Source organism: Paractinoplanes maris (assembly GCF_023544465.1).
GTDB classification, from domain to species: Bacteria; Actinomycetota; Actinomycetes; order Mycobacteriales; family Micromonosporaceae; genus Actinoplanes; species Actinoplanes maris.
Window position 1 is genome coordinate 1 of sequence record NZ_JALPVL010000016.1, and the last position, 114,831, is coordinate 114,831.

Genomic DNA, 114,831 nt, shown 5'->3' on the forward strand with positions numbered 1-114,831 from the left:
AACCGACACCCCTATCCGAAGAAAGGAGTAAGCCGGCCGGGGTATTACTAATTGGCACTGGCTTATCAAGCACCCTGTTGAGTTCTCAAAGAACAACCACACCCGGTCAACCGCCCCGGGGCACTCGTAAAACTTTACCCGCCGCTTCCCGTTTCGCCAAATCCGGGTCCAGGACCCGAATTCGCCGACCCTGAAAGCTTCAGGCACCACAAAGTAAAGCGAACGATCACCGGCCGCGAACGACGACGATCCACTCGCTCTAGATTTGTGGGTTCCTCCAGGACGGCCGCGCCGGTCCTCCGAAGAGTCCCGCTCGCTCGCCCGTCTCCCTGGCGGCTCGGAAAACATTACCCCCTGTTGCCCGGACCGCCAAATCGGCCCCCCATGGTGCGTGTCACGCCCGGTCCGACTGCCCGCCCGCCGTTGTGGATAACTCCGGCCACCCGAAACCGCCCTCGGCCCGCCTGTGGATGACGCCGCCCACCCGTCGGCTCAGCAACGTAGGTTCGGCCCGCCCCCGGTGGGAGGGGCTCTGCTCGGAGGGGCTCTGCTCGGAGGGGCTCTGCTCGGAGGGGCTCCGCGCCGGTGACCAACCGGCCTGGGTGCAGGTGTGGGTGGGCTGATGATGGGATGGCCGTCGGTGGCGGGGGTCGGGAGAACAGGGATGGTCATGGCAGACGCTGATCTGGTGTTCGTCGGGGGGCACGTCTTTGCGAGCGACGAGACCGCACCACCCCGATCGGGCCTGGCGGTCAAGGACGGGAGCATCGTCGCGGTGGGTGGCGACGACGAGGTGCGCGATTGGGTGGGTGCGGGCACCGAGGTCGTCGACCTGGCCGGCCGCCTGCTGATCCCGGGGTTTCAGGACGCTCACATCCACGCGGTCATGGGCGGGGTCGAGCTGGGCCAGTGCGATCTGACCGGCACCACCGACCGCGACGAATACCTGCGGCGGATCCGGGACTACGCGGCCTCGCACCCCGACGACGAGTGGATCGTCGGCGGTGGGTGGTCGATGGAGAGCTTCGCCCACGGGATTCCCGACCGGCATCTGCTCGACAGCGTCGTACCGGATCGGCCGGTTTTTCTGCTCAACCGCGACCACCACGCCGCCTGGGTCAACACCGCGGCGCTCGAGTGGGCCGGCATCACCGCCGCCACCCCCGACCCGGCCAGCGGCCGCATCGACCGAGACGCCGACGGCAACCCGATCGGCGCGCTCCAGGAGGGGGCGATGGAGCTGGTCGAGATTCCCGAGATGACGCAGGACCAGATGTATGACGGGCTCCTGCGGGCCCAGCGGCTGCTGCACTCGCTCGGCATCACGGGCTGGCAGGACGCGATGCTGGCCGCGAGCAACGGGTATGCCGACGTCTCCGACGCTTATGTGCGGGCGGCGCGGGAGGGCACGCTCACCGCGACCGTGGTCGGCGCCCTCTGGTGGGATCGGGACCGCGGTGCCGAGCAGATCGCCGAGCTGGTGGCCAAGCGGGCCGAGCTGACGGTCGGGAGGCTGCGCAGCGACACGGTCAAGCTCATGCTGGACGGGATCGCGGAGAACTTCACGGCGGCGATGACCGAGCCTTACCGGGACGGGTGCGGGCACGCCACCACGAACCGCGGGATGTCGTTCATCGATCCCGCGGCCCTTCCCCACTACCTCACCGAGCTCGACCGGCTGGGCTTCCAGGCGCATTTTCACGCGCTGGGCGACCGGGCGGTGCGGGATGCCCTGGACGCCGTCGCCGCCGCGCGTGCGGCCAACGGGTCGAGTGACACCCGTCCCCACCTGGCTCACCTGCAGGTTGTGCACCCCGACGACGTGCCCCGGTTCGCGCAGCTGGGGGCGACGGCGAACATGCAGCCCTACTGGGCCGCGCACGAGCCGCAGATGGACGAGCTCACGATCCCGTTCCTGGATCCGGCCGCGGTCGACCGGCAGTACCCGTTCGCCGACCTGGTCCGCAGCGGTGCGCGCCTGGCCGGCGGCAGCGACTGGCCGGTCAGCACGCCGGATCCGCTGCAGGGCATTCATGTGGCGGTCAACCGGGTGTTGCCGGGTGAGGAGCGGGAGGCGTTCCTGCCGGGGCAGCGGATCGATCTGCGGACCGCGCTGACCGCGTACACGGCCGGGTCGGCCTATGTGAACCGGCGCGACGACTCGGGCCGCCTGGAGCCCGGTTGCCGGGCCGATCTGGCGGTGCTCGACCGGGACCTGTTCGTCCGGCCGCGGGAGGAGATCGGGGACGCGAGGGTGGAGCTCACCTACGTGGACGGGAGGAGGGTGTCCGGCTGACCGGGGCCGGTTCGAGTCGCTGGGCCGGGATGAAGACCGGGGCGGCGACCGCGCGGGGCACGAGGGCGCCCACGATCACGATCAGGCCCATGACGGCGATCGCGTCGAGCCAGTAGTGGTTGCCGGTCACCACCACGACGATCAGCGTGATCGCCGGGTGGGCCAGCCACAGCCAGCGCTTCCAGCCGGCGGTCGTGGTCATCAGGGCGAGTGCCACCACGATGGCCCAGCCGACGTGCAGGGAGGGCATGGCCGCGTACTGGTTGCTCAAGGTGTCGGTGTCGGGTGGGCCGTAGACCGAGGGGCCGAACAGGCGCCCGGTGTCGACCAGACCGGCCGAGCCCAGCATGCGCGGCGGCGCGAGCGGGAAGACGGCGTGGATGACCAGGGCGAACGCGGTCAGCGTGGCCAGGGTGCGGCGCATCCAGAGGTACGTCTCGGGCTTGCGCACGTACATCCAGATCAGCGCGATGGCGGTGGCCGGGAAATGCACGTACGCGTAGAAGCAGTTGGCCACGCGCACCCACCACTCGTGCGACAGCAGGCTGGTCTGCAGCCCTGCCTCGCTGGGCAGATGCAGGACGCGTTCGAAGTGCCACACCGCCGAGGCGTTGTTCATGGCCTCGGTGACGTGCCCGTCGACCAGCAGCCGGCCCATCTTGTACGCGAGGAACAGCGCGGCGACGAGAGCGATCTCCCGCAGCGCTCGACGCACCGTTGTGCCGTTCATCCGCACCCCCAAGACGACCAAGGATCGTCCCGAAGTTGCAGAGCCAGCAAACTTTCACAGTGAGAAACTGATCACTGCCGGCAGCTGTCTTTCGGGCGACGCGTTCGTGAAGATCAATCGAACGGCGAAGGTACCAGTGGCATGCCAACCCTGGTGATCAGCTCGTCGACCGAAATCCCGAACGTTTCGACGACCCGGACGCCCTCCGACCCGACCGCAAACGTCGCCACGTCGGTGTAAACCCTGCTCACGCAGCCACGTCCGGTCAGCGGATAGGTGCACTCGGGCACAAGTTTCGGCTTCCCGTCCTTGGCGAACAGCGTCATCATCACGAACACCTGCTTGGCCCCGATGGCCAGGTCCATCGCCCCGCCGACGGCCGGGATGGCGTCGGGCGCGCCGGTCGACCAGTTGGCCAGGTCGCCGGTCGCGGACACCTGGAACGCGCCCATGATGCAGACGTCGAGGTGGCCGCCGCGCATCATCGCGAACGAGTCGGCGTGGTGGAAGTACGAGGCGCCGGGCAGCTCGGTGACCGGCTGCTTGCCCGCATTGGTCAGGTCGGGGTCGATCTCGTCACCCACGGCCGGGCGCCCCATCCCGAGCATGCCGTTCTCGGTGTGCAGGATGACGCCGCTGTCCGGCCGCAGATAGTCGGCGACCATCGTGGGCTGCCCGATCCCGAGGTTGACGTACGAGCCGTCGGGGATGTCCCGGGCGACGATCTCGGCCATCTGCTCGCGCGAAAGGCTCATGACGGCACCTCCACCAGGCGGTCGACGTAGATGGCCGGGGTCACGACCGCTTCCGGGTCGAGCGCGCCCACGTCGACGATCCGGGACACCTGGGCGATGGTCACGGTGGCCGCGGTCGCCATCACCGGGCCGAAGTTGCGCGCCGTCTTGCGGTAGACCAGGTTGCCCCTCCGGTCGGCGACGTGCGCCCGGATCAGGGCCACGTCGCCGCGGATCGGGTATTCCAGCAGGTACTCGCGACCGTCGATGATCCGGGACTCCTTGCCCTCGGCCAGCGGCGTGCCGGCCCCGGTCGGGCTGAAGAAGGCGCCGATCCCCGCTCCGGCGGCCCGCATGCGCTCGGCGAGATTGCCCTGCGGCACGACCTCGAGCTCGATCCGGCCCGCGCGGTAGAGCCCGTCGAACACCCACGAGTCGGCCTGCCGCGGGAACGAGCACACCACCTTGCGGACGCGATCGGCCGCGAGCAGGGCGGCCAGCCCGGTGTCCCCGTTGCCGGCGTTGTTGCTGACGATCGTCAGGTCGCCGGCGCCGTGCTCGATGAGCGCGTCGATCAGCTCGACCGGCATCCCGGCCATGCCGAACCCGCCGACCAGCACCGTGTCGCCGTCCTTGACCGCCGACACGGCCTCCTGAGCCGAGACGATCACGGGGCCTCCCCCAGCACCTGCTGCGCGATGCGAAAGGCGGTGTTCGCGGCGGGCACGCCGCAATAGATCGCGCTCTGCAACAGCACTTCCTTGATCTCGTCGTCGGTGAGCCCGTTGGTGCGGGCGGCGCGCAGGTGCATCGCCAGTTCCTCCTGATGGCCGAGGGCGACCAGCGCGGTCAAGGTGATCATCGAGCGGCTGCGGCGGTCCAGGCCCGGGCGGGTCCAGATCTCACCCCAGGCGTACGCGGTGATGAGCTCCTGGAAGTCCCGGGTGAACGGCGTGGTCCCGGCCACCGCCCGGTCGACGTGCTCGTCACCGAGCACCTGCCGCCGCACGGTCATCCCGGCCTCACGCACCCGGTCGACCGTGACCGGTCCGCCGAAGTGCTCCTCCAGCAGCGCCGCCACCTCCTCCGGTTTCTCGGCCGGGGCCAGATGGGCGACCTCGTCGAGGACGACGAGCCGGCCGTGCCGCACCCTCGTCGCGATCAAACTGAGGTTCTCCGGCGGCGTCGGCTGGTCGTCCGCCCCCGCGATGGCCAGCACCGGCGCGGTGATCTCGCCGAGCCGATCCCGGACGTCGAAAGCCGCCAGCGCCTCACAGACCAGCGCGTAGCTCTCGGGGTCGGCCGCGCGCAGCGCGTCGAGCAGCGCGGTCGCGACCGCGGGCGCGCGCTGGGTGAAGCCGGGCGCGAACCACCGCTGCTGCGAGGCGCCGACCACGGCGTGCACCCCGTCGGCGCGTACGGTCTCGGCCCGCTGCCGCCAGCCGGTGCTCTCCCCGATCTTGGCGCCGGTGCAGATCAGCGCGGCCGACTCGACCCGGCCGGGCGCGTCGAGCAGCAACTGCAGACCGACGGCACCGCCCACCGACACCCCGGCGTAGCGGAACGGCTCGCCCGGCCGCAGGTTGTCGACCAGGGTGAGCACGCCGCGGGCCAGCCCGGCGATCCCGAAACCGCCGTGCGCGGGCCGGCTGGAGCCGTGCCCGGGCAGATCCCAGCCGATGACGTGGTGGCTGCCCTTGAGCCGTTCGGCGCAGCGCCGCCAGAGCGCCTCGGCCGAGGTGCCGAGCGACGGCCCGAGCAGCAGCAACGGACGGCCGGGAGCGTCGACGATCGTGGTCGCGGTCAGCATGGCGGCTCCCCTGCTCGGGCCAGCGCGGCATCGATGATCTCGTCGGCGACTCCCCGGTACGGACGATCCGGAGCGTCACCGCGCGGGCTGTCCGGATCGGGCGTGGGGCGGGCGCCCTCCGTTGTGTCGTACTGGCGCTGCTCCGCGTCGATGCCCGGGCGGGCCGCGGCGAGCGTCGAGGCCATCCGTTGCTCGTCGATGTGCAGACCGGCGAGCAGCTCGGCGGTCTGGGAGCCGGCGGTCACCGTCCGGCGGGTGAGCGTGCGCAGCGTGGCCCACTCGACGTGCCAGGCGCCGTCGGCCCGCTCGTCCACCATGTTCGCGGCGGCCGTGTGCAGGGTGGCGGCGAGCGGCGGGCCGGCCAGCGCGGCCCGGCGCACGAGGACGGCCAGGGTCGGGTTGCGCTTGTTGGGCATCGCCGACGATCCACCGCTGCGGGCCAGGGACAACTCGCCGATCTCGGGCCGCGCGAGCGTCAGCACGTCGTTGGCTGTCCGGCCCCACGCGTCGGTGCAGGTGACGAGCGCGTCGCCGAAGTGGGTCAAGGGGGCGCGGCTGGTGTGCCAGGGCTGGTGCACCGGCAGACCGAGCCGGGCGGCGGTGGCGGCGATCCGGGTCATGGCCCTCTCGGGCGAGCCTTCGATGGCGACGACCGCGGCCAGGCTGCCGGCCGCGCCACCGATCTGGACGGGCAGATCGGATGCGGCGGCGAGGATGTCGCGCGCGTCGAGGACGGCCTGGAGCCAGCCGGCTGCCTTGAGGCCGAACGTGATGGGCACGGCGTGCTGGGTGAGTGTCCGGCCGGCCATGTCGGTGTGCCGATGGCGGTCGGCCAGCGTGGTCAGCGTCGCGATCTGGGCGTCAAGGTCCCTCCGGAGGGCGCCGACGGCCTCGCGCAGGCAGAGCACCAACGCCGTGTCGAGCACGTCCTGGCTGGTCAGACCGCGGTGCAGTGCCTGGGCCCGCGGGTCGTCGCCGAGGCGTTCGCGCAGCAGGGCGAGCAGCGGGATGACCGGATTGCCACCCTCCTCGGCCGCCGCGGCCAGGGCCGGCAGATCATCGGGCCCGGCCAGCTCCAGGAGGCCGGCGCCGCCCGGGCCGGAAAGGGACGGGCCGGAAGGAGAGCCGGAAACGGGCGGGCCCACGGCGAGCGGGCTGGAGTCCAACCAGGCGGATTCGACGCGCAGCAGGGCGGTGAGGACGGTCGCGTCGGTGCAGAGCTCGCCGCTGCGGTGGTCGCCGGGCCAGAGCAGGTCGCTCATCGGCGCCGGCTCATCGGGCCTGCCGGGGATAGCTCAGGAACACCGTCTCACCCTCGCCCTGCAGGTGGATGTCGAAGAGCAGCCCGCGCGGCTCGCGGGTGGTGATCAGCGTAGCGCGGCGGTCCGGCGGGAGCCCGCCGAGCAGCGCGTCCGGTTCGTCGCCGGGCAGGTAGGCGCGGGTGAAGAGCCGGTCGGTGAGCCCGCGGGCAAAGACGGTGAGCGCGAAGAACGGGCGGCGGCCGGGTCGCGCCGGGCCCGGGATCAGGGTCGAGAACCAGTAGTGCCCGTCGCCGTCGGTCTGCGCCCGTCCCCACCCGGTGAAGGTGAAGCCGTCGCGGTGGAACGAACCGGTCTCCCGCGGCACGCGTCCGGTGCTGTCGGCCTGCCAGAGCTCGATCAGGGCGTCCGGCACCGCGGCGCCCTCGCCGTCGACGACGCGCCCGTGCAGGCGTACGGCCTCGGGGTGACCTGCCGGGACCAGCAGATTGCCGCCCTCGAAGGGCAGGCCGAGGTGGAAGAACGGCCCGACCGTCTGTCCCGGCGCGAACGTCATGGCTCCTCCAGGGGCGTCCGGTGGGTCCCGCTGAGCACGATGTCCCAGCGGTAGCCCAGGCTGAACTCCGGCTTGGTCACGCTGTGGTCGTAGGACGCGACCAGCATGTCGCGGGCCCGGGCGTCGGTGATCGACTGATAGATCGGGTCGAGGTCGAACAGCGGGTCGCCCGGGAAGTACATCTGGGTGACCAGGCGCTGGGTGAAGTCGGTGCCGAAGAGCGAGAAGTGGATGTGCGCGGGCCGCCAGGCGTTGACGTGGTTGCGCCACGGGTAGGCGCCGGGCTTGATCGTCTGGAACGTGTAGACGCCGTCGCCGTCGGTCAGGCAGCGCCCGGCTCCCACGAAGTTCGGGTCGAGCGGCGCCGGATGCTGGTCGCGCTGGTGCCAGTAGCGCCCCGACGCGTTGGCCTGCCAGATCTCCACGAGCTGATGGCGCACCGGCCGGCCGTCGCCGTCGAGCACCCGGCCGGTCACGACGATCCGCTCGCCCAGCGGCTCCCCGGAGCGCTGGATGGTCAGGTCGGACTCGGCGTCGTCGATGTCAGCCGGCCCGAAGCAAGGCGCCCACAGCTCGACCCCCTCCGGGTCGGCCTGGCACAGGTCGCGGGTGGGATGGCGCAGGACGCTGCTGCGATAGGGCGGGTAGTCCCGGCGCGGCTGGGGGCCGCCGCTGCCCCGCAGGTCGTCGATCTCGCGTTGGATGTCGGCCTGGGTCGTCACGCTGGCGACGCTAGACCAGGCGGGAGGGCGGCACGATACTTGTCTTCCATTCACCGGAAGGAGCGGCCGTGGCTGCCAGCGTGACATCGCGGGCGCTGGACCTGTTGGGCGCGTTCGGCCCCGAGCATCGCAGCCTGACGCTGAGCGAGCTCGCCCGCCGGTCCGGGCTGCCGCTGGCCACCGCCCACCGGCTGGTCGGCGAGCTGCACAAGTGGGGGGCACTGGCCCGGCTGGCCTCGGGGGAATACGTGATCGGGCGCCGGCTGTGGGACCTCGGGCTGCTGGCGCCGGTGCAGTCGGGGCTGCGGCAGGCGGCGTCGCCGTTCCTGCACGACCTCTACGGGGCGACGCTGGCCACGGTGCACCTCGCGGTCCGCGATCGGGTGGAGGTGCTCTATGTCGACCGGCTGGCCGGGCACGTGTCGGTCCCGGTGGTCAGCCGGATCGGCTCCCGCCTTCCGCTGCACGCGACCGGGGTGGGCAAGGTCCTTCTGGCGTACGCCCCGGAGGACGTCCGGGCGGAGGCCTTCAGCCGGCTGACCCGGGTGACCCCGTACACCGTCACCCAGCCGGCCCGGCTGGCCGAGCAGCTGCGGCGGGTCCGGACCGAGGGGTACGCGACCACCGGCGAGGAGATGAGCCTGGGCGCCTGCTCGGTGGCCGTGCCGGTGCGGGCCGGCCATGACAGCGTGGTGGCCGCGCTGGGCATCGTCGTGCCGGACCTGCGGCGCGACAAGGCCCGCCTGGTGGCCGCTCTGCGGGTGGCCGCGCAGGGCATCGGTCGTACGCTCGCTTCCGCTGAGTGAAAACGGGGCCTTGCCGCCGGACGGGCGCTGCCGTTGGCTGGCAGCATGCGCACCCAGGTCGCCATCATCGGCGCCGGCCCGGCCGGACTGCTCCTCGCCCACCTGCTGCACCGCGGCGGCGTCGACGCGGTGGTGATCGAGACCCGCTCCCAGGACTATGTGGCCGCCCGCATCCGGGCCGGCATCCTGGAGAGCTCGAGCGTCGAGCTGCTCGAGTCAGTGGGGCTCGGTGAGCGGCTCCGGGCCGAGGGGCACGAGCACCGGGGCATCTATCTGCAGATGCCGGGCGAGCGGCACCACCTCGACTTCGTCGACCTGGCCGGGCGCAGCGTCTGGGTCTATGGCCAGACCGAGGTGCAGAAGGACCTGGTCGGGGCGGGCACGGCCGAGGTGCATTACGAGGTCACCGACGTGGCGTTGCACGACGTCGACTCCGCCCGGCCGTACGTGACTTTCGCCGACTCGTCCGGTGCCGCGCGACGCCTGGAGGCGGAGGTCATCGCCGGGTGTGACGGCTCGTTCGGACCGTCCCGCGCGGCGGCGGCGCCCGCGGACTTCTTCGAGCGGGTGTACCCGTACTCGTGGCTCGGGATCCTGGCCGACGTGGCGCCCTCGACCGATGAGCTGATCTATGCATGGCATCCGAACGGGTTCGCGCTGCACTCGATGCGCTCGGAGACCGTCAGCCGGCTGTATCTGCAGGTCCCGAACGGGACCGACCCGGCCGACTGGCCCGACGACCGGATCTGGGGTGAGCTGGCGACCCGGCTCGGGGACGGCGAGGACGGCTGGAAGCTGACGCCGGGGCCGGTGACCGACAAGAGCGTGCTGCCGATGCGCAGCTATGTGCAGACGCCGATGCGGCACGGCCGGCTGTTCCTGGCCGGGGACGCCGCCCACATCGTGCCGCCGACCGGGGCCAAGGGACTGAACCTCGCCATCGCCGACGTGACGCTGTTGAGCCGGGCGCTGGTCGAGTGGCTGAAGGCGGGCGACACCCGCCTCGCCGACAGCTACTCCGACGACGCGTTGCGGCGGGTCTGGCGCTGCACGCACTTCTCCTGGTGGATGACGACCATGCTGCACACCAGCGGTGACCCCTTCGACGCGCAGTTGCAGCTGGCCCAGCTTCGGTGGGTCACGACCAGCACCGCCGGGGCGACCGGACTGGCGGAGAATTACGCCGGTCCGCCCATCGGTTTCTGAGGATCATCGCGACTTCTGGAGCTGGGAAGGAGGATCGCGACGCGAAACGGCCCTTGGCTGGATCCGCCGACCACGGACGACGATCGTGAGGTGGTCACGGAAAGTCAAGGAGAGAACCATGCGCAAGTGGTGGCCGCTCGTCACGGTCTGTCTGGGCACCTTCATGCTGCTCATCGACGTGACCATCGTCAATGTCGCCCTGCCGCCCATGGCGGTGGATCTGCACACCTCGTTCACGGCCCTGCAGTGGGTCGTCGACGGTTACGCTCTGTCGCTGGCCGTCCTGCTGCTCGGCGCGGGCGCGCTGGGTGACCTGTATGGGCACCGCCGCCTCTATGCGGGCGGGCTCGTCGTCTTCGCCCTCGCCTCGCTGGCCTGCGGGCTGGCCACCGACGGCGGCACCCTGATCGCCGCCCGGGTCGTGCAGGGTGTCGGCGCGGCCGCCATGTTCACCACCACTTTCGCGCTGCTCAACAGCGCCTATCAGGGCCGGGAGCGGGGCATCGCGTACGGCGTCTGGGGTGGCGTCTCGGGCGCCGCGGCCGCGGTCGGCCCGGTGCTGGGCGGGGTGCTCACCGAGTGGCTCGACTGGCGCTGGATCTTCTTCGTCAACCTGCCGATCAGCGTCGTCGCGGTCGTGGCCACGCTCGTCGTGCTGCGCGCCGACCCCGGTCACCGCCGCGGCCGCTTCGACCTGGCCGGCACGATCACCTTCACCGTCGCGGCGACCGCCCTGACCCTGGCCGTGATCCGGGCCAACACCGAGGGCTGGACGGCCTTCGCCACCTGGGGTCTGCTGCTGCTCAGCGCGGCCGGCCTGGTCGCCTTCGCGTTCGTCGAGCGCCGCAGCGCCCACCCGATGCTGGATCTCAAGCTGCTGCGCAACCGCTCGTTCGGCGGCATCCTGATCGGCGCCCTGCTGGTCAACATGGCGGCCTTCGCCGCGTTCACCTACACCTCCATCTGGTTGCAGAGCCTCGTGGGGCTGTCACCGCTGAAAGCCGGTCTGGTCGGCCTGCCCATGTCGGTGCTGTCGGTGATCGTCTCGGGCATCGCCGGGGCCCGTCTGCACGGCCGCTCCCCGCGCGTCATCATCGGCGCCGGGCTGCTGCTGATCGGGGCCGGTTCGGCCCTGACGGTGCTGCTGCTCGGGCCCGGTTCGAGCTGGCCCGCGCTGCTCGCCGGCTATGCCGTGATCGGCGCCGGGGTCGGCCTGGTCATGCCCACGCTGGCCGAGGCCGCGATGGCCGCGGTGCCCCGGGAGCGGGGCGGGATGGCGGCCGGTGCGGTCAACACGGCCCGGCAGCTGGGCTTCGCGATCGGCATCGCCGTCCTGGGCACAGCCTTCGCCGGACGGGCCCGCGCGCACCTCACCGAAGCCGGGGTCCCGAACGCCGCGGACGCCGCCCACGGGCTCGCCGGCGGGCAGGCGGCCCGCATCCTGGCCGCGACCCCCGAGGCCGTACGGGGCACAGTGGACACCGCCCTGCGCGGCGCGGCCGTGGCCGGGCTCGACGCGGCGTTCCTGGTCGCCGCGGCGGCCGGCGTGGTCGCGGGGATCGCCGTCCTGCTGCTGGTCCGCCCGGCGCGCGCCGAGCCGCGCTCAGACGATCGGCCCGCGCAGGAGGCCGTTCTCCATCAGTGAGACGGCCAGCTTGACCCGGGTGAACAGGGGCACGGTCTCACACGTCCGGACCTCGCGGATCGCGGCCACCTCGGTCGTCAGATAGCGGTAGAGCGCCGCCGCGTCCGGGCACAACGCGATCGCCACGAGCGACGCGGCGCCGGTCACCGCCGAGGCCCAGGCCAGCGGGCGGTGATCGGCGAGCCGGGCCCCGACCGAGGCCAGATCGGTCGGGGCGACGGTGAACCACAGGTAGGCCACCTCGCGGAAGCCGAGCGCGGCGGTGGCCGTGTCCAGGTCGAAGCGGATGAGCCCGGCCTCGGCCAGCGCCTGCACCCGCAGACCGGCCTTGCGCTGTGTCCAGCCCGTCGCCTCGGCCAGCGCGGCGTAGCTCGCCCGGCCGTCGTGCCCGAGCGCCACCAGCAGTGGCCGGTCCTCCGGGGTCAGCTCGTCGGTGCCGGTGGGCCCGGGCACCTCGGGGGCCTCGGCCAGCAGCTCACGTCGCTGGTCACTGCCGAGCTGATCGGTGGCCGTGATCCAATCGGCCTCGCCGAGCCCGATGAACCGGTGCAGCACCTGATGCGAGCTCAGCGACAACACGTTGGCCGCGCGGGGCAGGTGGTGGAGCAACCCCTCCCGGCTCTCCGGCGACCCCTCGTCCACGGTCACCTGACAGATCAGCTCGGCGCCGCCGGCCCCGATCGACACCCAGCTCGTGTCGGTGCGCATGGCCAGCGCGGCCGCCGTGGCCGGGGCGGTCCCGGGACGGCAGCCGATACGCAACAGCCACGAGCTGGTCGTCCCGATCGGGTTGGCGATGCCGAACACCCGGATCAGCCCGTGGGTGCGCATCCGCTGGTAGCGGCGGGAGACCGTCTGCTCCGACACGCCCAGCACGGCGGCCAGACGGGCGAACGGAACGCGGGGCGACAGCTGCAGCCCGTGGATGATCTGCCGGTCCAGCCGGTCGATGGTGGCGGGCCCGGCCGGAGTTCTTGCCGGCACCGGCGGATCGTACCCTCCGGCGGCCGCCGGCAACCGCCACAAGTGAACATATTCGCAGGTCAACACCTATGAGGAAACGCCCCCCGGGGAGCGGGAACGGGCGCCGGAAGCCGCTAGGGTGGGCGCGGCCGACCGCATTGGAGGAGCTTTTGTCCCCGTCCACCCTGGAAACCGAGCGGCCGATCGGCTCGCTGGAAGTGCTGGCCGGCCTGCTCGTGCTGCTGGTGATCTTTCGGGGCCCGCTGTCCGAACTGGTCTCCGGGCCGGCCCTGCAGACCTGGACCACCGTGTTCGTGTCGGTGCTGGTGCAGGCGGCGCCGTTCCTGGCCTTCGGAGTGGCGCTCTCGGCGGTGATCGCGGTGTTCGTGCCGCGGTCGTTCTGGGCCCGGGCGCTGCCGCGGCACCCGGCCCTGGCGGTGCCGGCAGCCGGGCTCGCGGGCGTGGTGCTGCCGGGCTGTGAGTGCGGCAGCGTGCCGATCGCCGGGTCGCTGATCCGGCGCGGGGTCACGCCGGCCGCGGCGCTGGCCTTCCTGCTGGCGGCACCGGCGATCAACCCGATCGTCCTGACGGCCACGGTCATCGCCTTTCCGGGACGCCCCGAGATGGCGGTCGCGCGCGGGCTGGCCAGTCTGGTCGTGGCGGTCCTCCTCGGCTGGCTGTGGCTGCGCCTGGGACGCAGCGAATGGATCCGGCTGCCGCACCGGCCCGAGCTCGACGGGCCGCAGTGGCCGGCGTTCTGGGCCGCCTGCCGGCACGACGTGCTGCACGCGGGCGGGTTCCTGGTGATCGGCGCGGCCGCCGCGGCGACGATCAACGTGGTCGTGCCCGAGGCCTGGCTGACCAGCCTGGCCGCCAACGAGGTGCTGTCGGTCCTCGCGCTGGCCGTCCTGGCCGTGCTGCTGTCGATCTGCAGCGAGGCCGACGCGTTCGTGGCCGCCTCGCTGAGCCAGTTCTCGCTGACGTCGCGCCTGGTGTTCCTGGTCGTCGGGCCGATGGTCGACCTCAAGCTGATCTCCCTGCAGACCGGCGTGTTCGGGCGGCGCTTCGCGTCCCGCTTCGCCCCGGCCACCTTCGTGGTGGCCGTCCTGATCGGCACGCTCTTCGGCGTGGTGCTGCTATGACCCGTACGCCGTCACCGAGCGCCGCCATCGCCGCCCCGCCCACCACCAGCGCGGCCCGGCCTGTCGCCACCACCGCCGCCTCGATTACTGCGGCCCCGCCCACTGCCACCGCGGGCCCGCCCGCCGCCGACCTCGCGTCTTCCGCCTGCCTGGCCGCCAGTCGTACGTTCACCCCACCCATCGGGCGACGCGCCGGTGCTGTCTTGAGCGAGCCGGCCAGTCGCACGTTCATCCCAGCCACTGGGCGACGCGCCGGTGCTGTCTTGAGCGAGCCGGACGGAGCCGCGTTATGAGCAAGTTGACCCAAGGCGTTGTGCTGTTGCTGTTCGGCGGGGCCATCCTTCGGGCGTCGGTCACCGATCTCTACCTGCGCTACGTCAAGGAGGGTTTGCGGCCTTTCCTGATCGCTACCGGACTGCTGCTCGTCGCGGCCGCCGTGATGACGATCTGGTACTCGTTACGGGAATCGTCGGACGCGGCGGACGAGCATGGGCATGAGCACCACGGGCCGGGCGTGGGATGGCTGCTGATTTTGCCGGTGCTGGGGTTGCTGCTCGTGGCGCCGCCGGCACTCGGGTCCTATGCGGCCAACCAGGCCGGCAGCGTCGTCGCGGAACCGGCGGGTGGGTCGGACTATCCCCCGCTGCCGGCCGGTGACCCGGTCGAGCTGAGCATGGTGGACTACGCGTCGCGGGCGCTGTTCGACGCGGGTAAGAGCCTCGACGGGCGCGAGCTCAGCCTCACCGGATTCATCACCATCGCACCCGACGGCGCACCCATGCTGGCCAGGATGGTTCTGTCGTGCTGCGCGGCCGACGGGCGGCCGATCAAGATCGGGCTGGACGGGCGGGCGCCGATCGACGTCCCGGCCGACACGTGGGTCCAGGTCACCGGGGTCCACACCGGCCGCACCAGCAAGGACCCGGTCAACAACGTCGACGTGGCCTATTTCGACGTGCGGACCTGGCAGGAAGTCGCGCAACCCAAGCAGCCCTACGCATGACGGCTACCGCACAACCCATGTGCCCTGCGCACGACGGCCACCGCGCAACGCAGTGTGCCCGACGCATGACGGCCGCCGCGCAACCCCCTGTGCCCGGCGCATGACGGCCACCGCGTCACCCGAGGCGCCCGCACCGGCTCGCCGTCGCCGTTGGCCGACCGCCGCCGTTCTGGTGGTCGCGCTCGCGGCCGGGGCTGTCCTGCTGTTCGGCGGCTCGCGCGTCGACCCGCCGCCGGCGCCGCCTGCCCGCACTGACGCCAAGACTGCCTGGCCGGACGCCGCGCGAGCCGACTTCGCGGCCGGGCTGCCGGACGGGCCGCTGTTCACGCCGACGATCTTCCTCGACGCGACCACCGCGGTCGGCACGGCGCCGACGCCGCAGGGCTCCGAGTCGCGACTGCTGGTCCGGTCGGGCGACCGATTGCGGGAGCTGCGCCGGCTGCCGCTGGACCAGCTGCAGTTCGAGGCGTTCACGGCCACCGACGACCAGATCTTCTGGGCCGAGTCGACGGCCGGCAAACCCGCCGTACGGCTGTGGACCGCCGACCGCAGCGGAGGCCCGCCCCGGCTGCTGACCGCGGACACCGGGCGATCAGTGTTTTTCGGCAATCAGTACGACCTGGTGGTGGCGGACGGAAGGCTGCATTGGGCCGCCGCGCCGGGCGACGTCGCCGAGGCCACCGAGGTGCGCTCGGTCCCGGTCGGCGGCGGGCCGGTCACCGTACGGAGGGAAACCGGTCAATGGGCTCTGTCGGCGTGGCCATGGCTGGTCGACGACGGCAGCACCTCGGGTGAGCCACGACTGCGCAACCTGGCCACCGCGCGGGACACGCCGATCGTCTCCGGCGGTCTCGACGTGCTCACCTGCGGTCCGGTCTGGTGCCGGGCGATGGTGATGGGCGAGGAGACCCTGACCCGCATCGACCTGGTCCGCCCGGACGGCACCGGCCGTCGCAAGATCGCGGGCGGCGCCGCCCAATCGGCGATCACCGACGTCGCCGTGCTGGACCGCTTCGAGATCCTGGCCGAACCCGGCCCCGACACCGACCTCACCGGCGCCGCGGCGCTGGTCGTCTACGACATCGCCACCGGCCGCACAGTCGACGTCGCCTCGGACGCCGACGGAGCTTTCTCGAGCGGCGGCCTGCTCTGGTGGTCGACCGCCACCGCCGACGAAGAGATCACCTGGCATTCCCTGGACCTGCGGACAGTGCCGTAGCCCCGCCCGCCTTCGAACCGGGCTTACGGATCATGACAAGTCCCACAGTGCGCGACCTTTCGCCCACCTCAGCGCGTCTCCCTGTCGGAGTTCGCCGATCGTGAGGAAGCAAGCATGCGGGTGGGCAAGGCCTTGATCGCGGCACTGCTGGTGGTTGTCGTCGCGGGGTGCAGCAACGCGGAGCCGCCCCGACCGGCCCTGAGCACTTCGGCGCCGGCGCCGGTCGCGGTCCTGCCCAGCGCGCCGGCGGCCGCCAAGCCCCAGGCCCATGCGATCGCGCTGGCCGCCCTCCCGGCGAACCTGCGCGGCCGTGTCCCGCAGTTCTCCCCGGCGCCCCCGGCCGCGACCAAGGTCAAGCTGCCCACCGACGGCACGGCTGGCTGGTATTCGCGGATCCCGACGGACCAGAAGGTCGCCTTCATCACGATCGACGACGGCTGGGTCAAGCACCCGCTCGCGCTCAAACTGTTTCAGGCGGCCGACGTGCCGGTCACCCTGTTCCTCGAGATCAACGCCATCAAATCCGACCCGCAGTATTTCGCCAAGCTGCAAGCGGCCGGCGCGACCATCGAGAACCACACGATCAGCCACCCCGATCTCCGAGGCCGTTCGTACGCGTCCCAGAAACACGAGATCTGCGGCGGCGCCGACCAGCTGGCGACGTACTACGGCCGGCGGCCGACGCTGTTCCGTCCGCCGTTCGGCACCCACGACACCACCACACTGAGGGCGGCGCACGACTGCGGGATGAAGGCGGCCTTCTATTGGAAGGAAACCACCAACAAGGGAAAGGTCCGCTTCCAGGAGGGGCCGGGCGTCAAGCCGGGCGACATCATCCTGATGCACTTCCGCGACCGCTTCGTCGACGACTTCCTCGGCGTGCTGCAGGCCATCCACAAGGCGGGCCTGACCCCGGCCCGGCTCGAGGACTACATCCCCTGACGCAAGCCCCGGCGACGCTGTTTCCCAGCTCCCAGCCTCGCCGCTCCTGGCTTTGCGGCTCCCAGCCTTGCGGCTCCTGGCTTTGCGGCTCCTGGCTTTGCGGCTTCGATGGGCACGATTGTGGGCGCCGCGGTCGGAGGACGGTCCTCCCGCGGCGCCCGGGCCTGAAGCGCGGCCGGCCCAGCCCGTTGGCCGGCCGCGCGGCTCAGGCGGTGGAACAGGCGGCGCCGTTGAGCGTGAAGCTGCTCGGGGCCGCGCTGTTCCCGGTGTGGTTGGCCTGGAAGCCGATCGAGACCGAAGAGCCGGCCGCGATCGTGCCGTTGTAGGTGACGTTGCGCGCCGTCACCTGGCCGGACGTGGGCGCGTAGGTCGCGTTCCAGCCCGAGGTGATCGTCTGCCCGGCGGGCAGGGTGAAGCCGAGGCTCCAGCCGTTGACCGCCGCGCTGCCGGTGTTGGCGATCGTCACCTGAGACGTCAGACCCGTGTTCCAGCCGCTGACGGTCGTCGACACCCGGCACGCGCCCCCGGCCGGCGGAGTCGTCGGCGGAGTCGTGGGAGGTGTGGTCGGCGGGGTGGTGGGAGGCGGGGTGGTCGGGGTCGTCGTGTCGAGGCCGAAGAACTCGATCGCCAGCCGGGCCATGCCGCTCAACGGCAGCGAGTGCCCGACACCGGCGACGCTGATGCCCTCGACCGGCGCGGTCACGGCGGAGGACCCATAACGCGTACGGGTCCATCCGCTCCGCGGCGAATCGGTGAGCACCGGCGTCTGGCTCACGCCGAGCACGTTCGTCCACTGCTTGATCTGCTCGGCGAAGTTCGGGTATTGCAGCGTGGCGTCCGTGGTGCCGTGGACGACCTGCATCCGCGGGCGCCGGCCGGTGTAGCCGGGGTAGGCTGCGCGCACCAGATCACCCCACGCCTGTGGCGTCTTGCTGACCTGGCCGTTGGCGCAGGCGCTGTTCCACAGCGAGCCGTCGGTGGTGGCGAAACAGCCGAACGGCACGCCCATGAACGCGGAACCGGCCGCGAACACGTCCGGGTAGTCGCCCAGCAACACGTTGGTGGCCATCGCGCCCGAGGAGGCGCCGGAGACGAACGTACGGCTGGGATCGGTGCCATAACGCTGTTGCACGTATCGCACCATCGACACGATGCCGGCCGGGTCGCTGGTGCTGTCGTGCTTCAGAGCGCCCGGGGTGGACACGTCGAAGCACTGGCCGGAGCGGGTCGCCGACGGGTAGACGACGAGGAAGCCGTACTGGTCGGCGAGCGAGGCGAACTCCGTACCGGAAAAGAAGGCCGGCCCGGTGCCGGTGCAGTAATGCACGGCCACCAGCAGCGCCGGGTTGGCGGCCACCCGATCCGGCACGTAGAGGTGCATGCGCAGGTTGGTGGGGTTGGCGCCGAAGCCGGTGACCTCCTGGAGGCTGGCGGCCGACGCCGGCAGGGCCGGGGCGACGAGGGCGAGGCCGGTGGCCGCCAGAGCGGCGACCACCCAGCGCCGGAGCTTGTTCATCGGGCCGTGCAGGTCGCGGACGACGGCCCGGTGCCGGTGCCCTGGAAGCCGAACTCGGTGCTGGCGCCGGCGTTGACCGAGCCGTTGTAGGCGACGTTCGAGAAGCTGACGGCACCGCTCGAACCGCTGGACTGCGCGTTCCAGGAGTTGGTGACGGACGATCCGGAGGACAGGGTCAGCCCGGCGGTCCAGCCGGCGAGCCGGGACGCACCCGCGGTGACCTTGACAGTGGCGACGAAGCCACCGGTCCACTGGTTGAGCGCGATCGTCGCCGTGCAGCCGGATCCGGTGGGCGGCGGCGGGGTCGACGTGCTCGGCGGCGGGGTGCTCGGCGGGGTGGAGCCACCGTTGAGGGCGTCCAGAGCGGCGGTGTACGCGGGCTTCTTGTTACCGCTGCCGTCGAACAGCAGTGGAGTGCCGCTGGCCCGCCACGAGTCCGAATCGCGGATGCCCCACACGGTGATGCCGTTGCAGCGGGTGACGGCCAGGCAGGCGCGCACGGCCGAGGCGTACGAGTTGGCCTGTGCCGTTCCGGAGCCCTCGATGTCGAGCTCGGTGATCTGCACGTCGACGCCCAGATCGGCGAAGCGCTGCAGGTTGGCCTGATAGTCGGCGGGCAGCGGGGAATTCGCGTTGAAGTGCGACTGGAAGCCGACGCAGTCGATGGGCACGCCGCGCGCCTTGAAGTCCTGAACCATCGCGTAGACGCCGTTGCTCTTCGCGTTCTGCCCGTCGGTGTTGTAGTCGTTGTAGCAGAGCTTGGCGGCGGGGTCGGCGGCGCGGGCGGCCCGGAACGCGACCTCGATCCAGTCGTTGCCGGTGCGCTGCAGGTTGGAGTCGCGGCGGCCGCCGGAACCGCCGTCGGCGAAGGCCTCGTTGACGACGTCCCACGAGTCGATCTGACCCTTGTAGTGGGTGGCGACCTGGGTGACGTGGTTGACCATGGCGTTGCGCAGCGCGGTGCCGCTGAGGTTCTGGGCCCAGCCCGGCTGCTGCGAGTGCCAGGCCAGAGCGTGACCGCGGACCTTGGCCCCGTTGGCCTTGGCCCGGGCGACGATCTGATCGGCCGAGCCGTACGAGAAGGAGCCCTGCGTCGGCTCGGTGGCGTCCCACTTCATCTCGTTCTCGGGAGTGACCGAGTTGAACTCGCGGTCGAGGATGCCGGAGTAGGTGGAGTCGCTGAGCTTGTACGCGGCGACGGCGGTGCCGAAGTAGCGGCCGTGCTCGGCGGCGGACGCGCCGAGCGTGGTGGCGGCCTCGGCGGCGGAGGCGACGGTGACGGCGCCGGCAGCCGCGGCCAGAGCAGCGGCGGCAGCGAGGACCCGGCGACGTCGTGGGGAACGAGTGGTGTCCATGGTGGAGCCTTCCGAGCGGACGGAGCGCTGGTGGGAGCGCTCCCGGGGATGCGACAGAAAGTGACCCGGATCGATCGAAACGTTAACGGCACGTTCCGGTATCCACAACGACCAATATTCTTTCCAGTGCGCTCCGCCGAGGCCCTGGAGGCGGCATGAGCTGCCGGAATTGGCGTCGGAGGCGGCCGTAAGTTTCGGTCAGATCGTCGGCTTTTCGTCCTGCCGGGCTCGTCCTGCGTCGCCCTTGGACGCGTGAAACTCTTCCAACATCGACAGGCGCGGGTATCCCCACGGTTTGCGCGTCACCTCGGCTCGGACGGCCGGAGAGCTCTCGAGGACGTGATGGCAGTATCTCAACCACGCGCTTTCGGGCTTGGCGGCAGGCACCGCGGAAAGATTGTGCAACCCGATGTTCAGCACATCCGCGTACATCGCCGCAACCATCTGGACTTTGCCCGCGTCAGCCTCATCCAAGGGCCGATCACTGCGCTCAGGTGCAAAATGCGGGATGAGAGAGGGATCCTCCACGAGATAATGCTGGACGTTTCGGAGGCTGTTGAGAGTCTCCTGCAACGTGGCTACGCCATCACGGGTGGCTTGGTTACCCACCTGCCTGGCCAGTGCGCGCGCCTGAAATCCGGCGAACAGCAGAGACCCGATGATACCGAAAGCACCGATGAGCGCCAATGCGGTTGCCATGGTCAGCTCTCCACTTTTGACGAGCCTTCGAAAACGCTTGTGCTGGTCAGAGTAGGCACGTTCCGCAAGTGCCGGTGCCGGCGTGATGGTTCACCGCCGAGGTGGTCGTCGCCCCGCGAATTGTCGTAGGGCGTCGATAGCATCCGCGGCATGAGTTCAGGCGTGGTGTCAGCTCGGCAGGTCCTCGACCGGTTCGATGGCGGTGATGGCTCGGCCGCCCCGTCCGCGTCGCCCGCCGAGCGGGTCGCGTGGGCCGGCGCGCTCATCGACACCGGCGATCTGGATGCCGCCACCGATCAGCTGACTGCCGCGTTGCTGACCGACGCGTCGGTGCCAGTGACACTGCTGGCCGTGGTGCGTCGCCTCACCGGCCGGCACGCCCGATCGATGGTGCGCGTCGCCATCGACAGCGGCCGGGTCACCGTGATGTCCGCCGAGTTCCATCCACGGCCGGTTGCCGGCGCGCTGGCTCACCTCGCCGCAGGATCGGACGAGGCCGAGGAGGCATTGCTGCGGGCGGCGCTCGTGGTCGGGGAGTACGAGGACCACGCGGGCACCGGCTACCGGCGGCATCGAGCGCACCGCATCGCCGCGGTCCTGGCCGTCCTGGCCGATGCGCATCGCGGCGAGCCGGAGCGGTTGGATCTCTGGGCCGCCATCCTCGGCGAGGCCGATCGTCCCCGGCTGCTCGCCGCAGCCGGGCTGCTGGGTCCGCTCGGCCTGGCCGAGATCGACCGGCGCTGCGGCGAGCCGGACGACGAGACCGACAGATACGAAGCGGTTCCGGCAGTGCGTGCCCTCGCCGAGTCCGGCCGGCTGACGGAGGCTTTGGAACTGGCCGCGCGGCTCCAGCCGTACGCCCGGCAGGAGTCCCTCGTCGCCGTGGCACAGATCGTGACGGACGACAGCGAGGCGCGGACCGTGGTGGCCGCGTTCCGGAAATGCCCCAAAGTCAGTCGGGAACGCGGCCAGCAAGGGATACACCGGCATCGACTCGCTCTGGTGCTGCTCACCTTCGGCCGGATCGACGACGCACTGAGCGAGCTGGCCAAGATGCGCGACTGTCGATACGTCGGGTTCGGTCCCGCCGAGCTGGTGGCGGAACTCGTGCAATGGTTCGGCCAGCGGCCGGAGGAGGCCACCGCCCAGCGTGTGCGGGCTCTGCTCGACGTGCTGCTGACCCCGAATGTCATCCACCAGGACCTGGCCGAGCAGGTTGCCGGTGTGCTCCACCGCGTCTTCGTGCTCGCCGATCCGGCGCTGCGAACGGAAATCGTCGACACGTACGCGGTGCCGCTCCGAGCCAAGTTGCGGTCGGAGCACGCGCTCGTCGATGTCGGCCTGGCGGCCGGACTGCTCACGATCGGCCGGGCCGAGGCAGCGATGGATGTTCTTCGCGCCGGCGCGGCGGCGACCTCGCCGGGCCGGCGACTGCCCCACATGGCGCACCCGCTGATCGAGGCAGCCATGGAGGCCGACCTGGCCGGACGCCATCCCGACCTCTTCGACGAGCTCTTCGGCACGATCGCGGCGTTGGCATTCTCCTTGCCGCCGTCGAGCTGGGACCCAGCCGTTCGTCTCGGTGCCGCCGGCCGGGAGACGGCTGCGCGGCAGCTCGATCGGTTCACCGTGCAGTTCGCCGGCCGGTGGGCCGATTGGCTCGCCGCAGCGGCAGCCGAGACCGGCGACTTCGACACCTTGCACACACTGCTGGAGAACGCGACCGGCCAACCGTGGGCCTTGATGATCAGCCGCCACCTCGCGGGGGCCCTGCAACGCCACGGCGACGCGGCTGCCGCTCACGCGCTGGCCAACGTCTGCGGCCTGCAACTCACACCGCGTGGCGCCGATTGATCAGTGACCGCAGACCTGCGGGCGCGGACGGTGCCGGCTTCGGCTTCGGCTTCGGCTTCGGCTTCGGCTTCGGCTTCGGCAACGCGTCAATGCCGCTCCGGAGGCGGAGCGAGGTCAGCGACGAGACCGTAGTGGTCGCTGATGGTGGTATGCGGCTGGTCGAATGTCCGGGCGCAGTTCATGACGCGCAGAGTTGGCCCGCCGTGAGCCCCGCAACGCACCAGGATGTAGTCGATCCGGCGGTATGGCCAATCCCAGTCGGAGCCATTCGGATTGGCCGGCACGAACGTGTCTCCGTCCGGCCGATCAGCATGTCCGTGCGTGGAGGTCCAGGCGTCGCGGTAGCAGACGCTCATACCGTCCACACCGTGATGGCCGGTGAGGAAGCGGAGGCTGTCGGCCTGCGGCTCGGCATCGAGGTCGCCCGCGAGCACCACATGCCCGGGTTGTTCGGTGAGGACGTCCTCCACGGCACGGGCGACCACGAGCGCCTGCAGGGTGCGCTCGTGTTCATGGTCGAGCTGGTAGTCAGGGAAATGATGGAGCATCCAGACGCGCCCTATCGGCTCGGGCACGAGGACTTCGATGAGAAGGGCGGTGCACGCGAAGTCATGCGTACGAGGCGTGACGCGTAAGTCCAGTTCGACGACTCGGCCCACCGGCCAGCGACTCGCCGTGGTGATGCCCTGACCATTGGGTTCGCGGGTCGCGGAGTGCACAAGGTGATACTCGGGGCCAAGAACATCGCGGGCCTGGTCGAGGGTCGTGTCCGCAGGACCCTCGGGAGCAACGATCGTCTCCTGGAGAGCGACGAGGTCGGCGTCCATATGCGCGAACTCCGCCTTCAGGACACCGCGCCGCTCAGGCCAGCGGTCCCCTTTACCCCAGACGTTCAGGGTCGCTATCCGCAGTCGTACGCCCTCTGCTCGCCCCGTCATGCTTCGATCTCACAGCATGGTCGCGCCTGACGGAAGGATTACCCATCAGGCTTGGTCGATGGGAAAAAGATGTCCGGCGGATCGGAGTCCGCCGGACATCGGAGTGCTGGTTGCTGGGATCGGTCAGTTGGTGGTGACGGCCAGTTCCTTGGCGCGCTCGGGCCACGACGGAAGCGTGGGGGCCAAGCGCAGGCCCGCCGAGGTGACGGCGGCGCGGAGGGTGGGGACGTCGGTTTCGGAGAGCTGCTGGAACGTGGTGATGCCGCTGGCGGCCAGGGCCATGGCCATCTTCGGGCCGATGCCGGCGATCTTGGTGAGGTCGTCGGGCTCGGTGATCGTGGCTACGGCGACCGGGGTGGGGACGGCGGCGACCTCGTCGGCCTCGGCGATACCGGGGACGGCGGCTGTGGTGTCCCCGGTGGAGACGACCGGCTCGGGCGCCGCGATCGGCTCAGGCGCCGCGATCGGCTCAGGCGCCGCGATCGGCTCAGGCGCCGCGATCGGCTCGGCGACCACGGGGGCCGCGACCACGGGCTCAGTGATCGGCTCGGCGACCGCAATCGGCTCGGCGACCACGGGGGCCGCAACTACGGGCTCAGTGATCGGCTCGGTCAGGGTCGCCGACGCCGGGGCGGGCTCGCCGGCGGCAAGCGGCTCGGTGGCGACCAGCGGCTCGGAGACCGCCGGGGCGGCCACCACGGCGGGCTTCGGCTTGCGGGTCCGGGTCGCGCGCGGCTTCGGGACGGGCTTGGTCGCCTCGGGCTGGGGGACGACGGGAGGCTCCGTCACGGCGACCGGCGCGGCTGCGGCCGAGACGGCGACCGGCTCGGGGCGGGCGGCGCTGATCGGCTCGCGCTCGGTGGCCGGCTCGCCGAGCGGCGTGATCGGCTCGGTGTCGACGACCGGCTCGGTGTCGACGACCGGCTCGGTGTCAACGACTGGCTCGGGCTCGGCCACGGGGTCGGTCGCGGCGATCGGCTCGGGTTTCGCGGCGGGCTGGACATCCGCGACCGGCTCGGCGATCGCGAGCGGCTCGACGTCAACATCCGTCACGGAATCGGCGTCGGCCAGCGGCTTGGAGTCCGCGCCCGGCACGGCGTCGATCAGCGGCTTGGTGTCCTCATTCGGCACGGCATCGGCGTCAGTCAGTGGGTTGGCGTCCGCGGCCGGGGTGGGGTCGGTCAGGGAGGAAGCGGCCTGTTCGGGCTGTGGCTCGTCCTCGGGGGTGGTGGCTTCGGCCGGGGCGGTGGTGGCCGAGGCGGTGGTGGCGGCGGGAATCGGCACGTCGGTGGGGGCGGGCTTGGGGGTGCGCTGGGCGCGCACGAACCAACCGGCCACGAAACCGACGACGACCCCGGCAACAAGGGAGAGGAACGATGCCATAAAAGGGCTCCGAACAATGAGAGCTGCGTATGTGGCGCGCAGCATCGCACATCCGCCCTTATGCGCACCATGAGGGTGGTACGACGGAGCGACAAAAGACGCCGCTCCGTCACCAGCCGTCAGTGGGCTGTCACGCCGGTGGCCATCCGCAAAGGACCGGAAACATCGCCGATGCTCAGCGTCGGCGGCGGGCGACTCCCACCAGGGCCACACCGCCGGCCGCCAGGGCGATCTGCAATGCCAGCTCGATCCAGTCGATGCCGCGGGTGTCGTCGACCCCGATCGCCGCGGCCAGGAACGTGCCGATGAGGGCGGCCACGATGCCGATCAGCAACGTCAGCCAGATCGAGATGCTCTGTTTGCCGGGCAGGACCAGACGGCCCAGTGCCCCGATGATGAGGCCGACGATGATGGCGGTGAAAATCCCGGAAATCTCCATAGCGGCTCCCGTCTTGGAACGGACCCCTTCAGCCTCTCACCGGCGGCACCGGCCGCAACCCTGAGAAAGCCCTTAGATCGCCGCCGCCCGCTTGGCCTTCTGGATCTGCTCGTACACGTGGGTGCGCATTTCGGTGAAGCGGGGATCGGCCCGGGTGTGCAGCTGGTCGCGCGCGGCCGGCAGGTCGACCGTGATCTCGTCCTGCACCACGGTCGGCGACGACGACAGCATCACGACCCGCTGACCCAGATAGACCGCCTCGTCGATGTCGTGGGTGATGAACAGGACGGTCACCTTCAGCCGCTGCCACAGCGCCCGCACCAGATCCTCCAGGTCGGCCCGGGTCTGCGCGTCCACCGCGGCGAACGGCTCGTCCATCAGCAGCGTCGACGGCTCGTAGGCCACCGCCCGCGCGATGGCCACGCGCTGTTGCATGCCACCGGACAACTGCCAGGGGTACGCCGTCTCGGTGCCGGCCAGTCCGACTGCGCTCAACGCCTCGTCCACGAGAGCGGACCGACGTTCCCGCGGGAGCTTCTTCTGCTTCAGCGGGAGCTCCACGTTGTCGCGCACCGACATCCAGGGGAACAGACTGCGCCCGTACTCCTGGAAGACCATCGCCAGACCCGGCGGCGGACCGCTCACCTCGCGCCCGTCCAGACGGACCGTCCCGCTGCTCGGCTCGAGCAGGCCGGCGATGCAGCGCAGCAGCGTGGTCTTGCCGCAGCCGGACGGCCCGACCAGGCAGACGAGGTCACCGCTGTCGACGGTGAAACTCAGGTCGCGCAACGCCTCGACCTCGCGCTGACCGGAGCGGTAGACCTTTTTCAACGAGGAGACCTCGAGCATGGCGTACGCCTCTCATGACCTGCGCTGCGCCTCGCGCAGACCGTGGTACCAGCGGAGGACCCGCCCCTCGGCGAGCCGGAAGAGCAGCGACAGCGCGAAGCCGAGCAGGCCGAGCAGGATGATCCCGCTCCACATCTCGGGGATCGCGAAACTGCGCTGGAACTGCACGATGGTGAAGCCGAGCCCGTTGCTGGCGGCGAACATCTCGCTGATCACCATGAGGATGATCGCGATCGAGAGCGCCTGCCGCAGACCGGCGGCGATCTGCGGGGAGGCGGCGGGGAGGATCACTCGCCCGAGGCGGGCGGGGCCGCTTATCCCGTACGCCTTCGCGGTATCGAGCTGCACGCTGTCGACCGCCCGCACGCCCTCGACCGTGTTGAGCAGCACCGGCCAGACGCACCCGAGGACGATGACGATGACTTTCATACCGTCCCCGATCCCGGCGAAGAGCATGATGACCGGCACGAGCACGGGCGGCGGGACGGCCCGGAAGAACTCCAGCACCGGCTCGACCGTGGCCCGTACCCGCCGGTTCAAGCCGATGGTGATGCCGATGGCCACGCCGATGACCGCCGCGAGCGCGAACCCGGCCAGCAGCCGCAGCAGGCTGGGGACCACGTCGGCGGTGAGCCGGTCGAGCGTCCAGGTTTCGCCGAACGACTGCAGGATCTGGCGGAGCGGGGGCGCGTAGAAGCTCTCGCTGCCCGCACTGAGCACGAACCAGGCCGCGAACAGGACAACCGGCAACCCTATGACGTACGCGACCCGCTTCACGCCGGGACCTCGCCGCGGACGGATTGATGCCAGGCCAGTGATCGGCGCTCGAAGACCCGGGCGGCCAGGTTGATGGCGACGCCGAGCAGACCGGTCACCGCGATCAACGCGTACATGAGGGGAACCGCTCCCGAGGTCTGCGCGACCGCGATCGACTTGCCCAGACCGGGCGCCCCGATGACCAGCTCGGCGGTCACGGCCAGCACCAGGGCGACGGACGCGGCCAGCCGTACGCCGGTGAAGACGTACGGCAGGGCGGTCGGCCAGAGCACGTGCCGGATCCGAGCCCACCGGCCGAACCGGAAGCTGCGCGCGGTCTCGTCGGCGATCGGGTCGACGTCGGCCACGCCGTAGAGCACCTGCACCAGCACCTGCCAGAACGCGGCGTAGACGACGAGCAGCAGCGTCGAGCCCAGATCGGTGCCGTAGAGCAGCACGGCGAGCGGGATGAGGGCCACCGACGGGATCGGCCGCAGGAACTCGATCGTCGACGCCGTCGCCGCCCGCAGCACCGGCACCGACCCGATGACGATGCCGACGGCGATCCCGGCCACCACGGCGACGGCCAGCCCGATCGCCCATCCGGTCAGGGTGTCGCCGACGGCCTGCCAGAACTGCGCGGTGCCGAGCTCGTCGCCCAGGGCGGCCGCTATCCGGCTGGTCGGCGGCAGGTAGGCGTCGTCGACCAGGCCCAGCCGCGGCAGCGCCTCGACGAGGACGAGCAGACCGGCCAGCCCGGCGACACCGAGCAGGCCGGAGCTCATCCTCACGGGAGCACTTTGGCCACGTCGGGAGTGGCGTCCCCGAAGATGCCGTCCTTCGCGCCGAGCTGGGCCAGGGTCTCGACCGACGCCTGGTTGATCTCGGTGGGCCACTTCGGGAGGGTCAGCGCGGTCCGCGTCTTCTCGTCGATCTTCGTGTAGCTGCCGAGGACCGCGCGCACCTCGTCGGGGTGGCCGTCCGCGTAGGCCAGCGACTCGTTGATCCCCTCGGTGAACCGCTTGACCAGGTCGGCGTCCTCGCCGGCGAGCTTGGCCGAGGTGAAGTAGGCCGCCACGGTCAGGTTCGGCGCCGCGTCGACGTAGTTGGACGCCACCAGCCGCCCGCCGGCCGCCTTGACCGCGGAGAGCTGCGGCTCGACGACCCACGACGCGTCGACCTGTCCCTCCTGCAGCGCGGCCGGCATGTTGGCGAACGGCATCTCGGCGAAGTTGATGTTCTTCGGATCGCCGCCGGCCTTGCGCACGGATTCCCGTACGGTGGTGTCGCCGATGTTCTTGAGGGTGTTGACCGAGACCTTCTTGCCGGCCAGGTCGGCCGCCGTCTTGATCGGGCTGTCCGCCTTGACCATGACGGCGCCGAAGTCCTTGCCCTGCTCGCCGGTCGACGCGACCCCGGCCGCGACGGTCTTGATCGGCACGTTCTTGGTCTGCGCGATCAACAGCGAGGTCATGTTGCTGAAGCCGAACTGGAACTGTCCACTGACGACGCCGGGCACGATCGCCGCCCCGCCCTGACCGCTCTCCATGGTCAGCTCGATGTTGCGGCTCTTGAAGAAGCCCTTCTGCTGTCCCAGGTAGATCGGGGCCACGTCGACGATCGGGATGACGCCGACCTTGACCTGGTCGACCCCGCCGGCGTCGGTGTCGCCGCCCGATCCGCCGGACGATCCGCAGCCGCTCGCGGAGCCGATCAGGGCGGTCAAGGCCATGGTTGTCGCTATTCCCGCGAAGACCCGTCGCATTCGTTTCCTCCGGTAAGCTGTGCGCATCGCGAACGAAAGTTCTCGATGTGAACGCTAGGATGTGCGCCGTGTCACGTCAACGATCTTCGTCAATACCGTTATGAGAGAGCCGCACCACGTCCAGTCGCTGGAACGCGGGCTCGCGGTGATCCGGGCCTTCGACGCCCGCCGCCCGGAGCTGACACTCAGCGAGGTGGCCAGGATCTGTGATCTGACCCGGGCCGCCGCCCGCCGTTTCCTGCTGACCCTGGCCGATCTGGGTTACGTGCGCACCGACGGGCGCCTGTTCAGCCTGACCCCGCGCGTGCTCGAGCTCGGCTACGCCTACCTGTCCAGCCTGTCCCTGCCGGACGTGGCCGCGCCCCACCTCGAGCGGCTGGTGTCCCAGGTCCACGAGTCCTCGTCGCTGTCCATCCTGGACGGTGACGACATCGTCTACGTGGCCCGCGTCCCCACCAGCCGCATCATGGCCGTGTCGATCAACCTGGGGACCCGCTTTCCCGCGTACGCGACGTCGATGGGCCGGGTGCTGCTGGCCGCCCTGCCGCCCGCCGACCTGGAGACCTACCTCGACCGGGTGCAGCCGGCCCGCCTGACCGCCAAGACGATCGTCTCCGCCACCGCGCTGCGGGCCGAGCTGAGCCTGGTCCGCGCCCAGGGCTACGCCCTCGTCGACCAGGAGCTGGAGGAGGGCCTGCGCGCCATCGCCGCCCCCATCCACGACCGGGCCGGCGTCGTGCACGGGGCCGTGAACGTCTCGGTGCACGCGGCCCGGGCCACGGTCGACGTGATGCGCCGCCGCCTGCTCCCCCCGCTGCTGGCCGCCACCTCGGCCATCGACGCCGACCTGCGCATCAATGGCCACCACGCCGCCCGGGCCTGATCAGGCGACCGTGCCGACCGTGACCACGGAGTTGGTCAGGATGCCCAGGGGCGGCGAGGAGATCTCGATCGTGTCGCCGGGCCGCGTGGTGAAGTCGGCGTCCGGGACGACCCCGGTGCCGGTCAGCAGCACCACGCCGGCCGGGAAGCTCAGCGACCGGAACAACCAGTCGGCCAGATCCTGGAAACCGCGGGCCATCGACGACGTCGAGGTCGTGCCGGCGAAGGCCTCCCGGCCGTCCCGCACCACCCGCAAGGCGATCGGGAACGGTCCCGGGTCCACCGCCCAGGCCGGCACGATCGCCGGTCCCAGCGCGCAGCAGCGGTCGTAGATCTTCGCCTGCGGCAGATAGAGCGGGTTCTCCCCCTCGATCGACCGGCTGCTCATGTCGTTGCCCAGGGTGTAGCCGAAGACGGCGCCGGCCGCGTTGAGCACCAGGGCGACCTCGGCCTCGGGCACGTCCCAGCCGGAGTCGGCGCGGATCCCGACGGCGTCACCGTCGCCGACCACCCGCCACGGACTCGACTTGAAGAAGAGCTCGGGACGGTCGTTGTCGTAGACGTGGTCGTAGAGGGCGCCGTGCCCGGACTCCTCCTTGCGGCCGTCACGGCTGCGCAGGTAGGTCACCCCGGCCGCCCACACCTCCTGCCGGTCGACGGGTGCGAGCGCCTCGCCCGGCAGGTCAGGGCCGGGCTCCCGGACGGCCCGCTCGACCACGGCCCGGGCCTGGTCGAGCGGCAGGGCGAGCAGGCCGGCGAGAGTTCCGTCAAGCTCACCCCAGTCGCCGTCCCGGCGTACCGCCCAGCGCGACGTGCCACCGGAGCGCAGATGGTGAATGGTGATCGACATCTGACCATCCTAAGTTCGGCGGGTCCGGAATCCGGCGCGGGAGACGACGCGGTTACGCTCAGATCGCCGGTCCGTACGAAGGTCGAAGGGACTACCGACATGCCCCGTGTGGTACCGGCGGTCATTCGCGCGCTCGACATCCTCGAGCTGTTCCTGGACCGCCCCGAGCTGTCGGCTCGCGACGTGGCCGAGCGCCTGGATCTGCCCCGCACCACCGTCCACGAGCTGCTCGTCACGCTGGTGGCGCGCTCGTACCTGATCGCCGTCCCGGGTCAGCCGGTGCGGTATCGGCTCGGCATGCCCGTGTTCCAGCTCGGCGCGGCGTTCGCGGGCCGTCTCGACCTGGTCCGCGAGGCACGGCTGGTCGCTCGGGACGTGGCCGCCGCGTGCGACGAGGCGGTCCACGTGGCCGTGCTCGACGGCGCCGACGTCGTCTATCTCGTCAAGGTCGACAGCACGCACCCCGTCCGGATGGTCTCCGGGGTGGGGCTGCGGTTGCCGGCCCACTGCACGGCGGTCGGCAAGATCCTGCTGTCGAGCCTCGACCGGGCGGCCCTGGACACCATCCTGACCAATGCCCCGCTGCCGGGCATGACGCCGGACAGCATCACCGACCCGGACCGGCTGCGGGCCCACCTCGAGGTCGTCCGGGCCGAGGGCGTCGCGGTCGACAACGGCGAGTCCGACAGTGCCATGCGCTGCGTCGCCGCGGCGATCCGGGACCATTCCGGCGCCACCATCGCCGCGATGAGTGTCTCCGCGCCGATCATCCGCTGGACCCCGAAGGCGCACGCGGAGTGGGCTGAGCTGGTCCGCGAGGGCGCGGCCACGCTGTCCGCCCGGATGGGCCACGTGGCCTCGCCGCGATAGCGGGCCTGCCACTCCGAGCCAGAATCCGCATCGAAACATTGACACCCCTCGTGCTGGGTCTCTACCGTCGTGTCCACTCCAGACGATATATCGAACAGAGTTCGAAATCTCGAACCGCGAGCGGCAACTCCACGAGCGCCATCGACACCCCGGCGGGGCGGTGGCCGACGACGAGTACGCGAAGGCGTTGAAGGAGGCACCAGCTATGGGGGACAACCCGTTGTGGTCCCGGCGCAGCGTTCTGGGAATGGGGGTGGGGGTGCTCGGCGCGGCCGGTCTGGCCGCGTGCGGCGGCACCTCCGACTCACCCGCCCAGGTGCAGCCGGACGTTCCGAAGGAGTTGCTCGACGCGGCGGCGGGGGCGAAGGGCACCTCGATGGGACTGCTGTCGCAGAAGCTGTATTCGACCGCGGCCAACGACGCGCTCGACAACTCGATCAAGAAGTTCGCCGAGGCCACCGGAACGAAGATCGAGAACAGTCTGGTCCAGGCCGACGCCGGCGACGTGGTGGCCAAGATCGATGCCGAGGTCAAGGGCGGCGTGGCCCGTGACCTGGCGTTCATGACCGACTCCCGGTTCATCGCGCAGTTCCACGCGCTGGGCGACCTGGAGGACGTGACGGACGTCGTCGAGGCACTCACCGCCAAGTACGGCGAACCGTGCGCGGAGGCCAAGAACTTCTGCGTCTTCGACGGCAAGTGGTTCGCGATCCCCTACCACTTCATCGGGATCGGGTCGTTCCTGCGCAAGGACTGGATGCAGGAGAAGGGCATCACCCCCAAGGACGTCTACAGCTGGGAGGAGCTGCGCGACCTGTGCCTGGCGATCTCCGACCCGGGCAAACGCCGGTTCGGCTGGGGCATGACGGTGAACCGCTCCGGTGACGGCAACGGCCTGATCGAGGCGCTGATCAACTCGTACGGCGGGGCGATCACCGCCAACGACGGCCGGAAGGTCACGTTCGACTCCCCCGAGACCGTACGGGCGGTGACCTTCCTGGGTGACGTCTACACCAACCCGAAGTACCAGCCGATGCTGCCGCCGGGAGTGGCCAGCTGGACCGACACCAGCAACAACGAGAACTGGCTGGCCGGGGTCCTCGGCTACACCCGCAACAGCTTCAGCGTCTACGCGGACTCCCGGACCAAGAAGAATCCGGTCTACGACAAGACCCACGTCTTCTCCGACTGCATCGGACCGGCGACCGGCAAGTCCCTGCTGCTCGGCCAGTCGCAGGGCTTCGTCGTCTTCAAGGGAGCCAAGAACCCGGATCTGGCCAAGCTCCTGGCGCAGTATCTGGTCAGCGCGCCGGCCCTGGTCGGGGTGTCGAAACAAGCGCCCGGCCTGGTGATGCCCGCCTGGGAGAAGGTCTGGGACGCCGACCCGTACTTCACCGGCGGCGACCCGGCGTTCCCGATGGTGCGCACCATGTCGCAGCAGAAGCTGCCGCTGTCCACCAAGAACGGCCTGAACTTCCCGCAGAAGGCCAGTGCCGGCCAGCAGGCCGTCGTCGCGGCCTACGTCCTCACCGACATGATGCAGCAGGTCGTGCAGGGCGCGGCGCCGGCCCAGGCGGTGACGGCGGCCCACGCCAAGATGGTGCAGATCTTCGCCCAGCAGGGGCTGCCGCAGTGAGGTCGGTTCGTCAACGGCCGGCCCCGGTCGAGCGAGCACCCTCGCCGCCGGGGCCGGGCTCGCTCACGACGACCCAGCGGCGGCTGGGCCGGGACTGGCGGCTGGCGGCCTTGTTCCTGGCCCCCACGGCAGCGCTGGTCGGCGTGCTCGTCCTCGTCCCGATCGTCCGGTCGATCGTCACCAGCACCACCGAGCGGCACGGGGCGGACAGCGTCTTCGTCGGGCTGGGCAACTACCTCGCCCTGGCCGGCGACGAGCAATTCCGTACGGGCGTGGTGAACTCGTTCGTCTTCACCGCGTACGCCGAGATCTTCAAGGTCGTCCTGGGGCTGGCCGCCGCCCTGCTGCTGCACAACCGGCGCCGCGGGCGGGCCCTGCTGACCGGGCTGCTGCTGATCCCGTGGGTGGTGCCGACGGTGGTGACGGCGTTCAGCTGGCGCTCGCTGCTCGACCCGATCTTCGGCAGTGTGAACGCCCTGCTCACCGCGTCGGGGATCGGGCCGCTGCTGGCCTCGGCGCACCTGGTCGACAGCTGGCCCGCGGGCTGGTTGTCCGACCCGTCACTGGCCATGCCGTCGGTGATCCTGGTCAACGTGTGGAAGGGGGTGCCGTTCTTCACCATCTGCTTCCTGGCCGGGCTCAAGGCGATCCCGGCCGACCAGTACGAGGCGGCCACCATCGACGGTGCCTCGGCGTGGCAGCGGTTCACCCACGTGACGCTGCCCGGGCTGCGCCACGTGATCACCGTGACGGTGACCCTGTCGTCGATCTGGACGTTCAACAACTTCGACCTGGTCTGGTTGCTGACCCAGGGCGGACCGGGTGACGTGACCGCGCCGTACGTGCTCGTGGCCTACTCCAAAGCGATCCTCCAGCTGCAGTACGGCGCCGGGGCGGCGGTCACGCTGGTCATGCTGCCGATCATCGGCGGGCTGGTGTTCTTCCTGGTCCGGTTGCTGCGCCAGGACGCCGGCAACGCCCCGCCGGGGCCGCCCGGACCGGTGCGCCGGTCATTGCCGTGGGTCCTCACCGCGGCCTTCACCGGCCTGCTGTTCTGGGCGTCGCCGCAGATCTTCTGGAAGGCGGCGGTGGTCCTCGGCGTGATCCTGCTGATCGCGGCGGCGGTCGGCCGGGTGGTCTCGACGCTGCGGGCGCGGGGCGGTCGCCGGGCGTCGTCGCTGGTGTCGGGCCTCGGCTCCGGGGTGGCGACGGCCGGGCTGCTGGCCTTCGTGCTGGGCCCGATCTATTGGATCGCCGTCACCGCCTTCAAGACCGAGGGCCAGGTCGTGACCCGGATGAACGACCTGTGGCCGACGCCGTGGAGCTTGGAGCAGTTCGGCGCCCTGTTCACCAACCAGCCGTTCGGCCGCTGGTATCTCAACACCGTTCTCGTCTCGGGTGCGTCGACTGTGGTGGCTCTGATCTGCGCCGTGCTGGGCGGTTACGCGCTGGCCCGGCTGCGATTCCGCGGGGCGCAGGGTTTCACCGTCACGGTGCTGCTGACCTACGTGATGCCGGGTGCGCTGCTGTTCATCCCGCTGTATCAGCTGCTCATCGGGGCGCGGCTCACCGACTCGTTGTGGTCGCTGGTGGTGACGTACCCGACCTTCACGCTGCCGTTCGCCACCTGGCTGCTGGCCGGGTATTTCGCGTCGATCCCGGTCGAGCTGGAGGAGGCCGCGCTGGTCGACGGCTGCTCCCGGGTCCAGGCGTTCGGCCGGGTGGTGCTGCCGCTGGCCAAGCCGGGGCTGCTCGCGGTCGCGCTGTTCACCCTGACCAACGCGTGGAACGAGTTCCTCTTCGCCTTCGTGTTCATCACCAAGGACGAGTACAAGACGCTCCCCGTCGGAATGCAGTCGATGATCGCCGGGGACGTCGTGCCCCAGGGTCAGCTCGCCGCGGCGTCGCTGCTCGTGAGCATCCCGGTCGTGGTCATGTACGCCTTCGGGCAGCGCTTCCTGACCGAGGGACTGACCGCCGGAGCGGTGAAGGGCTGACCGTGGTCTCAGAGCGATGCGACCGAGCGCTCCACCCGGGCCCGGAGCTCCTCGGGGAGCGGGGCGAAGCCGGCGCGGGCGGCCGTGTCCTGGCCGTCGCTGCTCGCCGCGTACGCCAGGAAACTCTTGGCCAGCGCGGAGGTGCCCTGCCGGCAGGCGATCTCGTAGGTGAGGAGAACCAGCGGGTAGGCCAGCGGGTCGCCGATCCGGTAATCGAGTTCGAGGCGCAGGTCGCCGTCGGTGCCCACGATCTCGGCGCCGGCCACCGTGCGGGCCGCCGCGGAGTCACTCAGGGCCACGAACTCGCCGGCGGCGTTGCCGACCCGTGCGGTCGGCAGGTTCGCATAGCGGGCGTACGACGCCTCGACGTAGCCGATGGCGCCGTCGGTGCGCTCGATCGCGGACACCACCCGGTTGCTGCCCTCGGCGGCGACGCCACCCTTGGCCGGCCAAGCCGATCCCGACGACAGCCGCCACTCGCCCGGCGCCGTGACCGCGAGGAACCTGGTGAAATTGTCGGTCGTGCCGGAGCTGTCGGAGCGGTGGACCGGGCGGATCACGGTGCCCGGCAGCGGCACTCCCGGGTTGTCGGCCTTGATCCGCTGGTCGTTCCACCGGGTGATCCGGCCGGTGAAGATGCGGGCGATCGTGGCCGGCGACAGCCGCAGGTCGTCGACCCCGGTCACGGTGAAGGCGAGGGCGATCGGCCCGGCGACCATCGGCAGGTGCAGCACCGGGCCCCGGCACCGAGCGGTCGCCCGGGCCTGCTCGCCGGGGGCGACCGGGGAGTCGGAGCCGGCGAAGTCGCCGGTGCCCGCATAGAAGCCGCGGCGGCCGTCGCCCGAGCCCACACTCGCGTACTCGATGGTCGCCTCGGCGCAGCCGACCTGGTAGTCCTTGATCCAGGCGCTGACCGCGTTGGCCTGAGCCGACGAGCCCTGGGCGGTGATCGAGCCCGGGGCGCAGTCGAGGGAGGCTCGGTCCACGGTGCTCGCGGAGTCGCAGGCCGCGATGCCGAGCAGCAGGGCGGCCGCGGCGATCACCCGCATCTTCATGGCAGCCTCCTCAGCGGTATTCGGCAAAGCGTCGGCGGACCGACAGGGGCACCAGCAGGATCACCAGGCCCAGCACGACCGCCGGAACGAACGGCCAGCCGGTCAGCAGTACCCGGGCGTCACGCACGGCCACCTCGAAGTCGTCCCGGCGCGACGCGGTGATGCCGGCGACCGCGGCGTCGAAGTAGGCGAAGTCGAACGACGCGTCGCCGCGCCGGATGCCGGTCAGGGCGGTGATCGCCTCCGCCTTCCGACCGGCGTCGGCCAGCTTGACGATCCGCTCGTGCCCGGCGCGGTACGCCTGCCAGCGCCGCACCACCTGCTCGGTGCTATCAGGGCCGACGTCCCGGCCGCCGGCCACGGCCGGCAGGCCGCTGTCCCCCGCCTCGAGCCCGCCGGCCTTGCGATCGAAGTCCTGCCGGTAGAGGTCCAGGCGGTTGCTGATCAGGTAGCGCGACGTGTCGGCCGAGGCGTCGTAGCTGATCGCGCGGGCCCGGGTCAGATCGAGGAACGGGATCAGGCTCTCGTCGCGGGCCCGGCTCAGCACCTGGCCCTGCAGGATCAGGACGGCGGCCATCGGGACGAGCAGCAGCACGGTCAACGCCGTCGCCGTGATCAGCGCCGGGTTGAGCAGACGGCGGAAGCGGCGGGCCAGGAACACCTGCAGGCCGATCAACAGGATCAGCAGGGCGCCACCGAGAAGCACCGCGATCGTCACTCCGGCGATCTCGGTCGCGCGCTGGGACCCGTACGCGTCGTCGAGCCTTTTCTCACTGGCCTCGCGCAGTCTGGTGGCCGCCGGGAGCAGGTCGAGGTGCAGCACGTTGGTGGCCTGCGTGTAGTAGCCGGCGGCGGACGGCCCGGCGGTCAGCGCCTGCCAGACCCGTTCGCGGTAGGACCCGAGACCATGCAGGAGCTCGAGGACGATGGCGCGCTCACCGTCGCCGGTCACCGTGGTCAGCGAGCGCTGCAGGCTCTCGTCGACCTGGCGGCCGCGTTCCCGATAGGTGCCGAGCGCGTCGACGCGGCTGCCGGCCAGCTCATCGCGGCCGGAGGTGAGGACGAGCCGGGCGACCTGGGCGTCGAGGTCGCTGAGGGCGAAGTAGAGGTCGGCGGCGTTGGCGGCCTGCGGAGCGGCCTGGTCGCCGATGATGCGAGCCTGCTGCTGCACCCGGGCCATGACCAGACAGGCCGCGAGGAGCAGCACGGCCGCGGTGAGGACGGAGACCACGACCCACCGGCGCAGCTGGGCCGGAGTGTCCCGGCGCGCCGTCGAGATCGGCCTCGGAGGGCTCAGCACGGGCGACCCGGTCACTGCGGACACGGCCCCAAGATAAGGGACCCAGGCAATTCCGCGAATAGCCGGAATCGCCATTTCCGGCCGTTAACCTGGCGTCCATGCGCCATTCTTGAAGACCCTTCGGTGATGTCGCCGAATTGCTTTCGCCCGGCTCGGGCGGGCCGCTGGGCGGGACCGGCCGAGCGCGACGGCCATCGGCGCGCCACAATGCATCGGTGCGAATCGGGCGGATCCTGGCGGCAACGGTCATGGTGGCGGCGGCGGTGGCGGGCCTCCTGGCGTACGCGCGGGTGCAGTCCCAGCGCGCGGTCAGCCTCGCGCCGTCCGGCCCGGTCGGGCGCCTGACCGACCTGTGGGTCGACCGCTCCCGCACCGACCAGTTCGCGCCGCTCGGCGGCACGCCGCGGATGCTGGCGGCCTGGGTCTGGTATCCGGCGGCGGCCGGCGCCCGCGGACCCGAGTCGGACTACGCGCCGGGCGAGTGGGCCGGCCTGCATCGGTTCGGCTGGGCGTCGACCGCGCTGGACCGCGTACGCACCGGGACGCGGGACGGCACACCCGTGGCCCAGGGACGTTTTCCGGTCGTGGTGCTGCTGCCCGACCTGGGTCTGTCGGCCCCCCAGTACGCGGCGGTGGCGTCGGGCCTGGCCGCGCGGGGCAACCTGGTCGTCGGCGTGACCCCCACCTACAGCTCACGCCTGACCGTGATCGACGGCCGGCCGGTGGCGGCCAGCGCCGCGGGGTCCGCGTCGGGCCGGACCGACCAGCTGGTCGCGGTGTGGGCGGCCGACGCCCGGTTCGCCGCCCAGCGCGCCGCCCTGCAGTTCGGCTCCCGGGCCGACCGGGCCGAGATCGCGTACGTGGGTCACGGGCTGGGCGGCACCGCGGCGATCGAGGCCTGCCGGCTCGACGGTCGTTGCGCCGGCGCCGTCTCGCTCGACGGCGCTCCCGGAGGTGCCGCGGCCGCGGACGGTCTCGGCCGCCCGCTGCTGCTGCTCAACGCGGGCACCACCGCCGCCCCGGCCGGACGGGCTTTCACCGTGGCGGGCGCCGGCCGGCTGTCGTTCACCGACTTCGCCGCCTACCGGGTGGCGGCACCGCTGCGCCGGACTCTGCCGCTGGGCACCATCGACGGCCGCCGCGCGCTGGCCATCACGATCGACTACACCGGAACGTTCCTGCGGGCCGCGACCCGGGGCAAGACGTGGCAGGCGCCCGCCTACCCCGAGGTTCGCGAAGCCACGCTCCTCAGCCGGTGACGCCGGCCGGTGGGGGCGTCCACTCGGGATCACGGCCGATGAAGCCCAGCATCTTGGCCTGAGCGTCGGCGTCGTCCTTGACCGGGACCCGCGGACCGTACTGCCCGGAGGACCTCAGGATCTCGTCCATCGGCTCCAGCCCGGCCAGCAACTGGGCGCAGAACTCGGGGTCGAGGCGGTCGTCCTGGCCGGTGGCCCGGGCGAGATCCCAGGTGTGCATGAAGATGTCGGTGGTGTAGAACCGGTCGACTGCCTGGTCCAGTGGCAACTCGCCGATGTGCGGGTTGGTGAGCCGCCGGTCGGCGGTGGCCGGGTCGTCGAGCAGCGCCTGCACGGCGTCGACGTGGGCCTGCCAGGCGCCGGCCGGGTCGTCGTCGACCGATGGGCCGGCCGGAAGCCGTACGCCGGAACCGCCCTCCAGGAACGGCGGGAACCATTCCACCAGGTGGCGCACCACGTCACGGGCGGTCCAGGCCGCGACCGGGGACGGCACGTCCCAGGACCGGGTGCCCCGGACGCGGTCGGTGAACAGCCCACCGACCTCCCGGTGCCGCTCGGCGGGATTGTCAGACAGCGTCACGGGTGATCAGCTCCTCCAGTTTGGTGTAACCCTCGTTGATGCCGACCTCCATGCCGCTGCGGAGCCACGCGTCCCGGCTCTCGAAGCTCTCCACCAGGGACTGCGCGTGCAGCCGGGTGCGGCCGTGGCCGAGATCGGTGAACCACAGCGTCCCCAGCGACACGCCGTCGGGGTCGCCCTCGTAGGTGAACGTCTGCACGATGCGGTCGGGCCGGATCTCGTGGAAGCAGCCGTGGAACGCGAACTCCTCGCCGTCACGCACGGACACGTAGCGGAAGCTGCCGCCGGTGCGCGCGTCCCAATGGTCGACGCGCGTCTCCAGCGAGCTGGGCCCGATCCACCGCACGAAGAGCTCGGGGTCGGTGTGCGCCCGCAGCAGTTGCCCCGGCGTGGCCGCGAAGTCGCGGGTCAGGCGGATGATCGGCAGCTGCGGATCGGCTTCGATCGCGGTCTCGGTCCTCACGCCACATTTCCCTTCCGCTCGTCGATCGGTTGCTCGTCCATCTCGGCCAGGACCGTGTCGAGGCGGCGGTAACGCTCCTCGGCCTGGCGCCGGTATCGCTCGATCCACTTGTCCATGAGGTCGAAGACCTCGGCCTCGAGCCGCACCGGCCGGGGTTGCGGCCCGGGTCGCCGGCTGACCACCCCGGCGTCCTCGAGCACCTTGAGGTGTTTGTAGACCGCCTGGAGCGACATCTGATAGGGCTCGGCGAGCTCGTTGACGGTCGCGTCCCCGGCCGCGAGCCGGCTCACCAGGTCGCGCCGGGTGGGGTCGGCGAGCGCCGCGAACACCAGGGACAGCTCGTCTGCGGACACGGCACCTCCAAGCTTTAAACTTGCCGGTTGAAAGTCAACGTAGTCGGCTCCGCCCACGGCGTCAACCGAAAGGTTGAAAGGGCAGCTCTACGCGTCTTCGGCCAGACGCAGGGCGGTGGTCAACCGGCTCATCTTCGCCGCCGACAAGACCCCGATCCGGGCCACGAGGTGCTCGGCGGCCAGGTGCGTCCGCCAGGTGCAGAAGACGTGGCCCGCCGGTCCCAGCAGGACGACCGGCTGAGGGCCGTCCAGCTCGGCCAGCCACACTTCGCCCCGTTTCACGCCCCAGACTCTACGAGCACGCCCTCGCCGGCGTGGGGTAGGTTGTCGCCGTGACTGCCGGGTCGGCCTTGGGCCATTACCGAGTGGGGCACCCGGCCGGCGCTTGATGCGCGGCCGGGCTCGAGGCCCGCCACCGCTTTCTGTTCTCCCAGCGCACTTTCCGTTCCGGGACACACAGAAAGCGACCTATGCCGAACCCTTTCAACCAGCAGATCATCGACGAGTTCCGAGCCAACGGCGGACGCGTGGGCGGCCCCTTCGCCGGCAGCGAGCTCATCCTCCTGACCACCCGCGGCGCCCGCTCCGGGAAACTCCACACCACTCCCCTGGGCTTCCTGCGCGACGGCGACCGCATCCTGCTGATCGCCTCCGCCGCCGGCGCTCCGCATCACCCCGACTGGTTCCACAACCTGCGAGCCGATCCACGGGTGACGATCGAGACCGGTTCCGAGACGTACGAGGCCCAGGCCGAACCCTTGACAGCCGAGGACCGCGACAAGGCCTTCACCCGGGCAGCCGCCGACAACCCGGGCTGGTCTGACTACCAGGCAAAGACCACCCGGACGATCCCGGTGGTCGCCGTGACCCGCGTCAACGCCGAGCGAGTCGCATAGCACCCATCGCCACCGCGATGACGCCACGGGAGCCGCGGCTGAACAGCCGCGGCTCCTGCCGTCGTCGATGATCAGCCTGGCTCCGTCAGTACACGAAGCGTGACACCGCCGCCTGCAGATCGCTGGACATGCGGGACAGCTCCGCCGCGGACCGCTGCGCGTCGCCGACTGATTCGGCCGTGGTGCGGGCGTTCTCGGCGACGCTGGTGATGCTCTGGTTGATCTGGCCGGTCGCGTTCGCCGCCTCGCCCACGTTGCGGTTCATCTCGGCGGTGGTGGCGCTCTGCTCTTCGACAGCCGAGGCGATCGTGGTCGTGTAGTCGCTGATGTGGCCGATGATCGCGCTGATCTCGCCGACCGCCGCGACCGCCTGGTTGCTGTCGCCCTGAATCGCCTCGACGCGGCGGGCGATGTCCTCGGTCGCGCGCGCTGTCTCCTGCGCGAGGTCCTTGACCTCACCGGCGACGACGGCGAAACCCTTGCCGGTCTCGCCCGCCCGGGCCGCCTCGATGGTGGCGTTGAGCGCCAGCAGGTTGGTCTGCTCCGCGATCGCCGTGATCACCCGGATGACGTCGCCGATCTGCCGGCTGGACTCGCCGAGCGTACCGATGGTCTGGTTGGCCGACGCGGTGATCCCGACGGCCTTGCCGACGACCTCGGCCGCGCTGTTGGCGCTGCGGGCGATCTCGGCGATCGCCGAACCCATCTCCTCCGAACCGGCGGCCACGGTGCTGACGCTCTGGGACACCTCGTCCGACGCCTGCGAGACGACCCGTGCCTGCTGCGATGCGGTCGCCGCGCCCTCGCTGATCTGGTTGGCGATGACCGAGGTCTGCTCGGCCGCCGCGGACAGGCTCTGCGCCGCACTGCCGACCGAGGCGACGACGTCGCGCGTCTGCTGCTGGGCGATCGCCAGCATCGCGGCCATCTGACCGACCTCATCGCGGCCACGGACGTCGACCTTGGCCGTCAGGTCGCCGCCGGCCATCGCGGTGAGCGACGCCTTGACCTTGTCGAGCCGCCGGACGATGACCCGGGAGACATAGGCGCCGAGCAGAACCGCGGCCAGCACCCCGACGACCAACACGATGATCAGGGTCCGCCGCGCGGACGAAGCCGATTCCCGGCTGTTCACGGCCCGCTGCGCCGCCTCGGCGAGCTGAGCCTCGTTCTCGGCCTCGACCGCATCGGCCGCCACGGTCATCTGCGGCAGGAACGTCTCCCGGTAGGCGGTCGCGAACCCGGCGACGTCGCGCTTGGTGGCCAACGGGATCAACGTGTTCCGGGCCGTGGCGGTCAGGTCCTGGTAAGCCTGCTCGAACGAGTCCACGGTCGCCACGTCGACAGCGCCGGGCCGGTATTCGTCCAGCGCTGTCTGAAGCAGTCCGTCACGCTCGGCGATCTGCTCGCCCAGCTTCTGCCTGGTCGCCGCCGAGGCCACACCGTACTCAAGATAACGGGACCGGATCGCCTGCAGTTGCCGCGACATGGCCGCCAGCGACGTCAGCGGCGCGACGTTGTCGGTGTAGAGCGCCTCGTTCTTGCTGCTCAACTCGGAGATCGTGAGCAGCCCGGTGAGCCCCACCAGAACCGCGGCGAGCGCGGCGATCCCGATGCCGATCTGGATCTTCGTGCGGACCCGCAGGTCGGCGAACCATCCGCCCCGGCCTGCTGCGCTCCCGGCGTCACCCATGTGGCACTCCTTGCCGATAAGAACCCTCTTCTCCCCCGTCGGTCCGCCGGGCCCAGAACTGAGCCGCTGGGCCATTTCGGTTCCGCGCGGCGCTCGATGCCCATCGCCGACGCCGATACTCGATCGTGCGGCTCGGGTGAGCAACCGAGTGAACCTCTGGCCGGGGCCGTCCCACTCGACGGCTGATCTCAGGCCGGCGACTGCCGCAGCTCTGCCGCGAGGATCGACAAGGCAACGATGAGCTGGTCGCGGAAGTGTGCGGCGTTGCGGCAGGTGGACGAGGAGGGACTTAGCGGGGTGCTGCGCTCGACCAGAATGCCGATGGCCGTCCGGTTGTGGGCGCTCATGCTCAGGTCACCATCGCGACCCGCGAGCCCGGCGTGGTTGCGGTTGACCTCCCTGCTGATTCGTGGACGGCGCCCGGCCCAGCAGCTCGGCGATGCCCGGATCGAGCTGCCGGCTCGGCGCTCATCGGCGATGGTGATGCGCTCATCCTCGGACGGGTAGCGGACGAAGACAGCCACTTCGGCGCTGCGATCGGCGGGTGGACCCGGGATTCCCCGTCCGCGCTGCTGACCGGTCCGGCCAGTTCCGATCGCCCCGCGCGCGGCCAGTCCCGATCGCGCCGCGCGGGGTCGGATCGGCCGCGCGGGGGTCGGATCGGCCGCGCGGGGGCCCGCGTGGTGCCGCGTGGGGTTGGGGTTGGGGCGTGGGGCTCACGCAGGTCGCCCGGGTGGGGTGAGCGTTTCGGGCGCGCCAGCGCCCTGCTCGCCCCGCCCGGGCCCTCGGCGTGAGCAGCGATCCGCACCCACCACCCCGCCACGACGTCCTGCATTTGACGTTGCGGTTGATGTTGCACTTGACCAGCCGACGTCGATGAAGGACGTCAGCTGATTTTCAGCAGATAGGCGTCCAGAGCGGCATACGACTGCTCGGCGCCACCCTCCATCCCCGACTCGATCATGCCGTCGCGGTCGGCCTGGGAGTCGAAGGTGGACGTGGAGGTCACCGTGGTCTTGCCGTCCTCCTCGGTGAAGACGTACTGCTCGGTGAGGATGTGGCCGGCCATCGGCTCGTATTCGAAGGTCCACGTGAAGCTGTGGGGCGCGTCGATGGCCTTGATCTCGCCGCGGAAGGCGTGCTCGCTGCCGTCGGCGGTCTCGACGAAACGCCACTTGCCGCCGACGGTGAAGTCGATGTCGACGTCGAGCGGGTTGCCGCGGCCCCACCACTGGCGGATGTGCTCGGGCTGGGTGTGGCAGGCCCAGACGAGCTCGCGCGGCGCGGCGAAACTGCGGCTCATGACCAGCGTGGTGTCGGTGGGGGTCTGGATGTTGATGCTCATGATTCCTCCTGAGTCGACGGCTGCTGCAGCCGGCCGAGGTAGTCGTCGAGTGCGTCGTAGCGCTCTTCCCACAACCGTTCGTATTGCGCCGCCCAGTCGGCGACCGAGCGCACCTGGGCGGGGACGATGCGGCACCAGCGCCGCTGCGCCTCGCGGGTGCGGACGATCAGGCCGGCCGTCTCGAGCACGTTGAGGTGTTTGGAGACGGCTTGAGCAGTGATGGGGAAGTCGGCGGCCAGCTCCCCCGCGGTCGCGTCGCCCGTGGCGAGCCGGGCGAGGATCGCGCGGCGCGTGGGGTCGGCGAGGGCGGCGAAGACACCGTCGATGGGATCCGGCATGACAACCACCTGGTTTATAAACTGATGGGTTGAACAGTACGCCGGATCGCCAGGATGTCAAACCCCGGACGGGTACGTCTCCAGTTCGTGCGTGTCCACGTGAAGCGGATGCAGCGGACGCAGGGCCCGGGTCTCGTCGAACCACAGGAAGGCGTCGTAGCGGTCGCCGAGCACCGACGGCACATAGTTGCCGAGCTGTTCCTGCTCGGGGCGGTAGACGACGCCGATCGCGCGGTGCGGCAGCGCGTCGACCAGCAGGTCGGGACGCTCGCCGAGCGGCGGGAAGACGAACAGCGCTTGCGGCGGCGCGGTGGCGTGCAGGATGTCCTCGAGCGAGCCGGGACGGCCGGGGGGCACGGGCAGTTGGGTCATCGCCCCGCCCCACGTGCGGCCGGCGATGACCGAGCCGCGATGGCTGCCCATGCCGACCAGCACGACCTGGCCGGCGCCGAAGCGCTCGCGGGCCAGCGACCCGATCGTCACCTCGCCGAGCGCGGCCTGATCGGTGGCCCGGGCGTCGCCGACGTGCGTGTTGTGGGCCCAGACGACCGCGCGGGAGCCGTCGCCGTAGTGGTCGAGCAGCCGGGCCAGGGTGGCATCCATGTGGCGGTCGCGCACGTTCCACGCGTCCGGGCCGCCCCGGACCATCGCGCGGTAGTAGTGCTCGGCGCCCGCGACCACCTCGGCGTTCTGCCGGACCGGCAGGTCGCGGCCGCGCAGGTCGAGGAGCATGCGGACGACGTCGTCCTCGCAGCTCGCCCGCAGGAACTTCGTCGCCCACGCGTAGGACTGCGGATCCTCGGAGTACGCGGCCAGGCAGTGATAGGCGGCCAGAGCGGAGTCGACTTGCTCGGGGTCGTGCTCGCGCAGCCAGGTCAGGATCTCGCGCAGCGACTCCCACATCGAATAGACGTCGAGCCCGTGGAAGCCCGCTTTCCGGTCGGTCGAGGCGTTGTGGCCGCGCAGCCAGTCGGCGAAGTCGGCGACCTCCTCGTTGGCCCACATCCAGGTCGGCCACCGTTCGTAACCGAGCAGGGCCTCGATCGGTGTCGCGCCGGAGCCCCGGACGGACGCGTCGACCCGCTCGCAGTCCGGCCAGTCCCCCTCGACGGCGACGAAGGAGAAACCACGCTCCGCGATCAGCCGCCGGGTCAGCGCCTGACGCCAGACGTAGTACTCGTGGGTGCCGTGGCTGGCTTCGCCGATCATCACGACCCGGGCGTCGCCCACCCGGTCGAGCAGGACGTCCAGGTCCCCGTCGTCGACCAGGGGCCGGGCGATCGCCGCGACCTCATCCCCGTACCGGTGCATGGGGACGAGGTACCCCGGGACGATTTTTCCCATACGTCGGACTTTCGCCCGGCGGATCTCAGGCCGCGATCGCGACCCAGGGGGCGGCTCATGGAGATCTTCATGCCTCATCGATCATCACGCCATTACGTACGGTTAAAGTCCGGTATCGACTGATCGAAAGGGGCTGATATGGCGTATGTTCTGCTACCGGTCCACCGTGGACCGCGATCTTCATAGGGGAGCCATGGCCGAGGACGAGAAGCGCGACGATCCCGTGCTGGTGCGGCCGTACGTGAAGGCGGTCGCCGAAGCCGAGCGGGCGCCCGACGAGCAGCCGGAGACCTGGCCCGACGAGGCCGCGCTCCCGGTCGAGGAGGACGACACCCTCGTCCAGCCGGCCGTCGAGGACGAGGCTCCCGCGCCCCGCAAGTCCCGGCTCACGCTGCACCCCATGGCCCGGGCCGGGATCTTCGCCGGCGGCGTCGTGGTCGCCCTCGGCGTGGTCGGCTACCTGGTCTTCGGTCCGGCCGCCGATCCCGAGCTGCCGCGGCCGGGCGTCGCGCTGCCCGCGGCCCCGGGTCAGGCGCCGCTCGACCAGATCCGCAGCGTCGCGCCGTCCGCACCGGCCTCAGCCGGCGCGTCGGCGAGCACTTCCCCCAGCGCGTCGATCTCGGCCTCGGTCCCGGTCTCGGCCGGCGCGTCACTGCAACCGCTGGTGCCGGTCGTCCCGAGCGGCTCCGCGGCCCCGCCGACGAGCGCCACTCCGCCGGCCGCCGATCCGACGCTCGTCCCGCCCGCGTCCGATCGCACCGGCAAGATCACCTCGGCCGGCGGCCGCTGCCTGGCCCGGGGCGGGCTGTTCGGCGGGAACGGCAGCCCGGTGCAGGTGAGCACCTGCATGGCGGTGTCGGCGCAGACCTTCACCCTGGCCACCGACGGCACGCTCAAGGTGGGCGACAAGTGCGCCCAGTCGACCGGCGACAACACTGTGCGGATCGCCGGCTGCGGCGAGGGCGACGCCGGTCAGTGGCGCTCCGGGCCGGACGGCACGCTGATCAACGCGTCCGGCGGCGGCTGCCTGACCGACCCGGGCCGGCTGGGCGGCACGACCACCGTCAGCGCGTGCTCGGGCGACACGACCCAGAACTGGTCGCTGCCCTAGGACGCCTCTGCTTCGCCTGGTACATGGCCGCGTCGGCCTCGCGCAGCAGGTCCTCCGGGCCGGCGTCGCCGCCGCGGCTGAGGGCGACGCCGATGCTCACGCCGACCGAGACCCGGCCGCCGTCGATCAGGTAGGGCTCGGTCAGCCGGGCGGCGATGGTGTCGCGCACCAGCTTCTCGGCCCCCTCGGCGGGCAAGCCGTCGAGCAGCACCACGAACTCGTCGCCGCCGAGGCGGGCCACCGTGTCCGACTCCCGCAACAGGGCGGTCAGCCGCTGCGCCACCTCGATGAGCAGCACGTCACCGGCCGCGTGGCCCAGGGAGTCGTTCACCGCCTTGAAGCCGTTGAGGTCGAGCAGCAGGACGGCGAAGCGGTGCCCGGCCTTGCGGGTGGCCCGCAGCCCGGCCTGACGCAGCCGGTCGGCCAGCAGCACCCGGTTGGGCAGGCCGGTGAGCGGGTCGTGCAGTGCCGCGTCGCGCAGTCGCTGCTCCTGCTCGCGCAGCGCGGCCACCATCGCGCGGCGGTCGAGGGCGGCGGACAGCAGCGCGCCCGACTGGTTCATCATCTCGCTGCCGGGTGGGGTGCTCTGCTGGATGTGGCCGACCGCGGCGAGCATCCCCCAGTCGCGGGTGGCGCTGCGCACCGGCACCACGAAGACGGCTTCGCCGGCCATGCCGTCGGCCAGCTCGAACAGCTCCGGCGGCGGGAACTCACTGACCGGCATCGTGGCGCCGGCCGATTCACGCCCGGCCGGGTACTCGCCCTCGATGCACAGCTCGGTGTCCAGCGCCGGCACCGCGCCGTCCCGCCACAGGCCGAGCGAGCCGGCGAAGGCCGTGGTGCGCTTGAGCCAGCCGAGTTCGCGCGGGTCGTGGTCGTGCGCGCCGAGCAGGTCGATGCCCAGCTCGTGCTGGATGTTCAGCGTCTGCTGGAGGCTGCAGACCTGGTCGAACAGGTATCGGGTCAGATCCTCGGTGATCGGCAGGCCACTCGGCGGACAGCCGCACGAGTCGCGCCGCACGAAGGTGGTCGGCACCCGGCGTACGGCCGGGGTCGCGCCCGCCTGGGCCCGGAGCTCGGCCAGCAGCCGGATCGCGGCCGCGCCGATCAGGTCCGAGGGCTGGCGCACGGTGGAGAGGCTGGGCCTCATGTACATGGCGCCGGCCAGGTCGTCGAAGCCGATCACCGCGAGGTCCCCGGGAACCCGGCGGCCGAGCCCGGTCACACGGCGGATCAGACCTATCGCGTTGCGGTCGGTGCCGCAGACCACTGCCGTGGCCGGCCGGCTCGAGGCGGACAGCAGTCCGGCGGCCAGCTCACCGCCGCTCTCGTGGTTGTCGCCGGCGTCGAGCAGCAGGTCCGGCGGCGGGGTCAGGCCGTGCTCGATCAGCGCGCTCTCGTAGCCCTGGAGCCTTTCCCGCACGTCGTGGTGGGCGAGGTGCCCGGCGAACGCTATCCGCTCGTGACCGTGCTCGATCAGGTGGACGACCGCGGCCCGGACCCCGCCGCTGTTGTCGGCGAAGACGGCGGAGCAGCCCGCCATCTCGTGACCGATCGTCACCACCGGCAGGCCGGCGGCGAGGGCCGACTGCGCGTACGACTCGGAGACCGCCCCGGCCACCACGAGAACCCCGGCCAGGTGGCCCCAGGCGACCGGCCGGCGGTAGTCGGGAATCCCGCTGCGGTCGGCGTTGTACGAGCCCGGGTCGAGGGTCTGCAGCGCGAGCAGCCGGTCGCCCCGGGACACGGCGGCCCGGTTCGCCCCGGAGATGATGGTCCCGTAGTAATCGCCCCCGACGAAGGGCGACAGGACACCGAACGTACGACCCCCCACGGCCGCCATGATCTCCCGAATCAGGCGTTCCAGGTGGTAGATGCGAGATATCGCCGCAGGTCCTGGGTTTTTCCGGTAACCGGCCGGGCGGCCAGGATGCACGTGTCGTCGTCGGGGTTGGTCTGGCGCAGGCGCGCCAGGAGCTGGGCCAGCGGCTGACCGGGCGAGGCCCGCACGGCCTCGTCGACCGTGGCGATCACCGAGGCCAGGCCGTCGTCGGGCCCGCGCCGGCGGTGCTCGACCAGCCCGTCGGTGTAGAGCAGCAGGACGTCGCCGATGTGGAAGCCGAGCCGGGCCGTGGCATAGGTGGCGTCGTCGACGACGCCCAGCATCGGGCCCGCCGGACGCTCCAGCGGGGCCGTGCGGCCACCGCGGCTCAGCAGCGGCGGCGGGTGACCGGCCTGGGCCCAGACGATCTCGTTGCGGTTCGGGTCGAAACGGGCCACCACGGCGGTGGAGGCCAGCTCGGGTGTCTCCCGGGCCAGCTCGCAGGTCAGCGTGTTGAGGTGCCGCAGCAGCTCGGCCGGGCAGCTCGTGGTGACGGCCAGCGCGCGCAGGGCGTGCCGCAGCTGGGCCATGGTGGTGGCCGCCTGGGTGCCGTGCCCGGCCACGTCGCCCACGGCCAGCAGCACCGAGCCGTCCCGCAGCTCGGCCGCGTGGAACCAGTCGCCGCCGACCAGGCTCTCCTGCCCGGCCGGCAGATAGCGCAGGGCCACCTTGAGTCCGGGGAGCACGAGCGGGCCGTCGGGGATGGGCAGGATGATCCGCTGCAGCCGGCCGGCCAGCTCGTGCTCGGCGGCCAGGCTGCGGCGCTGCTCGACGAGCTCGCGCTCGACCTCGGCCAGCCGCTCGGCCCCGGCCTCCTGCGCGGTGATGTCCTGCACGATGCCGTAGACGCGCAGCGGGCGGCCGTCGGCGTCCCGGCTCGCGTCGGCCACCGTGCGCAGGTGCTTGATCCGCCCGTTGACCCGGATCCGGGTGACCAGGTCGACCCGGTCGCCCCGGGCGAGCTGGGCCTTGGCCGCGGCCCGCAGCGGTTCGTCCTCGGCCAGGGCGTTCGGGTCGGCGCCCGGAACGAGCGGGCCGAGCCGCGGGTCGCGCTCGTAGATGCGGTAGAGCTGGTCGGACCAGAAGATCTCGCCGGTGATCAGATCCCACTCGCCCCAGCCCAGGTTGCCGAGGCGCTCGGTACTGGCCAGCCGGTCGGCGATGCCGCCGATCTGCTGCGGTACCCGGACGGTGTCGAAACCCGGGATCGAGCTGTCGGCGTCGGCCACGTCGAGCATGCGGATCACCCCGGTCGCGACCTCGAGCAGGCCGCGGTCCTCTTCGGCGGCCATCCGCAGCAGGTGGCGGTGGGCGTCGGCCAGACGGCATCGGGCCCGGCCGGCGAGCAGGCCGACGGCACGCTCGATCGTGAGGCGGCCCGCCTCACCGGCTGCGGCCGGTGCGCTCGGGCGGGGGGTTTCCACCGCCGCCGCGTACGCCTGTGCCACTCTGCGTCCTCCCCAGGGCTTCGTTGTCCGGTTCTTGAATACGCCAGTGGGGAGGGGGTCGTCATCGGCCGTTCATCTCGACCGGTCGCGACCTGCGGCGTGACGTCGCACTGGTCACCCGACCGGGGGTGACCCGATGGAGTGCGTCGAGGGTTGAACGGCCCGCCTCAGAGCTCGAACAGCGACCGCATGGCGTCGGCCAGACGGGCCATGCTGGCGCCGGTGACCATGCCGATGCGCTCCGCACCCACCTCGGCCGGGATGCGGCGCATCCGATTGATCACCACGACGCCGGTGATCGGGTCCTGCTCGGTCAGCGGCACCGCGAACGGCGGGAGCTCGGTGGCGCCCCGCTGACGGACGATCGGCGCGCAGAAGGGCGAGGCGTTCTTGCGCTCGTTGTAGGCGTCGCCGGACAGGACGAGCACGCGATAGCGCAGGTCGGTGGGGCTGCCGATCGTCCAGATCTCACCGCGCTTCACAGGCGCGTCCCGGTCGGCATGGGTCAACCCTACCGCCGCGCGATCTTAGGTCACCGCGAGGCACACCGGCGCAAAACGCCTGCGAGCCCACCACGTGGAACGGGGGTGAACCCTGACCGCCACGGAACCGTAAGAATAGGCGGCGTAGCTCGCTGCTAGGGAAGGGTGTCAATGATGTCGGAGAAGGCACAGATCGGGGTCACGGGCCTCGCCGTGATGGGACGGAACCTGGCTCGCAACTTCGCCCGGCACGGGCACACCGTGGCCGTGCACAACCGCTCCTACAGCCGCACCAAGGAGCTGGTGGAGGAGTTCGGTGACGAGGGCACGTTCCTCCCGTCCGAGTCGGCCGAGGACTTCGTCGCGAGCCTCGAGCGCCCGCGCCGCGTGGTCATCATGGTGAAGGCCGGCAAGCCGACCGACGCCGTGATCGAGGAGTTCGCCCCGCTCCTCGAGGAGGGCGACATGCTCATCGACGCGGGCAACGCGCACTTCCTGGACACCCGCCGGCGCGAAGCGGCTCTCAAGGAGCGCGGCCTGCACTTCGTGGGCACCGGCGTCTCGGGTGGCGAGGAGGGCGCGCTGCACGGCCCGAGCATCATGCCGGGTGGCTCGGTGGAGTCGTACCAGGCGCTGGGACCGCTGCTGGAGGACATCTCGGCCAAGGTCGACGGCGAGCCGTGCTGCGTGCACGTGGGGCCGGACGGCGCCGGGCACTTCGTCAAGATGGTGCACAACGGCATCGAGTACGCCGACATGCAGCTCATCGCCGAGGCCTACGACCTGCTGCGTCAGGTCGGCGGGCACACGCCGTCGGAGATCGCCGACGTGTTCCGCGGGTGGAACGAGGGACGCCTGGGGTCGTACCTGATCGAGATCACCGCCGAGGTGCTCAAGCAGAACGACGCGGCCACCGGCAAGCCGTTCGTCGACATCGTGCTCGACCAGGCCGAGCAGAAGGGCACCGGCCGCTGGACCGTGCAGGCCGCCCTCGACCTCGGGGTGCCGGTCAGCGGCATCGCCGAGTCGGTGTTCGCCCGGGCGCTGTCCGGCGGTGCCGACGTGCGGGCGGCGGCCAGGGAGGCCGGTCTGCCCGGTCCGGTGGCGACCGCGGGCGCGCACGAGGGCGACCTGCAGGCCGACGTCGAGCAGGCGCTGTTCGCCTCCAAGATCGTCGCGTACGCGCAGGGCTTCCAGCAGATCCAGGCGGCCAGCAAGGAGTACGGCTGGGACATCGACCCCGGCGCGATGGCGAAGATCTGGCGCGCGGGCTGCATCATCCGCGCCAAGTTCCTCGACTTCATCAAGCAGGCCTACGACAAGTCGCCCGAGCTGACCACGCTGCTGGTCGACCAGTACTTCCTCGACGCCGTCAGCGGCGCCCAGGACGCCTGGCGCCGCGTGGTGGCCACGGCCGCCCGGCAGGGCATCCCCGCGCCGGGCTTCGCGTCCGCCCTGGCCTACTACGACGGCCTGCGCGCCGAGCGACTGCCGGCCGCCCTGATCCAGGGCCAGCGCGACTTCTTCGGCGCCCACACCTATCACCGCGTCGACAAGGACGGCTCGTTCCACACCCTCTGGGCCACCGACGACCGCAAGGAGATCGACGCCTAGTAGACCGGCACCTTCGGGGCCGGCTCGCTGCTCATCAGCGCGCCGGCCTCGTCGGCCGGGATGGGCTTGGACATGAAGAAGCCCTGGCCCAGGCGGTAACCCATGTCGCGCAGGCGGTCGAGCTGGGCCTCGCTCTCGATGCCCTCGGCCACCGCGCTGAGCTGCAGATACTCCGCCAGCTGGGCCACCGCGGCGGCGACCGCCAGGCGGCCCCGGTCCTCGCCGTCGGCGATCCCGTCGACGAACGACTTGTCGAGCTTGAGGACGTCGACCGGGAAGGCCCGCAGCAGGCTGAGCGACGAGCTGCCGGTGCCGAAGTCGTCCAGGGCCAGCCGTACGCCCATCTCGTGCAGCGCGTGCAGGGTCTCGCGGACCTGCCGGCCGTCGGCCACCGACGACTCGGTCACCTCCAGCACCAGGTTGCGCGGCAGCAGGCCGGTCTCGCTGAGCACGGCCGCGACCTCGTCGACGAAGCCCGACTCGCGCAGCTGGCGCACCGCGACGTTCACGTTGATCGCCTGGATCGCGCCCTCGCCGTGCTCCCGCTGCCAGCGGGCGAGCTGATCGCAGGCCTCGCGCAGCACCCACGAACCGAGCGCCACGATCAGGCCGGACCGCTCGGCGACCGGGATGAAGTCGCCCGGTGAGACGAACCCGCGGGTCGGGTGCTTCCAGCGCACCAACGCCTCGGCGCCGTGCAGGCGGCCGGTGACGATGTCGAAGACCGGCTGGTAGAGCAGGAACAGCTCGTGCCGGATGATCGCGTTGTGCAGTTCGCTGCCGAGGCGGGCGTGGTTGACGACGTCCTGGCGCATCCGCGGCTCGAAGCGGGTCCAGGCCGCCTTGCCGCCCTCCTTGGCCGCGTACATGGCGATGTCGGCGTTGCGCAGCACCTCGTCGGCGGTCTCGCCGGACCCGGCGATCGCCACGCCCACGCTGGCGTGGGCCAGCAGCAGGTGCTCGCCGACCCGGAACGGCTCGGCCAGCGCCTGGATCAGACGGTCGGCGGCCGCCTCGGCCGAGGCCTCCTCCTCGATGTCGAGGAGCACGGCGAACTCGTCGCCGCCGAGCCGGGCCGGCAGGTCGACCTCGGCCCGGGTGCGCTGCAACCGCTGCGCGACCTGGTAGAGCAGCAGGTCGCCGACGGCCGGGCCCATGGTGTCGTTGACCGTCTTGAAGTCGTCGATGTCGATCAGCAGCACGGTGGCCGGCTCGTGCGCGGCCAGGCGCTCGGACAGCGCGGCGCTGAACCGGGAGCGGTTGGCCAGCCCGGTCAGCGGGTCGGTCAGGGCCAGGCGCTCCAGCTCGGCCTGCTGCTCGCGCAGGCCGGCCAGCATGCGCCGGTGGTCGCTCAGCCCGATCAGCTGGCGGGCCACAACCAGCGCGGTGATCAGCACCGCGCCGACGATCACGGCGCGCTCCCGGCCGTCCATGCGCTGGGCCGAGACGGTGGTGACCAGGGCCGCGGTCACGACGATGGCGATGAACGGGAGCAGCTCGTAGGCCGAGCGGCGGCGCCGGACAGCGGCGGCCGGGGCGGGGCGGCCCAGCACCCGGCGCTGCCGGTAGGCGGCGGCGGTGAACGAGACGGCGACCAACGGGCTGCCGAGCACCGAGAGCAGCAGGCGGGAGAAGTCGTCGCCGGCGATGAGGAGCACGGCGAGGGCGACCGCGGTCACCGGGGCGACGGTCAGCAGGCGCAGCGCGAGCGAGTCGACCGGGCCGTCCGGGCGGGCGGCGGTCTTGCCGATGACGACCAGGCACAGCAGGCCGGCCACGCCGACCGTGGCGGCCAGGGTCCGGGTCACCAGGTCGGTGCCGGACTGCGCGAAGCTGAGCACGACGTACCAGAAGACCAGGCCGCCGGAGACGGCCACGGTGGCGCCGTCGAGCACGACCCGGGCCCAGCCCAGCGGCGTCCGGTCACCCATCGGCAGTCGCAGGAAGGCCGACATCGCCCAGAACATGCCGGTCAGCAGCGGCGCGGCGACGAACGGGTTCATCCCGGCGTTGTTGTTGGCCAAAGCCAGGGCAGCGCCCGAGCCGATCAGGAGGATGGCGGCGGCGTGCGCGAGCTGACGCCAGAAGGCGCGCACCACGCGCGGCAGCATCACCATCGCGCCCAGCCGCTGCAGCGACCAGGCCGCGGCCAGCATGGCGATCGGGCTACCGACGTAACCCAGAATCACGTCGTGCGCGTCACGCACCATCAGCCACACGGCGACCGCCGTGGTGGCGATCGCCGCGATCAGCAGAGGCGTGAGCCCGCTTCCCGCGCGCCGGACGGCGGTTCGCCGGTCGGCCGTTCCCACGGGTTCGGTCATGGGTGTCTGCGGCTCCCCGGTCGGTAATCCCTACCGCCTTCCTGTCGGCCGCCGGGGGCGGATGCTGAGAAGTTCAGTCGTCAGCCCTTGAGGGCGGCCGAGACCACGGCCCGGGCTTCCTCCTGGATCCGGGCCAGGTGCTCGGGGCCCTGGAAGGACTCGGCGTAGATCTTGTAGACGTCCTCGGTGCCGGACGGGCGGGCCGCGAACCAGCCGGGCTCGGTCACCACCTTGAGGCCGCCGATCGGGGCGCCGTTTCCGGGGGCGGTGGTCAGCACGGCCGTGATCGGCTCGCCGGCCAGCTCCTTGGCCGAGACCTGCTCGGGCGACAGCTTGGCCAGCACCGCCTTCTCCTCGCGGGTGGCGGGGGCGTCGATGCGGGCGTACGCGGGCTCGCCGAACTTGGCCGTCAGGTCGCGGTAGTGCTCGCTGGGCGTGCGCCCGGTGACGGCGAGGATCTCGGAGGCGAGCAGGTCGAGCAGGATGCCGTCCTTGTCGGTGCTCCACGGGCCGCCGTCGCGGCGCAGGAACGAGCCGCCGGCGCTCTCCTCGCCGCCGAAGCCGATCGAGCCGTCGAGCAGGCCGGGCACGAACCACTTGAAGCCCACCGGCACCTCGTCGAGGCGGCGGCCCAGGTCGGCGGCGACCCGGTCGATCATCGAGGACGAGACCAGCGTCTTGCCGATGGCGGCGCCGGACGGCCAGTCGGTACGCGCGGCGAACAGGTAGTTGATCGCCACCGCCAGGTAGTGGTTGGGGTTCATCAGCCCGGCGTCGGGCGTGACGATGCCGTGCCGGTCGGCGTCGGCGTCGTTGCCGGTGGCCAGCTGGAAGCGGTCCTTCTGCTCGATCAGGGACGCCATCGCGTACGGCGAGGAGCAGTCCATCCGGATCTTGCCGTCCCAGTCCAGCGTCATGAAGCCGAAGGTCGGGTCGACGTTCGGGTTCACCACGGTCAGGTCGAGCCCGTACCGCTCGGCGATCGCGCCCCAGTAGGCGACGCTGGCCCCGCCCAGCGGGTCGGCGCCGATGCGCAGCCCGGCCGACCGGATCGCGTCGAGGTCGATGACGGCGGGCAGGTCACCGACGTACGTGTCGAGGAAGTCGTAGCCGGAGACCGAGGACGACTGGCGGGCCCGGGACGCGGGCACCCGCTTCACGTCACGCAGACCGGCCGCGATGAGCTCGTTGGCCCGGTCCTGGATCCACCGGGTGGCGTCGGTGTCGGCCGGGCCGCCGTTCGGCGGGTTGTATTTGAAGCCGCCGTCGTCGGGCGGGTTGTGCGAGGGCGTGACGACCACGCCGTCGGCCAGGCCGGTCGAGCGCTCGCGGTTGTAGGTGAGGATCGCGTGCGAGACGGCCGGCGTCGGGGTGTAGCCGTCGCGGCTGTCGATCAGCGTGGTCACGTCGTTGGCCGCGAACACCTCGAGCGCGGTGATCATGGCGGGCTCGCTGAGCGCGTGCGAGTCGCGGCCCAGATACAGCGGGCCGTCGGTGCCCTGCGCGCGACGGTATTCCACGATCGCCTGGCTGGTGGCGGCGATGTGGTCCTCGTTGAACGCGTTGCGCAGGCTGGAACCGCGGTGGCCGGAGGTGCCGAACGCGACGCGCTCGCCGACGACCTCGGGGTCCGGGTGCTCGGTGTAATAGCGCGAGACCACCTTCGGCACGTCGATCAGATCGCGCGGCTCGGCGGGTTGTCCGGCGCGGGGGTTGACGGACATGGGCGGCCTCCTTCAAAAGGCGTGGAACCTACGGGGAGCGTATCGATACCGCATGCCCCGGGCAGCGGATCGGTAAGCGGTTGGCCGGCCGTGGGATTCCGTACATCAACAAGGTGACTTCCGGTCACCGATTGGGCAGAGACAACCCGTTGAGTACGCCTGAGGCAAACGGGGGCCTGTCGTGCATGTGTCAGTGGTCGACAACAGCGACGAATCGGTGGTCGTCACGGTGCGCGGCAATATCGACATCGACAGCGGGACGACGCTGACCACGGCGCTCGAGCAGTTGCTGGACCGACCGGCGCCACGGATCGTGGTCGACCTGTCGGGCATCGAGTTCTGCGACTCGACCGGGCTGAGCGCGCTGGTCGTCGGGCACAACCGGGCGTCCGCGAGCGGTGGCTGGCTGCGGCTGGCCGCGCCCGGCGAGTTCCTGGCGCGGCTGCTCGACACCGTCGGGCTGATCCCGCGGCTGGCCGTCTACACGACGGTGGGGGACGCGCTGGCCGGGCGTGACCCGGACTAATCTCGCCACGTGCTGATCCTGCTGCCGCCGTCCGAGGGCAAGACCGCCGCCGTCGTCGGTGATCCCGTCGATCCCACCTCGCTGTGGCTGCCGCGGCTGGCGACGGCCCGCAAGCGGGTGCTCGGCAAACTCGTGTCGATGAGCCGGCGGACCAGCGCCCGGGCGGTGGCCGAGTCGCTCGCGACGCTGGGGCTCTCCGCCGGGCAGGGCGACGAGATCGCCCGTAACGCGATGCTGCTCTCGTCGCCGGCCGCACCGGCCGCCTCGATCTACAGCGGCGTGCTCTACGAGGCGCTCGACGCGCACAGCCTCAAACCGGCGGCGCGGGCCTGGGCCGACTCGCGGGCGGTCGTCTTCTCCGGGCTGTGGGGTGTCGTGCGCCTCGACGACCGCATCCCGGCCTACCGGCTGTCGGTCGGCGTGACCCTGCCCGGGGTGGGCGGACTCACCGCGTACTGGAAAAAGGCCCTGCCCAAGGTGCTCGACCCGGCGGCCGGCGACGGACCAGTGCTCGACCTGCGGTCGGGGGCCTACGGCGCGATGTGGAGTGCGCCCGCCGGCTCCTCGGCCACCGTGCGCGTGCTGCACGAGCGAGTCGTCGACGGGGTGGCCCGGCGGTCGGTCGTCAGCCATTTCAACAAGGCGACGAAGGGGCGGATCGTGCGCGCCCTGGCCGAGGACGGGGCGGAGCCGGCCACGGTCGACGAGATCGTCACGGCACTGCGCGATCTGGGGTACACCGTCGAGGAGCGACCCGCGGGTGCGGGCCGCCCCCGGCAGTTGGACGTCGTCGTGGCCGAGCTCTGACCACAGCGTGACTGCGGCCTACAGCGTGACTGCGGCTTACTGCGTGGCCAGCAGGTCGACGACGAAGCGCAGGTCGCCCTCGACGCCCTGGAGGCCCTTGGCCATGGCGGCGGGCACGTCGAGCTGGACCCGGCTGCCCACCTTCTGCCCCGGGATGCCCTTGTCCCAGCCCTCGATGACGCGGCCGGCCCCGATCGGCGTGACGATCGGCTGACCGCGCTGCCAGGACGAGTCGAGCTCCTTGCCGGTCTTGTAGTCGACCAGCACGTAGTTGGCCGTGATGGTCTGGCCGGACTTGACCTCGGGGCCGGAGCCGGGCACCAGAGCCGTCACCTTGAGCTTGTCGAGCGTGCCGGTGCCGCCCTTGACCACCGGCTGCTTCGCCAGCGCGGGCGGCGTGTCGACCGGCGCGGGCTGATCGGCGGCCGGCGGCTCGGCCGACGGCGCCGGCGCGGTCGGCTCGGCGGGCGCCGCCGCGGAGGGCGGTGCGGCGGCCGTCGGCGTCGCCGGGTCGGAATCGCCGCCGCGGACGGTGACGAAGACGGTCACCAGGACGGCGATCACGGCGAGCCCGGCCACCGCGCCGGCCACGGCCTGGGTGCGGCGTTTCGCCGTGTCGCCGGTGATGGGTCGGGCGGTGTCGGTGCTCATAGGTCGTCGACTCTCCTGTTTCGGCATCTCCGGAAACTTCGGACACCGTACCCGTCGTCGTGACGAAGGCCATCCCGAACCTCAGCCGAACCACCTAGGGCCGTGATCACCCGAACGGGCGGTCACGCATTCCGCTCTTCACCGTCACGCAACGAAGTGCCATTGTTGACGCCCCACCCCTTTCTTCGCGCTGTGAACCCGCGCTGTATCTCCCCCAGGAGGGTCGGTTGTCGTCGACCGAGGATGGTCGCCGCAGACGCCGGACCGGCCACCGCGCCCCTGTCACCGGCGTCCGCGCCCCTGTTACCGGCGTCCGCCGCCGCGCCGGCCTCGCCGAGGACGGTCGCCAGTGGAACGAGATCCTCTCGTCGGCCGCGGTGATCCTGGCCGGCGTGCTCGTCGTGATCGGGTTCGGCTTCATCGCCACCCGCGGCCTCAAGGGCAGCGAGCAGGCGGCCCCGCCGATCGACCCGCCCGCGCCGGCTCTCGGGGACCTGCGGCTGCCGCCACCCAGCGGCGGCAGCAGCAGCGAGGGGCTGATCCCGCTGGGCAGCCCGTCGCCCTCACCGTCGCCCAGCCCGACCAAAGCGGCCACCGTGCCCCCAACGACCCGCGACCAGCTCAGGATCGTCAAGGACGCGGTGCCCTCGGTGGTGAACCTGTCGTCCGAGGGCGAGAGCGACTGGGTGCACTGGGGACTCGACGGCACGTTCTCCCTGGAGCGCGCGAAAAAGGGCGATTTCCGCATTCTCGAGGGTGCGCCCACCGCACCGCGCTTCCGGCACTCGCTGAGCCCGCAGAAGTACAAGTGGGCCGGCGGTGACCCGGTGGCGAGCAGCGACGGGACGACGACCGGCATCCGCACCTGCGGCAAGGGCAACGGCTTCACCCTGACCGCCCCGGCCGGCACCACGCCGCGGGTGCTCAAGCTCTACGTCGGGGCGGTCTCGGCCCGCGGAAAGCTGACCGCGCGGCTGAGCACGGGCGACTCCACCGGCACTACCGTCTTCGAACAACGCGGTGACACGCTGCGCACCGTGGTGCTGACCGTGGCCTACCAGGCGCCGAAATCCGGCCAGTTGCGGCTCACGTGGGGTACCGACACCGCGTACGGGGAAGGTTGCTCAGGGGTAACCCTGGAAGCGGCCACGCTTTCGTGAAGTGTTCTCATAACACTCCAGCCGGGATCCGGCGGTAGTGAGGGACCAGAGGGGTTGACATGTTCGCGGGCTGGGGATCGTGGGTCGCCCGCTTCCGGTGGCCGGTGCTGTCCGTCGCGCTCGTCGCGGTGATCAGCGCGGGCGTCTGGGGGCTCGGGGTTTTCGGCCAGCTCACCGAGGGCGGCTACAACGACCCGGACAGCGAGTCGTCACAGGCCACCGAGGCCGTGCAGAAGGCGTTCGGCGCGCAGGGCGGCGACCTGGTGGTCATCTACACGCCGACCAAGGGCAAGATCACCGACGTCGCGCTCGGCCAGCGCATCCGGTCCACGCTCCAGGGGCTGCCCAAATCGGCCGTCAAGAGCAGCACGTCGTACTGGTCGACCCGGTCCCCGCAGTTCGTGGCCAAGGACAAGACCAGCGGCGTCGCCCTCCTCACGCTGGCCGGCGCGGACGACGGCGCCAAGCTCGACGCGTTCCGCGAGATCGACGACAAACTGGCTGTCGCCGGCACAAAGGTGCAGCTCTCCGGCGGGGTCGTGCTGGCCGACGCGACCTCCACCCGCTCGACCCAGGACCTGGCCAAGGCCGAGATCATCTCGCTGCCGATCACGCTGATCCTGCTCGTGCTGCTGTTCGGCTCGCTGGTCGCGGCGTCGGTGCCGGTGCTGGTGGGCGGGGCCGCGGTGCTCGGCTCGCTCGGCATCCTGCACGCGATCGCCGGGGTGCACGACGTCAACTCGTTCGCGGTCAACGTGGCCAGCCTGCTCGGCCTGGGCATGGCGATCGACTACGGCCTGTTCATGGTGGGCCGGTTCCGCGAGGAGCAGTCCAAGGGCCGGACCCCGGCCGAGGCGGTCCGCCGGACGGTCGCCACCGCCGGGCGTACGGTCGTCTTCTCGGCCACGCTGCTGATGATCGCGCTCGGCGGTCTGCTGCTGTTCCCGCAGGGCTTCCTCAAATCCCTCGCGTACGGGGGTCTGGCCGCGGTCGGTCTGGCCGCGCTCCTGTCCCTGACGTTGCTGCCGGCGCTGCTCGCCGTGCTCGGCCCGCGCATCGACAAACTGCCGATCAAGCTGCCCGGCCGGGGCAACGAAGGCTCCTTCTGGGGCCGGCTGGCCGCCTGGGTGCTGCGCCACCGGGTCCTCGTCGCCCTGCCGATCCTGGCCGGTCTGCTGGTGCTGGCGGCGCCGATCGCCGGCGTCCGGTTCGGCGAGGCCGACGAGCGCACGCTGCCCGCCCAGGACCCGGCCCGGCAAGCGATCGAGACCCTCAAGGCGGACTACCCGCAGTTCACCGACAGCGGCGTGCCGATCGTCCTGCGCGGGTCGGCCGACACCTCCGGCTTCGCGGTGACGCTGCGCCAGATCCCCGGCATCGCGCAGATCGGCCCGGCCCAGCGCGCGGGCGAGGTCACCGTCTTCAACGCGACGCTGCGCGCATCCGACCCGTTCAGCACCGAGGCGCGCGAGGTGGTCGACCGGATCCGGTCGCTGCCGACCCCCAACGGGGCCGAGCTGCTGGTCGGCGGGGCCACGGCCCGCAACGTCGACAGCCTGGCGGCCACCGCGGCGAAACTGCCGTTGATGGTGGCGATGCTGGTCGGGGCCACGCTGCTGCTGATGTTCTTCGCGTTCGGCTCGATCCTGCTGCCGATCAAGGCGGTCCTGATGAGCGCGCTGAGCCTCAGTGCGACCTTCGGCATCCTGGTCTGGATCTTCCAGGACGGGCACCTGGCGGGCACGCTGAACGTGACGCCGGCACCACTCGAGGCGGGCATCGTCGTGCTGATGGCGGCGGTGGTGTTCGGGCTGTCCACCGACTACGAAGTCTTCCTGCTCTCCCGGATGGTGGAGGCGCGGGCGCACGGCGCGTCGACCAACGAGGCGGTGACGATCGGGCTGGCCCGCACCGGCCGGGTGATCAGCGCGGCGGCGCTGCTGCTGATCGTGGTGACCGGGGCGTTCGCGCTGTCGTCGGTGACGACGATGCGGTTCGTGGGCGTGGGCATGATCGTGGCGTTGCTGCTCGACGCGACGGTGGTCCGGATGCTGCTCGTGCCGGCGGTGATGGGGCTGCTGGGCAACGCGGTGTGGTGGGCGCCGGGGCCGCTGCGGCGGTTGCAGGAGCGGGCCGGGCTGTCGGAGCACGCCGGGGAGGAGCCGCCGGCGCTGCCGCCGGGCCGGCACGCGGCGGGTGAGCCGACGGTCATGCTGGCGTTGCCGCCGGGGCCGAACTACTCCGCCTGGGACCGGGAGGCGGCGGGAGTGATGCTGCTGCCGCCGGGGATGGTGGGGCGCGCCCGGCCGGGCAAGAACGACACGGCTACCGAGGTCATTCCCAAGGTCACGGATGAAGCTGGTGAGCCGGGGGGTGCTCGGGCTCTGCCGGCGGGGACGGCTTCGGTTTCCGCTGCGGCTTCGGTCCCGGCTTCGGCTTCGGGTTCTGCTTCGGGTTCTTCCGGGGATGACGACATCGTCGATGCGGAGATCATCGAGGATGACGAGCCGGTGGCCGGTGAGACGGCGGCATCGGAGTCGACGCAGGCGGCGCCGGACGACGAGCAGGTCGATGCCGAGATCGTCGAGGACGAGATCTCCGCTGCTTCCGATTCTGATTCTGTTTCGACTCCCGCTTCCGCACTTGCCGACAGTGAGCCGGTTGCGGCTTCTTCCGCCGTGACCACCTCGGTTGACGAGCCCGCTACGGGTTCTTCGGTCGACGCGCCGGCAACAGCCTCTTCGTCCGGCGTGAGCGCCGCTGCTTCTTCGGTTGGCGCGCCGGAAACGGCTTCTCCGGGCGACGAGTCCGCTTCGTCTTCTTCAGACGATCTGCCGGACATGTCTTCTCCGAACGAGCAGCCTGCTGTGCCTTCCCGGGACGACCGGCCCGCTACAGCTACTCCGGACGACGCGCCGGCAGCAGCTTCTGCCGATGACCAGCCCGCTTCGGACACTTCGATCGACGCGCCGGCTACAGCTTCTTCGGCTGACGCGACCGCTACGGCTTTTCCGGTCAGCGAACTCGCCTCTACTTCTTCCGTCGATGAGGCGGCTGCGGCTTCTTCCGCCGATGACGATGAGCCGGCGGCGGTTTCTTCGCTCGACGCCGCGAGTCGGCCTGCGGCGGACGAAACGGACCTTCGGGAGCCGGTCGCCGGAGAGGACGTGACGGCGAGCGCCGCTGTCATCGTTGACGAGCCGGTGGCCGACGGCGGCCGATCGGTCGTTGAGCAGGTCGACGGCGAGCCCCAGGTGGACGACGCCGTCGCCGACGTCGACCGGGCCGGGGATGAGCCGGTGGCCGACGCCGAGGTCGTTCCGGATGAGCCGGTGGCTGACGACGTGGTGGACGCCGAGGTCGTCGAGGACGAGGCTGTCGTCCCCCCGTACCTGCCGGAGCCGTACTACCCGATGCCCGGGCTCTACCGCTCGGAGTCGCGGAGCACCGAGCCGGACTACTCGGCGCCCGACGACTTCTTCTTCGCGCCGTCGTCGGCCGGGACGTTCGCCAGCTCGCTGGAGCTGCCCGCCGCGCCGGAGTCGACGGTCCCCTACTTCGGCGACCGGCCCGATTTCGAGAGCACCCGGAACCTCGCCGACCTGGCCGTCACCCGCAGCTTCGACGCCCCCGACCTCGACGCGACGACAACCTTCGAGGTCCCGGCCGCCGAGGACCCGCCGGCCATCTTCGAGGCGCCGAACCGGCGGGTGGCGCGGACCTTCGAGACACCCGACCCGGAAACCTCGGGAAGCATCGTGCTGCCCGACCTCATCCCGGCGCCGGCCGAGCCCGTGGCCCAGGAACCCGAGCCGGAGCTCGACGTCACCCGCAGCTTCGACGCGCCCGACCTGGAGGCCACCCGGCGGCTGCAGATCCCCGGCCTGGAGACGACGCGCCACCTGCCCGCCCCCGCGATCGAACGCGCCCGCCGCCTCGAGAACCCCGCGCCATCGCCCAGCCCGGACGTCGCGCCCCTGCCCAAGCGCCCGACCTCCGACTCGCTGCCCCGGCGCATCCCCACGTCCGAGCCCCTCCCCCAGCGGATCGTGCCGCCAGACGCGTCCGCTGCTCAGCGGATCGTGCCGCCCCCCGCGGCCGAGCCCTTGCCTCAGCGGACCGTGCGACCGACCGCAGCCGACCCCCAGCGGAGCGATCTCCCATCCGCGACCGACCCCCTGCCCCGCCGGGCCGTCCCACCGACCGCAGCCGACCCCCAGCGCAGCGGTCTCCCTTCCGCGACCGACCCCCTGCCCCGCCGGGCCGTTCCACCGACCACAGCCGAACCACTGCCCCACCGGGGCGTCCCACCGACCACAGCCGAACCCCAGCGGATCCTGCTCCCGCCCGCCGCAGAACCCCCGCCCCCGCGGAGGGTGCCTCCGGCGGCCGCCGAGCCGCTGCCCCGGCGGACCGTCTCGCCCGCATCCTCGGAGCCCGTCCTGCCCCAGTCGCTGCCGATGGCCGAGCAGGCACCGGTGGCCGACCCGCTGCCGCCGCGGACCTCGCGGCCGGAGCCGTCCGTCGCCGAGACCGGTGGGCGCCGGTCGGATCTGGGCAGCCTGTTCGCCGCGCGCCGGGCGGCCGAGCCGGACGAGCGGCCCGCACCCGCTCCGCAGACCGATGACTGGTCGCCCTCGCGGCCGGCTGAGGAACCGGTCGAGCCGACCCCGCTGCGGCGGCCCGCGACGCTGGGCGAACGGCCGTACTCGTTCCGGCCCGGCACTGACATCGCCGAACCGGCCGTGGCTGAGCCCGGGCCGCCGGTGACACCTTCCCCGGCGTACGCGTCCTCGGTGACCCCACCGGCGCCGCGCCGGCCCGCCGACCTGGGCGACCACCTGCGCGAGACGCGGCCGGCCGACCTCGGTGATCACCTGCGGGAGTCCCGCCCGGCCGACCTGGCGCAGTACAGCAGCCGTACCCGTCGGCCGACCTCCGAAAAACCGCGCTCAGCCGTCTCGGACCAGCCGGCGAAGCCGGCGCGGAGGCCGGCCACCCTGGCCGACCAACTGCCCAAGCCACGCCGCTCCGAGGATGACCAGCCGGACGAGTGAGCCTCAGCGGAAGACCAGGCCCCCGCCGACCTCGAGCACCTGGCCGGTGAGGGCGCCCGACCCTTCGCTGACCAGCAGCCGGACGGTGGCCACCAGATCCTCCGGGACCAGCGCCCGGGGCAGAGCCTGGGTGGCCAGCAGCGGAGCGTGCGCCTCGGCGTCGTGGCCGGCGGCCAGCTCGGCCTCGCCCTCGGTGCGGATGGCGCCCGGCGACAACGCGTTGACCGTGATCCCGGCCGGGCCGAGCGCCCGGGCCAGCGAGCGGGTCAGGCCGATCAGCGCCGCCTTGCTCGACACGTAGGCCGGACCGGACGGACCGCCCATGCGGACGGTCGGCGAGACCACGTTGACGATGCGGCCCCAGCCACGCTCGGCCATGCCCGCGCTCAGCGCCTGGGCGAGCAGCATCGGGGCGGTGACGTTGACCGCGAACGTGCGCTGCCACTCCTCCAGCGGCAGGCCGGCGAAGTTCACGTTGGACGCCTTGGCCGCGTTGTTGACGAGGACGTCGACGGGGCCGGCCCGCTCGGCCAGATCGCGCACGGCCGCGGCGTCGGACAGGTCGGCGTCGAGCAGCAGGGCCTCGGCGCCGAGGTCACGACAGAGGCGCGCGACGCTTTCCGCCTCGTCCGCGGCGTCCAGATGATGCAGCCACAGCTTGTGCCCGGGCCGGGCGAGCCCGACGGCGACCGCCGCCCCGATGCCGCGTCGTGCCCCGGTGATCAGAATCCGCCGCCCCATGGCATCAACCCTATGCCGAACGACCATGAAAAAGACCAGCTGAACCGCGGCCGGTCCGCCCGCCGGCCGTCGTGGGCGATCGACGGACCCGCCGTGCGGTGTGGCCGAGCGGCCCGCTGGCGCTGGGTCGCTCGGCCACACCTGTCTCCATCGTGCCCGATAGCACCGCCCTGCACACCGAACTGTCCACAGGGCGGTCGCTGTGGATAACTCGGAGTCCTCCGCCGAAAGAGTTCTAGAGTTTCCTCTGCCCCTGGGTGGGCGGGGGTCCGGGCGGCTTACTGAGCACGATCAACTACGGGGACGCAAGAGGCGCGGGCTCGGGAAAGCGCCGGTGTCAGGCGCGGACGGGTGCCGGTTCCGGCTGGGGTTCGAGCGCCGCCGGCACCGAGCGGGTGGAGAGCCAGCAACCCGCGGCGACCAGGGCGAAGCCGGCGATCGTGCTGACCCCGAAGTGCTCGTCGAGCAGCGCCACCCCGAGCAGGACGGCGACCACTGGATTCACATAGGTGACCAGGCCGGCGCGGGTGGAACCGACCTGGCCGATCAGCTGGTAGAAGGCGAGCAGGGCCAACGCCGTACAGAAGAACCCCAGGACCCCCAGGGAGGCCCAGGCCTCGGCGCGGACGGGCTCGGTGGGCAACGCGAAGACGGCGAACGGCGCCAGCGCCAGCGCGGTGATGCCGGTCGTGGCGCCGACCAGCGACTCGGTGGGCACGTCGGCCAGGCGGCGCTGCACCATCATCGTGGCCACCGCGTAGCTGATCGCGGCGACCAGCACCATCCCGGCACCGAGCAGGCCCAGCCGGTCGCCCGAGAGGTCCAGGCCGACGAGCAGCGCCACCCCGCCGAAGCCGAGCGCCAGACCCCCCACGCGGATCGGGGTCAACCTTTCCGTACGCGCCATGAGCAGCGCGATCGCGACCGGCTCGATGGCGATGAGCAGCCCGGTCAGCGACGAGCTGATGTGCGTCTCGCCATACGTGATCAGCAGGAACGGCCCGAGGATGTGCACGAACGCCAGCACGGTGACCGGTCCCAACCGGCCGCGCAGCCGGCTGAGCGTGCCGCGGGCGGCGGCGATCGGCAGCAGCACCAGCGCGGCGATCGCCACCCGGCCGAAGACCACGAGCAGCGGCGAGAGGTCCTCGATGGCGATCTTGATCAGGAAGTACGGGATGCCCCAGAGCACCGAGACAGCGAGGAAGAGAAACCAGGCGCGGCGATTCACACCTCGACACTGCTCCCGTACGGTAGTAAGCGGTAGTACCGACTTACTGATGTGGTTTGCAGGTGAGCTTATGATCGACGTCCGCCGGGTGGCCGTGCTCCGGGAGGTGGCGCGGCTGGGCAGTTTCAACCAGGCCGCGGTGTCGTTGCGGATGACCCCGTCAGCCGTGTCGCAGCAGATCGCCGCACTGGAACGCGAACTCGGCACCAATGTCGTGCTGCGCAGCACGCGCGGCGTCAAGCTCACCGGGGCCGGCCGGGTGCTGGTCGAGGCGGGCGAGGCGATCGCCGCCGAGCTGTCCCATGCCGAGCGGGAGATCGCCCGTCTGGGCACGGTCGAGAGCTTGACGGTGGCCACGTTCACCAGCGGCGGCCAGCGGCTTTTGCCGGCGGCGCTGACCCGGTTCGCCGCCGAGCGTCCGGGCGTCGAGCTCACCGTGCTCGAGAACGAGCCCGAGGACGCCCTGCCCCTGGTGCGCTCGGGTGCGGCCGACCTCGCACTCGTCTATCACTTCGACAAGCTTCCCCCCGTACGCCCGGGCGACCGCTCCGGTCTGAGCTATGAACCGCTACTCGACGACCCGATGTGGATCGTGCTGCCCGCCGCCCATCCGCTGGCCGGGCGCGAGTCGATCACCATCGCCGAGCTGGAGGGCGAGCGCTGGGTGCACGGTTGCCTGGAGATCGTCGAGATGCTCGACCACTACGCCGCCCTGGCCGGTTTCGAGATCCGCACCGCCTGCCGGGGCACCGACTACATCTTCGCCCAGTCCCTGGTCCGCGCCGAGGTCGGCATCAGCATGATCCCGCAGGTCGCCCTCACCGCGGCCGCCCAGCCCGGCCTGGCCGCCATCCCCCTGGCCGCGCCGTGCCCGTGCCGCTACATCGGCATCGTCACCCCGCGCCGCCGTCCCAGCCCCCTGACCGACGCGCTGGTCCACGCCCTCCGCGACACGGTGGCAGCCCTTCCCGTCCCAGCCTGACCAACCTTCCCGCTCCCACTCGACGGGCACCCCCGTTTCCGGCCGGACGGGCCGAAGTTATCCACAGGGCTCGGCGGGGGCGGAACTCGGTGGGAAGCTCTTCGGGTGGGACTCGGACGGCCGATGGTCGTCCGGGATCAGTACAGTTCCTGCGTCGGATTCGCAGGTGTTTCGCAGGTGTGAGGATTAAACGTGGGCATGACGGGCGAAGTTGAGACGGCCGCCGGGGTGGATCCGGAGCGGCTGGCGCTCTGCCTTTCGGTGATCGCCGAGGTGGAGGGCCTGCCCGCCGAGCACCCCGACGCGGTCGCGGTGCGGCTGGCCACGGCCGCCCTGTTCAAGACCGTGAAGCTCAAGCGCCGGCGCGAGCGTCGCGACGCGATCCTGGCCAACGACCGGGCGGTCACCGAGGCCACGGCCACCGGAGCGCCCGGGCGCATCGACGACGAGACCGCGGGCATCCCGCTGCGCACGTCGGTCGAGTCGGGCACGGCCGGGGTGCTGCGGCAGGCGCGCGGCTGTTACGTCTGCAAGCAGCGCTACACCCGGGTCGACGCGTTCTATCACCAGCTCTGTCCCGACTGCGCCGTGCTCAACCACGACCGGCGGGACGCGCGCACCGACCTCACCGGGCGGCGGGCGCTGCTCACCGGCGGCCGAGCCAAGATCGGCATGTACATCGCATTGCGCCTCCTGCGTGACGGCGCCGACCTGACGATCACCACGCGCTTCCCGCACGACGCGGTGCGCCGGTTCTCGGCCATGCCCGACAGCGAGGAGTGGCTGCACCGGCTGCGGGTCGTCGGGCTCGACCTGCGCGACCCGGCCCAGGTGGTCGGGCTGGCCGACTCGGTCGCGGCCCGTGGTCCGCTCGACATCCTGATCAACAACGCGGCCCAGACGGTCCGGCGCACTCCGGGTTCTTACGCGGCCATCGCCGCCGCCGAGGCCGGACCGCTGCCGGACGGGCCGCTGCCCGAGCTCGAATACTTCGGCACCGCGGGCGTCTCGCCGGCCGCGATGCTGACCACGGGCGCGCCGGTGCTCACGCCCCAGCAGATCACCGAGATGGCGCTGACCGCCCGGTCGGTCGCCATCGACGCCGGCGGCCTGGTCCCCGACACGACACCGACCAACAGCTGGAGCGACCGCGTGCACGAGGTCGACCCACTCGAGCTGCTGGAGGTGCAGCTCTGCAACGTGACGGCCCCGTTCGTGCTGGTCAGCCGCTTGCGCACGGCGATGCTCCGCTCACCCCACCCGCGGCGCTACGTGGTCAACGTGTCAGCCATGGAGGGCATCTTCGCCCGCGGCTACAAGGGCGCCGGGCACCCGCACACCAATATGGCCAAGGCGGCGCTCAACATGCTGACCCGCACGAGCGCAGTCGACATGTTCGCCGACGGCATCCTGATGACCAGCGTCGACACCGGCTGGATCACCGACGAACGCCCGCACCCGACCAAGATGCGCCTGGCCGAGGAGGGCTTCCACGCCCCCCTCGACCTCGTCGACGGCGCCGCCCGCGTCTACGACCCCATCGTGCGCGGCGAAAAAGGCGAAGACCTGTACGGCGTCTTCCTGAAGGACTACGAGCCGGTCGCCTGGTAAGAACACGGGCGAGCCACGACCCCACAGGCCCGTGGCTCGCCATACCGCACTAACTCGATCAGCCCTGCCGACCGCCGTCACCCTGCCCACGAGCACCATCACCGTCGCCACCCTGGCCACGGCTCGCGTCGCCCTGACCACGAGCAGCGTCGCCCTGACCAGGAGCGGCATCGCCCTGACCACCAGCAGCAGTGCCCTTACCGGCATCGCCCTGGCCACGGCTGCCATCGCCTTGACCACGAGCAGCATCGCCCTGGCCACCGGCAGCATCGCCCTGAGCCTGACCGGCATCACCCTGGCCACGGCTCCCATCGCCCCGACCACGACCAGCGTCGCCCTGACCAGGAACAGCGTCGCCCTGACCAGGAACAGCGTCGCCCTGACCACGGGTGCCGTCGCCCTGACCACGACCACCGTCGCCCTGACCAGGAGTGCCGCCGTCCTGACCACGCGTGCCGTCGCCCTGACCACGACCACCATCGCCCTGACCACGCGTGCCGTCGCCCTGACCACGGCCGCCATCACCGTCGCCGCCCTGACCGCGGCCGCCATCGCGGTCGTCGCCTTGACCGCGGCCGCTATCGCGGTCGCCGCCCGGGCCACGGCCATCGCGGTCACCGCGGTCGTTGTGGTCGCGGTCGCGGTCACGGTCACGGTCACGGTCACGGTCACGGTCACGGTCACGGTCACGCGAGCGGAACGGAAAGCGGTCGCCGTGGTGGCGGTTGCCGTGACGGAAGTCGCGGTACCAGCTGACTTCGAGGGCCCAGGTGCTGCGGCCGACGCGGTCGCAGTCGAAGTCGTCCCAGCGGCCGATGTTCTCGCCGATCCGGCCGGCGATGACGCAGCTGCGGTAGCTGTGGAAGTAACGGATGACGCGGTCGGCGCCCTGGCCCGCCGCCGCTGTCGTGGAAGTGCTCGCGTCCGTCCCGGTCGCCGCCATGGCGGGGCCGGCGCCGATGGTGACACCAGCGATCAGGCCGAGGCCGGTTACGGAAAGCATCCGGGTAATACGGTTCATTTCACACCTTCTCTGGACCGACGTTGCGTCGAGAGGAGGAGATCATCTGCACTCTGAGTGACAGATGTGTTTCGGAGCGCTTACCCCGCCCGGGGAGGAAAGCCACGGATCGGATTAATACGAGTGGAGATGTGCTGATCCCCTATTCGTCGGGCAGGGCCAGGTAAGCGGGTCGTAGGACCTCCACGATCGGCCGGCCGTCCTGCGCCAGCGGCGGCGGGTCGAGCTGGTCGAGCAGCGCATCGGGCCGGGTCACCGCCCCGGGCCGCCCGCCGACCGGCGCCGCCACCGGACATGCCGTCCCCCAGAACTCGTCCACCTCACCGAGATCACCCGGCTCGGCGGCGGCATCACGCCCGCCAGCGGCGTCACGTCCTCCGCCAGCCGCATCGCCCACGCCAGCTGCATCGCCGACCCCAGCGGCATCGCCCACGCCAGCTGCATCGCCCACGCCAGCCGCATGGCGCACGCCAGCTGCATCGCCCACCCCAGCCGCATCGCGCACGCCAGCGGCATCGCGCACGCCACCGGAATTGCGTCCGGAGGCGGAGTTGCGCGCGGCGGTGGCGGCATCGCGCTCGCCCGCCGCGGGATTAGCCGCGGGAGCGGTGTAAGCGGCGACCGCCTCGGCGTTGCGCAGCTCGCGCAAGTGGACCAGCAGCTCGTCGCGCCCGCGGCCGCGCCAGGCGAAGGCGCCGAACGGGTCCTCCTGGAAGCTGCGGGCCAGCGCGTAACAGGTGGCCGCGAGATGCACGCACGGCATGGGCCAGCGCTCGCACGAGCAGTCCATCGCCACCTCGTCGAGCGACAGCGGCACCAGGCTGAGCCCGGCCTCGGCGAACACGTCGGCTATGCCGGCCGGCATCTGCCCGCCGAGCAGCGACGCCGCGTACCGGGCCTCGGCCGCCATCGTCGCCTCGAGCGCGGCCCACTCGGAAGCACCGAAGGCGCGCACCGCGATCCGGGATCGGAACGCGCGCGGGTCCTCGGGCCCGCGCACCTGCGCGACCACCAGGCTGCTCGAGATCGTCAGGCTGCGCACATGCCCCGACCGCTCGGCCCGCCGCCCGCGCGCGAACGTCGGCGCCATCCGCAGCGACTCGAAGGTGCCGAGGAAAGCCACCGCCAGCCGATCGTCGGTCACCTCAGGCCTCCCGCGCAGCGCCAAGATCCGGCCGGCACATCCTCCGGGCGGATCCAGGTTGGGCGTCCCCGGCGGTCATCAGTCGCCGCGGGACGAGGGGCGCCGCGGGACCAGGGGCGCCGCGGGACCAGGGGCGCCGCGGGACCAGGGGCGCCGCCGACCGGTCGGTGGTCAGTCAACGATGGCCTCCGGGGCGAGAGTGAGCAGGTCGCGGATCTCGGTGGTGGACAGGGCGGTCAGCCAGCCCTCGCCGTTGCCGACCACGCGCGCGGCCAGCACGCCTTTGTCGGCCAGCAGGCGGTCGATGCGCTCCTCGAGCGTGCCCAGGCAGACCAGCGTGTGCACCTGGACGTCGCGCTGCTGACCGATGCGGAAGGCCCGGTCGGTGGCCTGGTCCTCGGTGGCCGGGTTCCACCAGCGGTCGACGTGCACCACGTGGTTGGCCGCGGTCAGGTTGAGGCCGGTGCCGCCGGCCTTGAGCGAGAGCACGAAGACGCCGGGGCGCTCGTCGGCCTGGAACGCGGCGACCATCGCGTCGCGGTCCTTGCGGGTGGTGCCGCCGTGCAGGTAGCGCACCGGCACGCCGAACCGGGCGGCCAGGTGCGGGGTCAGCATCGAGCCGAAGCGTGCGTACTGCGTGAAGCACAACACGCTCTCGCCCTGGGCCAGCGCGCCGTCGACGATCTCCTCCAGGCGCTCCAGCTTGCCCGAGCGGCCGGGCAGCGGCGAGCCGTCGCCCAGCAGCAGGGCGGGGTGGACGCAGGCCTGTTTGAGCTTGGTCATCGCGGCCAGCACGATGCCTTTGTTCCACCGGTCGGTGCTCTCGTCGAGCCGGTTGGTCATCTCGTCGAGGACCGCGCGATAGAGCGTGCTCTGCTCGCCGGTGAGCCCGCACAGGTGCCGCACGTGCCGCTTGTCGGGCAGGTCGTCGATCACGATCGGGTCGGACTTGGTGCGGCGCAGCATGAAGGGCCGGGTCGCCTGGCGCAGGCGCGCGGCCGCCTCCTCGTCGCCGAAGCGCTCGATCGGCACGGCGAAGCGCGCGCGGAACGTGTGGGCCGACGCCAGCACGCCGGGATTGAGGTAGTCGAGGATCGACCACAGCTCGGCCAGCCGATTTTCCACCGGGGTGCCGGTCAGGGCGACCCGCATGCGCGACGGCAGCCGGCGGATCGCCCGCGCGGCCGTGCCGGCGCTGTTCTTCACGTGCTGGGCCTCGTCGAGGACGACCCTGTCCCACTGGATCGTGGCGAGCTGGTCGATGTCGCGCACGGCCGTGGCATAGGTGGTCAGCACCAGGTCGGCGTCGCCGAAGGACGCCGGCCGATCACTGCCGTGCAGGACCGCCACGCGCAGCGTCGGTGCGAACCGGGCTGTCTCACGCTGCCAGTTGCCGAGCACCGAGAGCGGGCAGATCAGCAAGGCCGGCCCGGTGCGCCGGTGCAGCAGCAGCGCCAGCAGTTGCACGGTCTTGCCCAGGCCCATGTCGTCGGCCAGGCACGCGCCCAGCCCGAGCCCGTCGAGGAACGCCAGCCAGGAGAACCCGCGCACCTGGTACGGCCGCAGCGAGCCGGCCAGCTCGGCCGGCTGATCGAGCAACTCGAGCCGCTCCTCCAGGTCGCCCGCCAGCAGGTCGGCCGCCCAGCCCTCGCCGCTGACGGCGGTGACCGGCAGCGGCAACTCCTCGGGCGGCAGCAGCTTGATCGTGCGCAACGCGTTCCCGGCGGTCATCGTGCCGCCCCCGCGGGCCAGGAAACGCAGCCCGGCGTCGAGACGGTCGGCGTCGAGGTAGACCCAGCGGCCCCGGAGCCGGACGAGAGGCACCTTGGCCGTGGCCAGGTCGGTGAGCTCCTCGGTGCTGAGCACGCGGCCGCCGAGAGCCAGGTGCCAGTCGTAGTCGACCAGGTGGGCCAGGTCGGGCGCCTGGTCGCGCAGCACCGTGGGGATCGGGTCGGCCGGCCGCACGGTGAGACCGAGACCCAGGCCGGGCCGGTCGCGCCACCAGGCCGGCAGCAGCACGCCGTAGCCCGCCTCCTCGAGGGCGGCGGCGTGGGTGAGGAAGCGGTGCGCCTCCTCGGTGTCGAGCACCATGTCGACCGGCCGGGGCACGCGCAACGCGTCGTCGAGGCCGGGGTAGAGCCGGGCGGCCCGGCCGAGCCCGCCCAGCAGGCGTTCCTGCGGGTGGCTGGTCCAGCGGCGCAGCGGGGCGTAACTGTCGCGCCAGACGTCGGCCGCGGTGACCAGGGCGCTCGGCTCGTCGACGGCCTGCAGCAGGAACTCGAGCAGCCAGGCGTCGCGGATCGCCACCTCGGTCGAGTGGGGATTGATCGCGTCGGGATCGTCGGGCTCGACCTCACGCAGGTGGCTGAGCCGGAAGCAGACCCGGACGGCGGCCCCGGTGGTGGCGCCGGTGTGCCAGGCGTCGAGCCTCCCGGTCAGCTCGTCGACCAGGGCCGGAGCCGCGGCGAAGGCCGGCTCGCCGGTGAGGGCGGCCAGCCAGCCGTCGCCGAGCCGGACGCCGGCCTCGGCCAGCCGGGTGCGGACCAGGCCGTCGACCAGGCGATCGAGGGCCGCGGCCAGGGCGTCCTCGGCGGGCAGGCCGGCCACGTCGCCGGGGCGGGCGCGCTCGGCCCGGGCCGCCGCGGGAAGCCGGCGCAGCAGGTCGTCGCGGTGGACAGCGTCGAATCCGGTCAGCACGGGCCGCCACCGGGCGGTCGGACCGTGCGGGTGGACCGCCGGGAGCACCCGGCCTCGCCGGACGAGATCGGTCGCGAAGTCACACAGCTCGATCAGCCACTCGACCGAGCGCCCGAGCCGCCCGTCGAACTCGCCCGCGATCTCGTCGTCGACGAACGGCACGATGACGGCCGGAACCTGCCAGGCCCGCAGGCGCGGTATGCCGCGCCGCGGCGACAGCCCGAGCTGCGGGGACGGCAGCGGCCCGGCACCGGTCGACGGCAGCACGAGCGTCGCCGGAGCCCGCCGCTCCCCCGCCGGCAGCCGGGACGCGGGCACCGCGAACGGATGATCGCCCCGCGCCGGCGACGGCAGCGGGCCGGCCTCGCCCCATAGGGTGATCGCGCCGTCGCGCCCCACGAACCCGTGGAGCACCCGGGTCTCGGCCGCCACCAGGGAGGTCATCGCAACGACCAGACGACGGCGGGGGGCCGCACCCGGGCCGAGATCGGGTCGCCCCCGGCGTCGGTCAGGGCCAGCTCGGCGGTCAGCAGGCCGCCCTCGTGGGCGCCACGCAGCGTCGCGGTGGGCACGTCGCCGAACAGCAGCTTGGCCCGCCGGAACATCTGGAACTCGTCACCGACGACGTTGCCCCAGGTCAGGTAGAGGAAGCGGGCCCCTGGACGGCCGTGCACCCATGGCCCGCCGACGTCGAGCAGCTCGTCGACCTCACGCGAGGTGATCTCGAACTGCCAGGCGGCGGCCAGCGCCCACGCGGGCACCAGGTCGACCGCCTCCCGCTGCCGCTGCACGCCGACGTGGACGTTGGCCAGGCGCAGAGCATCGGCCCGCGCCCCCGCGCGCTGGGCCGGCAGCTCGCGCCCTTCGATCCGGATCCGCACGCTGACGACCCTAGCCCCGGGGTCCGACAGAAGAAGGGGCTCAGGGGTGACGGGACGGGGTGTTGTCTCTGATCCAGGCGTCGGTCAGGCCGCCGAAGTGGGCCAGGAACTTCTCGTGCTCGTGCACGGGATAAGCAGCCCGGACGGTCTCGCGCAGCAGCGACTGGTATTCGTCGGAGGTGACCCACTCGTGCACGATCTCGTCGACGTGGCCGAGGTAGCGGGCGCAGAAGTCGGCGTACCGGTCGGCCTCGAAGTAGTCGTCGGCCAGCTTGCGGTAGGCGGCCAGCTTCTCGGCGTACGAGAGGGAAGGGTCATCCCCCACCGCGAAGTAGGCCGACATGTCCGTGTCCAGGCGCGGCTTGCGACCGGTGACCACGCAGTAGACCGACCACCGCAGGAGCGCGGCCATCGCCCACGGGAAGTAGTAGTGCAGCGAGGTGATCGCCACGTCGGGACAGGCGTTGGCGTAGTCGATCGGGTGCACGTCGTCGCCGCGCACCAGCGACTCGCACGAGTTGAACTCCCACCGGAAGAACGCGTTGACCAGCCGCGAGATGGTCACCACCTCGTCGCCCTGGGCGTCGGTGAGGAAGCCGTGCTGCACCTCGTAGCGGTTGTGCATGGGCTGCTCGGGCCGGAACTTCATGACCATCGTCTCGGGCCCGATCGACAGCGAGCGGGCGAAGACGTCGTAGCCCTCGACCGACGACTGCAGGTGCATCAGCCGCTCCCCGGAGGCGTCGTAGGCGGCGTGCAGCTCGTCCGGGTTGCGAATCTTGGAGACGCCGACCCAGGCCCCGCCGTCGTACGGCTTCATGTACATCGGATAGCCGACCTGAGCGGCCGTCGCGTCGAGGTCGAACTGCTCGTTGTAGCGGGCCGCCGTGTAGGCGTACCGGCTGTTGTCCAGCGGGTTCTTGTAGGGCACGAGGACCGTCTCGGGCACCTTGAGCCCGAGCCGCATCATCGCGCAGTAGGCCGCGTGCTTCTCCATCGACTGGAACGTGAACGGGCTGTTCAGCAGGTAGACGTCGTCCATCAGCGCGATCTTCTTGAGCCACTCGCGCGGGTGGTAATACCAGTAGGCGAGCCGGTCGATGACCAGGTCGTGGCGGGGCTTGTAGCGCAGGTTGAACGGCTCGATGGTGACCCGCACCGACGAGATCCGGTGCGACTTGCCGTCCGGGCCCGGCACCACGCCGAGCCGCCGCACCAGGGCCTCGAAGGCCCGTGGCCAATCGTCTTCAGTTCCCAGTAGGAGTCCGATGGTGTGTTCGACGTCCGCCACGGTGTGCCTCCGGTGCTTCAGGGCCAGATGCGTCTCAACAAACTGGTCAGATGGGGGTCGAGGGCGTCCCGCCATGCCGGCCAGTCATGGCCGCCCTCGATCTGCGCGAAGGTGAGCGGATAGCCCTGCGCCCGCAGCGCCTCGGCCATGCTCCGGTTGTTAGCCAGGTTCTCCTCGAGCCTGCCGCACGTCATCGTCACCGGCACGCCGGGACCGCTCGGCGAGCGCAGCACCCGCCCGGTCCAGCGGACGATCGCCAGGTAGCGGCCGAACCCGGACTCCTGCCGGTCGAAGCGCGGCTGGAAGAAACTGCCGCTCTGCAGGAAGAGCCCGGCGAACATCTCGGGATGGCGGCGCTGACAGTGCAGCATCGCGAGCGCGCCCAGGCTGGCGCCGATACCGGCCACGGGCCGGCCCGGCGAGAGGCGGTCGGTGAGTCGCGGCAGGATCTCCAGTCCGAGGCCGCGGGCGTACGCGGGCAGGGCCGCATACCAGGTGAAGCGGTCCCCGGCCGGCAGGAGCACGACGTGGCAGGGCTGCACGTGCCCGCCGGTGATCGAGGCGGCGACGTAGCGGCCGAGGTCGGCGTGCTTGTCGTAGTCGGCGCCGTCGTGGGCGATCAGGACCCGGTCGGTGGGCTCGGCCGGTGACCACACCCGGGCGGCCAGCTCGGTCCGCAGGTTTTTCACCGGGATGTCGAGCGACCACCATCGGCCGGCCGCGGCGGGCAGGCTCCACCAATCGGGGTCGCGCCGCAAGGAGACGTCCACCCGTTCCATGAACGCACTCTATTGGTCGGACGCCCCGGGCGCTCGGGTTGGTGAGGCTGGGATTCAGGGGGTGTAGGTCTGGGTCGCCGACGGCTCGGCCGGCAGGCCGAACATCTCGGTCAGCCCGGTCACCCGCAGCTGCCGGTGCACGAACTCGCTCGGGTTGCGCAGCACGAACCGGGTGCCCACCTCGCGGGCCGCGTTGTAGCCGCTGACCAGCGTGCCGATGCCCTGGGAATCCATGAACGTCACATAGAGCAGGTCGACGATCAGAGTCACCGGGCGCTCGCGCTGCACGGTGCCGAGCAGGGTCTCGCGCAGGGCGCCCACAGTGGCCGCGTCGAGGCTGCCGCGCACATCGACGACGAGCGCACCATCCGCCTGGCGCCGCGTGGTCATCACCGCCTCGCCCATCACCGAACCTCCGTACCTTCGGCCCCGCTCGTCGTCACCGTACCCCGCAATTCGCTCTCCTCGCAGGCTGCCGCCTGTTTCCGGGCCGGCGGCGGACACCCGGTGCGTACGCATTTGATGGCATGCGGTGAGGCCGGATCTTCCCCAGAGGTTGCGCGGTGACCATTCGTATGCCCAAAGTCACATAGGCGTGAGCCGATGACGGGAGGGGTGACATGGCGACAACTTCGGGACGGCCGGGCATCTTCGCGGTGCGCGACGTCCGGTCCCTCATCACCGAGACAGCGGAAGAGGGGCACGGCCTCAAGAAAGCGGTCGGCGCGACGCAGCTGACCGCGATGGGCGTCGGCGCGATCATCGGCACCGGCATCTTCGTGGTGATCGGGGAGGGTGCCGGCATCGCCGGGCCCGCGGTCATCCTGTCCTTCGTGCTGGCCGCGGTCGCCTGCACGTTCTCGGCGCTCTCCTACGCGGAGCTGGCCTCGTCCATCCCGGTGTCCGGCAGCGCCTACACCTACACCTACGCCACGATGGGCGAGCTCGTCGCCTGGATCATCGGCTGGGACCTGATTCTCGAGTACGGGGTGTCGGTCGCCGCGATCGCCGTCGGCTGGGGCGGCAATCTCAACGCGTTCCTCGACGCGGCCTTCGGGTTCGCTCTGCCGGACGCGATCGCCAAGTCACCGGAGGACGGCGGCATCTTCAACCTGCCGGCCGTGTTCGTGGTCCTGGCCATCACGTTCCTGCTGGTCCGGGGCGTGAGTGAGAGCGCCCGGGTCAACTTCGTCATGGTCGTGATCAAGCTGGCCGTGCTGCTGTTCTTCATCGTCGTCGCGTTCGCCAACTTCGGCACCGGCAACTTCCAGCCGTTCGCCCCCGAGGGAACCGACGGGGTGACCGCGGCCGCGGCGGTGATCTTCTTCGCCTATATCGGCTTCGACGCGGTGTCGACCGGCAGCGAGGAGGCTCGCAAGCCCGAGCGGGACCTGCCGCTGGCCATCATCGGATCGCTGATCATCTGCACGATCTTCTACGTGGCCACCACTGTCGGCGCGATCGGCATCGCGTCCCCCGAGCAGCTCGAGTCGAGTGACGCCCCGTTGGCTGCCGCCCTCGACCAGGGCGCCGGGATCAGCTGGGCGGCCGCGATCCTCGCGCTCGGCGCGGTCGTCGCGATCACCAGCGTCGTGCTGGTCATCATGTACGGCCAGACCCGCATCTTCTTCGCGATGTGCCGCGACGGCCTGCTGCCCCAGCGGCTGGCCAAGGTGAACCAGCGCTATGGCACGCCGGCCCGGCTGACGATCATCCTCGGGGTGCTGATCTCGATCCTGGCCGCGCTGGTACCGCTCAGCGAGATCGTCAAGCTGGTCAACATCGGCACCCTGTTCGCCTTCATCCTGGTCAACATCGGCGTGATCGTGCTGCGCCGCACCCGGCCCGAGATGCCCCGCCCTTACCGGGTGCCATGGTCGCCGGTGCTGCCGCTGATCGGCATCGCCTTCGCGATCTATCTCATGACCGACCTGCCGTGGGACACCTGGGTGCGGTTCGTCGTCTGGCTGGCGATCGGTGTGCTCATCTACTGGCTGTACGGCTACAAGAACTCCCGCCTGCGCCGCGAGCAGCCCTCCACGCCGAACTGGGCGCGCGAGAACGACCCGCACAAGCCGGAGGGCGGTGACCCGTCGTGACCGGGCCGGTGATCGTCGGTGTGGACGGCGGGCCCACCTCACCCGACGCCCTCACCCTGAGCCGCTGGTTCGCCGAGGCGCTGGGGGCGCCGCTGGTGGTGGCGGTCGTGCACCCGGCACCGGCCGCCCTGGGCTCGGGCCGGATCGACGCCGAATGGGTGGCCGACCGGCACCGGGCCGCCGAGCGGGTGCTCGACGGCGCCCGCAAGGAGCTGGAGGGCGTACCCACCGAAGTCGACTACCGGATGGTGGCGTCGTCGTCGGCCGCGCACGGCCTGCACGACCTGGCCGAGCAGGCCGGCGCGGCCATGGTCGTGATCGGCTCGGGCCGCACCGCCACCAAGGACCGGCTGATGGCCGGCAGCACGGCCGAACGCCTGCTGGCGGGCAGCGTCTGCCCGGTCGCGATCGCCCCGGCCGGCCTGCCCGCGCCGCCGGGCGAGCGCCGGCGCATCGGGGTGGCCTACGTGGACACGCCCGACGGCCGGGCCGCGCTCAACGCCGCCGCCGACATGGCCCGCCGCACCGGGGACACGCTGCGGCTCTACACCGTGGTGGCCGAGGGCGACGCCAGTCTGCCGTTCCTGATCGGCGACGACGTCGAGCGCGCCTTCCTGGACACGGCCCGCGAGACGTACGAGTTGTCGCTGCGCCGGGCGGCCGAGTCGGTGTCCCGCGTCGACATCGAGTGGGAGGTGATCGCGGGCAACGTGGTGGACGCGCTGGCCGACCTGACCGAGGTCGACGTGCTCTATTGCGGCTCGCGTGGATACGGCCCGGCCCGGCGCGTGCTGCTCGGCGGCGTCTCCACCCGGCTGGTCCGCCGCGCCTGCCGCCCGCTGGTCGTGGTACCCCGAGGCTAGTCGGCGCGGTGCTTGCCCCCGGCCTCGACCGGGACCGGGGGCTCCGCCTGCGCGGGCGCCGCGACCGACGTGGGGGTGTCGGCGGCGCGCTGATCCCAGGGCGCGACGGCGGGGTAGGCCGAGCCGGCGCCGAAGTCCTGCAGGGGCACGTAGACGCGGGCGTCGACCGCCTCGGCCAGCAGCAGCGCGGCCACCATCGCGGTGGGCCGCTCGAGCGGGTCACGGTTGAGGCAGCGCGACACCAGATCCTCGACCTCGGGCGGCAGTCCGTCGAGTGCGGGCAGCGGATCGGGGTCGAGGTAGCGCTGGGCGTGCACCAGCTCGGTCGGCGACTCGGCCCGCCACGGCAGCCGCCCGGTGATGCACTGGTGGAGCACCGTGCCCAGGGCGAACATGTCGCTGGCGGGGGTGGGCGGCACGTTGTGGAAGAGCTCCGGGGCCACATAGGCCGGGGCGCCCATCACCGGCGTGGTCGGGTCGGGGTCGGGTACGCCGGCCGGGGCTGCGATGCCGAAGTCGAGCACCTTGGCCCCGCTCGGGGTGAGCATCACGTTGGCCGGCTTGATGTCGCGGTGGACCACCTCGTGGTTGTGCGCGGCGGCCAGGGCGGCCGCCACCTCGGCACAGATCCGCACGCCGATGCGCCAGTCCATCGGGCCGGCCGCCAGGTGGGCGCTCAGTGTCTGCCCCTCGACCAGCTCCATCACGATGTACGGCTGCTCCCCCGCGGCCGGGTCGGGCCGCGAGGTGCCGAAGTCATGCACGCCGGCCACATTGGGGTGCGACAGCCGGGCCGCGGAACGGGCCTCGGACCGTACGAGATCGACGCCGGCCACCTCGCCCAGCGTGCCCTGGACGGTCGGCGCCATGATTTTGACCGCGACCGGGCGGTCGAGCACCCGGTCGTGCCCGCGCCAGACCTCGGACATCCCGCCGACGCCGATGCGCCGCACGAGCTGGTAGCGCCCGCCGAGCGTCCGCATGTACCGACCTCCCTGGAATTCTTCGGATCGCGGTACCCCTCGATCAGCGGGCAGAAACGCTGTTCCGCGCCACTGTATGGAGATACAGTCCCGAGCGTGACGCGCTACGGACCGATGTTCGGCCCCGATTACACGTTCCTCGGTGTCCCCGCCTGCGACTGGCAGGACCCGCCGACGTACGCGGAGGCCGACGTGGTCATCCTCGGTGCGCCCTTCGACGGCGGCACGTCACACCGCCCCGGCGCCCGATTCGGCCCCCAGGTCATCCGGGGCACAGACTATCTGCCGCACGACGCCTCGCGCCCGCACCTGGCGATGCGGGTCGATGCCCTCGGCGGCGACCTGACCGTGATGGACGCCGGTGACCTGGAGGTCTTCAGCGGCGAGATCCAGCGCAGCTGCGACTCGATCGAGGACGCGGTGGCGTTCGTCACCTCGAACGGGGCGATCCCGGTCATCCTCGGCGGCGACCACACCATCACCTGGCCCGACGTGGCCGGCGTGGCCCGCCACCACGGCGCCGGGACCATCTCGGTCATCCACTTCGACGCGCACGCCGACACCGGCGACATCGAGTTCGGCTCGCTCTACGGCCACGGCCAGCCGATGCGCCGGCTCATCGAGTCGGGCGCGGTCCGCGGTGACCGGTTCCTGCAGCTCGGCCTGCGCGGTTACTGGCCCGGCCCGGAGACGCTGGACTGGATGGCCGACCAGGGCATGAACTCGTTCCACATGAGCGAGATCGTCGACCGCGGCCTCGACGCGGTGCTCGACCAGGCGTTCGCGATCGCGCTCGACGGCTGCGACGGCGTCTTCCTGTCGGTCGACATCGACGTCTGCGACCCGGGTCACGCTCCCGGCACCGGGACGCCCGAGCCCGGCGGCTTCACCGCGCGGCAGCTGCTCGACAGCGTCTCGCGCATCTGTCACGAGCTGCCCGTGCTCGGCATGGACATCGTCGAGGTGTCGCCGCCGTTCGACCACGCCGAGATCACCGCGATGCTGGGCAACCGGGTCGTGCTGGAGGCGCTGTCCGGGATGGCCCGCCGGCGCAAGGACGGCACCGGGCCGCGCTGGGACCGCGCCACCCCGCTGCTCGAGGGCCGCGGCACCCAGCCGCCGCTCGGCTCCCGGGAGGCCCACCGGCCGCTGACCGGCCGTGATCCGCAGCACTCCCTGCCGCCCGCGGAGCGCTGATGTGACCAGCGTGACCATTCCTTAAACCTACCGGAGTTGTAGGGTTGAACCCGGCTGCTGCCAAGATCAACTGCGGCCGGAAGGACCTACCTCATGACGGCGAACGACTACGACGCCTGGCGCGAGAGCCGGCTGCGCAAGGTCACCGGCCCGCAGGGCAACCTGGCGCTGACCGAGACTCGGTGGGGCGCCGACGACCCCGCGGCGGCGCTGGCCGGCCAGCCCGCGACGGTCACCGTGACCACCCTCTCCCGGATCGATCTGCTGAGTGGTCTGGAGCAGCACGGCGTACGGCTGTGGGACGCCGACTCGCCGGCCATCCGGCACTTCAAGGGGATCGACACCTTCCCGTACGACCCCTCGTGGGTGGTCGAGGCGCGATACACCGAGGTGTCGGAGGACCGCGGGGTGCCGTTCGAGCACCAGCGTGACGAGGGCCGCACCCGGGAGCTGCCCGTGCCGGGCGACCTGCACGTGACGATCGCGGGTAGCGAGTACACGCTGCACGCCTTCGACGACGACGGCACGCTGCTGCTGGTCTTCGGTGATCCGACCAACGGGAAGACGACGTACGGGGCCGGGCGTTTCCTCTTCGTGGAGCGGGAACCCGGCACGGATCGGGTGCTCCTCGACTTCAACCGCGCGTTCGTGCCGCCGTGCGGTTTCTCGGCGGCCTACAACTGTCCGCTCCCGCCGGCGCAGAACCGGCTGGCGGTGCCGGTCGAAGCCGGCGAGAAGCGTCCCCTCTTCACCGATGACTTCACTATCTAAAGGAAATACCCGTGAAAAGACTCCTCATGGCAGCTGCCGCCTTCGGCCTGGCCGGAGTGCTGGCGGCCTGCGGCGGGGGTGACAGCGGATCGGCCTCCGGCGGTGGGGCGTCCGCGACCATCCAGGTCGGCTCGGTCTACGAGCCGCAGAACCTCGACAACACCGCCGGTGGCGGTCAGGGCGTGACCGAGGCGCTCAACGGCAACGTCTACGAGGGCCTGTTCAAGCTCACCGACACCGGCACCGTCGAACCGCTGCTGGCCCAGGAGCAGAAGGTCAGCGACGATGGCCTGACCTACACCTTCACCCTGCGGCCCGGCGTCAAGTTCCACTCGGGCAAGGCGCTGACCTCGGCCGACGTCAAGGCGAGCATCGAGCGGGTGACCGCCGAGAACTCCAAGTCGGCCCGCAAGAGCAACCTCGAGGTCGTCCAGACGATCACCACGCCGGACGCGTCCACCGTGGTCGTCAAGCTCAAGCAGCGCTCGATCTCGTTCGTCTACAACCTCTCGTACGTCTGGGTCGTCAACGCCGAGGCCAAGGACCTGACCACCACCGAGGACGGCACCGGCCCCTACCGGCTGGGCGAATGGAAGCGCGGCTCGACGCTGTCGCTGACCAAGTTCGACGGGTACTGGGGCACGGCGGCCAAGAACGCGGGCGTGGTGTTCCACTACTACTCGGACGCCACGGCGCTCAACAACGCGCTGCTGACCAACGCGGTCGACGTGGTGACCAGCGAGCAGAGCCCGGACGCGCTCGCCCAGTTCGACAACAACAGCGCCTACAAGGTGAACAACGGCAAGTCGACGACCAAGCTGCTGCTCGCCTTCAACGACAAGGTCGCGCCGTTCAACAAAGTCGAAGTCCGTCAGGCGGTCAGCTCGGCGATCGACGACAAGAAGCTGCTCACCTCGATCTGGGGCGACTACGGCACCCCGATCGGCTCGATGGTGCCGCCCAGCGACCCCTGGTACGAGGACCTGACCTCGGTCAACGCCTACGACCCGGCGATCGCCAAGCAGAAGCTGGCCGCGGCCGGTCTGCCCAACGGCTTCACCTTCACGCTGGACACCCCGAACTACGACCCGCACCCCACGGCGGCCACCTTCATCAAGTCGGAGCTGGCCAAGGTCGGCATCACGGTGAACATCAACACGATCACCGCCGACGAGTGGTACACCAAGGTCTATCAGAAGCGGGATTTCCAGGCGACGATGCAGGAGCACGTCAACGACCGTGACGTCGTCTGGTACGGCGACCCCGGCTTCTACTGGGGCTACAGCAACCCGCAGGTCACGGCCGAGATCAACCAGGCCGAGCAGGCGAAGACGACCGACGAGCAGACCGCCCTGCTCAAGAAGGCCAACCGGACGATCGCCGAGGAGGCGGCCAGTGACTGGCTCTACCTCTACCCGCAGATCGTCGTGGCGTCCTCGAAGCTGTCCGGCTACCCGGTCAACGGCCTCAACGCCCAGTTCTTCGCGTACGACATCGTGAAGAACTGACCAACCTGATGCCGCGCTATCTGGTGCGAAGGACCGCGATCCTGCTGGTGTCGCTGGTCCTCGCCGCGGTGGTGCTGTTCGTGCTGCTCCGGCTGCTGCCGGGCGACCCGGTCAACGCTCTGCTCCCGGTGGGAGCCACCCCCGAGCAGATCGAGGCCGCCCGGCGCGAGCTGGGCACGGACGTGTCACTGCCGGTCCAGTTCCTGCGGTGGCTCGGCGACGCGTTCACCCTCGATCTGGGCCGGTCCCTGATCAGTACGCTGCCGGTCGGGCCCGAGATCGCCGGCCGGCTGCCGGTCACCGTGCCCGTCACGCTGGCCGCCTTCCTGCTGGCCGTGGTGATCGCGGTGCCGGTGGGCGCGCTGGCCGCGATCCGCGCCGACCGATGGTACGGACCGATCATCAACGCGGTCGCCCAGCTCGGCATCGCGGTGCCGGCCTTCTGGATCGGCGTCCTGCTGGTCACCGTCTTCGCCCTGCGGCTGCAGGTGCTGCCGGCCGGCGGTTTCCCGCCCGACGGCTGGTCCCAGCCGGGCCCGGCGATCGAAGCGATCATCCTGCCGGTGGTGACGGTGGCGCTCGTGATGTCGGCTTCGCTGATCCGATACGTACGGGCGGCGACCCTCGGCGTGCTCGGAGCGGACTATCTGCGGACGGCGCGGGCGCTCGGGGAGTCATCGGCCTCCGCGATGTGGCGGCACGGGCTGCGTAACGCCTCGGTGCCGGTGATCGCCGTGCTGGCGGTCGAGCTGGCCACCACGTTCCTGGGCGCGGTGGTCGTCGAGAGCGTCTTCGCCCTGCCCGGCCTGGGCAGCCTGCTGGTCACCGGGATCCGCCAGCACGACTACCCGGTCATCCAGGGTGTGATGCTGGTCAGCACGGCGGCGGTCCTGCTGGTCGGCTTCCTGGGCGACATCGCGCAACGGCTGATCGACCCCCGGCTGCTGCAACGGGGTACGTCATGAGCCGGCGGCGGTCGCTGCACCTGGCCATCGGCCTGACCCTGGTGCTGATCCTGGCCGGGGCGGTCGTGGTGTCGTACTTCTGGCTGCCGTTCCCACCCGACGACACCTCCGGCGGGCGGTTGAGCCCACCCGGGGACGGCCACCTGCTCGGGACCGACAAGCTCGGCCGCGACCTCTTCACGCAGCTGCTGCTGGGCGGGCGGATCGCCTTCGCCACCGGGCTCGGCGCGGTGGCCGTGGGCGGCGTGCTCGGGGTGAGCCTGGGCCTGCTGGCCGGCTTCGCGACCCGCTGGCTGGACGACGCGGCGGCGGTCGCCCTGGACATCCTGATCGCCTTCCCGACCCTGCTCCTAGCCATGATCATCGTGGCCGGCGCCGGGGCGTCACTGGGCACGGCGATCCTGGCGATCGGCATCGGCATGGCGGCGATCGTGGCCCGGCTGACGCGGGTGCTGGTCAAGCAGGTGCTGTCCCGCGACTACATCACCACGGCCCGGATCGCCGGCGTCTCCTGGCCCGGCGTCGTGCTGAGCCACGTGCTGCCCAACATCGGCCCGGTGCTGCTGGTCAACCTGGCGTTGCAGGCAGGCTTGGCCGTCCTGGCCGAGGCGAGCCTGTCGTACCTCGGTCTGGGAACGCCGCCGCCGAACGCCTCCTGGGGGCGCATGCTCTTCGAGGCCCAGGCCACCGCGCTGACGTCTCCCCTGGCCGCCCTGGCCCCCGGCCTGGCCCTGGTGGCCCTGGTGATCGGCTTCAACCTGACCGCCGACGGCCTCCGCGACCTGACCGACCCCACCCGCGTTTCCGGCCCGTCCCGAGCTTCCCGCCGACGGACCCTCCAGTCCGATTCCGCCCACCAGCCGGCCCCGCGTGCTGACGCCTCCCACCAACCGGCGCCTGCCACTGGGCCCTCCCCCGAGTCGCGTCCCGCCACGGAAGGCCCTCTCGCCGCCCCCTCATCCGGGACGGTGGCCACCACCGACCCATTTCCCGGCCAAGTGCCTCCCTCTTCTCCGGGCCAAGTGCCTCCCTCTGATCCACCGAGCGGGCGGACCTGATGACACTGCTTGCTGTCGAGAACCTCAGCGTGCGCGATCAGGCCGGGAAAGCGCTGGTCGAGGACGTGTCCTTCGCTGTCGCGCCGGGCGACCGTACGGGATTGATCGGGGAATCGGGCTCGGGCAAGTCGCTGACCGCGCTCGCTGTCACCGGGCTGCTGCCCCCGGGACTCACGGCGACCGGAGAGGTCCTGCTCGACGGGGTCGACATGATCCGCGCGCCCGAACGCCGCCGCACGGGGGTGCGTGGGCGAGTGGCCTCAGTGGTTTTCCAGGAGCCGTTGACCGCGCTCGACCCGCTGATGCCGGCCGGGCGGCAGATCGCCGGGCCACTGCGGCGATTCGGTGGGCTGAAAAGTGCTGCGCTCGACCAAGCGGTGCGTGCAGCTCTCGAAGAGGTGCGGCTGACCGATACCGATCGGATCGCACGCGCCTATCCGCACCAGCTTTCCGGTGGGCAGCGGCAGCGGGTGGCGATCGCGATGGCACTGGCGTGCCGACCGAGGTTGCTGATCGCCGACGAGCCGACGACGGCACTCGACGTCACCGTGCAGGCGGAGATCCTCGACCTGCTCGACCGGCTCGTGGAAGTGCACGGCACCGCGCTGCTCTTCATCACCCACGACCTGCCGGTGGTGGCGCGGGTCGCGCGGCAGGCTCACGTGCTGCGGGCGGGCCGCATCGTCGAGTCGGGGCCGATCACCTCGCTGATCGCGCGCCCGGCCAACCCGTACACCCGGACGCTGGTCGACAGCGCCCGACGCTTCGACGCCGCCCTGACCGGTGCCGGCCGCCCTTCCCAAGGCCCCGACCTGGAAGGCGCCGGCCACTCCTCCCACCACGACGCTCCCAGGACCGACGACTCCCTCAGCGGCGCTCCCAGGACCGACGCTCCCAGGACCGACGACTCCCTCAGCGGCGCTCCTAGGACCGGTGGCGCTCCTAGGACCGACGGCGCTCCTAGGACCGGTGGTGACTCGTCTGTGAACGATCTAGGAGCGGACGATCCTAGGAGCGGCGGCGGCCACTTCGAGGGGGATGGAGGTGGAGGTGGTGGCCGTGAGTGAGGCGTCCATTCTGGAGGCTGATCGGGTGGGCTTCGCCTATCGGGGTGGGGCTCCTGTGCTGTCGGATGTGTCGCTCGCTGTGCGGCCGGGGCGCAACGTTGCCCTGGTGGGTGAGTCGGGGGCCGGGAAGACGACGCTGCTGCGGATTCTGCTCGGGCTCGCGCGGCCTACCAGCGGTGTGGTGCGGTTCGACGGCAGTCCGCTGAACCGGGCTCGGCTGCGGTCTTATCGGCGGGCGGCCCAGGCGGTGTTCCAGGACCCGTACTCGTCTCTTGACCCTCGCCAGAGAATTGGGCGCATCGTGGCGGAACCGCTGCGGGGGCTGGGGTTGGACGCCGACCCGAAGCGGGTGGCCACGGCGCTGGACGCGGTCGGGCTGCCGGCGGACACGGCCGGGCGGTATCCGCACGAGTTCTCCGGGGGGCAGCGGCAGCGCATCGCGATCGCGCGGGCCATCGTCTGCGAACCGCGGTTGCTGCTGGCCGACGAGCCGGTGAGCGCGCTCGACCTGACCACCCGGGTGCGGATCGTCGACCTGCTGGCCGAGCTGCGCGCATCCCGGGGTCTGACGATCCTCCTGGTGTCGCACGACCTCGGAGTCGTGGCGGAGTTGTGCGAGCAGACCGCCGTACTGGAAAGCGGGCGACTCGTCGAGCAGGGGCCGACCCAGCAGATCCTAGGAGCGCCCACGCACCCTTACACCCGCAAGCTGCTGGCCAGCGTCCCTCGACTGCCGAGTTAACGCTGAGTCATCGTTCTCGTGCGGTCTGCTTTGTTCGAACATTGCTTTTCCCGGCCACAGCCTGCGCTTTCCGGACTTTGATCCACGCAACTGCGCACTTGTTCCCGTCCTATCAGTAACGCAGAGTGCAGGAATGTCCCTCGACACCGCACCTCCCCTCTCCCCCTATCAGAAGATCGCCGCCGAGCTCCGCCATCAGATCTTCACCGGCAGCCTGGCCGTCGGCGCGAAGCTTCCGTCCGAGCACACGCTCGCCGGGGCGCACCGCGTCGCCCGCACCACGGTCCAGTCGGCGTTGCGCGTGCTGCGCACCGAAGGCCTGATCTCCTCGCGCAAGGGCGCCGGCAATTTCGTCACGAGCCTGGCCGTCGTCGACGCGCATCGCTGCCCGGCCCGGGTCGAGCTCGACCACCTGCAGGTCGGCTGGCTCAGCCGCCTGCCCCGGCCGGCCCACGGTCTCGACCGGATCCTGCACTGCGAGCTGGAGCACCCCCATCCCGGCGCGCACGCGGGCCTGGGTCAGCACGCGGCGGGCATCGGCTGGTGGGTGCAGTGGTCGCTCTCGTCCTCCGAGATCAACGCCATCGCCAACTGCACCGCCGTCCGCACGGCAGGCCACGCCGACGACAACCACTGCCTGCTCTACCGCGACCACTCCGGCCGCCACCTTTTCGGCAGCGACTACTCGTCCTGACCGACGCCGCGTCGGCAGAGACTCAGCCCGCCCCTCCGGCTGACGCCTCGTCGGTAGGAACCCAGCCCGACGCCAGCGCCTCATCCGTAGTTGCTCCAGCTGACAGTTGATCGGCAATACTCAGCCCCGTGCCGCTCCAGGCTGAAGTAGGAAATCGGCCTGGTATTGCCCCGGCTGACGCCACCCCAGCCTGCCCCAACCGCCCTTCAGCAGCGGCTACTCAGCCCGACTGGCTCCCGGCCACCCGACCCGCTTTCCCCGACCAGCCACCATCCCCCGTTTCACTCCACGACCCGCTTCGTGTAACGGCGGCACGGCACGCGGATGACCCCTTTCTCGTACGCCGCCTCGTAGTCGAATCCCCCAGCGTCGACCCACCCCGATCGCTCGTAAACCGCCGCGCCCGCACATTGCCCGGCACCACCGCGAGCCAGGCCACGGTGTGGCCGCCGACGGCGACCAGCCGTTCCGCCTCAGCGAGGAGCACGCGAGCCACACCGCCCCCGCGAAAGTTCCCATCGACGTAGACCTGCTCCACCTCGTCGGCGACAACCATGACAAAGCCGGCCACCACGCCATCGACAACCGCCACAGTTGTATCGCTCACCCGCTCCGAGGCCCGGACACTGAACGACGCGAGCGTCCTGGCCTCAACGAGGGCGTCGGGCACGTGACCCAGATGCCCGTCACGCCATCCCGCCGCCCAGATGACCGCCACGACCTCCGCGTCGCCGGGCCGGGCCGGCCGCAGAACGACGGCCGCACCAACCTGATCCGAACGCCCAACGCCCCCACGATCCCGAGCCGGACGCTGAACGCCGTCCCGGCCAACGGGATACGGAACGACGGCGTCGACCGGCTCGGCCCCGCGCGACGGTACGGCGTGGTCAGCCGCATCAGACAGAACTACCTGGCCAAACACTTGCAACGGGAGGACCCGGCCGACCGCGGGCGACGGCATGATCTGTTCAGCCACGTGTGACGGGCCGATCCGGTCAGCCAATTGCGTTGGGCCGGCCCGCTCATCAGCGTGCGACGGGACGATTCGGTCAGCCGCATAAGACGGGCCGACCTGGTCGGCTACCTCAGACACCACGTCCTGGTCAAACGCGTGCGAAGGGAAGACCTGGCCGGCCGCGGGCGACCGGACGATCTGTTCAGCGACATGCGACGTGCCTACCTGGTCAGCCAAGCCCGCCGGGACGACGTAATCAGTCCCGGGCAGGACCCGGTCAGACACCCGCGCCGGGACGACTTGGTCAGCCGCATAAGACGGGCCGACTCGGTCGGCTGCCTCAGACAACACGCCCTGGTCAAACGCGTGCGAGGGGAAGACCTGGTCAGCCACGTCCGACGAGACGAGCTGGTCGGCTTGGGGCGGCGAGATGACGTGGTCGGCCGGGGGCGGCGGGGTGGCGGGGGCGGCCGCGGGTAGCGGGGTGGCGTGGTGGCCGACCAGGTGGGTCAGGGCGCCGGTCAGCAAGTCGCGTGCTGTGTCTCGGTTGAGCGCCGGGTCGCCCAGGACGACTGGCAGCGCCAGGCCGTCGATGAGTGCCAGCGTCTGGCGCGCCACGTCCAGGGGGGCCGCGCTTGGCGTGAAAGTTCCGCGGCGTACGCCGGCCTGGACCTCCGCGGCGATCAGCTCCCGCCAACGCGTGTAGTCGGCGAGCACGTCCGCCCGGAGCTCGGTGTCGCGCAGGGCCCACCGCCAGGACTCCACCCACACCCGCCAGGACGAGTCGCTGTCCACCGCACCGGTCAGATACGAGGCGATCAGCATCAGCCTCGACCAGGGCTCCTGCTCCCCGGCCAGCCGGTCGGTCACCGCCTGGAAGTCGGCCCGCGCCGCGTGGCGGAACACCGCCAGCAGCATTTCCTCGCGACTGCCGAAGTAGTACTGCAGGGTCGACACCCCGACCCCGGTCGCCGCCGTCACGTCGGAGAAGCGTGTCGCGTCGGCTCCGCGCTCGGCCACGACCGCGCATGCGGCGGCCAGCACGTCCTCACGCCGGCCGGCGACCCGCTGCCCTTCGCGCACGGCGCATGTCTATCACGCTGATCCCCGGGGTCCGGCGCGGCTGGATGGCCCAATCGGCCGGGCGGTCGACTCACCGTGGCGATCACACTGCGCACAGCAACGCCGAAGAGTCACAAGGATCAACGTTCAGTGACCAAGCAGTACGGAACGTGACAGGTGGCCACCAGCGAATCATTCGCGTCTGCGAACACTTTTCTTTGACGGAGCAAATGAAGGCGGAATTCGGGCGCACGTGACTGACGCAAGTCGACTGTGAACAATGACGAGCGTTTCCGTCGCAAGAGGAACGACCGATTGTTTCGAGCAGGTGACGCGCAGAAAAGCGCCGGAGAGCCGGGCGATGTCCCGACGGCTCGACCTCCCCCATTCGGTCGCGAGCGAGCATACAGGTCCGTCCCGACGTAGTGGGGGCAACCCCTGAGACGGCCACCCATCCCGGCCTGGAACGCGGACCGGCTGGCGTACGCGCGATCCATCCCCGGTCCAAGGACAGTGAGCCCAACCGCCCTGTGGACAACTTTGTCCTGCTCAGACAGCAGTACGGCACGCCTGTGGACAACCACGACCCGCAGGCAGGACCGCGCGTAACGTGGCAACCCCAGCGGCGCAGGAGAAGGGCGGAAGCAATGGACGAGCTCGTTGCCCGGGCGTGTGACCTCATCGCGATCCCGTCCACGGCCGACCGGCCCGATCAGCTGAAACGCGCGGTCGACCTCGTCCTGGACGGGGTCGGGCCCGGCTTCGAGATCCGGCGGTTCGAGTCGCGCGGGAAGCCGAGTGCGCTGGTGCACCCGCCGGGGTCCGAGCAGTTCCGGGTGATCCTCAACGCGCACCTCGACGTCGTCCCGGGATCGGCGGAGCAGTTCGCCCCGCGGGTCGACGGGGACCGGCTTCTTGGACGCGGGGCTCACGACATGAAGGTCGCGGCTCTGGTCATGGCCGAGGTCTTCCGGGAGCTCGCCCTGCGGCTCGACATACCCATCGCGTTGCAACTGGTCACCGACGAGGAGGTGGGCGGCGCGGACGGCACGGCCCATCAGATCGCCGAAGGGGTGCGAGGCGATTTCGTGGTCATCGGGGAGCAGAGCCGGCTGCGAATTGTGAACGAGTCGCGCGGGCTGGCCCACGTGCGGCTCACCGCCGACGGGCGGGCGGCACACGCGGCGTACCCCTGGCTCGGGGATAATGCCCTGGTCGCCGTGGCCGAGGGAGTCGCGCGGCTGCTGCGGCGCTATCCGGTGCCCGAGGCCGAGGTGTGGCGCACGACCGTGAACGTCGCCCGGTTCGACACGCCCAATCAGGCCGTCAACCAGGTGCCGGATCGGGCCGGCGCGTGGCTCGACGTGCGGTTCCCGGCTGAGGATGGCGACTTCGCCGGGCGTACGGCGGAGGAGATCGCGGCTCACCTCGGGGCAATCGCCGGGGTGCCCGCCGTTGTCGAAGCGCTCGGTCACCCGCACCACGCCGACCCGGAGAGCGTCGAGGTCGGACTCCTGCGAGCGGCCGCGCGCGAAGTCGGCTTCTCCGGGGATCTGCTGGCCAAGCATGGTGCCGCGGATGGGCGGCACTATTCGGCGGTGGGCGTGGACGCCGTCATCTTCGGGCCGGGCGGCGACGGTCAGCACAGTGCGGACGAGTGGGCCGATCTGACGACCATCAAGCCGTACGGGGATGCCTTGCGCTCTTTCCTCCGGGCGCTCGAGGCCGCCCCACGCGGACGGGAGCCGGGCTCCCTCGCGGCCGACCGGCGCTGATCAGGGACCAGATGTCCGGCGCTGTAGGTACGAGCGGGCCGCGAGCAACAAGCGACGAGCGGCGAGCCGAGCAGCGGGCCGCGAGCTGAACAACGGGCCGCGAGCCGAGCAGCGGGCCGCGAGCCGAGTGACGAACCGCGAGCGATGGGCCAGCGCGATGGGGGGCGGGTCCTGCGGCGGGGTCAAAGGGTTGGTCCGGCGGCGGGGTCAGAGGGCTCCCGGCAGGTCCTCGTTGGCCAGGAGGAGCCAGCGGACGCGGCGGACCAGTTCGGCCGGGTTGAAGGGCTTGACCAGGTAGTCGTCGGCGCCGACGGTCATGCCGAGGTCGATGTCGACCTTGCGGCCGTGACCGCTCATCATGAGAACCGGGATCTGTGAGGTGTCGGCCGACGAGTGCAGCTCGTAGCAGACGCTCAGGCCGTCCAGGCCGGGCATCGACACGTCCAGGATGATCATGTCGGGCTGCTCGGTGACCACCATGCGCAGCGCGGAGGCTCCGTTGTCGGCGGTGACCACCCGGTAGCCGGCCGCGACCAGCTTGTGGGTGACCAGTTCGCGCACCGCCTCGTCGTCATCGGCCACCAGGATCGTCGGCTCGGCGAGGTCGGCGCACCAGTCCGCGACCGGCGCGGGGTGGCCGAACTCCGGCGCGACGAACGTGGGAACGATGGAAAGCGCTGCTCCGACCATTGATCTCTCTCCCCTGACTGCGGCGGTTGGTGTCCTCGAACGCCAGCCACCATCGGCGGGGCCGACCGGGCCTGCAGGAGATCGCCGGTTGCGCAACGGGTGCAGTTGGGTCGAGCGGGGAGAACCAGCACGGGAAAAAGAATGGCGGAGCCCCTCCTTGTGGGAGAGACCCCGCCACCGACAAGTGCGGCCGTTTTCCGGTCACACCTCGCGTCAGTCCGGAACGCTAGTGCACCCGGATCGATGCGCGGGCACGGAGCCCGAGCATCGTGATAACGCTCTCACCTGCCATCACCTGCGGTGACGCCTCAGATCAGCTCCGTGCGCAGGTCGTGTGCCCCGTCGTGGCGGGTGGCCTCGTAGTAGACCCGCCGGCGGCCGTCGGGCAGCTCGATCAGACTGAGGTAGCGCAGCCCGTGGGGCGCGTGCGGGCTGCCCAGCGGCTCCCCGGGCTCGGCCGTGAGCTCGCCGAAGCTGCCGTCGGCCAGGCGCTCGCCCCGGGCCACCCCGGTGCGCTCCTCCCAGTTCTCGCCAGCCGTCGCCCGCCCGTCGTAGGCCACCGTGATCTCGTCGCCGTCGACCTGGACCGATGACACGCGTACGCCCCGGGCGTCCCACTCCCCCGGCCGGCCCGCCAGCGCCGTTCCGCGCCACGTCCAGTGCACGCCGTCGGGGCTGGTCGCGTACTCGGTGGTCATCCGGTCCGCGTCGTCCCAGCTCTCCAGCGGGTGCACGGACGCCCACAGGTGCCACCCGTGTGCGTCCTGGTGGATGACCGGGTCCTTGACCCCGGCCGTGTCGTCGCCGGCCAGCACGACCCGCGGCGTCGCCGTGGCCAGCCCTTCGGGGGTGGCCGCCTCGAGCAGCTCGACCCGCCAGTGCTTGGTGCCGGGGGTCGCCGCGCTCACATAGAGCCGCCACCGGCCGTCCGGGGTGCGGGTCAGGGCGGGCCGTTCCAGCGACTCGGCGCCGAACTGCTCCTTGGTCACCTCGGCCACCGTGGCGAAGCTGACGCCGTCGTCCGAGCGGGCCACCACGTTGGCGATGCCCCGGCCCTCGCCGATCGGGAGCCGCACGCGGTAGGCCAGATAGACGTGACCGTCCGCGACGATGGAGCTGGGCGCGCCCGACCACGCCCCCGGTTCGTCACCGGGCGGCTCGATCACGACGGTGGACTCGTCCCAGCGTGGCAAGGGCAGGGTCGTGATTCCCGTGGACAAGGCGACTCCTAGGCGTGTCGGCGTTGAGACGGCAGAGGGTAGACGCCTAAGTGTGCAACATCTATGGGCAAAGTGGGGATTAGCGGCGGGCCGCGTGTCGATCCACGGAGAGCCAGTCGTCGTAGGACTCGCCCGTGACCTCGGTCAGCAGGGCGATGTCATCGACGAAGTGCGGCAGCAGAGCCGCTCGCTCCTCGGGCGTGGTGACCGGCCGGCTGCCCTGCTTGCGGTGCAGCAGCGTCAGCAGCGGCCCGCGGGCGGCCAGGCGCAGCGGCACCGGGAACCGATGCCCGAATGTGCCCCCACTGCGCAGGAGAAAGCGCAGAAACTGGTTCACACCGTTGTCCTCGACGACGTGCCGGTTCACGTTCTCGCGCGGAACCGCGGTGAGCACGCCGGTCCGGACGCCGAGGAACTCGCACACCCGGTCCAGGGTGGCCGCCGGCGCGTCCTTGAGCTCCTTGTATCGCAGCAGCAGCACCTGCTCGCGCGGGAGGTGCTCGTACAGGTGGCGCAGTTGCTCGCCGTACCGGCCCAGGCCCAGGTAGTGCCAGAAGGGCGCCCAGCCGGCGGCGATCCGGGCCGGCTCGGCCCGGCAGGCGGTGAGGAAGTCGGCCTCGGGCTCGAGACCCGCGTTCCACAGGTGCGTCCAGTTGGAGTGGGCGCGGTCGACCGGGTCGCGCAGCAGCACGATCAGCCGGGCCTGCGGGGTCAGCGATTTGATGCGCTCGTGCGAGGCGAGGTCGTGCAGATAGAAGGGGGTCGCCTCGCCCAGCAGAGCACCCGGCGGCGCGGGGGCGAAGAGCGCCTCGTAGTCGGACTGCCGCCAGACGTGCTCCTGGTAGGTCTGCACGTCACCGGGACCGCCACGGGCCGGCGGGCGCCCGGCGGAGAGGAAGAACTTGGGTTCCTTCACCGACGGCAGGAAGAGCTCGGGGTGACCCACCAGCGCGGCGTGCAGGGCGGTGGTTCCCGCCTTGGGCACGCCGGCGATCAGGAAGTCGGGGAGCGCCATGGAAGTCCCTCTCGTCGTCCGCCACTCGCTCGAAGTGAAACTTAGCCTACAGAACTAGTAGGCATTCGCGAGAGATGGCGGCGCACTTCACCTGCGGGGCGGCCACGGGGCGGCGCGCTTTACGTGCGGGTGAGCAGACGGCGCCACCACGTGACACGGCGGAAGCGGGGGCACGCCCCCGGCCCGCACAGGGAGCATTCGGTTCCTTGCCGGTAGTGCCGGTGAGCATCGTGCTCATGCCCGCAGACACAGAGGGCTTCATCAGCGTTCATCGTCTCACCAACGGTAAGGCGGCCCGAAAGCTACGGGGGCTACGCGGTTCGGTGACCTGCGCTGATATGTACCCCGGCCGGCACACTCCCATTCATCGATGAGTCGGCAACCAATCTGCAACCGAACGCGTACGCACCGTAATGTCCGCATGCGGTGAGGGATTTCACTGGGAGTAATCCGGCATTTTGCATACGACGGGATTGGGATATCGCGGTCATCTATGCGAGGGTTGTCGCTTTCATGGGCGACGCGCCCTGACCGACGGCAAATGTCCGTTACCGGCGGTAACGATGTGACGAAAATCTTCGGCAGTTGCCCATGTGAATACACTGCGGTCAACCGATTAGCGACAATGATCCGTCCGGTCGCCAGTAGGTTGTCTTTTCGGTCGGTTGACGCTTGGTAGCGGCTTGCTAGGTTGGTCGACAGAAGCGAAAGCCCTACGCTTCTTGCCACCAGATTTGCCGATCGAACCGCTTTGCCGCCCCCGGGAAGGGACCGACATGGAGTTTTCGACGCCCGCAGCGAACACGTGGGGTGACGGAGGTACGTCACCCACCGTAAGCGTGGTGATTCCGACCCTCAACGAGGAGCGCAACCTCCCGCACGTTTTCGCCAAACTGCCGGCGAACATCAACGAGGTGGTTCTGGTCGACGGTGGCTCGAAGGACCGGACTGTCGAGGTCGCCCGCGAGCTGCGCCCCGACGTCGTCGTGGTGCAGCAGACCCGCACCGGCAAGGGCAACGCCCTGGCGTGTGGCTTCGAGGCGTGCACCGGCGACATCATCGTGATGATCGACGCCGACGGCTCGACCGACCCGGCCGAGATCCCGCTGTTCGTCAAGAAGCTCACCGACGGCGCCGACTTCGTGAAGGGCAGCCGGTTCAACCACGGCGGCCACAGCCACGACATCACCAAGCTGCGCAAGCTGGGCAACGACGGCCTCAACGTCGTGGTCAACGTCCTGTTCGGGACGAAGTTCACCGACCTCTGCTACGGCTACAACGCCTTCTGGCGCACGGTCGTGCCGGTGCTCGACCTGCCCGACACGAAGCTCCCCCGCAAGACCGACGGCACCAAGCACTGGGGCGACGGCTTCGAGATCGAGACCATGATCAACATCCGGGCCGCGGTCGACGGGATGAAGGTCGGCGAGGTCGGCAGCATCGAGCACCGCCGGATCCACGGCGAGACCAACCTGAACACGTTCCGGGACGGTTTCCGCGTGCTGCGCACCATCTTCAGTGAGTTCGGCCGCATGCGCAGCCAGAAGCGCACCGGCGAGCGCCGCCCGGGTGGCGTCATCGTGCACCAGCAGCCGGGCACCCGCGCCCACGGCATCAAGCCCACGCCGGCGCCGGCCGCCAAGCCCCCGGTGACCCGCGAGCGGGACGAGGTCGGTGCCGCGAGCACCGACATCAAGCCCCTGAGCTGAGCCTGCCGCGCCCGTCCCCACCCCTCGTTCCAGGAGACGCTCCCGTGGATTCCACCCCCCTCGACACGACCATCGTGATCCCGACGCACACGGAAGAACGCTGGTCCTCGCTCGTGCGGACCATCGCCTGCGCCAAGTCGCAGCAGACGGAGCCCGCCGAGGTCGTCGTGGTCGTCGATCACAACCCCGGCCTGTTCGCGCGGATCCAGCGTGAGCTGCCGGACGTGACGGTCCTCGAGAACGCCTACGCCAAGGGTGTCTCCGGCAACCGCAACACCGGTGGCTTCCACGCGAAGACTGCCCTAGTCGCCTTCATGGACGACGACATCACCGCCGGCCCGGACTGGCTGGGGCGGCTCATCGAGCCGTTCGCCGACCCCCGGGTGGTCGGCACCGGCGGCGGCATCCTCCCCGACTGGGAGGGCAAGGCCCCCCGGTGGATGCCGGAGGAGTTCCTGTGGGCGGTCGGTGGCTCGTACGCCGGCATGCCCACCGAGACCTCGCCGATCCGCAACGTCTGGTCGGCCAGCATGGTCGTCCGCCGTGAGGTCTTCGACGCGGTCGGCGGGTTCCGGGTCGGCTTCGGCAAGCTCGGCGACCGCAACCGCCCCGAGGACACCGAGCTCTGCCTGCGGATGAGCGCCCGGAGCGGCGGCCACTGGATGTACGTGCCGGGCGCCATGATCCGGCACGAGGTGCCGGCGAACCGCTCGACCTTCCCGTGGTTCGTCAAGCGCTGCTACGCCGAGGGTCGCGGCAAGGTGCAGATGGCCGGCCTCGACGGCGGCGGCGACGACACCCTGGGCGCCGAGAAGTCCTACCTGTGGTCGCTGCCCAAGGCGGCGCTGCGCAACCTGGGCGCCGGCCTGACCGGCAAGGGCGCCGACAACTTCCTGCGCGCCGGCGGCATCGTCGCCGGCGTGGCCGCGGCGGGCTGGGGCGGCGTGGTCGAGACCGTCGCCGCCAAGCGCGCCCCCAAGGCCGCCAAGACTCTGGAGGCCGCGCGATGAGCGCCGACACCAACCGCGTGGTCATCCCGGCCCAGCGCACGGGAGCCGTCGACGACGGCACCGTCGTGCCCGGCATCGTCCGCGACCTCGAGCTCTCCGAGCCGCTGCCCACGATCGCCGCCCTGCAGCCCGAGGGCCGCCGGGCCGAGCAGGTCTGGCTCCTCGTCCGCCTGCACTCCGAGCCGCTCGGCGCGCTGCTGCTCGACATCCCGCAGCAGGGCCTGACCCCGGCCGACCTGGCCGCCGCGGTGGAGTCCGAACTGGGTGACGTCGTCCGCCCCCGCCTCGGCGGGGCCGCGGTGCCGGTGCACGGGCTCAACCCGGCCAGCGAGCCCGAGTTCCTGGCCCAGCGCCGCTCGGTGCTGACCACCGCGCCGCACATCACCGTCGTCGTCTGCACCCGGGAGCACCCGGGCGAGCTCGCCCGCTGCCTCGACAGCCTGCTGGTCCAGCAGTACCCGTCGTACCGGATCCTGGTCGTCGACAACGCCCCGGTGAGCGAGGCGACGGCTGAGGTCGTGCGCTCGGCCGCCCGCCGCGGCCCGGTCGACTACCTGCTCGAGCCCAAGGCCGGCCTGTCGTTCGCCCGCAACACCGCGGTCCGGGCCGCGCCGGGCGAGATCCTGGCCTGGCTCGACGACGACGAGGTGGCCGACCCGCACTGGCTGGCCGAGGTGGCCCGGGCCCTGCACGAGCACCCGGACGCCGACGTCGTCTCCGGCGTCATCGTGCCGGCCGAGCTCGAGACCAAGGCGCAGATCTGGTTCGAGCAGTTCGGCGGGCACAGCAAGGGCCGCGGGTTCAAGCCGGACGAGTTCGGGCCGCACACCAAGCACACCCAGAGCCCGCTCTACCCGCTGCCGCCGTTCGGCACCGGGGCCAACATGACCTTCCGGCCCGGCGTCATCGAGCGGATCGGCCTGTTCGACACCGCGCTCGGCGCCGGCACCCCGGCGATGGGCTCCGAGGACACCCTGGCGTTCACCCAGGTGCTGCTCACCGGAGGCACCATCGTCTATCAGCCCAGCGCGGTCACCCGGCACTACCACCGGCGCGACCTCGAGGGCCTGCGCAAGCAGATGGTCGGCTACGGCACGGGGCTGGTCGCCGCGTACACGAGCCTGTTGCTCTCTCGTCCGGCTTTGATCTTTCCGCTGCTCAAGCTCGTGCCGAGCGCGCTCAAGGACATGACCGGCAAGGACACCGCCCGGACGGCGACCATCCGCGAGGACTTCCCCCAGGAGCTGCTCTCGGCCAACCGGCGTGGCATGCTGGCGGGACCGCGCGCCTACCTCAAATCGCGCCGCGCGGCACGGGCTAAGGTACGCGCCACCCAGGCTTAGCTCCATCGACCGGGCGCGTTGCCCGTAACGCGTCCGGCCTACAGCGCCACGACGTTCACGGAGGCCCACCCCCATGCAGCAACGCTCGGCCGAAACGCCGGAACAACCGGCACCGGACTCCACCGTCCGGATCGTGCTCGGCGCCGCCGGCGAAGCCCACCCGGCGCCGGACGCGACGGCGGTGATCTCGACCGTCGACAAGGACGCGACGACCCGCCTCGAGGTGGGCGACCGGACCGTACGGATCCCGATCGGCCCGGACGACGCGTCGGAGACCCGCTACATGCCGGCCCCCGTGCTCACCACCGCGGGCGGCGCGACCGCTGCGGCCGACCCGGCTCCGGCCGCCGAGCCCGAGACCGGCGCCGACCACCGCCCCGAGTTCGCCCTGGCCGGTGGCGTCGCCGGGGTGATCGGCCTGCTCGGCATCGTCCTGCCCAACGGCGCGCTCAGCATGATGCTGTCGCTGATCCTGGTCGTGTTCGGCCCGGGCGCGGCCCTCATGTCGGTCGCCAACGTGCGCAACCGCTTGGTCTCGTGGGCGCTGGCCGTGGCCGGCAGCCTCACGATCGTCACGCTCGTCGCCGTGCTCAGCCTGTGGGCCCGGGTGTGGGAGCCGACGGCGGTGCTGGGCCTGCTGGCCGGCGTCACCGTGGTCGGCTCGATCGTCCAGTTCGTCCGGCTCACCCGCGCCGGCGTCCCGCTGATCCTGGGCCGGGCCGGCCCGGCCCGGGCCACCGTGGACAACGGCATCGTGCTGGGCGCGGTCCCGTTCATCACCCTGGTCCTCGGCGTCGGCCTGTGGGCCCTGGCACTGGCCCAGCTCGACCCGGACGAGGTCGGCCTCTACGGCTTCAGTGCCGCGCTCGGCGTGCCGTTCATCGTCGGCACCGTGCTGCTGTTCATCGGCTTCGCCGTCGAGCTGTTCGGCCGGGCCCGCCCGCTGGTGCTCGTCGCCCATCTGATCGTCGTGCCGATCATCATGCAGGCCACCGTCCCGCTGCTGGACGGCACGATCGAGTACGCCTGGACCTACAAGCACATCGGCGTCGTCGACCTGATCAACGCCAACGGCAGCCTGATCAGCGGCAGCGACATCTATCAGCAGTGGCCCGGCTTCTTCGCCGCGGTGGCCCTGCTCTCGCACGTCTCCGGCCTCGACGGGCTCTCCTTCGCGGCCTGGTCGTCGTTGACGTTCGCCCTGATCACCTCGCTGATGGTGGCCGCGCTGCTGCGCCAGTTCACCAAGGACCGGCGGATCATCGCGCTGGCCGTGCTGCTGTTCCAGGCCTGCATGTGGGTCGACATCGGCTACTTCTCGCCCCAGGCGCTGGTCTTCGCGCTGATGCTGGCGTTCTGGGTGATCGTGACCCGCTGGCTGATCGCCCCGCCCGTGATCAAGGCCGAGCCCAAGGGCCGGATCGGCCGGCTGCGCGCCTGGGCTGTGAAGGGCATGCCGCAGGGCATCGAGACCGACCCCCGTACGCGGAAGTGGGCCGCCCTGGGCGCGACCGGCATCTTCGCCGCGATCGTGGTGTCGCACCAGCTGACCCCGGTGCTCATGATGGTGCCGCTGTTCGCGCTGACCATCCTGGGCATCCTGCGGCCCAAGGTGTTCCTGGTCGGCCTGGTCGCCATCATGCTGATCTTCTTCGTGCCCCGGCTGGGCACGGTCAACAGCCAGTACAGCCTGTTCAGCTTCGACATCCTGTCCAACGCCTCGGGCAACTCGGCCAGTTGGAAGACGCCGGAGCAGGAGTTCTCGGCGACCGTGTCGCGGGTCCTGGCCATCGGCGTCTGGCTGGCCGCCCTGATCGCGGTCTTCCTGACCCGCAAGCGGCTGGGCCGGGTGCTGGTGCCGGCGTTGATCGGCTTCCTGCCGATGGTCACGCTGGTCGCCGGCAACTACGGCGGCGAGGCGATCTACCGGGTCTTCGCGTTCTCGATGCCGTTCGTCGGGCTGCTGATCGGCGTGCTGTGGGCCGGCAAGGGCCGGCGTGGGGTGCCCGCGATGCTCGCCTCGGGCGTGCTGCTGGCCATGCTGATGCTGGCCGGTCTGCAGGGCCTGCAGGGCCAGCTGATGGTGCACCAGGTGCGGGCGACCGACATCGAGGCGGCGCAGTACTTCTACGCCAACGCCGAACCCGGCTCGGGCCTGGTGCTGGTGGCGCCGAACTTCCCCAGCAAGCTCGAGGCCAACTACGGCGACTTCAACAAGGGCCACGTCTCGGTCGACATCTCGCTGATCGGCGACCCGCTGTTCACCGGCAACCTCAACGGCAGCCGGCTGCCCGACATCGAGACGTACATCCGCGACATGGACTACCCGACCAACTATCTGGTGGTCAGCGACGCGATGGACGACTACGCCGACTACTTCGGCACGGCGGACGACAACGCGATGCAGTCGCTCGACGCGGCACTGCGCGGCTCGGCCAACTGGCAGGTCTTCTACCAGGGCCCCGGCGTGGCGATCTTCAAGCTGGTCGGCGCGGCACCGGCGGCCAACTGATCCGCTTCGTCCCGTAGGTGAATGAACGCCCGCCCGGCGTGCCGGGTGGGCGTTCGTCCGTTTAGCCTCATGGTGTGAAGCTCAAGCTCAAGATGGGCACGAAGCAGATCGCCGCCCTGGTGATCGCCGTGCTGGTCGTTTTCGCCCTGCTCGTCGGCCGGGGCCGGAGCGGCGACGACGGCGGCGGCGGGCAGTCGGGCGGCACGCTGGACAACGGCGCCGTGGTGGCCTGCGACGACTTCGCGGCCGGCTCGGGCCAGGCGCGCAGCGACTCCACCCGCCTGGCGCTGGCCGACAAGGTCACCGCCTCCGCCGCCAAGAGCGACAACGACGCCGTCCGAGCGCGCGCGATGGAGCTGGGCCGCAACGCCGACGAGGGCAACGCGGCCTGGCGGACGAGCTCGAACGCGCTCACCCAGGCCTGTGAGGACGCCGGCTGGACGGCGCCCTAGCGCTTCAGCGTCGACGCCTTGTCGAACCCGGTGCGGGCCACCCACTGGTCGTAGGTGACCGAGGCCTCGGTGAAGCTGCCGTTGAGGATGCCGAAGTGGTTGTCCCCGGTCTCGTACTTGTTCTGGTTGATGACCATGTTGGGCGAGGCGCCGCCGTCGATCTGCAGGCGGAAGACGGCCGCGTTGTCGTTCCGGCTCACCGTATTGCCGGTGATCTTCACGCCCTCGATGCTGCCCGCGAAGTCGCTGCCGGTGGCCAGCAGGAACGTGAACTTGCTCATGTCGCTGAAGGTGTTGCCGCTGACCGTCAGCCCGGCCGCGCACCGCAGCACCAGACCGGTGTCGTTCTCGAAGCCCTCGGGCCCGGAGCCGCCGATCGCCTTGTTGTTGCTGAAGACGTTGCCGGCGCAGCCGCCGCCGTTGCCGGTGCCGGTCTCCATCACGCCGTCGTTCGTCTCGAACGTGTTCCCGGTGATCGTGGTGTTGGCGGCGTCGTAGATCTCGATGCCGCCGCCGTCGATGCCGTAGTCGGTGGAGGGTCCGTAGTTGCGGCGCACCGTGTTGTTGCGGAACACCGGACCGGGGTTGGCGGTGATGAAGGTGGCCGACAGCCCGTAGCCACCGAAGTCGTCGTCGTCCGGGTCGGTGTTCTGGATGATCCGGTCCTGGTCGTGCACGTCGTTGCCGTCGACCAGCACACCTCGGCCGCCGCGGCTGATCGAGATGCCGCCGCCGTTGTGCATGACCTCGGATCCGGTGACCCGGACGTCCTGCGACTCGGTGACCAGGATGCCGTAACACCCTACGGGCTTACCGGCCGCGTTCTCGCCGTGGCTGTCGCGCACGGTCACGCCGCGGATCGTCACCTTGCTGGTCTTGTGCACGCGGATGCCGCTGCCGTGGTCGCCGGTGACGTTCACGTCGGCGTTCGGCTTGGGCACGCAACCCCGTACGGTCAGGTCGGCGATCGTCGTGCCGGTGGCCGCGACCAGCACGCCGTCGCGCACGCCGGAGACACCCTCGACGGTGGCCTGCTCGCCGGGGGCGCTGCTGACCGACAGGTCGGGCCGCGACACCGTGAAGGGGGCGTAGGTGCCCTCCCGTACGAAGATCTTGGAACCGGCCGGGGCGACCTCCACCGCGTGCGAGATCGTCTTCCACGGCTTCTCGGGGCTGCCGTCGGCGTCGTCGGCACCGTGCGTGGACACCCACAGGCCGGGGCCGGCGGCGTCGACGTCGGGCGGGGCCTCGTAGAAGTAGGCGCGATATCCGGCGGCGGCCGTGCCGCCGAGCAGAAGCACGACGATCAGGCCCAGCCACAGGCGGCGGGAACCGGCCGGAGCGCGATGACTGCGACGCTTCGCCCGGTGGTGCGCTCCGGTCACCCGATGAAGACCGGGTCGTTCGACATCGCCTTGTAGGCCGCCAGCGTCGCCGCCGTCGAGTCGATCCGCCAGTTCTCCCGCGACGTCGGGTGGGTGTCGGTGTCGAACCAGACGGCCGCGCCGACGGCGGGATGCGACTTCACCCACGAGCGGAAGGCGACGATCCAGTCGGGCTTGGTGCTGCCGCCGCGGTCGATCGCCGAGACCTCGGAGATCATGATGGGCTTCCGGGTCGCGTACGTCTCGTAGAACTCGTCGAACATGTCGGCCGGCGTCTGGGTCTGCGCGAAGCCCGAAACCCCTGCCCAGTCGACGTATTCATCCCCTGGATAGTAGTTCGTGAAGGTGTTCCAAGATTCACTGGGGCGCGAGTTCCAGTTCGGGCTCCACACCCACGAGACGTTGTCCGCACCTTCGTCGGCGAAGATGCCGTGGATGCGGCGGAAGGCCTTGATATAGCCCGCCGTGTCCCGGTTGTTGGCCGGTCCGCCCCATTCGTAGAAGTCACGATTCATGTCCCAGGCCCAGCGCAGCAGCGTCGGCCGCTTCCGTCTGGCCATGCGCTGGGCGGCCCGCGCGATCAGCTTGTCGGACTTGCCGCCGTTCACGTCCTTGTAGGCCGGCCCCCGCCACGAGATCATCAGCGTGCTCTTGGGCGACACGTAGGCCAGCGAGACCGGCAGCTGGTCGTCCCACGAGTAATAGCGGTGCACGATCCGCTCCGGGCGGCCGAGCTGGCGGCGGCGCAGGTCGATGCCCGCGTTCGCGCCACGGCCTTTCAGATCGACGTACGCCCCGAGCATGACCTTGCCCGGCTCGAGCGGGACCGCTCCCCCGCCCTCGGTGACCACCGGCGTCTCCCCGACCACCTCACCGGGCTGGGGCGCGGAGTGCGACACCACCGGCGGCACGGCATCGTCCGAGCGGTACTCCTTGCCGCAGCCGGCGAGGGGCGCGGCGGCGGCCAGGGCGCCCAGGCCCAGCAGGCTCCGGCGCCTCACGTGAGGTTCCGCCCGAACGTGCGGGCCACCTTGCGGACCACGCGCCAGCCCGGCTGGGCCACCTGCTTGGCCTTGGGGATCAGGCCGGTCTCGCCGGTCTTGACCAGCTCGACCAGGTCGGCCCCACTGTGGTCGGGGGTCGGCTGCAGGCGCGGGACGGCCAGGCTCTTCTCGCCCGGCGTGTGCAGGCGGCGGCCGACCTCGGTGGCGTTCTCGTGGCCGGTGGCCGCCACGATGTCACGGACCCGCCGGCTGTTGTATCCGTGCGGGTAGGCGAAGGACCGTACCTTGAGCTGCAGGCGCTGCTCGAGCTCGTCGTGGCTGTCGGCGATCTCGTGGCGCAACTGGTCGGGCGGCAGCACGTCGAGCGGGTGGTGGATCAGGCTGTGGTTGCCGATCTCGACCCCGGCCGCGGCCACCTCGCCCAGCTCGTCCCAGGTGAGCATCGGCCCGAAGTCGGGAGCCGACGCGCCCAGCCACCCGGCCGTGCCGCCCAGGTGGCCGACCGAGGCGTAGAGGGTCGCGCCCGTACCGGTCTCCTCGAGCACCGGCACGCCCTCGGTCAGGAAGTCCCGATATCCGTCGTCGAACGTGACGGCGACCAGCTTCTCGGTGCTGCCGGCGGCCAGCAGGTCGAGCGCCTCGGTCAGCCCGACCAGGCGGTAACCGGCGGCGCTCAGTGCCTGCAACTGCTCGCGGAGCAGGGCGGGCGGCACCGCGAGGTCGCGCAGGGGCCCACCGACGGCGGACACGGAGTGGTACATGAGTGCCGGAAGGGTGCTCCAGCCCGGCCTCGTCGTCACGGTCACGCGGTCGTCCTTGTACGCCTTGTGGTCTGAGGTTCCACGCTAAGTGGAACCCTTGCGCTGGTTGCGGCTTTCTCCGTTTTGTCCCTCTGCCGAAAGTCGTAGCCGAAGTCCCGCTCCGGGCAGAGGCGCGCGGGGATCTCCACTCGGAAGAGTGAGGTTATGACATTCAATCCGCTGCGCTGCGCGGAGAGTACTTGCCAGGCGGCCGTCGTGCTACTGGCAACCCTGGTTCCGGCCGCGTGGCAGGCCCTCGATCCGGGCCTCGCCGCCGTCCTCGCGTCCATGTTCGTGATCGTCTCGGCCGCCATCTATGCCCTGCACGCGGTCACTTTCGACGCGTTCCGGCTGACCGGCCGGCGACTTTTCTCGACCGCCGTCCGCGATGAGTGAACCGTCGGAGCGCCACGCCCGTACCCCCGGTCGACGACGGTCCTTCACCACCCGGGGGCGACGGGATATGTTCAGATTGATCCACTTGCAGGCCGAGAGCGGCATACCTCGCATAAGCGTGGCTTCCGACGGTTACGCCAGTTCCCGGATCGCGTTGACCCGATATCGCAGTGCCCCGGCCGCCTATTTCGGGGTCGGCCGCTTCGATCACGAGGGCACCCTGGCCGAGATAATTCTCGACCGGTTGTGCGGCCCGCTCGGCGACTGCCCGCGCCCGGCCACCCTGGTGCACGCGGCCACCTATTACCGCCTCTGCGAGACCTGCGCGACCGGGCTCGACGTGCTGACCGTGCCCGAGCTGGCCCGCCTGCTGGGCATCGCCTGCCGCCTCGCCCCGGTGCCGGCCCGCGCCGGGCGGCACGCCGCGCCCGAGGAGCACTCGCCGGCCGGCAACCGGATCGCCCGCGAGTTCGCCACCCGGGTCGACGACCCGCAGTGGCGCCGGGCGCTCTGCGCCGAGCTGGTGCACACCCCCGGCGCGGTCAACGGCCTGCTGATCGGCGTGGGCGCGCTGACCCACCGGGACGTGCTCGACCTCTACCCCCGGCTGCGCACGCTGGCCGACGAGCTGCCGCCGGCGGTCCGCGAGGAGCTCGCCCGGGCCACCGTCCGCCCGCTCTCGCCGGCCGGCGTCGCCGGGCTGCGCCTCGGCCTAAAGACCTAGCTCGATCCGGCGGACAGTCCCGTTCCCGGCGCAGTCGCCGCAGGTGGTGACATAGGCGTGGTCACCACGGATGGTCAGGCTGGTCGGCGCGAAGAGGCCCTCGGAGGCGACCACCCGGTGCGGGCCCAGCACCGAGACGTGCAGCAGCGCACCGGTACGGTCACCGCTGAGCAGCCCGTTGCGGGCGATCTCGAGCACGTAGAGGCCGTCCGGGCCCCAGGCCAGGTCGACGACGGCGGTGAAGCCACCCGCGTACACCTCGGCCGGTCGACCCGGCACCACCCGCCACACCCGCGCCCGGCCCGGCGGGAACGGGAAGCCGGTCAGCTCGCCCACATAGAAGGCGCCGTCCGGCCCCCGGGCGACCGCGCTCGGCACCGGCGGCATCCGCACCGGCATGCCGCGCGGCGTGCCATCGGGCAGCCGGGCCGGCGCGGGCACCATCCGGCTCGGGAACGACGCGACGGTCGACCGGCGCCCCCGTGGGGCCAGCCGGACCAACGTGTCCCCCTCGGTCACGTAGACCCGGCCTCGCCGATCGACCGCCGAGTCGAACGGACCGGTGGCCAACCCTGGGACCGGCTCGACCGGAACCCCCAGCAACGCGGCCACGAGCACTGCAGTGATGAACATGTGAAACCCCCGTGCACCGGTTATAGGGCCCCGCAGCGGTGTCCGGGGTGGATCAGTCCTCGATCCGACCGGCATTACGGTGATGCCATGACGCTCACCTTCGAGGAGCTGACCGCGCGCGCCCGGGCCCTGGTGACCGGCGGACGGCGCGCGGTGCTGGGAATCGCCGGGCCGCCCGCCGCCGGCAAGACGACGCTGGCCGAGCACCTGGTCGCCGCGCTGGCCCCGGCGCCGCCGGACGGGCTGACCGCCGGCGCGTGGGTGGCGCACGTGCCGATGGACGGATTCCACCTCGCCGACCTCGAGCTCGAACGGCTCGGGCGGCGCGACCGCAAGGGTGCGCCGGACACGTTCGACGCCTCCGGCTACGCCGCCCTGCTGCGCCGGCTGCACGACGACCAGGACGACGTGATCTACGCGCCCGGCTTCGAGCGGACCATCGAGCAGCCGATCGCCGGGGCCGTCCCGATCGAGCGGTCGGCCCGGCTGATCGTCAGCGAGGGCAATTACCTGCTGCTGGAGTCCTGGCAGCCGGTGCGCGCGTTGCTGACCGAGGTCTGGTATGCCGACCTCGACCACTCGGAACGCCTGCGCCGGCTGATCGACCGGCACGTGCGGTTCGGCAAGGACGAGACGGACGCGATCGAGTGGGCCACCGGCACCGACGAGCGCAACGCCGCCGTGATCGCCGAGACCCGCGACCGGGCCGACCTGATCGTGCCCGCGTCACTTATCCACAGGGTGGGCACGCCACCGGCCTGAGGTGTCATAGTTCAACGCGTGTCCGTAGGAGAAGCAGTCGAGACCGAGCCGCGCCGACGGCCGGGGCGCGCGATCCGGTTCGCGCTGACCATCGGTGCGGTGTTGTTGCTGCTGCTCGGAGTGCCCTGGTTCTTCCTGATCATGTCGGGCAACTCCTGGCCCGGCGGTGTGCGGGTGGCCGGCACGATCGTCTTCGCGGTCGCGCTCGTGGCGTTCCCGATCCTGATGTTCTCGGGTCACGGGCCGCGCCACCGCGACGGGCCGGCGGTCATCGCCGACACGATGCTGGGCGTCATCTGGGTCCTGTTCGTGTGGTCGCTGCTGGGCCAGGTCGTGACGCTGATCCTGTGGATCTCCGGCGTCGACGGGCCGGCGCGTTACCGCGTCGCCACGGCCGTGATCGTGGTGATCTCGCTGGTCCTGCTGCTCTGGGGCCATGCCGAGGCCCGGCGCGTGCCGCGGGTGCGCAGGGTCGACGTCGTGCTGCCCCGGCTGGGGCGCGGGCTCGACGGGTTGCGGCTGGTCCTGCTGACCGACACCCACTACGGGCCGATCGAGCGGTCGCGCTGGTCGCGCCGGGTCATCGAGGTGGTCAACACGCTCGACGCCGACGTGGTGGCCCACACCGGTGACATCGCCGACGGTGAGGTCGCGCAACGCGTCCGCCAGGCCGCGCCGCTCGGCGACGCGCGGGCCTCGCTGGCCCGGGTCTACGTCACCGGCAACCACGAATACTTCAGCGGGGCCCAGGGCTGGGTCGACCACATGTCCGAGCTGGGCTGGGAGGCGCTGCACAACCGGCACCTGGTCGTCTCGCGCGGCGGCGACTCGCTGGTGGTGGCGGGGGTCGACGACCGGACGGCCGCGGGCTCGGGGGTGCCCGGGCATCACGCCGACCATGAGGCGGCGCTCGAGGGTGCCGATCCGGCCCTGCCCGTGCTGCTGCTGGCCCACCAGCCGCAGCAGATCACCGGGGCCGTGGCTCACGGGGTCGACCTGCAGATCTCGGGCCACACCCACGGCGGCCAGATGTGGCCCTTCCACTACCTCGTCCGGCTCGACCAGCCGGTTCTGCAGGGGCTTTCGCGGCACTCCGAGCGCACGCAGCTCTACACGAGCCGGGGCACCGGCTTCTGGGGCCCGCCGTTCCGCATCTTCGCCCCGAGCGAGATCACCCTGCTGACCCTGCGCGCGGGCTGACCCGCCGGCGCCGGCCCGCGCGCTCTCAGTGCGCCAGGTTGACGTGCGCCCGGTGCTGATCGCCCTTCTCGATGAGATCGACGAGGCCGAGCGCGTAGTCCGCCCCGGAGATCGCACCACCCTCGGGCTCCACGGCCACCTCGCCGCCGACCCGATATCGGCCCAGCCGCTCACCGGGCACGTAGGAGCCGAACCCGCCGGCCGGGCTCACGAACACCCAGTCGAGCGTCTCCGGCGTGGCCGGCAGGTCGTCGATGACGAGCGCGGCCCCCGTGCGGATCTCGTCGTGGAACTCGGCCGGGGCGTGGCTGAGGTCCTCCACGTAACGCGGGGCACCGGCCGCCGGGCGCAGCGACGAGAAGCCGCCGACGACGAACAGCCGGGCCCCCGCGGCGTCGGCCAGACGGGCGACTATGCGATAGACGTTGCGGAACGTGGAGCCGGCGAGCGGGCCCCGCGGCGCGAGCGCAGCCACCACGACGTCCGCTCCGGCGACGACCGACGACAGCGCTGCCTCGTCCCGGGCGTCGCCCTGGACATAGGTGACGCCCGGGACGGGCTCGGTGGGAAGCGCGCGGCTGAACGCCGTGACCTGGTGACCGCGAGCGGCGGCCTCCGCGACGATGGCCGATCCGGCGTAGCCGGTACCGCCGAGAACGACCGCATCGGGGACCGGTGGACTGTCCTGATCGTCGGTGTCCTCGGCGAGGGCGACGCGCGCTTCTCCGAGTTGCGGCGGCGCATCGAGGGCATCTCGCAGAAGATGCTGACCCAGACCTTGCGCGGGCTCGAGCGCGACGGGCTGGTGCGCCGCACGGTCCACGCCGAGGTGCCGGTGCGCGTGGAGTACGCGCTCACCGAGGCCGGCCGGACGTTGCTGGAGCCGCTCCGCGCGCTCCGGACGTGGTCGATCGAGCACCTCGGCGACGTCTCGGCATCGCAGGACGCCTACGACCGGGTGGAATGAGCGGCCGCAAGAAATTGCCCGGACGGCCATGGTGACCGGCGCCATGCCGGTTCGACCCGTAATTGCGTTGAAGACCTCCGGTTCGGCCGTGAGGATGGGAAGACCGCCTCCCCCACAAGCCAGAGGACTACTCCCATGCGCCTGCTTCGCGATCTGTGGGCCACCTCGAGGAGCCGCTCGGCCCTCGCGGTGGCTCTCATCCTGCTCGGCGCAGCGGGGTCGGCGGGAGCGCTGGCGCTGTCCGGTCAGGTCCTGATCAACCGCTCCATGCCGCTGTTCGTCGTGCTCGCCGGCGCGCTCGTCGCGTCGGTGCTCAGCGACGTCTTCGTCGGGCTGGTCGCGGCCCGGCTGACCGCCGACTGGACGGCCCGGCTGCGCCGCGGGCTCAACCGGGTGGCCTTCGGGCAGGATCTGCCCACGCTGGAGAACACGCCGGTCGGTGAGCTGCTCGACCGGATCGACTCCGACGTCTACGAGGTCGGCTCGCAACTGCGCGGCAGCGGCGTGCGGATCGCGCAGTCCGTGGCGGTCGCCCTCTTCTCGATCCTGACCGCCTTCTTCGTGTGGTGGCCGGCCGGTGTCGGCATGGTCTTCGTGTCGATCCTGCTCTTCCTCGCCCTGAACAAACCGATCCAGCGGATCTCGCCGATGCGCATCGCGGAGGAGGAGTCCTGGTCGGACCTGGCCGCGGTCATGGAGGAGTCCATCCACGGGCAGGACGACGTGCGCACCAGCCTGGCCGCGCCCTACGTGCGCCGGCTCTACGCTCAGCGGGCGGCCGAGGTGCTCCGGCGCGGGCGCCTGGTGTGGCGGGCGTCGGCCCGGATCACCATGGGCGCGGGCACCATCACCCGGTCGCTGATCGCTGTCCTGGTCGTCGTCGGCGCGTGGGCCCTGATCAACGGGCACATCGACGGCGCCCGGCTGACCGCCGTGTGGCTGCTCGCGCTGGGCTTCGGCGGCACCCTCGAGCACGTCACTCGCATGGTGCCCGAGCTGCAGAACGCACTGGGGGCCTGGAGCCGCGTCCAGATGCTGCAGGACGTGCCCCAGGAGCCGACCGACGGCGTGCCGCCGGTCGACGGCGACCTGGTCGTGCGAGACCTGACCTTCCGGTACGGCGAGACCGACAGCGGCCGCCCACCGGCTCTCAAGGACGTCAGCCTGACCTTCGCGCGGGGCCGCTCGTACGCTCTGATCGGCCGCACCGGCTCGGGCAAGTCGACGCTGGCCAAGGTGCTGACCCGGGCCGTCGACGTGCCGCGGGGCACCGTCTTCCTGGGCGGCGTCGACCTCAACGACATGGAGGTCGAGGGCCTGCGCCGCTGGACGGCGATCGTGCCGCAGCGGACCGAGATCCTGGCCGGCACCCTGGCCGAGAACATCGCCCTGTTCGACCCGGTGCTGCTGCCCCGGGCGGCCACCGCGCTCGACGAGCTGGGGCTGACCCCGTGGGCGGCCGGCCTGCCCGAGGGGCTCGACACCAAGCTGGGCGAGGGCGGCTACAAGCTGTCGGCCGGGCAGGAGCAGTTGGTCGCGTTCGCCCGCATCCTGGTCCGCGACCCCCACGTGGTGATCCTCGACGAGGCGACCGCGCGGATGGACCCGGTCACCGAGTCGTGGGTCCAGCGCGCCACCGACCGCCTGCTCACCGGCCGGATCGGCGTGATCGTCGCGCACCGGCTGTCGTCCGTGCAGCGCTGCGACGAGGTGGTCGTGCTGGCCGACGGCGTGGTGCTCGAGGCGGGCCCGTTGCGCGAGTCGCGGCGGTTCGCCGAGCTGATGGCGAGCAGCAACCTGGCCATCCCGGCGACGACCGCGAGCGGTGGTGGCGTGCTGGTCGAGGAACACGACTGGGACACCGCGGCCCAGGTCGAGCTGGGCGCCGAGGCGCTGGCCAACACGCTGCCGCCGGTCGAGCCCCCGCCGCTGCCCGAGCAGCCGCCCGCGCGCACCCTGCGCGAGATCGCCCGGCTCACCATGAACGACAAGCGGTACGGGCTGGGCGCGGTCGCCCTGTTCGCGATCCTCGTGCTCCTCGGCCTGGACGGCGCGATCCTGCCGCTGCTCTGGGCCAACGTGGTCGACGGGCTGGGCAGCCCGCTCTACCCGGCGGTCGGGATCGCGGCCGGCCTCATCGTGGCGATCCCGACGCTCTACTACACCGGCGCGTGGTTCCCGGAGTGGTGGGTCCGCCAGATGCTGCGGATCAGCATGCGCCTGGTGCAGGGCCAGATCGGGCCCCGGCGGATCAGCAAGCACACGCCGGCCGAGGTGGTGGCCCAGGGCGGCGACACCGAGCGCGTGGTCATGCTGGCCGACAACCTGATCGACAACGCGACCAGCCTGGTGATGGTGGTGGCGATGACGCTGGCGTCGCAGTCGCTCGTGCCCGCCCTCTTCTTCCTGGGCACGATGGTCATCTCCGGCCTGGCCGCCACGCTGTTCGGACCCAAGCTGGAGGGCGCGGCCCGCCGCACGGTGGCCGCCCGGGCGGCGTTCGCCACGTCCCTGGTGTCCTCGCTGTCGGCGGCCCGGACGGTCAAGCTGGCCGGCGCCACCACGCCGGTGCTCGACCACCTGGCCCGGCTCGACGCCACCCGCAGCGACCTGCAGCGCCGCGAGATCGCCATCCAGGTGTGGGCGCGGTCGACGCCCTCGATCGCCAGCGGCCTGCTGCCGATCGCGGCGTGGGGGCTCTACCTCTCGGGGAGCCTGTCGGCGGCGGCCACCCTCATCGCGGTGGCGACGCTGGGCGCGGCGCGCTGGTTCGCCTGGACCACGGCGTCTCTGGTGTCACAGTTCCCGTCGGCCCGGGTCTGGACGAAGCGGACGGTGGCGATGACCGGGGTCACCGACTACTCGTCGGACGTGCCCGGTGTCGACCTGGCGGCCGGCACGGCGCCGGCACCGCCGACCGCGCCGCGGAACCCGTTGCGCACCCTGGAGCTGCGTCACTTCAGTGCCGTGCACGAGAACGGCACGGTCGGGGCGCAGGACGTCGACCTGACCGTCGAGCGGGGCCAGCTCGTGCTGGTGGTGGGGCCGGTCGGGGCGGGCAAGTCGTCGCTGCTGCGGGCGCTCGCGGGCATCGTCCATCACGCCGGTGAGCTGCGGTGGAACGGTGAACCGGTGGACGAGCCGGAGGTCTTCCTGCGGCCCAACCAGGTGGGTTACGTGGCCCAGTTGCCGCGCGTCCTGTCCGGCACGGTCGCCGACAACATCCAGCTCGGGCACGAGGTGGACGCGGCCGACGCGGTGTCGACGGCCCAGCTGGAACACGACCTGGCCGCGGCCGGGGGCGGTCTGCAGCTGCTGATCGGGCACAAGGGCACCCGGCTCTCGGGCGGTCAGCTGCAACGCCTGGCGCTGGCGCGGGCGCTGGCGCCGCGCACGGAGCTGCTGATCGCCGACGACGTGTCGTCGGCGCTGGACGTGACGACGGAGCTGGAGCTGTGGCGGGCCCTGCGCAGTCACGGCGTGACGGTGGTCGGGTCGACGTCCAAGCGGGCGGCGCTGCGGCAGGCCGACCGGGTGGTCGTGCTGATCGCCGGCAAGGTCGAGGACCAGGGCACGTGGCAGGAGCTGGAGGACCGCTGGGGGCACCTGGCGGGTTGAGCTGAACGCCTTCCGGGGGCGGCGCCATGAGCGGCGGCGCCTTCGGGGGCAGGGCGGCCCATGGCGGGCTCTCACGCGCGGGGCTTTCACGCGCGGGCTCTCACGCGCGGGGCTTTCACGCGCGCGGCTCTCACGCGCGGGCTCTCACGCGCGCGGCTCTCACGCGCGGGCTCTCACGCGCGGGGCTTTCATGCGCGGGCTCTCACGCGCGGGCTCTCACGCGCGGCTCTCACGCGCGGGGCTCTCACGCGCGGGCTTTCACGCGCGGGGCTTTCACGCGCGCGGCTCTCACGCGCGGGCTCTCACGCGCGGCTCTCACGCGCGGCTCTCACGCGCGGGGCTCTCACGCGCGGGCTCTCACGCGCGGGGCTTTCACGCGCGCGGCTCTCACGCGCGGGCTCTCACGCGCGGGGCTCTCACGCGCGGGGCTCTCACGCGCGGGCTCTCACGCGCGGGCTCTCACGCGCGGGGCTTTCACGCGCGCGGCTCTCACGCGCGGCTCTCACGCGCGGCGCCTTCGGGGCGGCGCCTTCGGGGGCGAGCTGAGACCGGAGCGGGAGGGGGTCCGCTCCGGCCTCAGCTCTGGGAGGGCGGCTGGTGATCGCCGGGCCCAGGCGGCGGTTCCACCGGTGGATACCCGGGTGGCAGCCAAGGAGGCTGGTGCGCGCTGGGCGGCGGGTACTGCGGGGCTGCGCTGGGTGGTGGATACGACGGGGGGAAGTGCGGCGGGGCCGCGACGGGGGGATACGGCGGGGGGAAGTGCGGCGGCGGGGCGGCGATGGGTGGATGCGGCGGGTGGAAGGACGGCGGTCCCCCGGCCGGATAGGCCGGCCACACACCCGCGTACGGAAAAGGTTGTGGCCCTGGAGGCAGTTGGCGTCCGGGGCGGAACCAGCGGTCGGGTTGTGGCCTTGGAGGCAGGCGCCCGGGGCGGAACCAGCGGTCGGCCGGGCCGGTCACCAGCAGCACGCCCGTGGCGATGGCCAGCAGCACGGCGGCCGTCAGGGCGAACGCGGTCACGGCGTCGAAGGCCAGCGACA

The 114,831-nt window shown here is 71.3% G+C and carries 101 protein-coding genes (1 of these 101 only partly in view); 46 read left to right on the top strand and 55 right to left on the bottom strand.

The annotated features are described in order from the left end of the window. The first annotated feature begins 670 nt into the window (after window positions 1–670). Window positions 671–2,296, top strand: coding sequence for an amidohydrolase (locus tag NAG42_RS38125; RefSeq protein ID WP_250037225.1), 1,626 nt, complete (start codon window positions 671–673; stop codon window positions 2,294–2,296). Here NAG42_RS38125 and NAG42_RS38130 read toward each other — a convergent pair. From NAG42_RS38130 to pcaH, 7 genes are all read right to left on the bottom strand, one after another. Next, window positions 2,262–3,026, bottom strand: a complete 765-nt coding sequence (locus NAG42_RS38130) for a phosphatase PAP2 family protein (RefSeq protein ID WP_250037226.1) — start codon at window positions 3,024–3,026, stop codon at window positions 2,262–2,264. The two genes, NAG42_RS38125 and NAG42_RS38130, sit on opposite strands and share 35 nt — an antisense overlap. Window positions 3,027–3,139: 113 nt before the next feature. Beyond that, window positions 3,140–3,781, bottom strand: coding sequence for a 3-oxoacid CoA-transferase subunit B (locus NAG42_RS38135; protein WP_250037227.1), 642 nt, complete (start codon window positions 3,779–3,781; stop codon window positions 3,140–3,142). Next, window positions 3,778–4,431, bottom strand: a complete 654-nt coding sequence (locus NAG42_RS38140) for a 3-oxoacid CoA-transferase subunit A (RefSeq protein ID WP_250037228.1) — start codon at window positions 4,429–4,431, stop codon at window positions 3,778–3,780. The genes NAG42_RS38135 and NAG42_RS38140 overlap by 4 nt, the downstream gene beginning before the upstream one ends. Then, window positions 4,428–5,570: a bifunctional 3-oxoadipate enol-lactonase/4-carboxymuconolactone decarboxylase PcaDC gene (gene pcaDC / locus NAG42_RS45570; RefSeq protein ID WP_250037229.1), complete on the bottom strand. Its 1,143-nt coding sequence runs from the start codon at window positions 5,568–5,570 to the stop codon at window positions 4,428–4,430. Before pcaDC ends, NAG42_RS38140 begins: the two co-directional genes overlap by 4 nt. Beyond that, window positions 5,564–6,832: a lyase family protein gene (locus tag NAG42_RS38150; protein ID WP_250037230.1), complete on the bottom strand. Its 1,269-nt coding sequence runs from the start codon at window positions 6,830–6,832 to the stop codon at window positions 5,564–5,566. Before NAG42_RS38150 ends, pcaDC begins: the two co-directional genes overlap by 7 nt. 10 nt (window positions 6,833–6,842) lie before the next feature. Then, the gene (gene pcaG, locus NAG42_RS38155) at window positions 6,843–7,385 is read right to left on the bottom strand and encodes a protocatechuate 3,4-dioxygenase subunit alpha (RefSeq protein ID WP_250037231.1); all 543 of its coding nucleotides are present in this window, start codon (window positions 7,383–7,385) and stop codon (window positions 6,843–6,845) included. Further along, window positions 7,382–8,107: a protocatechuate 3,4-dioxygenase subunit beta gene (gene pcaH / locus NAG42_RS38160; RefSeq protein WP_250037232.1), complete on the bottom strand. Its 726-nt coding sequence runs from the start codon at window positions 8,105–8,107 to the stop codon at window positions 7,382–7,384. The genes pcaG and pcaH overlap by 4 nt, the downstream gene beginning before the upstream one ends. A gap of 68 nt (window positions 8,108–8,175) precedes the next feature. Here pcaH and NAG42_RS38165 point away from each other — a divergent pair, with 68 nt between their 5' ends. The 3 genes from NAG42_RS38165 (at window position 8,176) to NAG42_RS38175 (ending at window position 11,764) form a co-directional block, all read left to right on the top strand. Continuing rightward, window positions 8,176–8,913, top strand: a complete 738-nt coding sequence (locus NAG42_RS38165; RefSeq protein WP_250037233.1) for an IclR family transcriptional regulator — start codon at window positions 8,176–8,178, stop codon at window positions 8,911–8,913. Between the two features lie 45 nt (window positions 8,914–8,958). Beyond that, complete coding sequence (locus NAG42_RS38170) at window positions 8,959–10,119, top strand: 4-hydroxybenzoate 3-monooxygenase (protein WP_250037234.1); 1,161 nt, start codon at window positions 8,959–8,961, stop codon at window positions 10,117–10,119. 118 nt (window positions 10,120–10,237) lie between these two features. Further along, entirely contained in the window at window positions 10,238–11,764 is a 1,527-nt protein-coding gene (locus NAG42_RS38175; protein WP_250037235.1) for an MFS transporter, read from the top strand. Here the strand turns inward: NAG42_RS38175 and NAG42_RS38180 are convergent. Continuing rightward, window positions 11,723–12,748: an Lrp/AsnC family transcriptional regulator gene (locus tag NAG42_RS38180; RefSeq protein WP_250037236.1), complete on the bottom strand. Its 1,026-nt coding sequence runs from the start codon at window positions 12,746–12,748 to the stop codon at window positions 11,723–11,725. The genes NAG42_RS38175 and NAG42_RS38180 overlap by 42 nt on opposite strands. 68 nt (window positions 12,749–12,816) lie before the next feature. Here NAG42_RS38180 and NAG42_RS38185 point away from each other — a divergent pair, with 68 nt between their 5' ends. From NAG42_RS38185 to NAG42_RS38205, 4 genes are all read left to right on the top strand, one after another. Then, window positions 12,817–13,869: a permease gene (locus tag NAG42_RS38185; protein ID WP_438872504.1), complete on the top strand. Its 1,053-nt coding sequence runs from the start codon at window positions 12,817–12,819 to the stop codon at window positions 13,867–13,869. 289 nt (window positions 13,870–14,158) lie between these two features. Then, window positions 14,159–14,872, top strand: a complete 714-nt coding sequence (locus NAG42_RS38195; RefSeq protein ID WP_250037238.1) for a TIGR03943 family putative permease subunit — start codon at window positions 14,159–14,161, stop codon at window positions 14,870–14,872. Window positions 14,873–14,972: 100 nt separating this feature from the next. After that, window positions 14,973–16,091 (top strand): hypothetical protein, encoded by a 1,119-nt coding sequence (locus NAG42_RS38200; RefSeq protein ID WP_250037239.1) that lies wholly within the window; start codon window positions 14,973–14,975, stop codon window positions 16,089–16,091. Between the two features lie 114 nt (window positions 16,092–16,205). After that, complete coding sequence (locus NAG42_RS38205) at window positions 16,206–17,033, top strand: polysaccharide deacetylase family protein (protein WP_250037240.1); 828 nt, start codon at window positions 16,206–16,208, stop codon at window positions 17,031–17,033. Between the two features lie 205 nt (window positions 17,034–17,238). Here the strand turns inward: NAG42_RS38205 and NAG42_RS38210 are convergent, their stop codons facing one another. From NAG42_RS38210 to NAG42_RS38220, 3 genes are all read right to left on the bottom strand, one after another. Then, complete coding sequence (locus NAG42_RS38210) at window positions 17,239–18,549, bottom strand: extracellular catalytic domain type 1 short-chain-length polyhydroxyalkanoate depolymerase (protein WP_250037241.1); 1,311 nt, start codon at window positions 18,547–18,549, stop codon at window positions 17,239–17,241. Further along, window positions 18,546–19,904: a glycoside hydrolase family 10 protein gene (locus tag NAG42_RS38215; protein WP_250037242.1), complete on the bottom strand. Its 1,359-nt coding sequence runs from the start codon at window positions 19,902–19,904 to the stop codon at window positions 18,546–18,548. The genes NAG42_RS38210 and NAG42_RS38215 overlap by 4 nt, the downstream gene beginning before the upstream one ends. Window positions 19,905–20,102: 198 nt before the next feature. Continuing rightward, window positions 20,103–20,603: a hypothetical protein gene (locus tag NAG42_RS38220; protein ID WP_250037243.1), complete on the bottom strand. Its 501-nt coding sequence runs from the start codon at window positions 20,601–20,603 to the stop codon at window positions 20,103–20,105. A 150-nt stretch (window positions 20,604–20,753) separates the two neighbouring features. On the opposite strand from NAG42_RS38220, the gene NAG42_RS38225 reads away from it, so the two are divergent. Further along, window positions 20,754–22,457: a hypothetical protein gene (locus NAG42_RS38225; protein ID WP_250037244.1), complete on the top strand. Its 1,704-nt coding sequence runs from the start codon at window positions 20,754–20,756 to the stop codon at window positions 22,455–22,457. Between the two features lie 86 nt (window positions 22,458–22,543). Here the strand turns inward: NAG42_RS38225 and NAG42_RS38230 are convergent, their stop codons facing one another. From NAG42_RS38230 to NAG42_RS38260, 7 genes are all read right to left on the bottom strand, one after another. Continuing rightward, on the bottom strand, window positions 22,544–23,395 hold the full coding sequence (locus NAG42_RS38230) for an endonuclease/exonuclease/phosphatase family protein (protein ID WP_250037245.1): 852 nt from the start codon (window positions 23,393–23,395) through the stop codon (window positions 22,544–22,546). Window positions 23,396–23,518: 123 nt separating this feature from the next. Further along, window positions 23,519–24,778 (bottom strand): helix-hairpin-helix domain-containing protein, encoded by a 1,260-nt coding sequence (locus NAG42_RS38235; RefSeq protein ID WP_250037246.1) that lies wholly within the window; start codon window positions 24,776–24,778, stop codon window positions 23,519–23,521. A gap of 175 nt (window positions 24,779–24,953) precedes the next feature. Beyond that, complete coding sequence (locus NAG42_RS38240) at window positions 24,954–25,217, bottom strand: GlsB/YeaQ/YmgE family stress response membrane protein (RefSeq protein ID WP_250037247.1); 264 nt, start codon at window positions 25,215–25,217, stop codon at window positions 24,954–24,956. 72 nt (window positions 25,218–25,289) lie between these two features. Beyond that, window positions 25,290–26,066: an ABC transporter ATP-binding protein gene (locus NAG42_RS38245; protein WP_250037248.1), complete on the bottom strand. Its 777-nt coding sequence runs from the start codon at window positions 26,064–26,066 to the stop codon at window positions 25,290–25,292. Window positions 26,067–26,078: 12 nt separating this feature from the next. Then, entirely contained in the window at window positions 26,079–26,843 is a 765-nt protein-coding gene (locus NAG42_RS38250) for an ABC transporter permease (RefSeq protein ID WP_250037249.1), read from the bottom strand. After that, the gene (locus NAG42_RS38255; protein WP_250037522.1) at window positions 26,840–27,607 is read right to left on the bottom strand and encodes an ABC transporter permease; all 768 of its coding nucleotides are present in this window, start codon (window positions 27,605–27,607) and stop codon (window positions 26,840–26,842) included. The genes NAG42_RS38250 and NAG42_RS38255 overlap by 4 nt, the downstream gene beginning before the upstream one ends. 2 nt (window positions 27,608–27,609) lie before the next feature. Further along, window positions 27,610–28,554 (bottom strand): ABC transporter substrate-binding protein, encoded by a 945-nt coding sequence (locus NAG42_RS38260; protein ID WP_250037250.1) that lies wholly within the window; start codon window positions 28,552–28,554, stop codon window positions 27,610–27,612. Between the two features lie 133 nt (window positions 28,555–28,687). Here NAG42_RS38260 and NAG42_RS38265 point away from each other — a divergent pair, with 133 nt between their 5' ends. Beyond that, the gene (locus NAG42_RS38265; RefSeq protein WP_250037251.1) at window positions 28,688–29,470 is read left to right on the top strand and encodes an IclR family transcriptional regulator domain-containing protein; all 783 of its coding nucleotides are present in this window, start codon (window positions 28,688–28,690) and stop codon (window positions 29,468–29,470) included. On the opposite strand, the gene NAG42_RS38270 is transcribed toward NAG42_RS38265, so the two are convergent. Then, window positions 29,471–30,319: a fumarylacetoacetate hydrolase family protein gene (locus NAG42_RS38270; protein WP_250037252.1), complete on the bottom strand. Its 849-nt coding sequence runs from the start codon at window positions 30,317–30,319 to the stop codon at window positions 29,471–29,473. Window positions 30,320–30,418: 99 nt separating this feature from the next. Between NAG42_RS38270 and NAG42_RS38275 the strand changes: the two genes are divergently transcribed. The 3 genes from NAG42_RS38275 (at window position 30,419) to NAG42_RS38285 (ending at window position 34,822) form a co-directional block, all read left to right on the top strand. Continuing rightward, complete coding sequence (locus NAG42_RS38275; RefSeq protein ID WP_250037253.1) at window positions 30,419–31,189, top strand: IclR family transcriptional regulator; 771 nt, start codon at window positions 30,419–30,421, stop codon at window positions 31,187–31,189. Window positions 31,190–31,349: 160 nt separating this feature from the next. Further along, a complete protein-coding gene (locus tag NAG42_RS38280; RefSeq protein ID WP_250037254.1) occupies window positions 31,350–32,825 on the top strand; it encodes an extracellular solute-binding protein in 1,476 nt (491 codons plus the stop codon). Continuing rightward, the gene (locus tag NAG42_RS38285; RefSeq protein ID WP_250037255.1) at window positions 32,822–34,822 is read left to right on the top strand and encodes an ABC transporter permease; all 2,001 of its coding nucleotides are present in this window, start codon (window positions 32,822–32,824) and stop codon (window positions 34,820–34,822) included. The genes NAG42_RS38280 and NAG42_RS38285 overlap by 4 nt, the downstream gene beginning before the upstream one ends. Before the next feature lie 8 nt (window positions 34,823–34,830). Here NAG42_RS38285 and pstS read toward each other — a convergent pair whose 3' ends face one another. Both pstS and NAG42_RS38295 read right to left on the bottom strand, forming a co-directional pair. Further along, window positions 34,831–35,877, bottom strand: a complete 1,047-nt coding sequence (gene pstS / locus NAG42_RS38290; RefSeq protein ID WP_250037256.1) for a phosphate ABC transporter substrate-binding protein PstS — start codon at window positions 35,875–35,877, stop codon at window positions 34,831–34,833. 10 nt (window positions 35,878–35,887) lie between these two features. Then, window positions 35,888–37,201: a GlnX family signal transduction membrane protein gene (locus tag NAG42_RS38295; protein WP_250037257.1), complete on the bottom strand. Its 1,314-nt coding sequence runs from the start codon at window positions 37,199–37,201 to the stop codon at window positions 35,888–35,890. 191 nt (window positions 37,202–37,392) lie between these two features. On the opposite strand from NAG42_RS38295, the gene NAG42_RS38300 reads away from it, so the two are divergent. Continuing rightward, window positions 37,393–38,436, top strand: a complete 1,044-nt coding sequence (locus tag NAG42_RS38300; protein WP_250037258.1) for a dienelactone hydrolase family protein — start codon at window positions 37,393–37,395, stop codon at window positions 38,434–38,436. Here NAG42_RS38300 and NAG42_RS38305 read toward each other — a convergent pair. From NAG42_RS38305 to NAG42_RS38320, 4 genes are all read right to left on the bottom strand, one after another. Further along, window positions 38,426–39,016: a TIGR03086 family metal-binding protein gene (locus NAG42_RS38305; protein ID WP_250037259.1), complete on the bottom strand. Its 591-nt coding sequence runs from the start codon at window positions 39,014–39,016 to the stop codon at window positions 38,426–38,428. The two genes, NAG42_RS38300 and NAG42_RS38305, sit on opposite strands and share 11 nt — an antisense overlap. Further along, window positions 39,003–39,479: an SRPBCC family protein gene (locus NAG42_RS38310; protein ID WP_250037260.1), complete on the bottom strand. Its 477-nt coding sequence runs from the start codon at window positions 39,477–39,479 to the stop codon at window positions 39,003–39,005. Before NAG42_RS38310 ends, NAG42_RS38305 begins: the two co-directional genes overlap by 14 nt. Then, on the bottom strand, window positions 39,476–39,832 hold the full coding sequence (locus NAG42_RS38315) for an ArsR/SmtB family transcription factor (protein WP_250037261.1): 357 nt from the start codon (window positions 39,830–39,832) through the stop codon (window positions 39,476–39,478). Before NAG42_RS38315 ends, NAG42_RS38310 begins: the two co-directional genes overlap by 4 nt. An 87-nt stretch (window positions 39,833–39,919) precedes the next feature. Beyond that, complete coding sequence (locus NAG42_RS38320; protein WP_250037262.1) at window positions 39,920–40,114, bottom strand: hypothetical protein; 195 nt, start codon at window positions 40,112–40,114, stop codon at window positions 39,920–39,922. A 188-nt stretch (window positions 40,115–40,302) separates the two neighbouring features. On the opposite strand from NAG42_RS38320, the gene NAG42_RS38325 reads away from it, so the two are divergent. Further along, window positions 40,303–40,728 carry a nitroreductase family deazaflavin-dependent oxidoreductase gene (locus NAG42_RS38325; RefSeq protein ID WP_250037263.1) on the top strand — a complete coding sequence of 142 codons (426 nt, stop codon included), beginning with the start codon at window positions 40,303–40,305 and terminating at the stop codon, window positions 40,726–40,728. Window positions 40,729–40,813: 85 nt separating this feature from the next. Here NAG42_RS38325 and NAG42_RS38330 read toward each other — a convergent pair whose 3' ends face one another. The 5 genes from NAG42_RS38330 to NAG42_RS38350 form a co-directional block, all read right to left on the bottom strand. Beyond that, complete coding sequence (locus NAG42_RS38330; protein ID WP_250037264.1) at window positions 40,814–42,421, bottom strand: methyl-accepting chemotaxis protein; 1,608 nt, start codon at window positions 42,419–42,421, stop codon at window positions 40,814–40,816. Window positions 42,422–42,609: 188 nt separating this feature from the next. Beyond that, entirely contained in the window at window positions 42,610–42,768 is a 159-nt protein-coding gene (locus NAG42_RS38335) for a hypothetical protein (RefSeq protein WP_250037265.1), read from the bottom strand. Between the two features lie 539 nt (window positions 42,769–43,307). Beyond that, window positions 43,308–43,766, bottom strand: a complete 459-nt coding sequence (locus NAG42_RS38340) for an SRPBCC family protein (protein ID WP_250037266.1) — start codon at window positions 43,764–43,766, stop codon at window positions 43,308–43,310. Further along, window positions 43,763–44,104, bottom strand: a complete 342-nt coding sequence (locus NAG42_RS38345) for an ArsR/SmtB family transcription factor (RefSeq protein ID WP_250037267.1) — start codon at window positions 44,102–44,104, stop codon at window positions 43,763–43,765. The genes NAG42_RS38340 and NAG42_RS38345 overlap by 4 nt, the downstream gene beginning before the upstream one ends. 57 nt (window positions 44,105–44,161) lie before the next feature. After that, window positions 44,162–45,415, bottom strand: a complete 1,254-nt coding sequence (locus NAG42_RS38350; protein ID WP_250037523.1) for an erythromycin esterase family protein — start codon at window positions 45,413–45,415, stop codon at window positions 44,162–44,164. 226 nt (window positions 45,416–45,641) lie between these two features. On the opposite strand from NAG42_RS38350, the gene NAG42_RS38355 reads away from it, so the two are divergent. Beyond that, a complete protein-coding gene (locus tag NAG42_RS38355; RefSeq protein WP_250037268.1) occupies window positions 45,642–46,559 on the top strand; it encodes a ricin-type beta-trefoil lectin domain protein in 918 nt (305 codons plus the stop codon). On the opposite strand, the gene NAG42_RS38360 is transcribed toward NAG42_RS38355, so the two are convergent. The 3 genes from NAG42_RS38360 to NAG42_RS38370 all read right to left on the bottom strand — a co-directional run bounded on the left by NAG42_RS38360 (window position 46,513) and on the right by NAG42_RS38370 (window position 50,371). Continuing rightward, the gene (locus tag NAG42_RS38360; RefSeq protein ID WP_250037269.1) at window positions 46,513–48,393 is read right to left on the bottom strand and encodes a diguanylate cyclase domain-containing protein; all 1,881 of its coding nucleotides are present in this window, start codon (window positions 48,391–48,393) and stop codon (window positions 46,513–46,515) included. The two genes, NAG42_RS38355 and NAG42_RS38360, sit on opposite strands and share 47 nt — an antisense overlap. Before the next feature lie 20 nt (window positions 48,394–48,413). Further along, window positions 48,414–49,889 carry a PP2C family protein-serine/threonine phosphatase gene (locus NAG42_RS38365; protein WP_250037270.1) on the bottom strand — a complete coding sequence of 492 codons (1,476 nt, stop codon included), beginning with the start codon at window positions 49,887–49,889 and terminating at the stop codon, window positions 48,414–48,416. Between the two features lie 167 nt (window positions 49,890–50,056). Further along, window positions 50,057–50,371: a type II toxin-antitoxin system PemK/MazF family toxin gene (locus NAG42_RS38370; RefSeq protein WP_250037271.1), complete on the bottom strand. Its 315-nt coding sequence runs from the start codon at window positions 50,369–50,371 to the stop codon at window positions 50,057–50,059. Window positions 50,372–50,545: 174 nt separating this feature from the next. On the opposite strand from NAG42_RS38370, the gene gnd reads away from it, so the two are divergent. Further along, window positions 50,546–51,985, top strand: a complete 1,440-nt coding sequence (gnd, locus tag NAG42_RS38375; protein ID WP_250037272.1) for an NADP-dependent phosphogluconate dehydrogenase — start codon at window positions 50,546–50,548, stop codon at window positions 51,983–51,985. Here the strand turns inward: gnd and NAG42_RS38380 are convergent. Then, window positions 51,982–54,309 (bottom strand): putative bifunctional diguanylate cyclase/phosphodiesterase, encoded by a 2,328-nt coding sequence (locus NAG42_RS38380; protein WP_250037273.1) that lies wholly within the window; start codon window positions 54,307–54,309, stop codon window positions 51,982–51,984. The genes gnd and NAG42_RS38380 overlap by 4 nt on opposite strands. 80 nt (window positions 54,310–54,389) lie before the next feature. Next, window positions 54,390–56,033, bottom strand: coding sequence for a phosphoglucomutase (alpha-D-glucose-1,6-bisphosphate-dependent) (gene pgm / locus NAG42_RS38385; protein ID WP_250037274.1), 1,644 nt, complete (start codon window positions 56,031–56,033; stop codon window positions 54,390–54,392). A 181-nt stretch (window positions 56,034–56,214) separates the two neighbouring features. Here pgm and NAG42_RS38390 point away from each other — a divergent pair, with 181 nt between their 5' ends. Continuing rightward, window positions 56,215–56,559 carry an STAS domain-containing protein gene (locus NAG42_RS38390; RefSeq protein WP_250037275.1) on the top strand — a complete coding sequence of 115 codons (345 nt, stop codon included), beginning with the start codon at window positions 56,215–56,217 and terminating at the stop codon, window positions 56,557–56,559. Window positions 56,560–56,568: 9 nt separating this feature from the next. Then, the gene (gene yaaA / locus NAG42_RS38395) at window positions 56,569–57,366 is read left to right on the top strand and encodes a peroxide stress protein YaaA (RefSeq protein ID WP_250037276.1); all 798 of its coding nucleotides are present in this window, start codon (window positions 56,569–56,571) and stop codon (window positions 57,364–57,366) included. A 36-nt stretch (window positions 57,367–57,402) separates the two neighbouring features. Here yaaA and NAG42_RS38400 read toward each other — a convergent pair whose 3' ends face one another. Beyond that, on the bottom strand, window positions 57,403–58,017 hold the full coding sequence (locus NAG42_RS38400; protein WP_250037277.1) for an FKBP-type peptidyl-prolyl cis-trans isomerase: 615 nt from the start codon (window positions 58,015–58,017) through the stop codon (window positions 57,403–57,405). Window positions 58,018–58,244: 227 nt separating this feature from the next. Here NAG42_RS38400 and NAG42_RS38405 point away from each other — a divergent pair, with 227 nt between their 5' ends. After that, window positions 58,245–59,177 (top strand): hypothetical protein, encoded by a 933-nt coding sequence (locus NAG42_RS38405; protein WP_250037278.1) that lies wholly within the window; start codon window positions 58,245–58,247, stop codon window positions 59,175–59,177. A gap of 59 nt (window positions 59,178–59,236) precedes the next feature. Continuing rightward, the gene (locus NAG42_RS38410; protein ID WP_250037279.1) at window positions 59,237–64,234 is read left to right on the top strand and encodes an MMPL family transporter; all 4,998 of its coding nucleotides are present in this window, start codon (window positions 59,237–59,239) and stop codon (window positions 64,232–64,234) included. 3 nt (window positions 64,235–64,237) lie between these two features. Here NAG42_RS38410 and NAG42_RS38415 read toward each other — a convergent pair whose 3' ends face one another. Then, on the bottom strand, window positions 64,238–64,975 hold the full coding sequence (locus tag NAG42_RS38415; protein WP_250037280.1) for an SDR family NAD(P)-dependent oxidoreductase: 738 nt from the start codon (window positions 64,973–64,975) through the stop codon (window positions 64,238–64,240). Between the two features lie 337 nt (window positions 64,976–65,312). Beyond that, window positions 65,313–66,206, bottom strand: coding sequence for a DMT family transporter (locus tag NAG42_RS38420; RefSeq protein ID WP_250037281.1), 894 nt, complete (start codon window positions 66,204–66,206; stop codon window positions 65,313–65,315). A gap of 70 nt (window positions 66,207–66,276) precedes the next feature. Between NAG42_RS38420 and NAG42_RS38425 the strand changes: the two genes are divergently transcribed. The 3 genes from NAG42_RS38425 to NAG42_RS38435 all read left to right on the top strand — a co-directional run bounded on the left by NAG42_RS38425 (window position 66,277) and on the right by NAG42_RS38435 (window position 69,877). Beyond that, complete coding sequence (locus tag NAG42_RS38425; protein WP_250037282.1) at window positions 66,277–67,188, top strand: LysR family transcriptional regulator; 912 nt, start codon at window positions 66,277–66,279, stop codon at window positions 67,186–67,188. Window positions 67,189–67,386: 198 nt separating this feature from the next. Continuing rightward, on the top strand, window positions 67,387–68,799 hold the full coding sequence (locus NAG42_RS38430) for an SDR family NAD(P)-dependent oxidoreductase (protein ID WP_250037283.1): 1,413 nt from the start codon (window positions 67,387–67,389) through the stop codon (window positions 68,797–68,799). 31 nt (window positions 68,800–68,830) lie between these two features. Next, window positions 68,831–69,877: a hypothetical protein gene (locus NAG42_RS38435; protein ID WP_250037284.1), complete on the top strand. Its 1,047-nt coding sequence runs from the start codon at window positions 68,831–68,833 to the stop codon at window positions 69,875–69,877. An 85-nt stretch (window positions 69,878–69,962) separates the two neighbouring features. On the opposite strand, the gene NAG42_RS38440 is transcribed toward NAG42_RS38435, so the two are convergent. From NAG42_RS38440 to NAG42_RS38465, 6 genes are all read right to left on the bottom strand, one after another. Beyond that, on the bottom strand, window positions 69,963–70,964 hold the full coding sequence (locus tag NAG42_RS38440) for an SWIM zinc finger family protein (RefSeq protein ID WP_250037285.1): 1,002 nt from the start codon (window positions 70,962–70,964) through the stop codon (window positions 69,963–69,965). Between the two features lie 171 nt (window positions 70,965–71,135). Then, window positions 71,136–74,105: a DEAD/DEAH box helicase gene (locus NAG42_RS38445; RefSeq protein ID WP_250037286.1), complete on the bottom strand. Its 2,970-nt coding sequence runs from the start codon at window positions 74,103–74,105 to the stop codon at window positions 71,136–71,138. Beyond that, window positions 74,102–74,542, bottom strand: coding sequence for a DUF5990 family protein (locus tag NAG42_RS38450; RefSeq protein ID WP_250037287.1), 441 nt, complete (start codon window positions 74,540–74,542; stop codon window positions 74,102–74,104). The genes NAG42_RS38445 and NAG42_RS38450 overlap by 4 nt, the downstream gene beginning before the upstream one ends. Window positions 74,543–74,582: 40 nt before the next feature. Further along, entirely contained in the window at window positions 74,583–75,833 is a 1,251-nt protein-coding gene (locus NAG42_RS38455; RefSeq protein ID WP_250037288.1) for an ATP-grasp domain-containing protein, read from the bottom strand. Between the two features lie 17 nt (window positions 75,834–75,850). Beyond that, window positions 75,851–76,612: an alpha/beta hydrolase gene (locus NAG42_RS38460; RefSeq protein WP_250037289.1), complete on the bottom strand. Its 762-nt coding sequence runs from the start codon at window positions 76,610–76,612 to the stop codon at window positions 75,851–75,853. 54 nt (window positions 76,613–76,666) lie between these two features. Then, window positions 76,667–77,017, bottom strand: a complete 351-nt coding sequence (locus NAG42_RS38465) for an STAS domain-containing protein (protein WP_250037290.1) — start codon at window positions 77,015–77,017, stop codon at window positions 76,667–76,669. Window positions 77,018–77,232: 215 nt separating this feature from the next. Between NAG42_RS38465 and NAG42_RS38470 the strand changes: the two genes are divergently transcribed. Together NAG42_RS38470 and NAG42_RS45210 are read left to right on the top strand one after the other, a co-directional pair. Next, window positions 77,233–78,711 carry an amino acid permease gene (locus NAG42_RS38470; protein WP_250037291.1) on the top strand — a complete coding sequence of 493 codons (1,479 nt, stop codon included), beginning with the start codon at window positions 77,233–77,235 and terminating at the stop codon, window positions 78,709–78,711. Continuing rightward, a complete protein-coding gene (locus NAG42_RS45210; protein ID WP_250037292.1) occupies window positions 78,708–79,574 on the top strand; it encodes a universal stress protein in 867 nt (288 codons plus the stop codon). The genes NAG42_RS38470 and NAG42_RS45210 overlap by 4 nt, the downstream gene beginning before the upstream one ends. Here NAG42_RS45210 and NAG42_RS38480 read toward each other — a convergent pair. After that, window positions 79,571–80,557: a serine/threonine-protein kinase gene (locus NAG42_RS38480; protein ID WP_250037293.1), complete on the bottom strand. Its 987-nt coding sequence runs from the start codon at window positions 80,555–80,557 to the stop codon at window positions 79,571–79,573. The genes NAG42_RS45210 and NAG42_RS38480 overlap by 4 nt on opposite strands. A gap of 96 nt (window positions 80,558–80,653) precedes the next feature. On the opposite strand from NAG42_RS38480, the gene speB reads away from it, so the two are divergent. The 8 genes from speB to NAG42_RS38520 all read left to right on the top strand — a co-directional run bounded on the left by speB (window position 80,654) and on the right by NAG42_RS38520 (window position 88,559). Then, complete coding sequence (speB, locus tag NAG42_RS38485; RefSeq protein WP_250037294.1) at window positions 80,654–81,754, top strand: agmatinase; 1,101 nt, start codon at window positions 80,654–80,656, stop codon at window positions 81,752–81,754. Between the two features lie 93 nt (window positions 81,755–81,847). Continuing rightward, window positions 81,848–82,525 carry a DUF1684 domain-containing protein gene (locus tag NAG42_RS38490; RefSeq protein ID WP_250037295.1) on the top strand — a complete coding sequence of 226 codons (678 nt, stop codon included), beginning with the start codon at window positions 81,848–81,850 and terminating at the stop codon, window positions 82,523–82,525. A gap of 26 nt (window positions 82,526–82,551) precedes the next feature. Beyond that, window positions 82,552–84,033: an ABC transporter substrate-binding protein gene (locus NAG42_RS38495; RefSeq protein ID WP_250037296.1), complete on the top strand. Its 1,482-nt coding sequence runs from the start codon at window positions 82,552–82,554 to the stop codon at window positions 84,031–84,033. A gap of 8 nt (window positions 84,034–84,041) precedes the next feature. Then, window positions 84,042–84,998, top strand: a complete 957-nt coding sequence (locus tag NAG42_RS38500; protein WP_250037297.1) for an ABC transporter permease — start codon at window positions 84,042–84,044, stop codon at window positions 84,996–84,998. Beyond that, window positions 84,995–86,056 carry an ABC transporter permease gene (locus tag NAG42_RS38505; RefSeq protein ID WP_250037298.1) on the top strand — a complete coding sequence of 354 codons (1,062 nt, stop codon included), beginning with the start codon at window positions 84,995–84,997 and terminating at the stop codon, window positions 86,054–86,056. Before NAG42_RS38500 ends, NAG42_RS38505 begins: the two co-directional genes overlap by 4 nt. Next, window positions 86,056–87,123: an ATP-binding cassette domain-containing protein gene (locus NAG42_RS38510; RefSeq protein ID WP_250037299.1), complete on the top strand. Its 1,068-nt coding sequence runs from the start codon at window positions 86,056–86,058 to the stop codon at window positions 87,121–87,123. Before NAG42_RS38505 ends, NAG42_RS38510 begins: the two co-directional genes overlap by 1 nt. After that, window positions 87,116–87,865 carry an ABC transporter ATP-binding protein gene (locus NAG42_RS38515; protein ID WP_250037300.1) on the top strand — a complete coding sequence of 250 codons (750 nt, stop codon included), beginning with the start codon at window positions 87,116–87,118 and terminating at the stop codon, window positions 87,863–87,865. Before NAG42_RS38510 ends, NAG42_RS38515 begins: the two co-directional genes overlap by 8 nt. A 133-nt stretch (window positions 87,866–87,998) precedes the next feature. Then, the gene (locus tag NAG42_RS38520; protein WP_250037301.1) at window positions 87,999–88,559 is read left to right on the top strand and encodes a winged helix-turn-helix domain-containing protein; all 561 of its coding nucleotides are present in this window, start codon (window positions 87,999–88,001) and stop codon (window positions 88,557–88,559) included. A gap of 220 nt (window positions 88,560–88,779) precedes the next feature. Here NAG42_RS38520 and NAG42_RS38525 read toward each other — a convergent pair whose 3' ends face one another. Continuing rightward, on the bottom strand, window positions 88,780–90,597 hold the full coding sequence (locus NAG42_RS38525; protein ID WP_250037302.1) for a GNAT family N-acetyltransferase: 1,818 nt from the start codon (window positions 90,595–90,597) through the stop codon (window positions 88,780–88,782). Between the two features lie 626 nt (window positions 90,598–91,223). Here NAG42_RS38525 and NAG42_RS38530 point away from each other — a divergent pair. Beyond that, window positions 91,224–92,351, top strand: coding sequence for a M20 family metallopeptidase (locus tag NAG42_RS38530; protein WP_250037303.1), 1,128 nt, complete (start codon window positions 91,224–91,226; stop codon window positions 92,349–92,351). Window positions 92,352–92,558: 207 nt separating this feature from the next. Here the strand turns inward: NAG42_RS38530 and NAG42_RS38535 are convergent, their stop codons facing one another. From NAG42_RS38535 to NAG42_RS38545, 3 genes are all read right to left on the bottom strand, one after another. Next, the gene (locus NAG42_RS38535; protein ID WP_250037304.1) at window positions 92,559–93,041 is read right to left on the bottom strand and encodes a response regulator transcription factor; all 483 of its coding nucleotides are present in this window, start codon (window positions 93,039–93,041) and stop codon (window positions 92,559–92,561) included. Window positions 93,042–93,349: 308 nt separating this feature from the next. Next, window positions 93,350–94,261, bottom strand: coding sequence for a hypothetical protein (locus tag NAG42_RS38540; protein ID WP_250037305.1), 912 nt, complete (start codon window positions 94,259–94,261; stop codon window positions 93,350–93,352). Window positions 94,262–94,340: 79 nt separating this feature from the next. Then, window positions 94,341–95,276, bottom strand: coding sequence for a sulfotransferase family protein (locus NAG42_RS38545; protein ID WP_250037306.1), 936 nt, complete (start codon window positions 95,274–95,276; stop codon window positions 94,341–94,343). A gap of 842 nt (window positions 95,277–96,118) precedes the next feature. Between NAG42_RS38545 and NAG42_RS38550 the strand changes: the two genes are divergently transcribed. The 5 genes from NAG42_RS38550 (at window position 96,119) to NAG42_RS38570 (ending at window position 102,302) form a co-directional block, all read left to right on the top strand. After that, window positions 96,119–96,985, top strand: coding sequence for a glycosyltransferase family 2 protein (locus NAG42_RS38550; protein ID WP_250037308.1), 867 nt, complete (start codon window positions 96,119–96,121; stop codon window positions 96,983–96,985). Window positions 96,986–97,029: 44 nt separating this feature from the next. Continuing rightward, entirely contained in the window at window positions 97,030–97,995 is a 966-nt protein-coding gene (locus NAG42_RS38555) for a glycosyltransferase (RefSeq protein WP_250037309.1), read from the top strand. Beyond that, window positions 97,992–99,338, top strand: coding sequence for a glycosyltransferase family 2 protein (locus tag NAG42_RS38560; RefSeq protein WP_250037311.1), 1,347 nt, complete (start codon window positions 97,992–97,994; stop codon window positions 99,336–99,338). Before NAG42_RS38555 ends, NAG42_RS38560 begins: the two co-directional genes overlap by 4 nt. A gap of 73 nt (window positions 99,339–99,411) precedes the next feature. Next, window positions 99,412–101,850, top strand: a complete 2,439-nt coding sequence (locus tag NAG42_RS38565; RefSeq protein ID WP_250037312.1) for a hypothetical protein — start codon at window positions 99,412–99,414, stop codon at window positions 101,848–101,850. Window positions 101,851–101,924: 74 nt separating this feature from the next. Continuing rightward, window positions 101,925–102,302, top strand: coding sequence for a hypothetical protein (locus NAG42_RS38570; protein WP_250037314.1), 378 nt, complete (start codon window positions 101,925–101,927; stop codon window positions 102,300–102,302). Here the strand turns inward: NAG42_RS38570 and NAG42_RS38575 are convergent. From NAG42_RS38575 to NAG42_RS38585, 3 genes are read right to left on the bottom strand one after another with little or no spacing between them, the layout of a single operon-like run. Continuing rightward, on the bottom strand, window positions 102,299–103,687 hold the full coding sequence (locus NAG42_RS38575; protein WP_250037315.1) for a right-handed parallel beta-helix repeat-containing protein: 1,389 nt from the start codon (window positions 103,685–103,687) through the stop codon (window positions 102,299–102,301). The genes NAG42_RS38570 and NAG42_RS38575 overlap by 4 nt on opposite strands. Beyond that, window positions 103,684–104,688 carry a glycoside hydrolase family 26 protein gene (locus NAG42_RS45215; protein WP_250037317.1) on the bottom strand — a complete coding sequence of 335 codons (1,005 nt, stop codon included), beginning with the start codon at window positions 104,686–104,688 and terminating at the stop codon, window positions 103,684–103,686. Before NAG42_RS45215 ends, NAG42_RS38575 begins: the two co-directional genes overlap by 4 nt. Then, window positions 104,685–105,497, bottom strand: coding sequence for a polysaccharide deacetylase family protein (locus NAG42_RS38585; RefSeq protein WP_250037318.1), 813 nt, complete (start codon window positions 105,495–105,497; stop codon window positions 104,685–104,687). The genes NAG42_RS45215 and NAG42_RS38585 overlap by 4 nt, the downstream gene beginning before the upstream one ends. A gap of 210 nt (window positions 105,498–105,707) precedes the next feature. Between NAG42_RS38585 and NAG42_RS38590 the strand changes: the two genes are divergently transcribed. Beyond that, window positions 105,708–105,887 carry a hypothetical protein gene (locus NAG42_RS38590; RefSeq protein ID WP_250037320.1) on the top strand — a complete coding sequence of 60 codons (180 nt, stop codon included), beginning with the start codon at window positions 105,708–105,710 and terminating at the stop codon, window positions 105,885–105,887. A gap of 118 nt (window positions 105,888–106,005) precedes the next feature. Beyond that, window positions 106,006–106,611: a hypothetical protein gene (locus NAG42_RS38595; protein WP_250037321.1), complete on the top strand. Its 606-nt coding sequence runs from the start codon at window positions 106,006–106,008 to the stop codon at window positions 106,609–106,611. On the opposite strand, the gene NAG42_RS38600 is transcribed toward NAG42_RS38595, so the two are convergent. Next, window positions 106,600–107,244 carry a ScyD/ScyE family protein gene (locus tag NAG42_RS38600; protein WP_250037322.1) on the bottom strand — a complete coding sequence of 215 codons (645 nt, stop codon included), beginning with the start codon at window positions 107,242–107,244 and terminating at the stop codon, window positions 106,600–106,602. The genes NAG42_RS38595 and NAG42_RS38600 overlap by 12 nt on opposite strands. A gap of 87 nt (window positions 107,245–107,331) precedes the next feature. Here NAG42_RS38600 and NAG42_RS38605 point away from each other — a divergent pair, with 87 nt between their 5' ends. Beyond that, a complete protein-coding gene (locus NAG42_RS38605; protein WP_250037323.1) occupies window positions 107,332–108,006 on the top strand; it encodes a nucleoside/nucleotide kinase family protein in 675 nt (224 codons plus the stop codon). An 18-nt stretch (window positions 108,007–108,024) separates the two neighbouring features. After that, window positions 108,025–109,206, top strand: a complete 1,182-nt coding sequence (locus NAG42_RS38610) for a metallophosphoesterase (RefSeq protein WP_250037324.1) — start codon at window positions 108,025–108,027, stop codon at window positions 109,204–109,206. Between the two features lie 25 nt (window positions 109,207–109,231). Here NAG42_RS38610 and NAG42_RS38615 read toward each other — a convergent pair whose 3' ends face one another. Further along, window positions 109,232–109,831 (bottom strand): NAD(P)-dependent oxidoreductase, encoded by a 600-nt coding sequence (locus tag NAG42_RS38615; protein WP_250037524.1) that lies wholly within the window; start codon window positions 109,829–109,831, stop codon window positions 109,232–109,234. On the opposite strand from NAG42_RS38615, the gene NAG42_RS38620 reads away from it, so the two are divergent. Both NAG42_RS38620 and NAG42_RS38625 read left to right on the top strand, forming a co-directional pair. Then, the gene (locus tag NAG42_RS38620; protein WP_250037525.1) at window positions 109,802–110,173 is read left to right on the top strand and encodes a winged helix-turn-helix transcriptional regulator; all 372 of its coding nucleotides are present in this window, start codon (window positions 109,802–109,804) and stop codon (window positions 110,171–110,173) included. The two genes, NAG42_RS38615 and NAG42_RS38620, sit on opposite strands and share 30 nt — an antisense overlap. A 135-nt stretch (window positions 110,174–110,308) precedes the next feature. Then, window positions 110,309–113,791, top strand: coding sequence for an ATP-binding cassette domain-containing protein (locus tag NAG42_RS38625; protein ID WP_250037325.1), 3,483 nt, complete (start codon window positions 110,309–110,311; stop codon window positions 113,789–113,791). 576 nt (window positions 113,792–114,367) lie between these two features. Here NAG42_RS38625 and NAG42_RS38630 read toward each other — a convergent pair. Further along, on the bottom strand, window positions 114,368–114,831 hold the end of the coding sequence (locus tag NAG42_RS38630) for a hypothetical protein (RefSeq protein WP_250037533.1). 520 nt of this gene lie beyond the right edge of the window; the window shows 464 of its 984 coding nt (coding positions 521–984); its start codon lies off the right edge, out of view; it ends in the stop codon at window positions 114,368–114,370.

What these genes read in the sequence shown, in the direction of transcription:
- NAG42_RS38125 (WP_250037225.1), top strand. Translation starts at nt 671, where the DNA reads ATGGCAGACGCTGATCTGGTGTTCGTCGGGGGGCACGTCTTTGCGAGC.
- NAG42_RS38130 (WP_250037226.1), bottom strand. Translation starts at nt 3,026, where the DNA reads ATGAACGGCACAACGGTGCGTCGAGCGCTGCGGGAGATCGCTCTCGTC.
- NAG42_RS38135 (WP_250037227.1), bottom strand. Translation starts at nt 3,781, where the DNA reads ATGAGCCTTTCGCGCGAGCAGATGGCCGAGATCGTCGCCCGGGACATC.
- pcaDC (WP_250037229.1), bottom strand. Translation starts at nt 5,570, where the DNA reads ATGCTGACCGCGACCACGATCGTCGACGCTCCCGGCCGTCCGTTGCTG.
- NAG42_RS38150 (WP_250037230.1), bottom strand. Translation starts at nt 6,832, where the DNA reads ATGAGCGACCTGCTCTGGCCCGGCGACCACCGCAGCGGCGAGCTCTGC.
- pcaG (WP_250037231.1), bottom strand. Translation starts at nt 7,385, where the DNA reads ATGACGTTCGCGCCGGGACAGACGGTCGGGCCGTTCTTCCACCTCGGC.
- NAG42_RS38170 (WP_250037234.1), top strand. Translation starts at nt 8,959, where the DNA reads ATGCGCACCCAGGTCGCCATCATCGGCGCCGGCCCGGCCGGACTGCTC.
- NAG42_RS38175 (WP_250037235.1), top strand. Translation starts at nt 10,238, where the DNA reads ATGCGCAAGTGGTGGCCGCTCGTCACGGTCTGTCTGGGCACCTTCATG.
- NAG42_RS38185 (WP_438872504.1), top strand. Translation starts at nt 12,817, where the DNA reads ATGAGGAAACGCCCCCCGGGGAGCGGGAACGGGCGCCGGAAGCCGCTA.
- NAG42_RS38195 (WP_250037238.1), top strand. Translation starts at nt 14,159, where the DNA reads ATGAGCAAGTTGACCCAAGGCGTTGTGCTGTTGCTGTTCGGCGGGGCC.
- NAG42_RS38200 (WP_250037239.1), top strand. Translation starts at nt 14,973, where the DNA reads ATGACGGCCACCGCGTCACCCGAGGCGCCCGCACCGGCTCGCCGTCGC.
- NAG42_RS38205 (WP_250037240.1), top strand. Translation starts at nt 16,206, where the DNA reads ATGCGGGTGGGCAAGGCCTTGATCGCGGCACTGCTGGTGGTTGTCGTC.
- NAG42_RS38210 (WP_250037241.1), bottom strand. Translation starts at nt 18,549, where the DNA reads ATGAACAAGCTCCGGCGCTGGGTGGTCGCCGCTCTGGCGGCCACCGGC.
- NAG42_RS38215 (WP_250037242.1), bottom strand. Translation starts at nt 19,904, where the DNA reads ATGGACACCACTCGTTCCCCACGACGTCGCCGGGTCCTCGCTGCCGCC.
- NAG42_RS38220 (WP_250037243.1), bottom strand. Translation starts at nt 20,603, where the DNA reads ATGGCAACCGCATTGGCGCTCATCGGTGCTTTCGGTATCATCGGGTCT.
- NAG42_RS38225 (WP_250037244.1), top strand. Translation starts at nt 20,754, where the DNA reads ATGAGTTCAGGCGTGGTGTCAGCTCGGCAGGTCCTCGACCGGTTCGAT.
- NAG42_RS38230 (WP_250037245.1), bottom strand. Translation starts at nt 23,395, where the DNA reads ATGACGGGGCGAGCAGAGGGCGTACGACTGCGGATAGCGACCCTGAAC.
- NAG42_RS38235 (WP_250037246.1), bottom strand. Translation starts at nt 24,778, where the DNA reads ATGGCATCGTTCCTCTCCCTTGTTGCCGGGGTCGTCGTCGGTTTCGTG.
- NAG42_RS38240 (WP_250037247.1), bottom strand. Translation starts at nt 25,217, where the DNA reads ATGGAGATTTCCGGGATTTTCACCGCCATCATCGTCGGCCTCATCATC.
- NAG42_RS38245 (WP_250037248.1), bottom strand. Translation starts at nt 26,066, where the DNA reads ATGCTCGAGGTCTCCTCGTTGAAAAAGGTCTACCGCTCCGGTCAGCGC.
- NAG42_RS38255 (WP_250037522.1), bottom strand. Translation starts at nt 27,607, where the DNA reads ATGAGCTCCGGCCTGCTCGGTGTCGCCGGGCTGGCCGGTCTGCTCGTC.
- NAG42_RS38260 (WP_250037250.1), bottom strand. Translation starts at nt 28,554, where the DNA reads ATGGCCTTGACCGCCCTGATCGGCTCCGCGAGCGGCTGCGGATCGTCC.
- NAG42_RS38265 (WP_250037251.1), top strand. Translation starts at nt 28,688, where the DNA reads ATGAGAGAGCCGCACCACGTCCAGTCGCTGGAACGCGGGCTCGCGGTG.
- NAG42_RS38270 (WP_250037252.1), bottom strand. Translation starts at nt 30,319, where the DNA reads ATGTCGATCACCATTCACCATCTGCGCTCCGGTGGCACGTCGCGCTGG.
- NAG42_RS38275 (WP_250037253.1), top strand. Translation starts at nt 30,419, where the DNA reads ATGCCCCGTGTGGTACCGGCGGTCATTCGCGCGCTCGACATCCTCGAG.
- pstS (WP_250037256.1), bottom strand. Translation starts at nt 35,877, where the DNA reads ATGAAGATGCGGGTGATCGCCGCGGCCGCCCTGCTGCTCGGCATCGCG.
- NAG42_RS38325 (WP_250037263.1), top strand. Translation starts at nt 40,303, where the DNA reads ATGCCGAACCCTTTCAACCAGCAGATCATCGACGAGTTCCGAGCCAAC.
- NAG42_RS38330 (WP_250037264.1), bottom strand. Translation starts at nt 42,421, where the DNA reads ATGGGTGACGCCGGGAGCGCAGCAGGCCGGGGCGGATGGTTCGCCGAC.
- NAG42_RS38335 (WP_250037265.1), bottom strand. Translation starts at nt 42,768, where the DNA reads ATGAGCGCCCACAACCGGACGGCCATCGGCATTCTGGTCGAGCGCAGC.
- NAG42_RS38340 (WP_250037266.1), bottom strand. Translation starts at nt 43,766, where the DNA reads ATGAGCATCAACATCCAGACCCCCACCGACACCACGCTGGTCATGAGC.
- NAG42_RS38345 (WP_250037267.1), bottom strand. Translation starts at nt 44,104, where the DNA reads ATGCCGGATCCCATCGACGGTGTCTTCGCCGCCCTCGCCGACCCCACG.
- NAG42_RS38350 (WP_250037523.1), bottom strand. Translation starts at nt 45,415, where the DNA reads ATGCACCGGTACGGGGATGAGGTCGCGGCGATCGCCCGGCCCCTGGTC.
- NAG42_RS38355 (WP_250037268.1), top strand. Translation starts at nt 45,642, where the DNA reads ATGGCCGAGGACGAGAAGCGCGACGATCCCGTGCTGGTGCGGCCGTAC.
- gnd (WP_250037272.1), top strand. Translation starts at nt 50,546, where the DNA reads ATGTCGGAGAAGGCACAGATCGGGGTCACGGGCCTCGCCGTGATGGGA.
- NAG42_RS38380 (WP_250037273.1), bottom strand. Translation starts at nt 54,309, where the DNA reads ATGACCGAACCCGTGGGAACGGCCGACCGGCGAACCGCCGTCCGGCGC.
- pgm (WP_250037274.1), bottom strand. Translation starts at nt 56,033, where the DNA reads ATGTCCGTCAACCCCCGCGCCGGACAACCCGCCGAGCCGCGCGATCTG.
- NAG42_RS38400 (WP_250037277.1), bottom strand. Translation starts at nt 58,017, where the DNA reads ATGAGCACCGACACCGCCCGACCCATCACCGGCGACACGGCGAAACGC.
- NAG42_RS38410 (WP_250037279.1), top strand. Translation starts at nt 59,237, where the DNA reads ATGTTCGCGGGCTGGGGATCGTGGGTCGCCCGCTTCCGGTGGCCGGTG.
- NAG42_RS38415 (WP_250037280.1), bottom strand. Translation starts at nt 64,975, where the DNA reads ATGGGGCGGCGGATTCTGATCACCGGGGCACGACGCGGCATCGGGGCG.
- NAG42_RS38425 (WP_250037282.1), top strand. Translation starts at nt 66,277, where the DNA reads ATGATCGACGTCCGCCGGGTGGCCGTGCTCCGGGAGGTGGCGCGGCTG.
- NAG42_RS38430 (WP_250037283.1), top strand. Translation starts at nt 67,387, where the DNA reads ATGACGGGCGAAGTTGAGACGGCCGCCGGGGTGGATCCGGAGCGGCTG.
- NAG42_RS38445 (WP_250037286.1), bottom strand. Translation starts at nt 74,105, where the DNA reads ATGACCTCCCTGGTGGCGGCCGAGACCCGGGTGCTCCACGGGTTCGTG.
- NAG42_RS38460 (WP_250037289.1), bottom strand. Translation starts at nt 76,612, where the DNA reads ATGGAACGGGTGGACGTCTCCTTGCGGCGCGACCCCGATTGGTGGAGC.
- NAG42_RS38465 (WP_250037290.1), bottom strand. Translation starts at nt 77,017, where the DNA reads ATGGGCGAGGCGGTGATGACCACGCGGCGCCAGGCGGATGGTGCGCTC.
- NAG42_RS38470 (WP_250037291.1), top strand. Translation starts at nt 77,233, where the DNA reads ATGGCGACAACTTCGGGACGGCCGGGCATCTTCGCGGTGCGCGACGTC.
- NAG42_RS38480 (WP_250037293.1), bottom strand. Translation starts at nt 80,557, where the DNA reads ATGCGGACGCTCGGCGGGCGCTACCAGCTCGTGCGGCGCATCGGCGTC.
- NAG42_RS38490 (WP_250037295.1), top strand. Translation starts at nt 81,848, where the DNA reads ATGACGGCGAACGACTACGACGCCTGGCGCGAGAGCCGGCTGCGCAAG.
- NAG42_RS38495 (WP_250037296.1), top strand. Translation starts at nt 82,552, where the DNA reads ATGGCAGCTGCCGCCTTCGGCCTGGCCGGAGTGCTGGCGGCCTGCGGC.
- NAG42_RS38500 (WP_250037297.1), top strand. Translation starts at nt 84,042, where the DNA reads ATGCCGCGCTATCTGGTGCGAAGGACCGCGATCCTGCTGGTGTCGCTG.
- NAG42_RS38505 (WP_250037298.1), top strand. Translation starts at nt 84,995, where the DNA reads ATGAGCCGGCGGCGGTCGCTGCACCTGGCCATCGGCCTGACCCTGGTG.
- NAG42_RS38510 (WP_250037299.1), top strand. Translation starts at nt 86,056, where the DNA reads ATGACACTGCTTGCTGTCGAGAACCTCAGCGTGCGCGATCAGGCCGGG.
- NAG42_RS38520 (WP_250037301.1), top strand. Translation starts at nt 87,999, where the DNA reads ATGTCCCTCGACACCGCACCTCCCCTCTCCCCCTATCAGAAGATCGCC.
- NAG42_RS38530 (WP_250037303.1), top strand. Translation starts at nt 91,224, where the DNA reads ATGGACGAGCTCGTTGCCCGGGCGTGTGACCTCATCGCGATCCCGTCC.
- NAG42_RS38535 (WP_250037304.1), bottom strand. Translation starts at nt 93,041, where the DNA reads ATGGTCGGAGCAGCGCTTTCCATCGTTCCCACGTTCGTCGCGCCGGAG.
- NAG42_RS38545 (WP_250037306.1), bottom strand. Translation starts at nt 95,276, where the DNA reads ATGGCGCTCCCCGACTTCCTGATCGCCGGCGTGCCCAAGGCGGGAACC.
- NAG42_RS38560 (WP_250037311.1), top strand. Translation starts at nt 97,992, where the DNA reads ATGAGCGCCGACACCAACCGCGTGGTCATCCCGGCCCAGCGCACGGGA.
- NAG42_RS38565 (WP_250037312.1), top strand. Translation starts at nt 99,412, where the DNA reads ATGCAGCAACGCTCGGCCGAAACGCCGGAACAACCGGCACCGGACTCC.
- NAG42_RS38600 (WP_250037322.1), bottom strand. Translation starts at nt 107,244, where the DNA reads ATGTTCATCACTGCAGTGCTCGTGGCCGCGTTGCTGGGGGTTCCGGTC.
- NAG42_RS38605 (WP_250037323.1), top strand. Translation starts at nt 107,332, where the DNA reads ATGACGCTCACCTTCGAGGAGCTGACCGCGCGCGCCCGGGCCCTGGTG.
- NAG42_RS38625 (WP_250037325.1), top strand. Translation starts at nt 110,309, where the DNA reads ATGCGCCTGCTTCGCGATCTGTGGGCCACCTCGAGGAGCCGCTCGGCC.